This is a genomic window from Lactococcus taiwanensis, assembly GCF_014905395.1.
In the GTDB taxonomy this organism is placed as follows: domain Bacteria; phylum Bacillota; class Bacilli; order Lactobacillales; family Streptococcaceae; genus Lactococcus; species Lactococcus taiwanensis.
The window spans coordinates 115,343-196,744 of the sequence record NZ_BNDT01000005.1; the positions used below are offsets into that span (position 1 = coordinate 115,343).

The following is an 81,402-nucleotide window of genomic DNA, read 5'->3' on the forward strand; positions in this document are numbered from 1 at the left end:
TCAATAAACGACGTTCTCTGATGAACCAAGTATATAGCGAACGTTTTGGGTCTGAAGATTTTCGGTTGAACGTCCGCTACTACTCTGTTTCAGAGGAACAAAACTTTGATACCTCTTTCATCAAAAACTTATATGATGATGGAGGTGCAAAATTATGATGCCAGTCGTTACCTCTTTTCACAGTCTTTTTGTCTTTTTATTTGAAGCGTTTATCACCCTGCTCGCCACCTACCCCATCATCGGCGGTTTTTCGTGGTTTATTGGAGCATTTTGCTACACCTTCTTGTTTAAACATAAACAAAAAGATTGGGACACAATCCCTGTTGAAGCTGAACCTTTCATCACTATTATGGTTCCTGCTCACAATGAAGAGATAGTCATTGCTCATACGGTAGAGTACTTATTGACTAAACTGAACTATGTTAACTATGAAGTATTGGTCATGGACGACGGCTCAACAGATCATACCCCGCAGATTCTACAACTTTTGCAAAAAAAATATCCTAATCTCCGTGTCATCCGAATTGAAAAAAATAAAGGAAAAGCTCATGCCTTTAATATTGGGCTTGGTTTTGCTAAGGGCGAATTAATATTAAGTAACGATGCTGATACAATTCCTGAGCCCAATGCTTTGAATCTTTATGTGAACTATTTTATTCGTGAAGGGGCTACAAATATTGGTGCGGTTACTGCTAATATGGATGTCCAAAATCGTTCTAAACTAATTGCAAAATCGCAAACTGTTGAATTCTCCAGCATTGTTGGAATAATAAAAAGAACTCAAATCGGAGTTTTTGGTGGGATCTATGCCTATAGTGGTGCTAACACCATGTATCGTAAAGACGCATTAATCGATGTAGGGCTCTTTCGACAAGATCGTGCTACCGAAGACATCAGTGTTGCCTGGGATCAACAAATCAACGGATGGCTGGCCGTCTTTGCTCCCAAAATAATGTTTTTTATGGAAGTACCCGAAAATCTCAACATGCTCTATCATCAGCGCAAGCGTTGGGCAAAAGGTGGGACGGAAGTTTGGCTTACCAATTGGAAGAAAGTTCTCATTCACCCTTTTAGCAATATTGGCCGTACTTTCATGTTTATTGACCAAAGTGTCAGTATCATTTGGTCCTTCTTTTTTGCAGTTTCTTCATTTCTTTTCATCCTTTATTTCATTAAATATCTCATCACGGGAAGCGTTGGAGGTGTCCATTCTTTGATTGTACTAGCCTTTAGTATGGGCTGTTTTGAAATCATCGCTGGGCTTTTCCAACTTCTAGCTGCCTTGATTGCAGATGATCATGGGAAAAAATTGAAGTACCTTTTATTTGCGCCTCTCTACATGCTTGTCTATTGGGTGATGAATGCTGTCACTGTAGTAACCACCTTTGTTCCAGCTGTAAAAACAATTTTAGGGCTGGGCTCTGGTACTTGGAAAAGTCCCGAAAGGTATGGAACTGCACCATTCGATGAAAATTCACCTACATCTCTTTACAAAAAAGAAGCCTAATAGGCTTCTTTTTTATAAAGAGATTTTAGAGCGTTCTGCTGTAAAGCATACAACGTAACTCTTGTTTAGTATTTGCATGCTCTAATAGAATTTTTTCTTCTTCTACACGCTTAAAATCACGTCGGTCATAAAACTGATAGGTGCAACCACTGTCCGTGAAGAGATAAATTTGTTTACCCGCCTGCTCTTGTTCTAAGTAATGGAGAAGCGCTGTTCCTACACCATTTCCTTTGCTTTGGGGATCTACTGCAAATAAGAGAATCTCACCATCTAGATGGTTCTTCTTAAGATACGAAGCCAACATTTTCTTATTAATTTGATCATATTGCCCCGCACTTTTTCCAAAAAAGAACTTGAGTATGAATTTAAAAAGGGTAACGTAAAACACCTGCCACAGTTTTTTATAGCTTTTTTCTCCTTGTTTCGAATCAAAAAGTAAAGTTCCTAAAAATTCTCCATTCTCCCCATATGCTGCATAAGCATCTGTCACTTTATTTAATTCTAAATATAAAAAATATCTGCCATATAAGCGAAGCGCAAGTTCATGATCAAAATACTGCCTAAAATTCATACCTTCTATTGCGTACTCAATCACTTTATCATAATCTTTAGGTTCTAAATTTTTTATTATCAATAATTATTATCCTTTTCTAATTTTTTATTTATGTTTATCTTATCATAAAAATTCCTACCAACTCAAGCAATAACGATGAGAATGGTTAGGTAATTTAAATTGTATTTTGGACGAGAAAAGGAGCTGACTTTTCTAAAATAAAAAAACCGATTTTAATCATCGGTTAGTTGTGTAATTAAGAAGTGAATCAGGATATCACGCGCTTTTATCCACTCTAATCTTTCATCTTTCAGATGAACACGATTCGAAAGAAAAATAACTGCTTTTTTCTTACGGGGATTAATTAATAAAAAAGTCCCTGTATAGCCCGTGTGAAGAAGCCAATCATGATCAGAAGTTGGCAAATCCCACGCTAAACTCCTACTTTTCTCACCAAAAGCATAATTTTTCAAGAGCTTAAGATATTTTTTTTCTTCAAAATACATTTGGGCGAAGGCAACCAAATCATCTAATGTAGAAAACAAACCAGCAGCACCACAGTCTTCACCTAGGATGCGCGCCTTCGGATCGTGCACTGTGCCCTTTGGAGTAGCTAAACTGGTAGGGACGGCATTGGTTACTGGGCCAAACGAAGTGTTCAACATTTTTCTCTGTTCAAAAATTTGCTCTTTAAATATATCAGCAAGATTTTTTCCGTACAGCTTTTCTAGCAAAAAACCTAGTAAGATAAAATTAATATCTGTATAATTAAACTGCTTATCGGGAGTCACCTCAATATGATTGATGGCGCTTATCAGCTCCTCTTTTGTCAATTCGTTGCGATGAGGAATGTAAGGATTGATCCCTGACGTATGTGTCAGCAGCTGACGAATACTGACCGTGCTGTCAGTAAATTCTGGATAATATTTTTGTAACGGCCTATCCAATTCCAACTTGCCAGCAAAAACGAGGTCAATGATAGCGGTACCGGTACCAACCACTTTAGTGACAGAGGCTAAATCCCATTTTTTACCGGGAGTCAGGGGCACTTTCGTCGGTTGGATTGAAGCATTCCCTTCAATGAAGTGGCTTACTTTAGCGCCCTCTATTATGGCATACTCGACGCCCGGAAAAAGACCACGTTGGATGTAGTCGTCAATGATCGTTGTAATTTCTTGTTGGTTTCTCATTTTAATCCTCTAAAATCTTCTGTTTTTTCATCGATCAACAGAACTTTTGAGCGAAAAATCCTGTCAAAAATTGAACAGGATTTTTTCTATCACACACTATTTATTTAACAAACCAAAGTTCAACATGGTCAGGCACTTCTATAGAAAAAGTTTTCGCACTGGCGTCAAGATAGGTGCCATTATAATCAGTAAATTGATTAGCAAATTTTTTCAAATCATAGCTTTTATCAAGCATAACGACGATGAATTCAAGATCTAGCACCTCATCTGCTGGCGCTATCAAATCTTCACCTTCTGTTACTGTAAAGGTTAATGTCAACAAAGGAAGCTCTAAACGCCCCTCATGAGCACTTGTTCCAAAGGCTTTTTCGTAAAATTTAATGACAGCTTGGTCAGTAACATTTAAATCGACTTCAAGCAGTTCAAAATCAGATAAGCCTTTGAAATGAGCAACTTTATTGAGTTCAACTTGCTCAGTTTGAACTTCTGTCAGTGCTGACAGATCTGTCAGCGCTTCTGAAGTCACCCAAAAGACATCATTTTCAGGAGAAACTGCTTCAAATGTATAGCCAGACTTCCCTTTGTAAACCTTAGAAATTTTGTCCAGGTTACGGATGATAAGCTGTTCTACTTCATTTGCATCTGCTCTAAGGATGGTGCGTTGATGTTTTTTGGGTCCTTTCACAGCACGAAGTCCTGGAGATTCTTCAAGTTGAAAACGTCCTTCCTTAGCCTCATGCCCACCTAGCCACACCATTGCAGCTTCTTCCATCAACACTTTCAATCCTAGTACATCGCGAAAAAAGTTTAGATTATCTTCCCGGTCAAGCACACGATAAACAGGTTGAAATGCAGTGATGTTTTTTATAATCTCGCTCATTTTAGCCTCCAAATATTTGCATAACATGTATATACTCTTATTTTCGCAAATTTCAAAGAAATTATCAATGATTTAATCGTACGTTCCTTTAAAAAGAGCAGGAAGAGATTATAAATCCAGAGCTTTCTTCCTTTATTAAAAAATCCCCACGCTAAAGTAGGGGTTTTCTGGTTATTACACCACGACCTCAAAGTAAATTTGAAAGTCGAAATCATAGGCAAGTTCATTATATCACAAATGATAGCCTTTTCAAAAAATAAAGTCATTAAATGAGAAAAAATTGCAAGCGTCACCTTTTTATAGGTACATCTTTTTAATTACTATTGACACACTGCTGTTATCCGTGCGATAATATGAACATGAAAAAAGAAAAAATACAGCAATGGTTTAATTATCGTTGGTTGGCAATCCTTCTTCTCGCAACGCTTTGTGCGGCTCTTGCAAGTGTCTCTTTAAAACTTCCTTTTCTTTTATTAGCAGTTATTTTAAGTTTTGTAGGGTTATTGTTTGCTTATCATAAATGGATTTGGCTTGTTCTTTTTATCCTCTCCAATGTCCCGACACTCACAAGCACACTACTCGCAAGGAGTCAGCCCTTCTCTACCGGAAAAACAGTTCTCTTTTTTATTTTATTCTTACTCACGCTTGGTAGCTCTTATTATATTGCGCGCAAAAATGAGATTATCCCTTCTGTCAGCTGGAAGTATTTCTCCCTTCCAAAAACACTGGCGGGCTTTGGCTTTATCTTTCTGGTTTCGATCTTGACGGGTATTTTTGCTCAAGTCACAAAGCAGGCACCCACTACCAATAACCAAGAAGCGCTCAATCAATTGCAAACTATGATTCCAATCGCAGTCTTTGCAGCACAGACCTTAGGGGCAGCATTCTTAGAAGAGTTGGTCTATCGTGTAGGTTTCTTTGAGATTATCTTTAAAAACCAAAAATATTTGGCTTTTATCGGTGCCTTGCTTCTTTTTGCTTACATGCATAGTCCTTCCGATCTCTACAGTTGGCTTACCTATGGTTTAATGAGTCTCGTCTTAACAAGCTTTTACGCTAAATATCATAATTTTTATCTTAATATGAGTATCCATCTGACTTGGAACCTTTTTGGACTCCTATTGGCTTTATTGATAAAATAAAAAACCATTCTCTGAATGGCTTTTTTTATTAAAGATACAGCATTTTGAAAATGGCTACCGCAGCAAGTGAGGCAAGAATTGGGGCAACAACAGGTACCCATGCGTACCACCATTTAGATGAGCCTTTAGCTTCACCAAGTACTGATTTTGGCAAGAATGTATGAACTAAACGAGGTCCAAAGTCACGCGCTGGATTAAGACCAGGTCCTGTAGGTCCACCAAGTGCAACTACAAGTCCCATAACAAGGAAACCAAGGAATAAGTGAGCTACCATTTTAGAAGCTGAAGCTCCAGAAACGGAAGTCCAGATTTGGTTAATAGTGTCTGATGAAGTGATATCAGCACCTTGTTGTTTAGCAAAATTTGTCATCCAATTAACTGTTTGGCTACCGAAGAAGATATTCGTTGCGGCAACAGCTCCAAAGAAAAGGACAAATGAACCAACAAACTCATTTAAGAAACCATTGATTGTTGCACCCATCCGAGTTTTTTCACTATTATCATCGACATTGTCAATCGTAGAGAAAGTTCCGAGGATCGCATTTGGATTACTTGTTTTAAGGTAGTATGGACGATAAACCATAACAATTAATAATTGACCAAACATTGCTCCTAAAACTTGCGCAATAATATATTGAGCAACGTGTGCCCAAGGGAAAAGTCCTGACGCTGCAAGTCCAAGAGTAAAGGCTGGATTGATTTGTGAAGTTACGTTACCAAACGCAACTGCTGGTAACATTACCCCGAGACCGTAGCCCCATCCAATAATCATCCAAGATTGTGCATGAGCTTTTGTTCCTTTAAGCTCAACGTTCGCAACAGCACCATTACCCATAATAATAAGTAAAGCTGTTCCGATGAATTCAGTGATATATTTCACTGTCCATGTAACATCCATTTTTGTGGAGTCCTCCAAATTTTTTTTGATATAATAACCTCAGCTATTATAACAAAAAATGCAGACTGCTTCAAATATTCATCGGAAAACCTCTTTTGTTAATCGTGTTTATTTGCTGAAAATTTGCTATAATTGTAATAATTATCATGTTTTTTTACGGAGGTTTCAAAATGCGTTTTAATCACTTTTCAATTGTCGAAAAAACTTTTGATGAAAAATTAGCTGAATTAGATCAACTTGGATTTCGTTGGTCAGTTTTTTGGAGTGAGAAAAAGATTCTAAAAGACTTTCTTATTCAAAGCCCAAGCGATCTTACTACACTTCAGGCGACTTCTGACAAAGATGTTGTGGTTTTTTTGAAATCTTCTGATTCTTTGAATTGGGAAATCTTTTGGACTATTGCACTGCAACTTCTTGATTTTATACCAAATTTTGACTTCAAAGTCGGTCAGGCTCAAGCCTTTTCAAAAGAAATAAATCTTCCCCAACAAGAAGAAACCCTGACAACTGAAAGTCTTATTTCAGCCCTTTACCTCCTCTTGTGTACTCGACGTAAAAATGGCATGATTCTCATTGAACAATGGGTTTCCGAAGGGCTGCTCGCTCTTGATAATCGCTACCACTTTTTTAACGATAAATCACTTGCTACCTTTGATACCACACAACTTAAGCGCGAAACGATCTGGGTAGAAAGTGCTGTGGATACAGAAAACCGTGGTGAGTATGACCTCATCAAAGTACAAATTATCCGCCCTCTCACCGAGGAAAAGCTCCCCGTCGTGATGACAGCTAGTCCTTACCATCTCGGAACAAATGACCAAGCCAACGATGATGCCCTTCATCCCATGAATGTGGAGCTTACTGAAAAAGATGTAAAAACCATTGAAGTTGTCGATCAACTCCCTAAGCTTCCCTCTTATTCAAGTTCTGAAAGACCCCATGTAGATAATGCTCCTTATCAATTTACGCATGGATGGACTTATTCTTTAAATGACTATCTTTTAGCACGTGGTTTTGCTTCTATCTACGTAGCTGGCGTCGGGACTCGAGGCTCGGATGGTTTTCAAACTTCTGGAGATTATCAACAGATTTATAGTATGACCGCTGTGATTGACTGGTTAAATGGTCGTGCTCGTGCCTTTACTTCACGAAAGAAGACCCATGAAATTAAAGCCACTTGGACAAACGGTAAAGTAGCTATGACTGGTAAATCTTATCTTGGAACCATGGCTTACGGTGCCGCTACTACTGGTGTTGAAGGACTTGAAGTCATCTTAGCTGAAGCTGGAATTTCTTCTTGGTACAATTACTATCGTGAAAATGGCTTGGTCCGTTCCCCAGGTGGTTTTCCCGGTGAAGATCTCGATGTCCTCGCAGCTCTGACTTACTCCCGTAACCTTGAAGGGGCTGATTACCTCAAAGGTAATGTAGAATATGAGAAACGCCTTGCTGAGTTGACCAAAGCGCTCGATCGTAGCACTGGTGATTATAATCAGTTCTGGCATGATCGAAATTATCTCCCAAATATAAACAAGGTCAGCGCAGATGTTTTGATTGTCCATGGTCTTCAAGACTGGAATGTCACACCTGAACAAGCTTATCAATTTTGGCAGGCTTTACCAGCGGGACATACTAAACATGCTTTCTTGCATCGTGGTGCTCATATTTACATGAATTCTTGGCAATCTATTGATTTTTCGGAGACGATTAATACTTATTTTGTAGCAAAACTCTTAGGTAAACCATTAAATCTAGAACTTCCTCCTGTTATTTTGCAACATAATAGTCAAGATCAGGTTTGGGAAAAGCGTGAGAACTTTGGTGCTAACGATCGTTATCAGCTTCCGTTAGGAAAGACAGCCGTCTCTTTTGCGCAATTTGAAAATCATTATGAAGAAGCGACTTTCCAAAAATACAGCAAAGACTTTACTGTCTTTAAAAAAGCACTCTTTAATAATCAAGCAAATGCTGCAGTAATTGATCTTGAACTTCCAACTGATTTAGAGATTAATGGTTCCCTTGAACTGGAAGTCACTTTAAAACTCAATGATACAAAATGTTTACTCTCTGCGCAGGTATTAGACTACGGTGAGAAACTGCGTTTAGACGATAAAGCACGTGTAAAGGACTATAAGGTCTTAGATCGTGGACGTAACTTTATGCTTGACGATTTACTAGAGTTGCCGTTAATCAAAAGTCCTTACCAACTCGTCAGCAAAGGCTTCTTAAATTTGCAAAACGAAACACCACAGCAGATCCATTCTTTTCCAGCCAATGAATGGGTAACGGTAAACTTTGAGCTCCAACCTACCATTTATCAGTTGAAAAAAGCAGATACGTTACGTGTCATCTTGTACAGTACAGACTTCGAACATACCATCCGAGATAATCGAGAAGTAACCTATGAAATCGATCTTTCTCGTTCAAAACTCATCCTTCCTGTAGAAAGCGTGAAAAAATAAAATGGCTATTATTGGAATAGTAGGCACTCCTTACCACACAGTTGATAAAACACCTTTTTGGTGGAATAAGGTCACTTATACGCGTCAATCTTTCATTGATGTCTTTCAAACATTGGGACATACCGTCCTCATTCTTCCCGTAGATCAACCCGAAAAAGCGGAGGTTTACCTTAAGTTAGTGGATAAAATCGTCCTAACAGGTGGTGCAGATGTGAGCCCTCAATATTATGGAGAGGAACCACATTTTAAACTTGAAACCACTGATCCTATCCGGGATGCTTTCGAATTTGCCATCATTGATGCTGCTCTCAAATTTCACAAGCCTATTCTGGGTGTTTGTCGAGGTTTACAAGTGTTAAATGTTTATTTTGGTGGAAGTCTTTATCAAGATTTGAGTCAAACCACAAGTCAAATTAAGCACCGTCAAAGTCCAACACCCCAAGAATTTCCTACTCACCATGTTCTTGTGGATCAACAAAGCAGTCTCAGCTTTTTGCCAGAACAATATTTCGTAAACTCTTTCCATCACCAAGCCGTCAAAAATCTCGGTGAGGGTCTCAAAGCTATTGCTCATGGGACAGATGGTCTCGTCGAAGCTATTGAAAACAAAGAAAAAGGGGTCCTTGCTGTCCAGTGGCACCCCGAGTGTACTTGGACAACCGAAGCATTTGACCGACAAATCTTTGAATATTTTGCTAATCGTAGCCTTTAATAAAATAATCACCGTCATAAAGCAATTTTATGGCGGTTTTTTTAAGTTTGTGTTAATATTAAGTTTATATTGAAATTTAAAGTCTCTTAGAAGACAGTCGGAGAAACAACATGAAAAAAATTAAAATTTGGACATTTCTAGGGCTTGGTTTACTAAGTGTAGGTTTGCTAAGTGCCTGCTCTTCCAATGCTTCCTCCACCAAAAAAGAGGATAAAGTTACCACAGTAACAGTCGCTACTTCTGCAGCTTCTGTCCCTTATGAGTATAGTGAAAACGGGAAAATGACCGGCTTTGAGTATGATATCCTCAAGCAAGCTGATAAAGATCTTAAAAATTATAACTTTAATTTTAAAGTATATGATGATAGTGCGATCTTGGTGGCTTTAGATGGTGGACGCGCACAGATCGCGGCAAATAACTTTGGGAAAACTAAAGCACGAGCTGAAAAATACCTTTTTAGTTATCCTGTCCGCCAAGGAATCGACGCTATCTTTTCAAAATCATCTGCTCCTATCACGAAGATTTCCCAACTTGCTGGTAAAACAACCGAAATTCCTGCTGGGACAAACTATGGAGATATGTTTGAAACTTGGAATAAAAATCATCCTAAACAAAAAATAACTGTTAAATATAGCCAACGCCCATTGGCAGATCGTTTGGAAGCTGTTTCTAGTGGACAAATCGATTTTCTGTTTGCCTCAAAAGCTGCCGCTGAAAATTTAGTGAATCAACATGCTATCAGTGGTTTAGTGGATAGTATTCCTTCAGATCTCAATCAAAAACCTGAGTTCAAAACTTATGATTATTTTGTCTTAGATAATAGTCAAAGTCAACTTCAAAAAGACCTCAATGCGGAGTTGAAAAAACTCTATGATAATGGTACGTTAAAAAAATTGTCTGAAAAATATTTCCATGATCAACATCTTCCTGATGCTGACCAATATCAATAATAAAAACTCGTCAATGGCGAGTTTTTATTTGCTTTAAAATTAACATCACAATGGGAAAAAAGATAAACGTCGATAAAGCATGTGCCAAATCAAAAGGTAAACCTGCTAACCAGTAAGCCAAAAAGCCTCCTGGTCCGAAACCATAAAGCAGTCCCGAAAAAACACTGATTAAGCAACCATAAAGCAGTGCTGACAGCGCCGTCAGTAAAGATAAAATCCCTAGATTAGTGGTCAGTTGAGCTAGACTTTTGAAAAGCATAATAATGAGTGCATAAACAATGATTTGTCCCGCTACAAGCGGAGAGAAACCTAATATTAAACCCGTAGCTAACATTGTCAACGCCATGATCCACAAGCTATCAGTAAGTCCTAAAACCAAAGCAAAGGCTAAAAACATAGCCGTGATGGGCTTGACGTTGGGAAGGGCGACAAGCCATAAGCGTAAGACGCAAGCTAAAGCGGTAAGCACTGCAATCAGAGCCGTACGATAAATGATATTTTTTCTCATTTTTATATTATAAGTAAAAAAAGGGAATTTGTCAGCTGAAACTTTTATTGAACTTACTGACAGACTGGTCAGTAAGGCCAGCATCCTGCGCTTTCCTATTTTACCTCGTTGGCATCAGCAAACAAATCATTAAGCCCTTCTGAGATAGTAGGATGAGTGAAAATTTGATCTCGGATCATTCCATAAGGAATTTTTGCCTTGATGGCTAAGCTGAGCAGATTGATCAGCTCATGCGACTCTGGGGCATAAATCGTCGCACCTAAAATTTCATCTGTCTCAGGATCCACCAAAGCTTTAAGTAGACCTTGGGGCTCTCCCAGAACATTTGCTTTAACTATCGAGGAAGTGGCCAGTTTAAAGAGACGGTAAGGCTTGTCAAGAGCTTGTGCTACTTGTTCATTCAAGCCAACACTTGATAAAGTTGGCCGGATAAAGACACTGGTAGGCACAGCCCCCCTATCTGAAAGACGTCGACTTTTATCCCCATAAAGCTGATTTTTTAAAATTCGAAAATCATCCAAAGAGGTATAAGTGAATTGAGCTCCTCCGTGGACATCACCGATTGCCCAAACTTGAGCTGCTGTTGTTTCCAAAATATCATTGACAATAATTTCACCTCGTGTATTCAATTGAATACTCGTGTTCTCCAATCCCAGATTTTCAGTATTAGCTTTTCGCCCAGTTGCGACAAGAAGTTTATCAAACTTAAAGTGATGGGTTGCGTCATTTTGCTTGTAAAACAGCGTCTTTTCTCTGATCTCCTGTAGTTCAACTGGCGCATGAAAACTTACCCCTCTTGCTTCAAGATCACTTTTCACTCGGTCAGCAAGATCACGATCTTCACGTGCTAAAAATTCTTCTCTTACATCAAAAACTGCTACTTCACTCCCGTAATCGACAAACATAGAAGCAAACTCAAGGCTAATATAGCCTGCACCAATAATGGCCAGTTTTTTGGGCTGTTCTTTTAAATCCAAAAGTTCCGTAGAGGTCAATACGTCAGGATTTCCTACCAAACCCAAAAGCTCAGGTAACACTGGTTTTGCTCCGGTGTTGATAAAAAGACGTTCCCCAACAACCCTTACCTTATCTGTACCCGCAGTCACTTCCAGCTCATGGTTTGCCACAAACCTCGCACGTCCGTTAATGACAGTAACGGATTCTTCATCAGCTAAATTATGATAATTTTTGTGGTTCAAACCCGCAATGAAGGTCGCCTTCTGCGCCGCTGCGTCAGCAAAATCCATCCCTCGTTCTGAACGAACAATCAAATATTTCGATGGGATACAGGCGATATTGATACAAGTCCCACCATACATTTTGGGGGATACTTCAATAACAGCAACGGATTCCCCACGTTCTGCTAAAAATTTTGCTAAGGTTTTTCCTCCTTTGCCCCACCCCACAATTACATTTTTAAAATTCATTTTCTCCATCTTTTCTTTAACCTTTCTAAGAACAATGTGCTAACGTTATTTTATAACACTTCGAAATATTAACGAAATATTTTGTTCGCTAAAAGACATCAAAAAAGCTACTGACCAGACGGTCAGTACCTTTTCATACTTTTCTTATTTTTTAAGCTTTTAAAGCAGCGTCCAAATGAGCCAGTACTTTTTCTTTTCCAAGAAGTGCGATTGTTTCTGGTAATTCTGGACCATGCATTGAACCTGAAGCTGCAATACGAATTGGCATCCAAAGCATTTTACCTTTCACACCTGTTTCTTTTTGAGTGGCTTTAAAGAGTGGGAAAATATTTTCCACTGTAAAATCATTTTCAGGAAGTTCAGCCAATTTTGCACGGAAAGTGCTCAAAGCTAATGGGGTTGTTTCAGCAGCTAACATTTCACGCGCTTCATCGGTCAATTCTGGGAAATCTCCGTAGAAAAGGTCTGTTAATTCAACAATTTCATCTGCTGATTTCATTTGTGGTTGATAAAGTTTAACCAGTTCCTCAGCACGTTCATCAAAGCGATTAGCCGCAACAAGGAAAGGTTTTGTCAATTCAAATACTTTAGCAAAATCAGCATTTTTGATGTATTCATTGTCCATCCAGTCCAATTTCTTTTGGTCAAAGGCGGCTGGTGATTTAGACAAACGATTTTCGTCAAAAAGTTCAATTAACTCTTCGCGAGAGAAAATTTCTTTTTCGCCACCAGGATTCCAACCTAAAAGTGCAATGAAGTTGAAAATGGCCTCAGACATGTAACCTTTTTTACGATAGTCTTCGATAAATTGGAGAGTATTGGTGTCACGTTTTGACAATTTTTTCCCAGTTTCAGAATTAATAATCAAAGTCATGTGACCAAAGCGAGGCGCTTCCCAGCCCAAAGCATCATAAACAACTAATTGTTTGGGCGTGTTGGCAATATGGTCATCGCCACGGATAACATGGGAAATTTGCATATCATGGTCATCAACAACCACAGCAAAGTTGTAAGTAGGGTAACCATCACGTTTTTGGATCACCCAATCTCCGCCAATATTGCCACCTTCAAATTCAATCTCACCTTTAACGATGTCATCCCATTTATAGATGGCTTTTTCGTCAACAGAAATACGGACAACTGGCTTAATATTTTGTGCTTTACGCTCAGCAATATAAGCTGCTTTTTCGTCATCGCTCATACCAGCATATTCATTAATATAATGAGGTGGAATTCCTGCTGCTTCTTGTTTCGCATGGTCAGCTTCAAGTTCTTCTGGTGTTTTATAAGAATAATAGGCTTTTCCTTCAGCTAACAGCTGATCAATGTATTTTTGATACAAAGGCAAACGTTCTGATTGACGATAATTTTCATGTGTTTCAGGGCTTTCATCCCAGTCAATTCCCAACCAACGAAGGTTTTCAAGTTGTGAACGTTCGCCATCTTCAACATGGCGTTCACGGTCGGTATCTTCAATACGGATGATAAAATCTCCCCCGTGATGGCGGGCAAAAAGATAATTAAACAGGGCTGTACGGGCATTCCCAATGTGTAGAAGTCCTGTAGGTGATGGTGCGTAACGAACGCGGATTTTTTTATTCATTTAATCCAATTCTCCTCAGTTTCTCACTCAAAATTATTTCCTCAAATCAATTGAGTGTATTTCTTGGTTTTAAGTAGTCTTGCTACCTTACAATCCCTTCTATTTTACCACAATTCTGGCCAGCTTGCTCACGTGAATGAGTCAAAACTTATCCAGTGAGAACTGAAAGTTAAAACACGACTTTCTTCTTTTGTTTACCCTTTGGGCATTCCTCATTTTTGTGATGGCTTTGGCTTAAAAATTCTCAAGCCAAACACTAATTTGTATTTTTTTGATAACAATCTTTGACAATTTTTCAAAACATTTTATGATAAAATAAGAGTATGACTAAAATTACTTATGATAGAGTGACAGCTGCTGATATTGATGCAGTAATGCACATTGAATCCGTTAATTTCTCTGAAAACGAAGCTCTTACTCGCGCTTCTATGGAAGAACGAATCAACCGAATCCCTGATAGTTTTATTGTAGCCCGAAATGAAGAAGGTCAAGTCGTTGGTTATGTGGCAGGCCCAGTCACAGAAGACCGCTACCTCAGTGATGAATGTTTTGAGCACTCAGATCCCAATCCTTTACAAGGTGGTTTTCAAAAAGTGATTAGCCTTTCTGTTGATCCTGAATACCAAAGCTTAGGGATTGCAACTGAATTACTCTTACTTCTAGAAAAAGAAGCACGCAGTAAAAAACGCCAAGGAATTAGCCTAACCTGCCATGATTACTTGATCCCTTACTATGAAAAACATGGGTTTATTAATGAAGGACGTTCGGCATCCACCTTTGGTGGCGAAATCTGGTACAATATGATTCAAGAATTTTAAAAAGATAAAAGTTACTGACAAACCTGTCAGTAACTTTTTTTTGTTGATCAATTTTCAATTTTACTGACAGACTTATCAGTAAAAGCTATTGATTACTTTTGAGCAAAATAATCATTCAATTCTTGACGATACTTATTTCGCCAGTCCTCTTTATTATCACTTAATAATTCGTCCGCAAAAGTTGCAACATCATTGCCCAGAAACTCAGCTGGACTTCGCCCATCAACTACTGCCAACTCAAATAATTCAATAATATCCTTAAAAATATGCCAATCTGTTGCCCCCATTTTGAACATATATTTTTGAATTGAACGATAAGCCTGATAAAAATCTTTAGGTAATTTTTTAGCTCGATTTTGCATTTCTTGCCAGTCTTTTTTTCAGCAAGAAGGTCACTAATTTTATCTAAAACCATTTTTCAGCTCCTTATTAAGTTTATTTTTTTGCTTTTTTTCCCAACTCGTATCATCCACCATCTCATCAATAAATGCCGCAACATCTGAACCAATTAAATCAGTTAATTCCTTGTCTTGGATTTTAGCTTCTTCAAGTAAATCAAGAACTTGTCCAAAAATAAATTTGAAATCTGCCCATTTCGTTACCCCAGAGTACCATATGTATTTTTTTAATACCTTATAGTCTTCATAATAATTCTCTCCAAGTTGCTGAGCACGCTTTTCAAATTCGCGAAATTCTCGTTTTTCTTCAAGACCAATCATTCGATCAACAATATTTCTATGCTCCGCCATGATTTTCTCCCTTCTGCTCACTCCATAAATTTTGATGACGTAAAAACTCCAATTTGTCTGAAATAAAAGCCCATTTTTTCCAAAAATTTTCTCGCTCGTTTTGCCCTGCCTCATTTAAACGATACCATTTTCGAGCGGGTCCAAGTTTTGAAGGTTTTTTTCTAATCTCAACATACCCTTTCTTTTCAAGACGCATCGTAATCGTATATACCGTTCCTTCTACAACATCTTCAAAACCAAGTTCTCGCAGTTTTTGAGTAATTTCATAACCATAAGTTTCCCCTTGACCAATGATTTCTAAAACACAGCCCTCAAGAACTCCTTTCAACATTTCTGTAATTTGATTCATTTTTCCTCCGCTATTTAGTAATGCTAACTACATCTATATAGTAATACAATATAGCTAAAGTGTCAAGATTTCTCCCTTTTATTAAAATAAAAAAACTGCTAAAAAGCAGTTTTAATAAATTATTTTTCAAAATTAATCACTTTAGTTTGACCTTTAAAATTTTCATAAAGGACCGATTCAATCCTTAAAGCAATAATTGACATATTCTCCGCATTTTCATGAAGAGATCGGATTAAGCTTTCTTTTTTCACAATTTCTCGGGCATCAGCATCTTCTAAGACTTCTGCATGAACCCGATTTGAAGATAAGCGCCCTCCTTTTTCCAACTTATCAAACCAAGTCGTAAAACTCACTTGTGAATTTCTTTTGATATCACTAATCTTTGAAGCTTTTTTATCTGCAACCATATAGAAAACATTTTCCGTTTTTTGAGCTTGAATAAAACTCATAAGCGTTGTTGAACTCTTTGAATTTTCATCCGTCACACTTAAAGCAAGGTAGCCTGGAAAGTCTTTTAAAAGATAAGCAAGTTCATTTTCTACAGCATTTGTACCAACAACGTTAGCTTTTTTATTACTTTTAATAATCGTTAAAAGAACAAGGGGCAACGTAAGAAAAACATAAGCAACGATAAGCCCTAAAACAAATCTTAACCAATAATTTCCAAAATTCATTTCTAATATCAAAGCAAAAACAGCTAAAGAAATTAAAAAAACTACAAACAATTGAATAAATCGTTTTAAATACATATTAAACTCCTCAATACTCAAAATTCATTTAAGATAAAAACCGATAAATTATCGGTTTTCTTCTTTACTTTTTGATCAAGTCTGCAAAAATCATCCGTCCTGCACTTGTTTGCAGCACTTTAGCAACCTCAACGGTGACCGTCTTATCTATGAGTTTAGCTGCATCCTCAATGACAATCATTGTTCCATCTGGTAAGTAAGCCACACCTTGTTGACGCTCCGAGCCTGCTCTTATGATTTGAACATTGATATGTTCTCCGACTACGAGCTGTGTCTTCACTGCATTAGCAAGATCATTGATATTAAGAACTTGTACACCTTGAATCTCAGCCACTTTGTTAAGATTAAAATCATTCGTCACAAGTTTTGAACCCGTAGTGCTTGCGTATTTGAGCAGTTTGGTATCGACTTCTCGGATTTCTTTGAAATCTGTTTGTGAAATCTCCACATTTTCAAACTTAGTTAATTCATTAACCAGATCAAGTCCACGGCGACCCTTAGCGCGTTTAAGAGGATCAGAACTATCTGAGATTAATTGTAACTCCAAAATCACAAAGTTAGGAACGATGATTTTATCAGAAATAAAGCCAGTTTTAATAACATCTAATATTCTGCCATCAATAATTGAGCTTGTATCAAGTAAAATACTGCTTTCTATTACAGGTGTTTGACTTACCACTGGTTCGGTATTTTCTGTGGCTAAAGCCTCACGACGTTTTCTAAAAAGAACCTTGGCAATCTCATCTCCTCGTTTATCGAAAAGGACATAACCTAAATAAATCATGATCAAAACAAAAACAAAAGAGATCACATTACTTAATATCGGTACATCTAAAAAGCGCAGCGGCACGCTACCAATTACTCCCACAAGCAGTCCTAGCACTATCCCAATAACATTGAAAACGACTTTCGACATGTTCATTTTTGAAATTTTAGAATCAATTTTTTTCAACGCATTCAGCATTGAACCGGCAAAAATAAATGAAAGAATAATAAAAATAATTGCACCAATAACACCGTCAACAACTTCGTACTGCAAAATTCCTTTGTTCCATCCAAATAATTTTAGAAACGATGGCACAACGGCAACACCTAATGATGCTCCGATGACTGTCATAATAAGATGAATCATCCAACGACGCATAATTTTCCTCCTGTTTAAAAAATGGTTGGGCTTACAAAAAGCCCTGTGTTAATTATAACACACAGGGCTTTAATATTACTTATATAAACATGAGAATTTTAAGACCATTCTCATATGTTTAAAGCATGCTATGTTAAAAAAGCGCTTGTCACTCTGCCTTGACAGCATCATAAGATTGTAGCGACAACACTGGCTTACCCAAACACCATTTTTAAACACTCGTTGAGAGTAGCTACTCCAATTACTTCAATGGAAGTCGGAATAGCTATCCCTGTAATGGAATTCTTAGGGGCATATACCTTCTTAAAACCTAGCTTAGCTGCTTCATTTAGTCGTTGTTCAATACGTGTAACGCGTCGGATTTCTCCTGTGAGGCCAATCTCTCCAATAAAGCACTCACGTGCATCCGTGGGTAATTCTTTGTAGCTTGACGCAACTGCGACGGCAACTGCCAAGTCAATTGCAGGCTCATCTAGCTTAACTCCCCCTGCTGACTTGAGATAAGCATCCTGATTTTGTAAAAGTAATCCTGTTCGTTTCTCAAGCACGGCCATAATCAAACTAACTCGATTAAAATCAAGTCCTGAGGTGGTTCGTTTAGCATTGCCAAACATAGTGGGGGTGGTTAACGCCTGTATTTCTACTAAAATTGGACGTGTCCCTTCTAGAGCACAGACAATAGCAGAACCTGTCGAGCCTTCGAGTCGTTCTTCTAGGAAAACTTCAGAAGGATTCGTCACCTCAACTAAACCGTGACCCTGCATTTCAAAAATACCAATCTCATTCGTAGAACCAAAACGATTCTTTACAGCTCTCAGAATACGAAAGGTGTTGTTGCGTTCTCCTTCGAAATAGAGGACCGTATCCACCATATGTTCTAACATCCGTGGTCCAGCAAGTTGGCCTTCTTTAGTCACATGCCCAACAATGAATGTAGCAATATCGTTAGTTTTAGCAATTTGCATCAGTTCACCAGTCACTTCACGCACTTGACTTACTGAGCCTTGGGTAGATTGAATTTCTGGGGACATGATTGTTTGTATAGAATCAATAATCAAAAAGTTGGGTTTTAGTCGCTCGACTTCTGCTCTTATGGATTGCATATTAGTTTCGGCATACAGATAAAAGTCTCGATCAATATCCCCTAAACGTTCAGCGCGTAATTTGATTTGTTGCGCAGACTCTTCCCCACTGACATACATTACTCTACCACGAGAAGCAAGTTGGGTTGAAACTTGTAAGAGTAGTGTAGATTTCCCAATCCCCGGATCTCCACCAATTAGGACGAGTGAGCCAGGAACGACCCCTCCTCCCAAGACTCGATTGAATTCATCTAGATCGGTCTCAACTCGGGGCGTTTCAAAGAGTTCTACTTCATCTAGTTTCATTGGTTTTGAACGCTCACCACTCATTGAAACCCGCTGATTCTTGACCTCTTGAACTTCGACCTCTTCAACAAAAGAGGACCATTCTCCACAATTTGGACAACGCCCGAGATATTTAGCAGATTTATAGCCACAATTTTGACAAACAAAGGATGATTTTTTCTTTGCCATTTTTCCTCCTAATTATTTATACGATAATTTTTTTGAAATGTAACAAAAAAGCGGACATACCGCTAATTTTTTAGTTTAAAGGATTTTTTCTCCTTTTATTTTATCATAATTTCAACCCTTTGTTGGCTTTTGTTACTGATTAGAGCACTAATTGACTAGTCGAAAATCACCTTTCCTCTTGATTTGCTAAACTTAATAATAAGGCTTGGAAAATTTTTACTCAATGGCTCATCTGCCATGATGCCTCTACGTTGCCACGGATAGTAGTGTCAGTATATTTTGCTCACATCGCGGCTGTTTTGCTAGATAAAACTGGATAGCCCAGCTTTTCAATTTTGCTGACCAATTGATCAGCACTGACAAGTTCTTCCTCAAATTCTGCTTTGACTTTTGAGGCGTTGAAAAGTACCTTGACACAACGAACACCCTTCGTTTTTAGCATTGCCCCTTCAATTTTTGCCATACAGGATGGACAAGTCAAGTCCTCTAACTTCATTGTTACTTTAGTCATTATGTTCCTCCTATGCGCGCCGTGCGCTTTTGATTCTTTTATTATAGGACACTCACCCTCTCAAATCCTTGATTGCTATCAAGAAAAAGTAGGCTTCAAACAAAAAAGGCTCAAAGTAAAAAGCCAGCTCTGAGAGCGCTGGCCTATTCTAATTTTCCACGCCTAACATATAGAGTGTGATTTCATCCAAAATCGGGCGCTCAGTCGCAGTACATATCCCGCTATAGATAAGTTCGCCTTTTTGCCAACCCTGAATGATAAAGCGTGCGCAATTTCCGCCATTGTGAGCAATAATCAACTCGTTGTCCACAAAATCTACCTGCCAAGCCTGATAAGTTGCTTGTCCGGTGCTCATGGCTTCGTCTATCATTTTTTTGAAATTTTGTTCTAACATCCTCCTCACCTCCTTGTAAAAGCTCTTACTTTTTATTATACTTCTTTTTTAAAATAATGCTTCATCATCAGTTCGAGGTTTACAAAAAAAGCTACTGACCAATCTGTCAGTAGCTTTTACTTTTTATTTTTTATGAAAAGGGATTAAACGCATTGCATTGAAGATGACCGCCAAGATCGACCCTTCATGAACAAACATCCCTGTACTCATCGTGACAAATTGTCCAATGAGGCCTGTCCCTCCGAGAACCAATCCCATTAATAAAAATAATACGACACCAATTGCTGCAGCAATGTTTTCTCTCATATTCACCACAGCCTTCTTTGATAGCGCATAGGCATGCACCAGCTCCGAAAAGGAAGAAGTCATCAGTACCACATCTGAAGTTTCAATTGCCACATCTGTTCCTGATCCCATCGCAATACCGATATCTGCTTGGGCTAGACTTGGTGCATCGTTGATCCCATCTCCTATAAACGCCACCCGTTTTCCCTGCTTCTGGAGCTCTTGGAGCACTTCAACTTTTTGTTCTGGTAAAAGTCCCGCCTGAACTTTGTCAATCTCCAATTGTGCTGCGATCGCCTTAGCAGTTTCCTCATTATCGCCTGTCAACATCATAATTTGGGAAATGCCTAACTTCTTAAGCTGCCTAAGCGCAGTTTTTGCCTCTGGGCGTAACTCATCAGCAATAGCGTAGATTATTTTTAAGACGCCCTCAAAAGCGACTAATACGGTTGACGCGCCTTGTGCTTGCAGCCTAAGCAAATCCTTTTTTTGTTCTTCTGTCAGTAAAACTTTCTGTTCTGTCAGTAGCTTTTCATTACCAATCACTAACTCCTGCGCAATAAGTCCTTGACCTTTGATGACTTTGGTCACTGTAAGATTACTGACAGCCTGGTCAGTAAAAGCGAGAGTCGTTTGATCAATAGCTTTTAGTATTGCTTTAGCTAATGGATGATCTGATTGACGTTCAGCTAGAACAACACGTCTAAGTAGAGCTTTGGTAGCCCCATAATCTTTTACCGCCACGACTTGGGTGTTTCCTTTAGTTAATGTACCTGTCTTATCCAAAAGGAGTGTGTCCACCTGATGAAAAGTATTCATCACTTCTCCTCCTTTAATCAAGACACCGTTTTTAGCACCATTTCCAATAGCTGCAACGTTCGAAACCGGAGCACCTATTACAAGCGCCCCCGGGCATCCTAAAACCAGGAGCGTAATCGCAAGCTTAAGATCTTGACTCCAAAAGAGAAGCATTAGAGAGAGCAAGAGAACAAACGGGGTATAGAACTTTGCAAAACGATCGATAAATTTTTCAGCGGGTGATTTAGCATCCTGTGCCTCCTCTACCAGCTCGATAATCTTACCAAAGGTCGTTTCCTCCCCTATTTTCTGCGCGCTCACATAGAGGGTGCCATCTTCCAAAATTGACCCCGCAAATACCTTATCTCCGATAGCCTTCTTAACATGTTTTGCTTCTCCTGTAATCGATGCTTCATTGACAAAGCCTTCTCCGTCCGTCACAGCCCCATCAACAGGGACTTGTGCGCCTGTTTTAACCAACAGCACCATACCAAGCTCTACTGCCTCAATTTCCACCTCCTTTCCAGAAGCTTGCAAAGCCACGGTGGGTGCCATTTGGGTTAAGGATTTGATTGATGCCCTCGTTTTTTCTAAAGTTTTCTTCTCTAAAAATCCCCCCAAAGCAAAGAGGAAGGTCACCATAGCCGATTCTTCGTATTCCCCGATAGCTAGAGCGCCCAATACTGCAAGTGACACCAACACTTCTATTGAAAGTTGTCTGACCCGTACCGCTTGAAAAGCATGGAGAACCACTGGAATAAAACCTATCAATGAAGCGATAAACATCGTACTCCCCCTTAAGTTTTTCCATCCCATAAGTTGTCCAAAAAAGCCACTAGCAATGAGAGTGCCACACAAAACCATTATCCCTCCTGCATGACCTTCTACTATTTTTTGAAATTTAAGCATTATTCTTATTCCCTCTATTTTTCTTACTTTTAATTTTAGAGGAATAGGCCGTTCAATGTCTTGACGGCTATCAAGAAAATAAAAAAAGTCTCCCTCAGGAGACTTCATCAGCAAAATATAAAATGCCATTGAACAGAATCGAACTGTCGACCTTCACCTTACCATGGTGCTGCTCTACCGACTGAGCTACAACGGCGCTTTAAATAATCCTTCAACGCCCCAGAATCCACTTCATGCAGTTCTGTAAAACGTACTTTATTATTTTACCAAAATATCAAAAAAAATCAACTCAAAAAAGCCAGCTTACGCAGACTTTTTGAGAAATTTACTTCAGTTTTTTCCACCAGTAACCTCTACTCGGCAAGGTTATTAACAAAACGAAGCCAAGTAATGCTAAGACCACCTCAAGCGTACTATTAAGTCGAGGTAATCGTCCTGTTTTAGCACCACTACTATCAGGCGGGAGTGCGCCGCCACTTAATCTTTTTTCAGACTCGGGCACTGGACTTTGACCGATTTTAAAGTTAGCAAAACGTATCCCACGACCATCTGACGTCCAGCCTCGATATTCCGGAAAATTGTTCATGTCATCAAAGACAAGAACATTAGGATGATCAACGGAACGACGAGCCAAACGAATCTGCACGCGCCCATCTGCTGATAGTGCTGCTGCTTGGTCCATATAAGCCACAATCATTGTATCAGACTTCTGATAACCTGCGGGCGGGGTGGGCTCGCTGATGATGTAGAGGTTCCCACGTGACATGTTGTTAATCGTTTTTTCGCCTTCAATGGTCGACAGGGTCGCTCCAGTTGTCGCATCAACATTATACTCACTCGCTTGCTCTCCTGTGCCCCGCAGATTGAGACTTGTCAAATCAAGCTGCGACATTGTAGCAAAATTACCTCCATCATCCCAACGCTCCACCCAGCGTAAACGAAACTGTGTGTCCATCTTCTGATTGGTGTCCGCATCAACCTTTTCGATAGAAAATCCGTGGGTCACATTTGAGGCAATATCAAAAGATAAGACGTAAGGATTAAGCTGTGCCAAGTTGATGTTACTGGTTCTGATCAAAGCCCTTCGACCCATAGCAGGTGCAGCGACAACATCTTCTTGCTCATCCGTTGCCAAAATCAGATGATCCGGGGTACTGACAAGGCTGTCAGCAGCGATTTGCCAATCATTATCTGCTATATGATTGATGGCATCGGAGACAGTTGGCGTGTGGATGCTCCACTGACTGATCTGATCAAAACTTGGAAACAATCCCACTGCCCCTAACTTCAGAAGCTGATAGTTACTCTCATAGTCGAGTTCCACCAAACCCGCATCCCCAGTGACAATCGCTCCCGTCAGTGTATTGGGCGCGAGTCTGCGCAATTGACCGTTTGCATCCGAACGCAGATACGTCGTGCCACTATCTGCCAGCGGATTGAGTAATGGACTGGCAAAACTCAGGGCAAATGGCATCAGTGGCTGGGTTTCTGTTGAGGTCAATACGAAGTTGACACCTGGTAGAGCGGCGTTACCAAAGTCCGCATCTTGCTTATTAACCTCCAGAAAGATTGGCAAACCAGTTAAAGTATTGGTAATGGCAAAATGATTCGCAATACCATTACCAAAGAGGGAATCAGAAACAGGGGCAATCGTTGTTTCGTAAGAACTAGTTACACTCTCCTCTAATAGTTCACTGACGAAGTACGAAATTTCTCTGACCGGACGGTCAGTAAGCTCATCAAAGTCATATTTGGGGAGATTATCAAAGTTGAACGCCCAATCAGTAGAAGCAGAAACCTCAGCAGAAAGTTGCTGACCAGCTTGATCTAAAACAGGCTCAGCAGTCGACAGATCAATCTCCCCCAGCGCATTGTAGCCATAGCGCCAAAGCTGAACAGTGATACTTTCTGGACGAATGTTGGTTGCCTCGTCGCCTACCCATGTTTTATCTCCCGTCACAGCTTTATTTTCTACTAACGTATTCGTCAGATTAAAATCATCTGCAGCCTCATCACCTTCTTGGTAGCCCAAGGGTACATTGACCTCACGGATGGTATAGACATACTCGTCAAGAGCACTACTGCGATAAACCGGAAGATTTTCAAAGGTGTAGGTCCAGTCATTGCTCGCTGTAACTGTGGTTGTCAAGAAAATTTCATCATCACGTAAAAGCTCCACCGTTACTGATTCGGGACGTAGTGCCAAGGCATTATCGTAATCATTCCAAGACTTGGTTACACTAATATCGCGCAGATTTGGTGTAAAAATATTTTTGATGTCAAATTGTCCCAACTCTACATTGTTATCAGGGTACTGCGGACTAAAATTCGCCAATGAGACTTCACGCACTTGGTAATTAATCGCACGCCCTTCCTCATCTTCTTTGGGGAGATCAACAAATTCATATTTCCAATCGTCGGAAGCAGCTACTACTTTTGTGTCTACCAACGTCGGTGCAGTTTCTGAAACTTCATCAGTCGGATAGGCCCATAGCTCAATTGTTATCTCTCTAGGCATGAATTGTTCTGGCGTATGCTCATCCCAGATTTTTTGTCCAGAAATTTTTGTCAATTCAGGTACGAAAGTATTGATAATATCGAACGTTTGCTCGTCAATTTTGACCACCTTGTCAGTATAGCGTTCCGATACATTTAACTCGCGAATTTCGTAATCATATTTCTCTGTAGCATTTTTGTACTCTTGCAGATTTTCAAACGTATAGTCCCACTGGTTGGCATATCTCTCGCCAGCTAATTCGACTGGCTCACCATAAGCAATATTATCGCGATAAAGTTGGAAGCTAATACGCTCCGGACGATGTCCTGCACGATTACCATTATCTTCCCAGATTTTCGTAATATCAAGATCAATGTTACTCAAATCTAGAGTATTAATTATATTGAGTCCACTGATTACTGAAAGATAATGGGGCACATTAAGCTCTTTGACAGTATAAACATAAGCATTCCCCTCAAGGTCTTTGACTGGTACCAATCCGAAATCGTAGCTCCAAGTATCCGAAATTGCCTCATCCCCTTCACGTTTTGGTGCTGCAACTTCAACTTGCCGGAGTAATTCATCATTTTGAAAAAGTTGGACGGTAATAGTAGCTGGCCGAAACTGTTCTTTCCCCTCGTCACCGCGCCATGTTTTTACCCCCTGAAGTCGCGTAACATCGCGATGATTGACCAGAGTCACTTTGAAAGTTGCTGATTGCTCATCTTTAGTGGTAATGTAGACACTCTCTTCATCATTTTCATTATCAGCATTCATGGAAATCGTGTTGTCATCACTAACCGCAATTGTCCAAGGGCCAGCGACATTATGCGCAGGCAGGGCAGTCGTTTCTATCAAATGGTAAGTCGTATCCTTACTAAATCGAAAGGCCGCGTCTTCCCAAAGCACAAGACCGTCTGCACGACTTATTCCCGTATTGACTATAGTGCCATCCGCAGTTTTCAACTCGAAAACAGCGCCAGCAGGGGAAATACCTTCATTGGACTGCTTGATTACCTCAAACTTCCAGCGTTCGGTATTGGTAACGGTTTTGCCATCTTGGCTAATACTAGAAGAGTAAGCATCAGCACCATTTTCTCTGACAATCTTATAAGTAAAGTACTCACCATTATTATTAAATAGGGGTAAAGCGACTTTGGCTTCGCCACCCTCGAGGGTCAAGCTATCAAGCTTTGTAGCCGTCCACTTATTATCCTCGACACGCCCTGTGAGGAGATAGTTGGCGGTTTGCCAACTGCTCTCGTCCACAGGAGTTGAGCGTTGAATTTCAAGTTCAATGTGCTCAGGACGACTTGCATTTTCAGCAGATATGTCTTCCCAAATCTTAGTCAAGTCAATGGTTGTACCTACTGCTCGTCCGGCTGGTACAGCAAATGGCAGCTCTGTAGTGCTGATTGCTGGGTTAGGAATAAAATAAGTTGCAACTGGATCAGAGATAAAACGCCAAGTGTCTGGTGAAAAGTCTGTGCGTTCCGTCTGAAGATGCACTTGATGGTGAATTTGCACTTCCTGTCCAAGCCCAAGGTCAAGATTATTAAGTCGAATCACGCTATTGTCATAAGTTGCTTCATAGGTTTGCAGGTTGGATGCTTGCCCATTTACAAAGTAATCAACTGGCAACGTACTAGCACCAGTATAAGTGAAGTGCTCACCAATTTTGATTTGGGCTGTACCATTACGAACAGTATCAAAAAGTTGTAAAAGTGTTTGGTTAAGATAAGTAGTTAAGTCACTTGCTGCATAAACATTCTGATAGTAGCTAGCATTATAGGTCAACTCACGCATGTAGTTTTCAATTTCAGCAAGGCTAAACCCTGGGTAGCTGGCCGTATTCCCACCACTTGATACGTTGCCCCCAGCGGTTCCAGCATTGATGGCAATACCAATACCATGGACTTCGATGCCCTTATTTTCCAAATTTTTAGCCGAAAATGTTGTAGCAGGAAAGACACTGTTATAAGTTGGACCAGACATTGTCCCTTGTACATGCCGTGGTGTAATCCCAGGCTGAGTCCCTGCCCCATCAATTGGACGTCCTATCAAGTCTGCTGGAGCTGTTGTAGCAGAATTTCCAAAGTTATTTGCCGTTTGTCCTGCAGTAGTATAACCTTGTAAATAAGCTTGCGACTCTGTTGTGGTCGACGTGACTTCATTCACATCAATCGTATTGTTACCGTTGTTATCTGTAGCTCCAGTAATGCGGTTAGCTAGCGTTGGTACACCATCCGTAAGAAGGATAACAATTTTCTTGCGGTCAGCATCTTCTGCTTCCAACATCGCATCAGCTTGACGGAGTCCTGCTTGCGTAAAAGTTCCTTGGTTAGCCTCAGGTGCAACTGGAGTAGCATTTTTTAAAAGATTGGTCTGATCTGTGGAATAATTGCCCAGTGGAACATACCTTGCCCCTGTGGTATAAACGCCGTTACCATAAGCCGCATGTCCAATACGAATACGGTCTGGATCAATCCGATTCGTTCGGACATAATTCGATAAGGTGTCGGCAAAATTTTCAATCGCTGCATCCAAAAGTGCCATTTTATTGTTATCTGCCATGGAAGAGGAATGATCAGACACCAATACGATACTCATCGGACGCACATCCACAGTCTGATTACCACGAATATTCGTATAAACATCATAAAGTCCAGGTGTTGACGTCTCTTGTGCAAATTGTCGAATCGCATAGGCTCCATTACTATAAGTGATATAGTTATTTATAAAATCACTTTTCTCACTTGCTATACCTGGGCTTGCTACAAAATCATTAAGACCATCCGAGGTATTCCCTGTGTGATTGATCACATCATCCTGACCCGCCTGTGACCAGCTGTTATTAGGATGGGCGCGTTCTTCTCCCGTCGCATAATTGGGGCCAATAACACTGGTGTCTGCTAGCATTGACGCATTGCCCTGCCCATTTAACAAAATACCCGCAGTATCTAAGAATAAGGGAGCAATTAAGGATAAAGCTGCGGTAAATTGTATCAGCTTTCTTCTGTAAGATTTCATTTTATCCTCCATTTGATATGATTTTATAATAATTATCTCATAAAGACCCAAAACTGAGAAACGATATTAGAAAATAATTAGAAAACAAAAAACAGCTGATAAATGGATCAGCTGATTTTGGGGATAAAAAAAAACCATGAGTGGTCCTTCTTAGAAAAATATTAAGTGGACAGAGCTAGACTAAGCAATGCTACTCCGCAAAAACTTGCGACATCAACACAACGCCAACATCATAACACTCAGGTTATTTTATTTAATTGCCGAATTAAACCAATTCAATGATTGCCATAGGCGCAGCATCACCACGACGTGGTTCTACTTTAAGGATACGAGTGTAACCACCGTTACGTCCTTCGTAGCGTTTAGCAAGATCGTTGAACAATTTTTGAAGGGCAGTTGGGAAAGTTTCAGTTTCTTCGTTGAAATCTTTAATTGCGATTTCATTACGTACGTAAGCAGCTGCTGCACGACGAGCTGAAAGATCACCTTTTTTACCAAGCGTAATCATTTTTTCTACTGTACGACGAACTTCTTTAGCGCGCGCTTCAGTTGTAACGATAGTCTCGTTGATGATCAAGTCAGTAGTCAAATCACGAAGCATAGCTTTACGTTGTGAAGATGTACGTCCGAGTTTACGATTGCTCATTTTTTTCCTCCTGTATTATTTTCTTTTTTTAAGGGAAAGTCCCAATTCAGTCAATTTAACTTTGACTTCTTCTACTGATTTGTGACCGAGGTTTTTGACTTTAATCATGTCAGCTTCGCTCATCTCAACAATATCAGCAACAGTATTGATACCAGCACGTTTCAAACCATTGTAAGCACGAACTGAGAAGTCCATTTCTTCAATAATTTTATCGAGCACACGTTCTGTTTTCACTTCGTCTTTAACAACAAGTGTTTCAGCCTCAGCAGCAACTTCTGAAAGATCAACGAACAAGTTCAAGTGGTCTGTCAAAATTTTAGCTGAGAGTGACAAAGCTTCATCAGCGACGATGGTACCATTAGTAATGATTTCAAGTGTTAATTTATCGTAGCTAGAGTCACCACCAACACGGGCAGGTTCTACTTGATAATTCACTTTGCTTACTGGTGTGTAAATTGAGTCTACAGCAATTGTGCCAATTGGCGCTCCATCGACTTTATTTTCATCAGCCGGAACATAGCCGTATCCTTTTTTAACAGTCATTACAGCACGCATTGAGTGACCTTCAGCAATAGAGAACAAGTAATGGTCTTTGTTGACAATTTCAATGTCGCTATCTGTTAAGATATCACCAGCAGTAACATCCATAGGACCAGTAACGTCAAGTTCAATTTGTTTTTCAGACTCTACGTATGATTTGATGGCAATTCCTTTAACCGCAAGAACGATTTGGATGACATCTTCACGTACGCCAGGGATTGTTGCGAATTCGTGTTGAACACCTTCAATTTGAATTGAAGTCACAGCAGCACCAGGAAGTGATGACAAAAGGACGCGACGCAGAGAGTTACCTAAAGTTGTACCATAACCACGTTCAAGTGGTTCAACAACGAATTTACCGTAATTTTCTGATTCGTCAAATTTAGTAATTTTTGGTTTTTCAAACTCAATCATGTATGTTCTCCTCTAAAGCGAAAAGTGATTAGTGACAAGAGTGACTAATTATACACGACGACGTTTTGGAGGACGTGCACCATTGTGAGGTACAGGAGTCACATCACTGATAGATGTTACATTAAGACCAGCTGCAGCGAGTGCGCGGATAGCTGATTCACGACCTGAACCAGGACCTTTAACAGTAACTGATACAGTTTTCAAACCTTGTTCTTGAGCAGCTTTAGCAGCAGCTTCTGAAGCCATTTGAGCGGCGAATGGTGTAGATTTTTTAGAACCTTTGAAACCAAGTGCACCAGCTGATGACCAAGCAAGGGCGTTACCATGAACGTCTGTGATCATAACGATTGTGTTGTTGAATGTTGATTGGATATGAACGATACCTGATTCAATATTCTTTTTAACACGACGTTTACGTGTAATTTTTGGCATTTTAACTCCTTTCTATCTAATTATTTTTTCTTACCTGCGATTGATTTAGCAGGACCTTTACGTGTACGAGCGTTGTTCTTAGTGTTTTGTCCACGTGTAGGAAGTCCACGACGGTGACGCATACCACGGTAAGAACCGATTTCCATCAAACGCTTGATGTTAAGTGAAACTTCACGACGCAAATCTCCTTCGAGTTTGAGTCCATCAAGTTCACGACGAATTGCATCTTCTTGATCTGATGTCAAATCTTTTGTACGGATATCTTCTGAAACACCTGCAGCTGCAAGTACTTTCTTAGATGTTTGAAGTCCAACACCGTAAACGTATGTCAATGAAATAACGATACGTTTTTCGTTTGGAATATCAACTCCAGCAAAACGAGCCATATTTTTCTATTTCCTTTCTATCCCTGACGTTGTTTGTGTTTTGGATTTACAGGGCAAATTACCATTACACGACCGTTACGACGAATCACTTTACAGTATTCGCAGATTGGTTTAACTGATGGTCTTACTTTCATTGTGTCTTCCTTTCTATAGGTTACTGTGCATACGTTGCACCCAATGAATGTCCGGATTACTTAAAGCGGTAAGTAATTCGTCCGCGTGTCAAATCGTATGGTGAGAGTTCAACTTGAACCTTGTCTCCAGGCAAGATACGGATATAATTCTTACGAATTTTTCCTGAAATCGTCGCCAAGACTTGGTGACCATTTTCGAGTTCAACAGTGAACATCGCATTCGGCATTGTATCAACGACTTTGCCGTCTACTTCAATTACATCATCTTTTGCCAAGCAAAAGCACCTCCTTAAAAATTCCCCGAAAGATATAAATATATCTAAAAGTCGGACTTATGTATTTTAGCACTTTTCAGCTATAAATGCAAGTCTTTCTTTCAAAAAAGCCTTGTTTTTTCTAGCCTCGACCCTTTTTCGGAGAAATTTTTCATATAAAAAAGCTTCATGGCAATGTTTTCGGGTGTTTCATAAAAAATAATAACTGATCTCACTGAACAGTTATTATTTTTCATCTTTGCATCTTAAAAAAACCTCTCAAAGAGGTTTTTATTTATTAGCCTAAAACTTTTTTAATAGCTTCTGTCACTTGGCTAATTTCTTGTTCACCTTCAATATTTTTGACAAGGCCAAGCTCAGTATAGTGCTCAATAATTGGAGCTGATTCTTTAATGTTGACATCCAAACGATTTTTAACTGTTTCTGGAACATCATCCGCACGTTGGTAAAGGTCATGGCTACCACAAACATCACAAGTACCTTCAACTTTAGTAGGGTTAAAGATTTTGTGATAAGTTGCACCGCAGTTACGGCAGATATAACGGCCACTTAAACGGTCAACCAAAATATCTGGGTTAACAACGATATTTACAACAGCATCAAGTTTAATTCCAAGTTCTTCAAGCATGGTATCAAGTGCATGCGCTTGATCAATCGTACGTGGGTATCCATCAAGCAAGAAGCCTGATCCTTTGATATCATCTTGAGCCAAACGCTCTTTAACAATTCCGTTCGTTACTTCATCAGGCACGAGTTCACCTTTATCGATGAAAGATTTAGCAAGTTTACCCATTTCAGTTTCATTTTTCATTGCGGCACGGAACATGTCACCTGTTGAAATGTGATTCACTCCATAATTTTTAACGATAAACTCAGCTTGAGTGCCTTTACCAGCTCCTGGAAGCCCCATAATTAATAAATTCATTTTTTTCTCCTGATTTTGTTTTATAATTTACTGACAGAGCTGTCAGTAATTTGCAGATATCCTTTGTGATTTTACTACACTATTTTAGCGTATTTTTTAGAAAAAATAAAGAAAAACCTTGCCTGAGGCAAGATTTTATTTAATTTCAAGTGGATTGTCCATAAACCCAGTATATTTACGTTTCAATAAATATCCTTCCAATTGTTTTACCGCTTGGATAGCTACTTGGATAAGGATTAAAAGGGAAGTCCCTCCCAAAGCAACAATTTTTGGAAGCCCCCAAATATTTTGTGCTGCGATTGGAATAATTGAAATCAATCCCAAGAAAAGGGAACCTACAGTAGCAAGGCGCATCAAGAGACGTGAAACATATTTTTCCGTAGCTTTACCTGGTCGTACAGAAGGGATATAAGAACCTTGTTTTTGTAGATTCTCAGCCATCTTTTCTGGATTAACCTGAACGAAAGAATAAAAGAAGGTAAAGAGGATAATCAGGAGCGCGTAGAAAAGCATTCCTGTCCATGTGGTGTAAGATAAAGCCTCTTGTAGTTTAGATAACCAACCAACATTACTTCCTTGCGCTCTTTGTAAGAACTGCAAAATAGTTGCTGGCGCTGTGGTAATTGAACCTGCGAAGATGACTGGAATTACACCAGCTGGGTTGACGCGAAGTGGTAAATAAGAACTTGTTGGAGCACCTTGAGTCAATTTAGTGTATTGAATAGGTACTTTGCGTTCTGCTTGTTGGACGAATGTGGTGAGATAAATAATAATCGTAGCAACCAGAACGAGTCCGATTACAAAGAGCCAAGACATAGGCAACTCAGACGGACGGACATTTTGGAATTTTTCAGTGTAAACCGACTGTACAGCTGAGGGAATACCTGAGACAATCCCAGCAAAGATAATGACAGATACACCAGATCCAAAACCTTTTTCATTAATCTGCTCACCCATCCAGGTAACCACCATAGAACCGGTTGTCAAAATTGCACCAATCATCAAGTAACTTTGCCAATTTGGATTTTGAACAATGTTAAGTGAGCTCATCGCTTGGAACCCGGCAGTAATCCCTATAGATTGCGCCATCGCCAATACCAAGGTAATATAACGTGTAGCCTGATTCAGCTTACGACGTCCAATTTCTCCTTGTTTCGACCACTCGACAAACTTAGGTAAGATATCCATCTGTAAAAGCTGAACAATGATAGAGGCCGTAATATAAGGTGATACCCCCATCGCAAAGAGCGAATAGTTTTGCATGGCATTACCAGAGACCAAATTCATCATATTCAAAAATGGTAAGTTACTAATTTCTGTTAAGTTTTGGACGTTGACACCCGGTACAGTAATATGGGCACCTAAGCGGAAAACAAAAAGAATGAAAATCGTAAAGAGGATTCTTGCTCGGACGTCCTTTACCTTAAAGGCTTCCTTAAGCGTTTTAAAAAACATAAAACCTCCTTAAAGCGTTTTACTTATAAATAGACAATAAGCGGCTGAATCATCAACCGCTAATTGAAATGTGAAAAATTATGCTTCTTCTACAGAACCACCAGCAGCTTCGATTGCAGCTTTTGCAGCAGCAGATACTTTAGCAACTTTAACTTTAAGATTTTTAACTGTCAATTCGCCGTTCGCAAGAACTTTAACGCCTGATTTAACATCTTTAACGATTTTAGCAGCTACAAGAGTTTCAGCTGTTACGTCTGCGCCATCTTCAAGGCGGTTTAATGTTTCAAGGTTAACAATTGCATATTCTTTCTTGTTAACATTCAAGAAACCACGTTTTGGCATGCGACGGAACAATTCTGTTTGTCCACCTTCAAAACCAGGACGAACTCCGCCACCTGAACGAGCTTTTTGACCTTTTTGACCACGACCAGATGTTTTACCGTTACCTGATGATGTACCACGACCTACACGATTACGTACTTTACGGCTGCCTTCAGCAGCTTTCAATGAATGAAGTTCCATTTTTTCTCCTTATTTTGTACCTTGCTTATCGCCGATTTCCTATGTAAGGAACGTAGAAAATAAACTCGCCGGTACTCTAATAATATTAATTTTTCATCTCAAATAGAGACCTTACTATTTTACTATTTTTTTTCTCAAATTACAAGTTGTTTCCTTATAAGAAAAACACTCCTAAAAATGAGAAGTGTTTTTTTATAAACTATTGCTTATGCTTCTTTTTCAACTTTAACCAAGTGAGAAATAGAATTAACCATACCAAGAATAGCAGGTGTTCCTTCTTTTACTACTGAGCTATTGAGTTTACCAAGACCGAGTGCTTTAACAGTTTTGCGTTGAGCAGGGATACGGCCGATTGGTGAGTTTACCAATGTAATTTTAATTTGAGCCATTTTTTCCTCCTTAGGCGAAATCTGATACAGATTTACCGCGTAATGCAGCAACTTCTTCAGCACGTTTCAATTGATTCAATCCATCAACAGTTGCACGAACAACGTTGATTGGTGTGTTTGATCCAAGTGATTTTGATGTTACGTCAGCAACACCAGCGAGTTCGAGGACGGCACGAACGGCACCACCTGCGGCAACTCCAGCACCTTCTACAGCTGGTTTAAGGAGGATTTTACCACCACCGAAGACACCAAGTGCTTCGTGAGGAAGTGTAGTACCTACCATAGGAACTGTAATAAGGTTTTTCTTAGCTGCTTCGATTGCTTTACGGATAGCTTCTGGAACTTCTTGAGCTTTACCAGTACCGAAACCTACGCGACCGTTACGGTCACCAACAACAACAAGTGCTGCAAAGCGAAGACGACGTCCACCTTTAACAACTTTAGTAACGCGGTTAATTGAAACTACGCGTTCTTCAAATTCGCTTTGTTCGCGATCATTTCTTCTGTTTTCTGCCATGTTTAATTACCCCTTTCCTTAGAATTTCAATCCAGCTTCACGAGCTGCTGTAGCGAGTGCTGCAACACGTCCGTGATAGAGGTAACCACCGCGGTCGAAGACAACTTCTTCAACGCCTTTAGCTTTTGCAGCTTCAGCAACGAGTTTACCAACTTCTGCGGCTTGTTCAGTTTTAGTACCAGTCAATTTGAGTGATGAAGCTGATGCAAGTGTTGTACCAGTTACGTCATCAATGACTTGTGCATAAATGTTTGTGTTTGAACGGAAAACGTTCAAACGTGGAGTTTCAGATGTTCCTGAAATTTTACCGCGTACACGTGTGTGACGTTTTTGGCGGAGTTTGTTTTTATCTGGTTTAGAAATCACAATTCTACCTCTATATAATTTTAAATTTCGATAGTTTTTGCCATCGATTTTCTTACTGACAGCATGGTCAGTAAGCGGGGAGTTTTTGTCTGTCTAACAAAGTTAGCATTGACAAAATACTGGCAACTGACAGAGCTGTCAGCCACCAATTACGGATAACACTTTTTGCTAAATACCGATTCAAGTGAATCTTATTTGGACAAAAATTATTTACCAGTTTTACCTTCTTTACGACGAACGTATTCACCAACGTAGCGGATCCCTTTACCTTTATAAGGTTCTGGAGCACGACGGCTACGGATGTAAGCAGCCATTTGACCAACAGCTTCTTTACTTACACCTTCAACTACGATAGAAGTTGGAGTAGCAACAACAAACTTGATGCCTTCTGGAGCTTCTACTTCGTCTGGATGTGATTTACCAACTGACAATACAAGTTTAGTTCCTTGCAATTGTGCACGGTACCCAACCCCGATCATTTCAAGTGCTTTAGAGAAACCAGTTGAGACACCTTCTACCATGTTAGCAAGAAGGGCACGAGTAGTTCCGTGGAGCATTTTCATTTCTTTAGTGTCGTTTGGACGTTTTACAGTGATTTCGTTTTCAGCGATTTCAAGTGTGATGTTTTCGTTGAATGAACGAACAAGTTCACCTTTAGGTCCTTTGACAGTGACAGTTGCACCGTTTACGTCTACAGATACGCCTGCAGGGATAACGATGACTTTGTTACCAATACGTGACATGTTTTTTCTCCTGTTAAATTATCAGATTGCTCAGCAATCCGTTTTCACGGGTTTTAAATCAAGTGATTTAAAGAGTGTAGCGAGGCTACTGACAGAGCTGTCAGTAACTTCTAGTAGCAGTCTGCTTACGCAGATCGCCTAATTACCAGATGTAGGCAATTACTTCACCACCAACATTGTTTTCGCGGGCAACTTTATCAGTTACGACACCAGTAGATGTTGAGATGATTGCTGTACCAAGACCATTAAGAACTTTAGGTACATCGTCAGATTTCACGTAAACGCGAAGACCTGGTTTTGAAATACGTTTCAAGTTAGTGATAACTTTTTCGCCGTTTTTACCGTATTTAAGGAAAACGCGGATTACACCTTGTTTGTTATCTTCAACGTATTCAACGTCTTTCACGTAACCTTCAGCTTTGAGGATTTCAGCGATTTGACGTTTGATTTTAGATGCAGGTGCTTCAACAACATCGAATTTACGCATGTTACCATTACGAATACGAGTCAAGAAGTCTGCAATTGGGTCAGTCATTACCATTAGTAATTTCTCCTTATTTGTAGTTTGGGCTTGTTCAAATCCCACTTTCAAATTAATGAGGCCTTTTATATAAAAAAGACCGAACTTAATTAGTATAGCAGAACTTCCGCAGCATGTCAATACTTTTCTTTACAATGTTTTCGGGTGTGTCCTCCTTCTTGAGCCTTGCAAACTCTGACGCTTGCAACAAACAATGACTATATTTCTCTGGTATGGAAAACAAAAAAATACTGACGAAACTGTCAGTATTTTTGTTTATCAGTAATTATTGAATTACCATGAAGCTTTTTTAACGCCTGGCAATTGACCTTTGTAAGCCAATTCGCGCAAGCAGATACGGCAAAGTTTAAATTTGCGGTAAACTGAATGTGGACGTCCGCAACGTTCGCAACGAGTATAAGCTTGTGTTGAGAATTTTGCAGGGCGTTGGTTTTTAACAACCATAGATTTCTTAGCCATTTATGTATTCTCCCTATCTTATTTAGCGAACGGCATGCCGAGTTTAGCAAGCAATTCGTGTGATTCTTCATCAGAGTTAGCAGTAGTTACGATAACAATATCCATACCACGAACTTTATCAACATCATCATAGTTGATTTCTGGGAAAATCAATTGTTCCTTCACACCAAGTGTGTAGTTACCGCGACCGTCAAACGCTTTGTTTGAAACACCGTGGAAGTCACGTACACGTGGGAGTGAAACAGTAACCAATTTATCCAAGAATTCGTACATACGTTCGCCACGAAGTGTAACTTTCGCACCGATTGGCATACCTTCACGAAGACGGAAAGCAGCAACTGATTTTTTAGCTTTAGTAATCAATGGTTTTTGACCAGAGATCAAAGCCAATTCAGCAACAGCTTTATCAAGGTTTTTAGAGTTGTTTACAGCATCTCCAACACCCATGTTGATAACAATTTTATCAACTTTTGGTACAGCCATGATTGAAGTGTAGTTGAATTTTTCAGTCAACGCTGGTACTACTTCGTTAGTATATTTATCTTTCAAACGATTAGTCATATTATTTCTCCTTTCCGCCTTAGTCTAAAATTTCGCCAGATTTTTTGTTGAAACGAACTTTTTTGCCGTCAACAAATTTGTAACCTACACGACCAGCAACGCCATTTTTATCAAGCACTTGCACGTTAGAAACGTGGATAGGAGCTTCGATTTCAAGAATAGCACCACTTGGGTTTTCTGCATTTGGTTTTTGGTGTTTCTTCATGATAGCAACACCTTCAACAACGACTTTATTCATTTTTGGCAAAGCTTTAATGACTTTACCAGTTGTACCGCGGTCTTTACCTGCGATAACTTTAACTGTATCACCAGTTTTTACAAACATGTTTATTTCCTTTCTTACGCCCTCAGGGGCACCCTGTCCCTCTCGGTAGCAGGGGACTATGCTGTTAATAGTAACAGTAAAATATGATTCTGTCAAAGAAGACTCTTTAACAAAATCATACTTTTATGATGCTTGATTAAAGTACTTCAGGAGCAAGTGACACGATCTTCATGTAGCCGCCTTCGCGGAGTTCACGTGCAACTGGTCCAAAGATACGAGTTCCGCGAGGAGTTTTATCATCACGGATAAGTACTGCTGCGTTTTCATCAAATTTGATGTATGAACCGTCTGGACGTTTCGCACCAGATTTAGTACGAACGATAACGGCTTTCACAACGTCACCTTTTTTAACTGCTCCACCAGGGGCAGCTGATTTAACTGTAGCTACAATGATATCACCGATACCAGCGAACTTACGGCTTGAACCACCGAGAACACGGATTGTCAAAAGTTCTTTAGCACCTGAGTTATCTGCAACTTTCAAACGAGATTCTGTTTGAATCATGCTATATTCCTCCTAGTTTTGCTTAGATAATAACTGCTTCTTCAACGATTTCTACAAGACGGAAATGTTTGTCCTTAGACAAAGGACGAGTTTCCATGATACGAACGATGTCGCCAGTTTTTGCAGTGTTGTTTTCGTCGTGAGCTTTATATTTTTTTGAGTAATTGATACGTTTACCATAGACAGGGTGGTTACGCTTAGTTTCTACGACAACAGTGATGGTTTTATCCATTTTGTCTGAAACCACGCGGCCTTGATAAACTTTACGTTGTTTGCGTTCCATTTATAGTTTCTCCTGACCTATTATTTGTTCAATTCAGCTTGCACAGTTTTTACACGTGCAATAGTTTTCTTGACTTCATCAAGCTTAGCTGTGTTTTCGAGACGACCAGCTGCTGCTTGGAAACGAAGATCAAACAATTCTTTTTTCAATTCTGCTTCACGAGCTGTCAATTCTTCAACTGACAATGCGCGCAAATCTTTAAGAAGTGATTTAGTTTCGCTCAATTTCATTACGCTTCACCTCGTTTCACAAATTTAGTTTTAACAGGAAGTTTGTGTGAAGCAAGACGCAACGCTTCGCGTGCAGTTTCTTCACTAACGCCGCCCAATTCAAACATGACAACGCCACGTTTAACTGGAGCAACCCAACCTTCAGGAGCACCTTTCCCTGAACCCATACGCACACCAATAGCTTTGGCTGTGTATGATTTGTGAGGGAAGATTTTAATCCAAACTTGACCGTTACGTTTCATGTAACGAGTCATAGCAATACGGGCTGCTTCGATTTGACGGTTAGTAATCCAGTGAGATGTAGTCGCTTGAAGACCATATTCACCGAATGATACTGTATCGCCACCTTTAGCATAACCGCGCATTTTACCGCGGAATTCACGACGGTGTTTTACACGTTTTGGTACTAACATGGATTATTTTTCTCCTTTCACAGATTTTTTAGTAGGGAGAACTTCACCACGGTAGATCCAAACTTTAACGCCGAGTTTACCGTAAGTAGTGTCTGCTTCTTCCCAAGCATAGTCGATATCCGCACGAAGTGTGTGGAGTGGAACTGTACCTTCTGAATAACCTTCAGCACGGGCAATATCAGCACCATTCAAACGACCAGAAACTTGAGTTTTGATCCCTTTTGCACCAGCGCGCATTGCACGTTGGATCGCTTGTTTTTGAGCACGACGGAAAGCGATACGTGCTTCGAGTTGACGAGCAATTCCTTCACCAACAAGGTGTGCGTCCAAATCAGGTTTTTTGATTTCGACGATGTTGATGTGAACTTGTTTACCAGTGAGTTTGTTGAGTTCTGCACGGAGTGCATCAACGTTAGCTCCTGATTTACCAATAACCATACCTGGTTTTGCTGTGTGCAAAGTTACGATAACTTTGTTAATTGCACGTTCAGTTTCAATCAATGATACTGAAGCATCAGCAAGTTTAGTTTGGATAAGTTGACGAATTGCCAAGTCTTCGTGAAGGTAATCCGCATATTCTTTTTCAGCATACCATTTGGCATCCCAATCGCGAATAACGCCAACACGCATACCAATTGGATGTACTTTTTGACCCACGTTTTTACCTCCTTATTCTTTCTCAGCTACAACTACAGTGATGTGAGCTGTACGTTTGTTAATTGGTGAAGCTGAACCTTTGGCACGTGGACGGAAACGTTTCATTGTTGGTCCTTCGTTAACAAATGTTTCGCTTACTACCAAGTTAGCTTTTTCAAGACCAAAGTTATTTTCTGCATTAGCGATAGCACTATTAAGTACTTTTTCAACTTCTACAGCAGCTTTAGTCGGTGTAAATTTCAAGATTGCAATTGCATCTGCAACACGTTTCCCGCGGATAAGATCGATAACAAGACGAGTCTTACGAGGTGAAACGCGAACTGTTTTAGCAGTTGCTTTAGCTGAAGTAATTTCTGCCATTTTATTCTCCTCCTATTAGCGACGTGTTTTCTTGTCGTCAGCAGCGTGACCACGGTAAGTACGAGTTGGTGCGAATTCACCAAGTTTGTGTCCAACCATATCTTCTTGAACGTAAACTGGTACGTGTTTGCGACCATCGTAAACAGCAATTGTAAGTCCTACAAAGTTAGGGAAGATTGTAGAACGGCGTGACCAAGTTTTGATCACAGATTTTCTTTCGGCGTTAGCTTGAGCTTCAACTTTTTTCATCAAATGCTCATCGACGAAAGGTCCTTTTTTAAGACTACGACCCATTTTGCGAGTTTCTCCTTTAAAATTTTGTACCACTACCGCTACTAAGGCGGAGTTGGCGGAATTATAGATGCACTTTCGACATCTCATTAAATTTGATAAGCTTTATCAAATTTAACAAGACGCCGAGAAGGCTCTTGTGAAAATAAAGCGACTTATTAGTCGTTGATACGACGAACGATAAGTTTGCTTGATTTTGCTTTCTTGTTGCGAGTCTTGAGACCAAGAGCTGGTTTGCCCCATGGTGTCATTGGTGACTTGCGACCAACTGGTTGACGACCTTCACCACCACCGTGTGGGTGATCGTTAGGGTTCATTACAGAACCACGAACTGTTGGGCGGATACCCATGTGACGTGTACGTCCTGCTTTACCAAGGTTGATCAAGTTTTGTTGTTCATTACCTACAACACCGACAGTAGCACGGCAACTTGAAAGGATCATACGAACTTCGCCTGATTGAAGACGAACAAGTGTGTATTTACCTTCAGTACCAAGTACTTGAGCTGAAGCACCAGCTGAACGAACCAATTGTCCGCCTTTTCCTGGTTTCAATTCGATATTGTGGATCAATGTACCAACTGGAATGTTAGCAAGTGGCAATGCGTTACCAACTTTGATATCGGCATCAGGGCCAGATACAACTGTCATTCCTACTTCAAGGCCTTTAGGAGCCAAGATGTATGATTTAACACCGTTAGCGTAAGTAAGCAAAGCGATGTTTGCTGTACGGTTTGGATCATATTCAATTGTAGAAACTTTGGCAACTACGTTGTCAGTTGTACGTTTGAAATCGATCAGACGGTATTTACGTTTGTGACCACCACCGTGATGGCGGACTGTGATACGACCAGTGTTATTACGACCAGCAGTTTTGCTCATGCTTACAAGCAAGCTCTTTTCAGGAGTACTTGTAGTGATTTCAGCGAAGTCGCTACCAGTCATGTTACGACGACCGTTTGTGGTAGGTTTGTAAACTTTAATTCCCACGATTTTCCTCCTCTATTATTCTGCGTCTTCACCGAAGATTTCGATTGTTTTAGAATCTTCAGTTAAAGTAACGATAGCTTTTTTGTAGCCTGATTTAGTACCAGTGTATTTACCAACACGTTTAGATTTTGGTTTTACGCTGATTGTATTTACTGAGGCAACTTTTACATCAAATACAGCTTCAACAGCTTGTTTGATGAGTAATTTATGCGCACGTGAATCTACTTCGAAAGTGTATTTCTTTTGATCCATTGCTTGCATAGAAGCTTCAGTGATGATAGGTTTACGGATGATATCATAAAGTGACATTATGCAAGAACCTCCTCAATTTGTGTCAATGCTGATTGAACCACAAGGAGTTTGTCAGCGTTAACGATGTCAAGTACAGATGCTGAGTTAGCAGTTGTAACTTTCACGTTTGCGAGGTTACGAGCAGAACGTTCTGCAAATTCGTTACCTTCGTTTGGAAGAACCACAAGAACTTTGCGTTCAATTGAAAGTGCTGAAATTACTTTTGCAAATTCAGCAGTTTTTGGAGCTGCAAAGTCAAGGGCGTCAACAGCGATCAATTTGCCATCAGCAACTTTTGTTGAGTAAACTGATTTAAGTGCCAATTGACGAACTTTTTGTGGAAGTTTGTAGGCATAGCTACGTGGATTTGGACCGAAGACAGTCCCACCACCACGCCATTGTGGAGAGCGGGTAGAACCTTGACGGGCACGACCTGTACCTTTTTGACGCCATGGTTTTTTACCACCACCAGATACAGCAGAGCGGTTTTTATGCGCGTGTGTACCTTGGCGAAGGCTAGCGCGTTGTGAGATTACAACGTCGAATACGACAGATTCATTTGGTTCGATACCAAATACTGAGTCGTTAAGTGTAACTTCACCAGCTTGTGAACCATCTTGTTTAAATAATGATACTTTTGCCATTATAGATTTCTATCTCCTTTCCTTCTTATTTAGCTTTGATCGCTGATTTAATTACGATCAATGATTTCTTAGCACCTGGGACATTACCTTTTACAAGGATAACATTCTTTTCAGGAAGCACTTGTGCGATAACAAGGTTTTGTACAGTAACACGTTTGTTACCCATACGTCCAGCAAGTTTTTTACCTTTTGGAACTTTGTTAGCTGCAACAGGACCCATTGAACCAGGACGACGGTGGTAACGTGAACCGTGGGCCATAGGACCACGTGATTGACCATGACGTTTGATTGGGCCTTGGAAACCTTTACCTTTAGAAGTTCCGGTAACATCAACGACATCTCCAGCCGCAAATGTATCAACAGTGATTTCTGCTCCTACTTCAGCGCCTTCGAGTCCTTTGAATTCACGAACGAAGCGCTTAGGAGTCGTATTAGCTTTAGCAGCATGACCTTTGGCAGGTTTGTTAGTCAAAACTTCACGAAGTGTATCGAAACCAACTTGAGTTGCTTCGTAACCGTCTGTTTCAACAGTTTTAACTTGAAGAACTGTGTTAGGAGTCGCTTCGATCACTGTTACGGGGATAAGTTCGCCGTTTTCAGTGAAGATTTGAGTCATTCCCACTTTTTTCCCTAAGATTCCTTTTGACATGAGAATTACCTTTCTTAATTAGAGTTTAATTTCGATGTTTACACCACTTGGCAAATCGAGTTTCATCAATGAATCAACAGTTTTTTGTGTTGGTTCGATGATGTCAATCAAGCGTTTGTGTGTACGCATTTCGAATTGTTCGCGTGAGTCTTTGTATTTGTGAGTCGCGCGGATAACAGTGTAGACGCTACGGTCAGTAGGAAGTGGAATTGGACCACTCACTTCTGCGTTTGTACGTTTAGCAGTTTCTACGATTTTTTCTGCAGCTGCATCAAGGATACGATGTTCGTATGCTTTCAAGCGAATGCGAATTTTTTTAGTTGCCATTTTTTCTCCTCTCGTCTATTGTATTCAATAGGCTAGCTCAACGGGAAAACCGACACGTTAGGTATGGCAATACCTTCGGGTGTGTCGCAACCTCTCGTTTCATCGCTACATACTGTTTTTAACAGCACTTGTCTATTCTATCAAAGCAACCTTTTCTTGTCAAGGCTTTTTTGAGATTTTATTTAATTTATTTTTAAATCGAACTTCCACTGTAATTTTTCATTTTCTTCTCTCTAATAATCCAGTGTTAATGAGGGATAAAACAGTGTATTCTGTTTACTTCAGTTGAGGACGCTTTATTTTGTAGCGATTTAAGTTTTTGGTATAATTTAAGAAACAAACGTTATTAGGAGGACTTATGTTAAAAGAATTTAAGGATTTTGTGTTACGCGGGAACGTCTTGGACTTGGCCGTTGGGGTCATTATCGGGGCTGCTTTTACCGCTTTGGTTAAATCTTTAGTAGATAATCTGATCAACCCTTTAATTGGGATGTTCGTGCAAAGCACTGCACTAGCGCATCTATCGGTTACCATTGGTAAAACTAAATTTACTTATGGGGCATTCTTGAATGACGTCATTAACTTCGTCATTACAGCTTTTGTCATTTTTATGTTGATCAAGATTATCAATAAGATTTTCCCTAAAAAGGAGGAAGTCGTCCAAGAAGAAAAGAACGAAGAATTGGAAACTTTACAAGAAATTCGCGACTTGTTGAAAAAACAATAAAAAAAAATTACTGACAGTTTCGTCAGTAATTTTTTTACATCATTTTTAGCTTTTTATCAAATTTAAATTTCAAAAAGAGAAAACGGAAAAGATTGTCCAGCAAAACTGCCAACCAAACTCCTTCTAGACCCATTTTTAGGGGAAGCGCTAGGACAAAGCCGAGAAATAAACGTATCCCAAACATCCCTGCCGTCGTTGCATAAAATGACAACTTGGCATTTCCAAGTCCTTGAAAGGCAGCAGTATAAGTAGTCGTCCCCGTTACAAAAAAAGTTGCCAAAAACGAAAATAGAATCACGATATTGCTCGCTCTTATAGCCAATAAATCTTTTGTGAAGAGCAAATTAAGCGGCTGGCGTAAAAGGACAATAAATAGTCCGATGATACCCATCATAAGTGTAGATAGCCAGTAAGTTTTTCTGACATAAGCTTTAATTTCCTGAGGTTTTTCATCAGCCAAAGCCTGAGCTACCAATATTACTGTTACTGTCGCCATACCAAAAGCTGGCATATAATTAAATTGAGTGATGCTTTCACCTATTGCATTCCCGGCAAAGACACGCTCTCCCAAATGAATAATAATCATCATGATGAGCAAGTCACCTAAACGCATCGCCAGACGCTCGCCAGTAGCTGGAAGGGTGAGCCTAATCAGCGCTTTTTCGATTTTTACTTTATAAAAGCCACGGTTGGGGCGGTGAGTATGGAGTTTCTGGTAAAGGTATAGCACACCAAAGCCTCGAGCTAATACCGCTCCTAGTGCCGTCCCCCACACTCCCCAGTGCAAAACAAAAATAAAGAAAATAGAAAAGATGAGATTCAATACATTTGCAAAAAGGCTGGCCCACATTGGAGTTTTTGTATTACCAGATGCTCGCAACAAAGCCCCAAAGGTCGTCATCAACCCTAGAAGCCCAATCAACCCTCCCACTAAAGAAAGATAAAGCTGACCGAGCACATGAACTTCTCCTCTAGCACCTAATAAGGTAAGTACAGGAGCCGCCAATATTAGAGTAGATACGCCCAACCCTAGGCTAATCAAAACAGTAAGCTTTACTGCACCATTGATTAATTGCTGTTGCTCAACTACCGCTTTATCAGCCATGGCTTTTGCAAACAAACTCGATACAATCGTGCCTAATGCAATGAAAATGGCCTGATAAACTGTAATCACGTTGTTAGCAAGCGATACTGCTGCAACCGCTGATAAACTTAAATGTGCAACAATCATGGTATCACTTATTCCTACTAACATTTGCAAAAAGTTTTCAATGATGGCAGGGAAAGCAAATTTTAAGATGGCTTTATTACTTTTCATGATAAGCCCAAATAGCGTTCAACTTCCGACTGCATTTGCTCAACTTTAACTGTCGTATGGTGACGTACTGTGGCTGTTTCTAAACCACGGATTGCTTCTGGTAAAGCCAAACCACTGATACGCTGCAAGGCTGCGACCGCTGAAAAATCTCCGTCAGCAGCTGACGAACCGGTCCGCTCTTCTTTTGGCTGAATGGCTTCTAAAACAACTGCTGGAAATTTATAGGGGCTGGCTGTGCTGACTACCACTGTTTTTTGGGTAGGGGCGAGCTGATGATAAACTGAACTTGCAACTGCAGTATGTGGATCAAAGACATAATGCGTTTCTTCGAAAGTGTGCTTAATTTCCTTAATAATCTCGTCTTCAGATGCCCAACCTGCCACAAAATCTTTGAGCTTATCTTGCATGGGTGCTGTTATTTCATAATGACCATCTACTGACAGCGCCGTCAGTAGTTTTGCTGTAGCTTGATCATCCTCTTTTGTAAGCTCAAAGATCAACCGTTCAAGGTTGGAAGAAACCAAGATATCCATTGAAGGGGAGCTTGTAACATGAAAGGCCCGATTTTTATCATAGCGACCCGACTTAAAAAAGTCCGTTAGTACATTATTCTTATTAGAAGCACAAATCAACTGATGGACGGGTAAGCCCAATTTCTTAGCATAGTATGCCGCTAGGATATTTCCAAAATTTCCTGTGGGTACTGAAAAATTAATTTCCTCTCCAATCGTGATCTGTTTTTGCTTGACCATTTGAGCATAAGCATAAATATAATAGGCTACTTGGGGGATCAAACGCCCAATATTCATGGAATTAGCAGAGGAGAATTGCTTGCCATTTTGTGCCATTTTCTCACGCAGCTCTGTGCTGTTGAACATCGCTTTTACAGCGGTTTGAGCTTGGTCAAAATTCCCATCAATGCCTACAACATGAACATTTCCGCCCTGCTGGGTCAACATTTGTTGTGCCTGAATTGGACTTACCCCATTTTTCGGGTAAAAAACAATAATTTTTGTTTGGGGCACATCAGCAAAACCAGCCATAGCGGCTTTACCAGTATCGCCAGAAGTTGCTGTGAGGATCACTATTTCACGAGTCACGCCATTTTTTTGAGCGGCTTGCTGCATCAAATGAGGTAAGATTGATAAAGCCATGTCTTTAAATGCTAACGTTTCACCATGAAATAGCTCTAAAACATGAACTCCCCCTACTTTTTTGAGTGGGGCAATCTCTGGTTGGTCAAACTTTTTGCCGTAAGCAGCATCCACCATTGTCCGAATCTCCGATTCCGTAAAATCATCAAAAAACGTCTTCAAAACAAGCGTAGCAATCTCTTGATAGGTTGCATTTTGTAAAGTTTTAAAATCAAGATCCAATTGAGGAAAGTCCACAGGCACAAAAAGTCCCCCGTCTTCAGCTAAACCTTGAAGAATCGCTTGAGAAGCCGTTTTCCGGTTATTTTTGTTACGTGTAGAATGGTAGAAAGTCGTCATAAATATCCCCTAACTCATTTTTTTCAATTATAACAAAACTTCAGCAGAATTAATATGGTGGGTACTACTTTTTGAGCGGTCAGTAAAAAAACATCGAAAAACCACGGCTTATGCCGTGGTCAGTTTTTAAGCTTTAATTTCTTCAATTTGGTGCATATCAAGTTCTACTGGTGTTGCTCGTCCAAACATATCAACCGTCAAGGTTAACTTGTCTCCATTAATTTCTGTGATTGGGGCTTCAAATCCTGAAAAAGCACCATCAACAATACGAACCCGTTTACCGACATAGACATCAAAGTCAATTTCACGAACGACTTTACCCATACCGATAAGAATTTCTTGAATTTCTTCTTCAAAAAGAGGAGTTGGTTTTGAACGATTACCATGTGAACCCACGAAACCTGTAACGTTTGGTGTATTACGAACAATAAACCATGCTTCATCAGTCATGTTCATTTCAACCAAAACATAACCTGGGAAAAGATTTTCTTCGATATCTTTCATTTTTCCGTTAACTTCAGTACGAATGGTTTCTGTAGGAATTTCTACGCGAAGAATTTTATCAGCCATGTTATAAAGTTCCGCACGTTCCAGCAAATCCTCTTTCACTTTACGTTCGTAGCCTGAGTAAGTTTGGATTACAAACCAACCTTGATCAAAACTTGTTAAATTATTTTCTTCCATTTTTTCTACCTCAATTTTATTTTATATTTTTGTTTTTTACTGATAGCGCTATCAGTGAAATTTTGCGATAAGAAAAAGGGTCCAGCCCTTTTTGATACTCTTATTATATCATATTTATCACGAAATAAAAGGGCTTTTAACACTCTTCTAAAGAAAAAACCTGCCCCAAAAGGCAGATTATTTAAGCAATGGTACCAAGTGATCTACACTGAAAGTAATACCATGTTGTGTGACCCAGTCAAAAATCATAATAAAGATCAAGAAGAAAATCGTGTACTCAATCACCATAAAAAAGTCGCGGACAGATTGCTTGCGGCTTGGCCATGTTGTCAATTTCATTTCTTGAACGATACTACCAATAAATTTAAACATTAGACTTTCCCATCGCTGTCAGATGCTCTGACAGGTTCCATTTCTTCTTCAATATTTACTGACGACGTGGTCAGTTCTTCCTCCAGGCGCCTTATTGAGCTTAGCGCGTTTCTTTATGGAGGGTGTGTTTACCGCATGTTCGGCAAAACTTTTTTACCTCAACGCGTTTTTCTTTCGCCACTGACGAAAGTGTAAGGGTGTAATTTCGTGAACCACAAACGGTGCACGCTAATCCTGCTTTTTTTAACATATTATTTCCTATTCTATCAAAAATTATTTAGAAGCGCAACCTATTTCTAATCTTCAAAGCCGGTCAGATGATTCGCTACTAGGCTAGCATAATTGACTTCACCCGCTCCTTTAGGATGGATATTATCACTATAAAACCATGAACTTTTACCGGCAGAGGCTTTATGCCAATCTATAATTTTGAGTTGCTTGTCTTTTTTAGCCATTTGTTTAAGCAATTTATTATTTGCTGTTTCCCAAACTCGATCCGCTTGAACATTAATCCAATAAACCGGCAAATCTCCCGCCGCTTTCAAGGCTGCTTCCACATCCTCAGCCTTAATCGTCCCATTGGTGCCCAGTCCAATCAAGAGCGCTTGTGCATCTGGTTCTTGCGCTTTAAGATTTTTTATTTCTTCTGTAACTGAACTAGGCTGACGGCCCACGGCCGCATCAATGACCATATGCGGAAAGACTTCTTGTAAAGCTGTCGAACCAGCTACCATGACAGAATCTCCCAAGGCAATCACCTTCATACTATTGGCTTTTTCTGCAACTACAGGTTCAATACCATATTTTGAAGCAATGGCTTTAAGTGACAGGGGTACTTTTTTATTGGCTTGATCCAATTTCTCCTTTTGAAGCGCCTCTTGTTGAGCCATTATGCGCGCTTCAATAAGGCGTTGATCATGAGGAGAGGCTGGCGAGAAAATAATGAAACCAAGTATTACAACAATCATGCCCGTTAATAGCATTGGTGCGAGGTTCTTGCGAAGTTTCCAACCTTTTTCTCGGATAAAACTTTGGAGGTTTCCCAAAATATTACTATAATCAAACTTCTGTGCGGGCTGCTCAATAAAGCGATAGGACAACTCCGTCAGGAGTAAAATGATGGCCACTTGCCAAATCACGTTATACCAAGCGGTCGGTTCCAGAACTTTGGCCTCTGCTAATGCAAAGACAGGAAGTTGCCAGAGATAGATTCCATAGGAACGCGAGCCAATGTAATCAAAAAGCCGATTGGAAAATAGGCGATTGGCAGGAAATCCCGGATGAGCTACCAGCGCAATCAGTACCATACTCAGCAAACTAACTACCCACATGCCGCCGTAATAAGTAATTGCACCTTGGGCAGGCATAAAAAGATAAGCAACTAGTAACAAGACTGAGATCGCAAGGGTCATTTGCCATCCCATTTTGACCCCACGTTTATTAATCTTTTGAGATAGCTTATTTAAAGGCCATACAAATGCTAAACTTGCCCCCATCATAAGACTGAACAAACGTGTGTCTGTACCATAATATACACGAGTAGGATCTGCACCCGGCACATATAACATCATCATCAGAACTGCTGAGGCTAAAGCTAAGGCATTAGCAATGATAAAGCACCGTCCCCGTTTTTTCACAACTTTTAAGAGCGCAAGGAGTACCAAAGGCCAAATCAAGAAAAACTGACCTTCGATTGCTAAGTAGTAGATGTGTTTAAAAGGCGAGGCCCCGGCTATATTGGCAAAATAAGAACTACCTTGTGAGATTTGCCACCAGTTTTGTACGGAAAATATTGCTGAAAGAAACTCCGAGCGAAGCCCTGCCCAAAGGTTTCTTTGAAACAAAAGGATGTAAGGGGTAACCAGCAAAAACACCACAATCAAAAGAGGATAAATCCGCTTGAGGCGGCGCCCCCAAAATTTAAAAAGATTAATCTTCTTATGCTTTTCATACTCTCGAAGTAAGGAATCGGTCACCAGATAACCAGAAAGCACAAAGAATAAGACAACACCAAGAAAACCACCTTGGATGACCTTAGGCCAAAGGTGATAAAGGATGACTGTTAAAACTCCAATCGTCCGTAAACCATTGAATCCCGTGATATAGCGCTTCATTTTCCCTCTACTCTTCTCTAATGTTCCTTTTTATTTTCACAGACCACTCCTCCCTTTACTGACAAACCCGTCAGTAAAAAATGGCCTTCTTTTCTTATTTTAACATACTTTTCAAAACTTTTTTGAGCTTCAATTTCCAAAGAGATTGGTAAATTTATCCCATGCATTTTTTGCTGCATCACCGATATCTTTTGCAGTTTTCCCAAGATCAAAACCGCCTGAATCTGAGGAAGAAGCGGAAGTATCACTACTGCTGCTCTCAGGTGTATTACCAGTGGTATTAGCTTCCGATTGCTCTTGCGTGACAATATCGTCTTGGTATTGACGTTGCTGAGTCCAATAAGGTTGTTGCGCTGCCACTCCGGCTTGCGCATAGGGGTTTTCGACGGTAAAGGCTGTACCTTTGGTATAAGGAAGCATATAACTGGCTTCTTGACGGAAAATGACCGAAGTTTGACCTTCTGATGAGCCAGTCAGTTTATTCTTACCATCTGCATAGCCCACCCATAGAGCCATTACTACATCAGGAGTATAGCCAACTACCCATTGGTCTTGGTCTTCGTTTGTTCCTGTCTTACCAGCTAAGGTATAACTCTTAGGAGCCGCATTCCAAGCTGAACCGTTAGTGTAAGTCCCCAACATCATTTGGGTCATTTTATCCGCAGTATCTTTACTGATGACTTGTTTTTTAGTGACATTTGCAGTTTTGACCACTTGCCCCGCTGCATTCTCAATTTTAGTGATAAGATGGGCGTCGTACATCACCCCATCATTTGCAAAAGCTTGATAGGCTTGCGCAATTTGCCAAGGATTCGTTTCCACTCCTGCACCAAGTGCTGTAGGCAATACATCATTTTTACTAGTCAATTTTAAGCCAAATTCACGTCCCAGAGCATTTCCGACTTTCGGTCCAATTTCTTGATAAGTATTGATGGCTGGAATATTGTATGAATTAGCAAGTGCCGTATACATTGGGATTTGCCCTCGCCACTGATTATCAAAATCAGTTGGTTTCCACCCATTGTAATCGGCAGGTGAATCATCCACTGTTTTATTAATCGCCCACCCAGCTTCAATGGCTGGAGCATAAACAATTAAAGGTTTAATGACTGAACCAGGGGAGCGCTTCGCCATTGTTGCGTAATTAAAATCAGTAAAGCTGTTTGAGCCTTCTGTATTAACATTTCCGACCAAGGCATTCACAGCTCCCGTCTTGGGATCAATAGCCACAGAGGCAGATTGCGCATAGGTGCCATCTGCCGCTTGGGGGAAGAAGCTCGGATCTGCATAAGTTTTTTGCAAGCCAGCTTGCATGTTTTGATCCATGCCCGTATAAATCTTATAGCCGTTATTCATGATTTCCTGTAACGAGAGCCCGTATTTGCTCTCCGCTTCGGAAATCACTGCGTTATAGTAACTTGGGTATTTGTAAGAGCTATCTTCTGGATTATAATTATCCTGAACTTGCGACTGCAAGTCCACTTTCATGTAAGTATCCGCCTCATTTTGTTTAAGATAGCCTGCATTGACCATGTTTTGGAGTACCGTATCCCGCCGATCCGTAGCATATTTTCCATCTTCATAAAGCGGATTATATATTTCGGGACCTTTTAGCATTCCCGCAAGACTCGCCGCTTCATCAACAGTAACTTCACTTGCTGGAACACCAAAATATTTTAAAGCAGCATCTTGAATTCCCCATACCCCATTCCCGAAGTAAGAATTATTGAGGTACATATCAAGTATTTCATCTTTACTGTAATGCTTATTAATCTCTAAAGCTAGGAAAAACTCCCTTGCTTTACGGTCAATTGTCTGTTCCTGAGTCAAATAAGCATTTTTAGCCAACTGCTGAGTGATTGTAGAGCCACCACCAAAACGGCCCAATGTAACAATTGCTAAAGTAAAACGTTTGAGATTAACCCCGTGATTTTCATAGAAGGTACGATCCTCCGTTGCGACAACTGCTTCAGTGATGTTTTTAGAAATTTGATCAATTTTTACAGGTGTCCCTTTTTGTCCGTAAAGATTTCCTGCCACCTCGCCCTCTTTGTCGTAAATAGTCGTTTGAGCAGAAATTGAACTTTGTAAAACTTTAACATTAGCTGTTTTAGCTAAATAAAATAGGTAAGACCCTGTCGCTACGACTGCTAGTAGTACAAGGATAATGGTGATTTTTGTTAAATTATATTTTTTCCAAAAACGTTTGATAGGTCGCATAAACTTGGCGAATTTTGTTTTGGCTGGTTTTTCAACCTCTTCATCATTCTTTTTTGTTTTTTTCGGACGTAATTGTGGAACTTTGAGACGCTTTTTCGTTTCTTTTTTACTACGCCGACTGAAATTATTATTTTCAGGCATTTCTTTTTCCTCAGATATTTACTTTGTATTCTTTTGATAAAGTATTCAATACTTTATTTTACTACAATTCTTCGTACTTGGGGCTTACAATTATGTCAGAATAGCTCACCTTCTTTTTTATTCTGCTTATTTTATCAAAAATTGCTTTGTGTTACAATGTGACTATGGAATTTAACTTCATTTTACCAAAAAATTTTAAAGAACAAAGTATTTCGCATTTGTTGGCAGAAACTTGGTTTATCCCACGTAAGCAACGGCATTTTCTACGCATGAAAAGACATATCTTAGTTAATGGCGAACCAGTCAACGACAATTATAGGGTCAGTGCCAGCCAGCAAATCACCCTCCTGTTTGATCATGAGGATTTTCCTGAATTGAACGTCCCCTTTGGTGACGCTAAGCAAGCTGAAATTCTTTACGAAGATGAACACCTCGTCATCGCTAATAAACCAGAACAGATGAAAACGCATGGTAATTCAAAGGACGAGTTGGCGTTGCAAAATCATGTGGCCGCTGCACTGAAACAGCCTGTCTATGTCGTGCACCGCTTAGACCAAGCCACCTCAGGTCTCGTTTTATTTGCGAAAAATCAATTTGTTTTACCACTCTTAGGACAACTGTTCGAGAAAAATAAAATTCATCGTCAATACCTTGCCTTGGTCAAAGGTCATTTTCCAAAAGAACAATTTATTATCAATCAACCCATTGGAAATGACCGTCACGATAAGAGTAGGCGTATTGTAGCTAAAGGCGGTCAAGAAGCGATTACACACGTTGAGGTGTTACAACGTTTTCCCCAGTCAACACTTATTCGGTGCCTTTTGGACACAGGTCGTACACACCAAATCAGGGTACATCTTACTCATCTAGGACACCCTATTGTTGGAGACGTCCTTTATGGAGGAACGAGAAATAATCGACTCATGCTGCACGCGCAAGAACTCTATTTTAAGCACCCCTTTACCGACCAACACATCAAAATATCAGTTGACAGTCAAACTTTTTCTGAAAATTTACCTGATTTTTCTGCACAAAAAAGACCTTTCTAAAGGTCTTTTTTTAGATAGCTTTCCACATCGCACCCTCTACTCTTCAAAGAAAGAAGTGCTTATCTTCTTACTAACTTTTTTACACTCGAAGTTAATAAGAACAAAACGATGAAGATCAAGGTAATTGCAGCCGAAGCTGGGGCATCCATGTAATAAGAAGCAATTAATCCACTATTTAAGCCGATGAAACTAATAAGAACGGAAATAAGCAATACAGACTTGAAGGATTTACCTAAACGCATTGCGATTGAAGCGGGCAACACCATAATCGCCGAAACTAATAAAGCACCAGCAGCTGGTATCATCAAGGCAATTGCTATCCCAGTCACAATATTAAAAGCGATTGAAATCCAGCGAACTGGTAATCCATCAACAAAGGCTGTGTCCTCATCAAAAGTCATCACATAAAGAGGCCGTAAGAAAAGCACAAACCCGATTAAAACTACTACTGCTAAGGTAAATAACAATATGACTTGAGCTTGCGAAATCGTGATAATTGAACCAAATAAATATTGCTCTAAACTGACACTAGTTGCCCCCTTAGAAGAATTTAAAATCAAAAGGGCAATCGCAAGACCTGCCGACATCAAGATTGCAGTAGCAATCTCCATATAATTATGATAAATCGTCCGTAAATACTCTAAAAATACAGCCGCAATTACAACTGTAATAAGCGTAGTTAAGGTTGGATTCCAACTCAATAGCACACCAAATGCTACCCCTGCCAAAGAAACATGTGATAAGGTATCTGACATTAAACTTTGGCGACGTAAAACCAGGAAAACTCCTAGCAGAGGCGAAAAAATAGAGATTGCTGTCGCTGCTAAAAGTGCGTTACGCATAAAATCATACTGGAGTAACTCAAACATTACTTACCTCCTCTGATATCTCTTCTTGCTGGAGGACTTGTTGTTCACGTTCAGTATGCAAATCAAAACAAGCAAACTTCCCGTTTTCATCTTTTAGAAGATGGATGTTGCGATCCGCAAAATCTTTTACTTCTTCAGGATCATGTGTCACCATTAATACTGCTTTTCCATGAGTATGTGCTGCATGATGCATCAGTTGATAGAAATCACTGCTAGAGATATCATCCATCCCAGTGGTTGGTTCATCCAAGATAAACAAATCGGGATCGCTGGCAAACATTCTGGCAATAGCCACTCTTTGTTTTTGACCTCCTGATAGCTCTCCAATTCGCTTAGAACGATAGGACCACATTCCCACAGCTTCTAAAGCGGTTTGGACGTGTTCTGCATCATGGGTTCCCATTTTTTTAAACCAGCCCCGTCGGGGATAACGACCACTCATGACAAATTCATAGACCGAGCTGGGAAACCCTGCATTAAAGCTAGCCACTTGCTGAGGAAGGTAGGCCATTCGCAGTTTTTCTCCTCGTGTATTTTTGTCAGAAAGCAGAACACTCCCTTGCTTAGGGTGTAAAATACCAAGGGTCGTTTTTATGAGCGTCGACTTAGCTGCTCCATTCTCGCCAGTTAATGTGACAAACTCACCAGAGTCCACATGATAACTAATATTTTCTAGTACTGGCTCCCGATCATAGTAGAAAGTCAGATTTTTAACGTCAATATATCTCATTTTTTCTCTTTTAATATTATTTTCGATTACTCAAGCGTTTGAAGTACTGTGATCATCTTACTGACAGAGCTGTCAGTAAAAGTTGCAGCCTTTTTTTGCTAAAAATGAAACTCCCGTCCAAAAAGAACGAGAGTTTCAAGGAGTTATAGGAAAAGATTTTTTAGGAAGGACTCCATTATAGAACGCCCTTCCTAATTTTTCCTTAAACTCACTTGATGGTTTGTTGTAACGCCTTTAAATTTTCTTCCATAAGGGTCAAATATGTCGCACCCTCTTTCTTCTGGGCATCAGAAATTCCTTCAACAGTATTGATTCCAATCAGGTTAGCACCGACTGATTTAGCAAGAGTTTCTGCAATTTTACTGTTGGCATTGCCTTCGAAGTAAACATTTTTAAGTCCAGCTTTTTCCATCTCTCCCTTCAATTTCGCTAGTGTCGCTGCCGAGGGTTCAACTTCGGGATCCAACCCTGCAATAGCAATTTCATTCATTCCGTAATCCCGAGCAAGATAAGCAAAAGCTTCGTGCTGTGTAATAAATGTTTTTTGTTTCGCATCTTTTAGCGTGTCAAACTCAGCATCTAATTTTTTAAGTTTTGCCACATAATTAGCTGCATTTTTTTCAAAGGTTGCTTTATCATCTGGGAAGGCTTTACCTAAAGCTTCGGCAATTGTATTAACCTCAACAATCGCTTGTTTTGGACTAATCCAAGTATGAGGATCCCCTTCAATCTTATCCACGTCTTTGCTGGCTTCAATTTTAACCCCATCGTTTTTTACTTTAAGTGCCCATTTTTCAAGGTCAGCCGAGTTATAAATTAGTGCCTGTGCATTTGTCATAGTTGCGACTTGTTTAGCACTCGGTTCAAACTCGTGCACTTCTTGATTAGCAGGCACAATATTTTCCACCTTTACCTTATCACCGACGATGGCTTTGGTAAATTCATACATGGGTTCAAAGGTAGTGACCACTTCTGGCTTACTCGCCGATTTTGTGCAACCACCAAGGATTAAAACAGCTGGGATAGCCAATAACAATAACAACTTTTTCATTAAAATCTTCCTCCGTTAGAGTTTCTTGCTCCCTGTCAGTTCGTCTGACAAGGCCTTCAAGAAACGCTCAACCACTTCTTGTTCATCTTTTGTAAATTCATCTCCCAGCGCTTGATAAGTTGCAAGCGTCTTTTGATGATGTTCAGCATGCTCATCCGCTATAGGAATTGCTTTTTCGGTCAAACTCCAGAGAACCACACGTTCGTCATTTGCTGCTCGACTTGATTGAATGAGTTCTTGTTCCTGCAATTTTTTCAGCGCTTTTGTCACAGCTGCAGGTGAAATTTTTAACTTTTCGGCAATCCTAGCATTTGTTGAAACTTCATCGGCTAAAAGCATCAAAATATGTTCTTGCGTACTCGTTAACTTTAAATGACTTTCACATTCACCAAGCAGTATTTCATGTTTATTTTCGGCAAAATGCATAATTGTTCCTAAAAATTCATCGATTTTAGTTGCTAGAGCCATCTTTTTTTACCTCCACGTTAGTTTACTGGTTAATTATATCCCAAATTAAAAATAATGTCAACTGGTTAACATTATTTTTTACTTTTTAATTATAAAGTCGCTCCCATCATTCAAATGAACAATATAAGAACCTTCACTATTACTGACCGTCTGGTCAGTAACTGCTACATGTTCTGAAGGTGCTGACGTAATCTGATAAGTTACCTGTCCCTGTTTAAAATATACTGTTTGATTTTTTTTAGGTAGATTTTTTTGAATCAAGAGAACCATAAGCTCAGCTGTTAACCGATCTTTTTGCCTAAACATTTGTTTTTTAACTGCAAGTTGTTCTTGGAGGTAAAACTGTAAAACTAAACCAAATATGAGAGAAAGCACAAGAGCATAAAGCAGAATTCCACCCCTCAGTTGATATTTATAAATCTGTAAACGAATGTCCGACCTCCTTCTTTTTCAAATAAAATTGTCATTTTTATAAGTCCTTGTTCCTGTTCTATTTTTACATCTTTTATTCCAAAAAGCATAGGCTGGTAACCAGTTCCTTGTGCCGATGTTTTACGAAAATCATCTCCTATTAAGCCAAAGCGAAGCTTTTTAGCATTCTTGGTCACATATAAAAAATTACCCTCTACCTTGTCGAAGCTTGCGCCATCAAGTTCAGCATACATTTGCTCACAGAAAATCTGCCAGTCTTTCGTTTGCTCTACTTGAACACTCATAAGTTGCTGATGCAAAAGATTTGTTAAGCCGTTAATAACTAAAATCGATCCAGATAAGACAAGCAAGGCAATCAAACATTCTAATAATGTAAAAGCTCTAATGCGGTGTCCTCTCAAGTTCTAAAAGCTCCTTTCCCCTATTTGTTATAGAAATTTGGTCATCAGTTTGTTCAACTTTAATTGAAGCACCATTTACTGATAACTCCGTCAGGCGACTGTTTAATGCCATCTTCGCAACATTCAATGCTTCAATCTGTTGATTATCCTCTTGCAGTTGTTGACGACTCTTCACAACTTCTGTCAAAACACTTGTGACTAAGATACCCAGCAAACCCAGCGTTATTAAACTTTCTAAGAGTAAATAAGCTCTAACTGACTTCTTTTTTAAATTTTCCACTTCCTAGCTCCAGTTGATAAATAATTGTTTTTTTCTCCTCGGGGAGATAAAAACTCACTTTTTGTAAACTTGAGTTTTCTCCCTTTTCGTCAAAAGTAATTAGAAAAGTGCCACAGTCAACCTCTTGAGGCAAATCTATGTACTCCTTTTCCCAATAAAGTCTCTTATTCTTCACAGAGATACTCTCTTTCTCTGCGAATAAAGCCGCATCTTCCTGTGTTATCTTATAAAAATGTTCAAAACGTAAAATAAATAGCTCTCCTTTTACGCGGTGAAGGGTGCTCTCAAGATTAATTGAAAACGTAAGTGTAATCAAAACAGTAACTGATAATACGATAAGAGTTTCTAACAATGTAAATCCTCTAATCGTCCAAAGCTCTCTTTTCATCTTTATTTTGAGCATAATAATCATCATAACTTTCTTTTTGCTTCTCACTAATAAGCTTAGCTGACATCAACGTAGTAAGAGTAGGAATATCATCATGGTCTAACTCATAGAGTTGTGCTTGACTTTCCACGACTTTAACAACTGCTGCCTCACCTGTTTTTTGTACTTGAGCTTTTTCTTTAATGAGATTAGGAACAAAGAGCAAGATTAAGATACTAATAATCGCTAAAACAATGAGCATTTCAATCAGGGTAAAAGCCCGGACAGTTCCGCGTTCTAGCTTTACTGATTTTTTATTATTAACACAAATTTTTATCATTTTTTTAATCATTTTTCTCCTTCTTCTATAATCCATTTCCCATGTTTGCATAAATCGGAAGAAGCATTGCCACATACAAAAGAACAATCATTAATGCAACAAAAAGGAAGACAATGGGTTGAATCCAATGCATCATACGCTCAATTTTCACAAAAAATTGTTCCCAACATTCATCTCCATAAATTTCGAGCTCAATTCCTAATTTATTCTTTATTTCCCCATATTCAATCATTAAATGAAGTTCTGGTTGAAAAAACTCAAGGCCAGCTATCAAGTCACTAAAACTCAATCCTCCTACTAATCCATTCGCAAGGTAGCTTCCTACTTCACTGAAAATCTGACTTTTTTGCGTGCTCATCAGTTCAAAAATATTACGCAAGTCCACGCCTTGGGCAATCAAATTTCCCCACTCATGCGCAAAATAACCCGTTAAATATAATCTTACTGCATCTGCAAGTAAGGGAATACGTACTAATATGCTGTACTTTAACAAGCTTGTTTGCTTTTTAAAAAAAAGCATGCTAAGGATTGTCAAACACAAAAGAGTAAGGACTCCTCCTCCAATTAGTTCTGGGAGATGATTAATAAGAAGGGTAGCAAAATTGCCCCTCCACCCTCCCTCATCTCCAGAAATTTGCGGCAGTAAGTAGCTTCTGAGGCCAAATATAATTCCTGTAAGAAATACCAGCAACATCACAGGATAGATTGATAATGCCAATAGCTTTTTTCGAATTGTTAAGTGCTTTCGAATATTTCTTTCAATCAGCACTAAAGTTCCAGAGAGATCACCATGGACCTCTGCTAAAGCAATTTGCGTTACGACGGACTTAGAAAAATGCAATTCGTCTAAGATAGTCGCTAGGTTCCTTCCCGCAGCAAGCCCGTGGCGCATCTTTGCTACAAAATTTCTTTCAACCAGTCCAGAGCGCTCCAGAAAGTCCACTACTTCACCCAGATGAAAACCATTATTCAATAGATTTCCCATGAGTTGGATGAGTTTCACCTGTTTGGGAAGGGGCAATTTTTTCCCGCTCACCTTCATCTCTGTCAAGAGCTCCTTGTGTAACCAATTCTTCAATCTGCCAATTCCATTTCTCTTGTGACCAGTGTTCAAAGCCTTCTTTTGCAATTTCCACCATCCCTTTTCCATTTATTAAACGTTGATAAACAACTGCTTGCAGACAACTTTTTAATTCCCATTCTGAAATACCAAATTCTAAGAGGCGTGTCCAGACAGCTGATATTGAGGGGGCATGAATTGTCGAAAAAACTGTATATCCTGTTAAACTCGCTCGAAGAACTGCCCGTGCTGTTTTTTCATCACGGATTTCTCCTACAATCAAAAGATCAGGACGGTGACGCAGGGAAAGCTTGATTAATGCTTCATAATCATTGCCTATTAAATCGTTGACTTGCAATTGTACAAATTTTGATACAACAATTTCTACAGGATCTTCCACAGTCATTACCTGTCCACTATCAAAAGCACGATTAGCCCAATTAGTCATCAGGGATGTTTTACCAGACCCTACAGGTCCAGCAAAAAGATATAATCCCCGCCTAAAATTCATCTGTTTGAAAAGTTTTTCAGCTTCAAACCAGAATTCAAGTTGCTCTTTAGGCTCATGTAAAAATCTAATCACTAGCGATTCATTTCCTTCGAAGTCACCTACAGAAGAGAGGCGTAGCCGTCTTGATTCCGTTCCAAATTGGTACCAACAAGCACCTAACTGTGTTCGCCGTTTTTCTCCCACATTCATCCCAGCACAAAACTTAAAATGAGCAATCAGTGCCAAGCCTGTTTCTAGAGCTAACTCCTCTGTAAATACTTTAGAATTTAAATTTCTAAAGTATAAGTCATAATGCGTCAAACTCCCTTGTAAATAGAGGTCTGTCACACCTCTTTCAACAGCTTGTTTGATAATGCTTTTTGCTTTTTCTTGTATCATATCCCTTTATACGTTTTTTTATAGGCAATGTCACCAAGTATCTTCCTGAAGCTTTAAAATAAAAAAGCACTGGATTTTCATCCAATGCTTTTTTAAAAGAAATCTTCAAATAAACTGAGTTGGTTATCATCAGGCATTCCTTCTAATATTCCCATGTTGGTCATGTTTTCAATGATAGTCTGAGAAACGCCTCCCCGTTTTCTGAGCTCCATCTTACTTAAAAATTCACCTTCTGCACGCGCAGCTACAATCTGTTTAGCGACATTTTCTCCCAAGCCATCCATTGTAACAAAAGGAGGGATCAACGTATCGCCATCAATAACAAATTCTGTGGCTTCTGAGCGATAGAGATCTATTTTCCCAAAAGTGAAACCGCGCTCGAGCATTTCATTACAGAGCTCCAAAGTTGTATAAAGGTTAGTTTCTACATTTGTAGCTTCAAAACCTTTGTCTTTAATCTCTTTCATTTTAGCTTTAACCGCTTCAAGGCCTGCACCCATTACTCCAATATCAAAAGCTGTTGCTCGTATTGAGAACCAAGCACAATAATAATAAATAGGATAGTGGACTTTGAAGTAGGCCACACGCAGAGCCATCATAATATAGGCAGCGGCATGGGCTTTCGGAAACATATATTTAATTTTTGAGCAAGATTCAATATACCACTCTGGTACATCATGAGCGCGCATTTCTGTAACATATTTCTCCCGCTCTTCGGCAGAAATCTTACTCCACATTCCTTTACGGACACGTTCCATGATATTGAAGGCCATTGAATTATCCAGGCCTGCATGAATCAAATAAACCATAATGTCATCACGACAACCGATTACGCTTGATAAATCTGCAATTCCGGAGCGAATCAAATCTTGAGCATTTCCCGACCAGACATCCGTACCATGTGATAGTCCGGAAATTTGGAGTAGATCAGCAAAAGTTTTTGGCTTAGCCTCTGCAATCATATTCATGGAAGTAAAGGTCCCCATTTCAGGAATTCCTAACGTCCCAAGTTTTACGCCGAGTTGCTCCTCTGTAACGCCGAGAGATTCTGTCCCACTAAATAGTTTCATAACTCCCGGATCATCCATAGGGATATCCTGTGGAACAATACCTGATAAACTTTGTAGCTTCCGGATCATTGTGGGATCATCATGCCCAAGGATATCAAGTTTTAAGATATTGTCATGAATGGCATGGAAATCAAAGTGAGTGGTTTGCCATTCTGCCGTTACATCATCAGCAGGGTATTGGACCGGAGAAAAATCATAGACATCCATGTAGTTAGGAATAACGATAATCCCACCGGGGTGCTGTCCTGTTGTTCGCTTAACTCCAGTGGAACCTGCGGCTAAACGATCAATCTCAGCATTCCCATAGTATTGGTCATAATCTCGCTCATAGCCTTTGACAAAACCAAAAGCGGTCTTTTCAGCAACTGTACCAATGGTACCCGCCCGAAAAGCATAGTCTTCCCCGAAGATATCCCGTACATCCAAGTGAGCAAAGGGTTGATCATCCCCAGAAAAGTTCAAGTCAATATCGGGAACCTTATCTCCTTTAAAGCCTAGGAAAGTCTCAAATGGAATATCGTGACCGTCCTTAATCAATTTATGATTGCATGTCGGGCAGTCTTTATCAGGCATATCATAGCCTGATCCATAAGTACCATCTTCAAATGCTTCAAAATATTGACACTCTGGACAACGATAATGTGGTGCTAATGGATTTACCTCAGTAATCCCAATCATCGTAGCAACTAGGCTCGATCCGACCGATCCCCGCGATCCAACGATATAACCACGATCATTAGAACGCTTAACCAATTCTTGGGAAATGATATAAACCACGGAGAAGCCATTCCCCAAAATCGAACGTAATTCTTTTTCAAGTCGGGCATCAATCAAATCTGGCAAGGGATTTCCATACCACTCATGCGCTTTTTCATAGGTTAAGCGAACAATGCGCTCCTCGGAAGTCTCTCCACCATCAAATACCATCTTTGGCGTATACAAATCATCACGCACTGGTGTTAGTGTTTCAAACTCATCTGCTAATTTGTTCGTGTTCTCAATAACAATTTCACGGGCAAGTTTTTCTCCTAAAAAGCTAAAAGCTTCTAACATTTCATCAGTTGTTCGAAAATGTGCTTCTGGCAGGGGCAGAGGCTTGGCATGTTCACCATGACCTTGAGTCCAGTTGATTTCGGCACCGAGCCCTAATGAACGCACAATAATTTCACGATAAATGGCATCCTCTGGATTAAGATAATGTAAGTTTCCTGTAGCGAGCACAGGCTTACCCAATGCTTTTCCGACCTTGATTAAATCTTTGAGAGTTTGTTCTAATTCTTTTTCAGATTTGAAAGAACCTCCCACCACTAAAGCACGGTAGAGCGCTGGCGGGAATACCTCGATAAAATCATAGAATTTCGCAATTTCTAATGTTTCTTCAAAAGTCTTGTTTGTGATTGCATCAAAGACCTCGCCTACTTCACAGGCCGAACCCACGAGGAGTCCTGCCCGATTTTCTTGTAAAACAGAACGTGGTACACGAGGCACACCTGAATAATAACGAACGTTACCATAGCTGACAATCTTAAAGAGATTTTTTAACCCTTCTTGCGTTCTTGCATACAATGTCACGTGTTTAGGGCGCACTTTTTTGTAGGAATCTTCACTGACCAGCTTGTCATTAAGTTCCAAAAGGCTACGCCAACCAGTATTTCGCGTGCGGAGTTCCTCTAAGAAGACAAAGAGGAGTCGACCAGTAGCCTCCGCATCAAAGTTGGCCATATGGTGATGTTCCAGTCCGATTTGAAATTTTTTAGTCAGTTGACCAAGTCCAAAACGTTTCATTTCAGGATAAAGATTGCGAGCAAATTCTAATGTATCCACGACGGGCTGCGTAATGAGAGGCAGACCATTACGGGAATAATTCATATTCATAAAGCCCACATCAAAAGTAGCATTGTGGGCTACAAGTATTGTACCCTCACAGAATTTTTGGAAACGTGTTAAAACTTCATAGAGTGGTTTTGCGTTTTTGAGATGCTCATCCGTAATACCGGTCAATTCTGTAGTAAATTCACTCAAATGATAACCTGGATTAATGAATTCATCAAACTCATCAATAGGGTTACCTTTATGCATCTTAGTGGCCGCAATCTGTATCAAGTCATTGTTGACAGCTGACAAGCCTGTAGTTTCTACGTCAAAGACCACATAAGTTGATTCGTACATATCCACATCGGCCTCGTTGTAAACAATAGGAATTTTATCTTCAACGAGATTGGCTTCAACACCATAGATAATTTTGACCCCATGTTTTTTTCCTGCAGCGTGAGCTTCTGGGAAGGATTGCAAGCCCCCATGGTCAGTAATAGCAATAGCTTTATGTCCCCACTTAGCGGCCTGAGCTACCAAACTGGAAGCTGAGGGAATAGCATCCATCTGGCTCATATTAGTGTGCGCGTGGAATTCCACCCGTTTTTCATCAGATTTATCCTCTCGCACATTTTGCGTAGGAATTTCGATTAGATCACTCAGCTGCAAGACCAAATCATTTTTAAAAGTATCACGTTGGACTGTTCCACGTACACGGCACCACAATCCTGGTTTAATTTGTTTAGCAAGATTGATTTCTTCATCACCGCGTACCCATTTTTGGACATAAAAGCTAGAGGTATAATCCGTCATTTCAAATTCTAACAAATAGCTGGTATTCCCCGTTTTACGGGATTTTATTTCTCGCAATTCCCCTTTAAAAACATAACCTTCAAAAACAACCGGTCCGTTAGTTGAAAATTCACTAACCGAACGCATGGGTGTTACTGGTTCGTTATTTTTAATTTCTCGTCCAAGTTGGATTTTATCTGATTTGACAGCCTTGATTTGGAGTGCCACTCGATCTGCCGTTGGCTTAGGTTTGATCTCAACAACTGCATTGGCCGTCATTACCAAGTCATCTTTGTATTTATCATGCTCAATATTACCTTGAACACGCAACCACAACCCTTCTGCTAAGAGCTCAGCCCAGCTGACCGACTCATCAGTAAACATCCGCTCGGTTTGCGCTTTTACCGCTTGGACAATATGATCAAATTGTGCGATTTCTTCTTCTTTGCGCCCCCACTTAGAAACCATAAAAGTAGAAGTCTCATCTGCCAATTTCATTTCAAGAATGTGGTTCGTTTTGCCAGATTCTTTCCCTGTAAATTCACGATGAGCCGCTTCAAAAACCACACCTTCAAATATAACTCCAGAACCTTCACCTGCTATAAAAGACATACTGGTGATGGGACTTTGTCCACTGATTTTTCGTCCAAAAGCCACTCCATCATCCAAAGCAGTTTCCACAAATTCGGCTTTAGGCTCACGCGTATGTTTGGTCTCTTGCTCTTGAGTGCGTTGTTTTTTTAGTTCTGATACCTGAGCTTGCTCTGCAGTTTGGGCTGCGAGTCTTGCAGCAACTTTTTCAGCATGCGCAGCTGCTTGCGATGCGGTCAGTTGTTCATCAACCACAGGGCGCAACGTTAATTTTCCAAAACCAAAGTCAGCAAACTTTTCTTCTAATACTGGAAAATATTTCTGAACAAACCAATCCATCCGCGGATTGTCTTCAACCAAGAGATTGAGTTGGACGCCACGTTTTTCCAAATGATATTTTTTAAAAATACTAGAAAATGCCGATTCAGATAGTTCAGGCAGTGTCAGCGCATACTGATAATAATCATTTAATAAGTCTTCATCAAAAGCATTATCGCGGGGCTTGATTACAACTTCTGTACGAGCAATAGTTGCAAAAGCAGTCGCTGACAGCTCTGTCAGTAACTTATAAGTTTCGATTGGCAAAATTTTGTCAAAAATTAAGTAAAAACGCCAAAGTTTACTTGCAGTATGCACTTCGACATTTTCAATTTCAGCCTGCATAAATTGTTCAGAATTGCGCAGATGTGGCGGAAGATTGATTTGATCCATCAATTTTTCAAACAGATTTGCCATGAAATATATCGCCCTTTTCTTTTTATTATTTGAAGAGTTATAACCCTTGTAATGCTGAAAAAACTGGAAGTCTTGATGTCCAAAATTAGACCACTTAACTCCATTTTGAAATCAGCGTTCATTGACCATTATATCATAATTTGAGGCTTAGAGCAGTTTACTTTTTAGCGCTCATCCAACAAAAAAAGCTGCTGACAAGGCTGTCAGTAGCTATAAAAGTATGGATTTTTTAGTTTTGATTCAAAATCTCGATGGTGTTGACCAATTCATCTTTATTGATCTCCACAACTTCACCTGTAGCACGGATTTTCACTTCAACGATACCTTCAGCAGCTTTTTTACCGATGGTAACACGGACTGGTAAACCAATCAAATCGCTATCTGCAAATTTAACACCTGCCCGCTCATTACGATCATCTACTAGGACTTGATAGCCTTTTGCACGAAGTTTCGTTTCAAGCTCTGCCGTAAGGGCCATAGCTGTTTCATCCTTAATATTCACGGGTACCAAGTGGATATCAAACGGCGCGAGTTCTTTAGGGAAATTGATAGACCAGCTAAATTTGTATTCTTCCTTTGGTGTTTTTTCCACATAGATTCGTGCAAACTGTTCTAAGATAGCTGAAAGCAAGCGACTAACCCCAATCCCATAACATCCCATGATCATTGGGATAGCACGCCCATTGGCATCTAAAACATTGGCGTTCATTGCTTCTGAGTAACGAGTACCTAGCTTGAAGATGTGACCAATTTCAATCCCACGAGCAAATTTTAAAGTTCCCCGACCGTCTGGGGAAACTTCACCCTCGTTAACGGTACGTAAATCTACAAATTCAGACACTTCAAAGTCGCGGCCGATATTAACATTTTTGTAGTGGAAACCATCTTCATTTGCACCTACGATGGCATTCTTAACTAATTCGACTTCGCGATCAGCTATGATACGCACCTCTTTTAGACCAACTGGACCTAATGAACCAAAATGAACCCCAAAGGCAGCCTCAACATCCGCCTCACTTGCTGCTTCGACTAAGTCTGCACCAAGATAATTGGTCAATTTAACTTCATTAAGTTGATCATTACCATGCAATAAAACTACTACTAACTCATCATCTGCGCGAAAAACTAATGTTTTAATTGTTTGAGATTGGTCCACCTTAAGAAATTCAGCAACTTCGTCAATCGTTTTAGCATCTGGAGTTGCAACTTTTTCAAGCTCTAACTCTTCGGTGTATGCCGCTTTAGGGTCAAACTGACTCGTTGCCATTTCAAGGTTAGCTGCGTAATCGCCACCGTCTGCATAGACGATTGTATCTTCACCTGCAACTAACCATTTCCCCAGTTCTTCTTTAATATCAGCCAAAACAGATTCAGGAATTTCATCGATTGAAGTGATATTTTTACTCAAGACGAGCCATTTTTCAAGATCTGTACGATCATCTGTAATAGCCATAAATTCTTGGCTATCTTTTCCACCCATGGCTCCACCATCACCGATAATAGGTTTAAAAGTTAAGCCAGCACGTTCAAAGATTTTTTCATATGCTTTTTTATAATCCTGATAAGTTTCATCAAGTGAATCTTGATCTGCGTGGAAACTATAACCATCTTTCATAATGAATTCACGACCACGGAGCAAACCATAACGTGGACGTTTTTCATCACGATATTTTGTCGCAATCTGATAGACATTCAAAGGGAGTTTTTTGTATGACGTGATTTCGTCACGAACGAGCGCTGTCATGGTTTCTTCATGAGTTGGACCCAAGATAAAATCAGAGCTATCACGATTTTTCAATTTGTAGAGATCTTCACCATAAGTGTCATAACGTCCAGATTCGCGCCACAAATCTGCGGTTAATAATGTTGGAGCTAAGAGTTCTACTGCCCCAATTTCTTCAAACTCTTCTCGCATGATATTTTTTAATTTTTCAAGTACACGATTCGCCAAAGGCAGATAGGCATAGATACCTGCCGAAACTTGACGAACATAGCCGGCACGCATTAAAAGCGCATGACTGATAACTTGTGCATCAGAGGGCATTTCCCGAAGAGTTGGGATAAGCATTTTTGATTGTTTCATAATAAAAAATTTCCTTTACGATATGGTTTGACTTCTTTAATTTCAAAAGAGGTTTGAAAGTTTAATGGACAAAGGCACGGAGAATATCATTCCAAGTGACCGCTATAAAGAGCACTGCCATAAAAACGACACCTACAAGGGTAATAATAGACTCTTTCTCCTGCGACAACGCCTTGCCTCGGATTGCTTCAATAATATTCAGGACAATCTTTCCTCCATCCAATACGGGAATGGGAAAAAGGTTAACAATACCCAAGTTAATTGAAAGCATGCCTAAAAGATAGATGATAGAAGGAAGTCCTGCACGAGCAGCTTCGCCACTCAGTTGGTAAATTGCAACGGGTCCTCCTAATTTGTCAAGGCTCGGTCGTGCGAGCAGGTTCCCAAGTGCTTGGAAAATAGCAGTTGCTGCGCGTCCAGCTTGAACGAAACCACCTGTTATTTTATCCACCACTCCCGTTTTGACCGTTTGCATAATCCCAACACGATAGGTCCCGTCTATTTTTTGAGGGGTCACGCTGATGGATTGACTCGAACCTTTTCGCTCAATCGCCAAATCAAGTTTTTTACCTTCTGAACCTGAGATTTCTGTAACCACCTCATTCCAGTTTGCAGTTTTTGTTCCATTCACTGCTTCGATTTTGTCGCCAGCTTTTAGACCTGCTTGGTAGGCTGGGGTCCCTTTTTCAACCTGACCAATAGCATTGGTTGGTGAAGGGACTCCTCCTTGGACAAAAGTTAAGACAATAAAGGCAATAATTCCTAAAATAAAATTATTGAGTGGCCCACCAAAGTTGGTAAGCATTTTATGAAAGACACCTGCCGATTGATATTGAACATCAAGCGGAGCAATACGCACCTCCGTCCCATCTTCTTCAATAATAGTAGCATCATGATTTACAGGATAGCGCTTGATTTCTCCAAATACTTCGCCTTCGATGAACAGCGATTCTTCAAAATCATAATCTGTGATGAGCATGGGAACAGCCTGATCAAGCTCCACACGTTCAGAAAGGTTAATTCGCGTAACCTCCTCACTGCTCTGTGTATCAGAAGACACGTTTTCACTGACCGGTGTATCAGCGGGATGTTGCTTTTCTTTTATACTGACAGCAAGACTCGCAGCTTGTCCCTTTTTAATTTCCGTTTTATCATCACCCCAACCCGCTAAGCGAACATAGCCTCCCAGAGGGAGAATTCGGATGGTGTAGAGGGTTCCGTCTTTTGCTTGATGTGCAAAGATTTTTGGTCCCATTCCAATCGCATACTCACGCACTAAAATACCTGCACGCTTGGCCCACCAAAGGTGCCCATACTCATGAATGGCAACTATGATACCGAAAATGATAATAAAAGTAACCAAAGTTTCTATCAACTGACTTCCTCCTTAAAAATTAGAACAGTCCTAGTAAATGCATAATTGGGAAAACGAAAATCAGATTATCAAAGCGATCCAAAATACCACCATGACCAGGCAATAACTTACCAGAGTCCTTGACACCAAAATGACGTTTGATACTTGATTCTACAAGATCTCCGATTTGACCTACAATAGAAAAAATTACGGTAAACAAAGTAAGTTTGAGATAGCCAATTTCAGGCATTTCTTTGGTGAACAAGAAGTACATAATAAGAGCGACAACTACTGCTGAAAAGATTCCTCCCAATGAGCCGATCACTGTTTTATTAGGCGAAACGGAAGGGAGAAGTCTTTGAGGAAATTTCTCTTTCAAAGTCCGACCAAAAGCATAAGCACCAATATCTGTCGCCCAAACAATAAAAAGCGCTAAGAAAACAATGTAGACACTACTTTCACGTGCGGTAAGCAGATTTTGAAAACCAATACCTACGTAGAAGGCCGAGATGAAAGGAAAACCTGCATCAACAAATGAATACTTCCCATTTGAAAAGACCATACCTGTAAGCATCGCGAAAAGAAAGAGTGTAAACAACATCATTCCGCCATCAACGTTAAGTCCCAACCAATCTTTACCAACAGGAAGAGCAAGCGATAGTGCTGCTAAAGTCGCCAAAATCCCTTCAAATGACAGTAACTGTAACTTATACATACGAAAAAGTTCGTGCATAGCGATAATGACTAGGAGGGCTATTAGTATCTGAAAATATAATCCTCCAAGTAAGAGTAAGGCAAGGAAAATTCCTCCTGCAATCACTCCCGTAATAATCCGTTGCATCATTATTTCAATCCTCCATATCTGCGTTCCCGTTTTTGAAAGACCGAGATTGCTTTATCAAGTTCAGCTTCATCAAAATCCGGCCAAGCCGTATCTGCAAAATACAATTCACTATAAGCGGCCTGCCAAGTTAAAAAATTGGACATACGTTGTTCACCCGAAGTTCGGATAATTAAATCAGGATCTCGGAGTGCTTTGGGTAAAATTGCTGTTTGAAGCTGATCTGACAACTCCTCCTCAGATAAAGTTGTCAAATCAACTCCTGCACGTGCTAATTTTTGTACCCCTAAAATAATATCACGACGGCCACCATAATTCATCGCAAAGTTTAAAATCATTCCTGTATTTTCTGCTGTCTCCTCTGCAGCTTGATCAATTGAAGCTAAAGTTGCCTTTGGCATACCTTCACGCTCACCAATCATACGAATTTGGATATTTTCTGCCTTGAGTGTTGGCATATATTTTCCATAAAAATCGATGGGAAGGCTCATGATGAATTTGACTTCATCAACGGGACGAGCCCAATTTTCAGTGGAGAAGGCATAGACTGTCATTACCTTTAGACCTCGTCTTGCTCCATGAACAGCTACTTTTTTCAGAGCATCCATTCCTGATTTATGACCAAAAATACGTGGTTTACCTTGAGCTTTCGCCCAGCGTCCATTACCATCCATAATGACACCAACATGCTCGGGCAGTGCTGCTTCTTGTTCTTTATTTTTTAAGTTATTAAACATAGTACCTCACAAGGGAACTTATCAGGAGCTGACTCCTTTCTATAATCACCCATATGTTTTGGAGTGAACTTCTTTTTACTTTTAGATTATAGAAAGTAAGCCACCTGAAACTGTTTTTTCTCTTCCAAAAAGATTATCAACGCTTGATTTTCGGGAAAAGACAGTATTAATATTCCTATTCTACCATATTTCAAGAGAGAATTGTAGCTCAAATTTTCTACTCATCAGACTAGACTTTCTTTCATATTACCTGAAGAGTCTAATCTGTGCATTGACTTTCCCTCATACTTTCCAATCTTTCCTGGAAAGTGAAAAACTTTTTTCTAAGATTTAGACTTTCACAATTCTTGTCCACTCAAAGAAAAAACCTATCAGCAAACTGACAGGTTTTTGTAAGAATCATCTTAATTGTACCAGTTTGAAAATCAACTGACAGATCTGTAAGTTCAAAAATGGAACTTCATGCCGAATTGAATTACATTCAGCACCTAGGAAAAGTTAATTAATTTTCTTCAATTGGACTTTCAACAGTAGGTTCTGCTGGTGTTTCTACTGTTGAAACTGGTGTAACACCACTTTTAATCGTTTTTACAGCAGCACGATCAAAAGTAAGGATGACCCCTTCACAATCAAGTTCGATTGTTCCTTTAGCTGTATCAATACTTGAAAGCACACCATGTAAACCACCAATGGTTACAATTTCTGAACCAGGTTGCATTGCATCTAATTGTTCTTGACGTTTCGCTTGTTGTTTCTTTTGTTGGCGGTTCATGAAGAACATCATCCCACCCATCACAATAACGATAAAAATAAGAGATAAGCCTGACATTTCTGTCTCCTTTTAAGTTTTATTCAAATTTAAGTTCAATTTTGAAGATTGTTTTCATTTTAGCATAGTTTGAAAGCTCTGTCAAATTGAGCTTTTGAGATATTTACTTCCTTCACGAATAGAAAGATTACTCATTTGAGCGCGATTATTATCAATGAAATGTGCTACCCATCGTGGATCTGTTTTTGAGAAATCACGCAAGGCCCAACCTATAGCCTTATTGATAAAAAATTCTTTTTCAAAGGTAGAGCCAGCTAAGTTCTGTCCAATCACAAACGCTAGTAGCACTTCATCCGTCTTTTCTTTAAAACCGAGCTGACAATCAATTGCGATTCGCCGTACCCAAAAATTTTCCGCTGTCGCCCAATCCCTGATCGTTGAATTCACCACATTTTTTTCATTGGTGTTCTCTTGCAACCCTTGACTTCTTTCCTGAAGGAGTAAAAAACCTACCAATTCATCCAAACTATCGACTGTATCCCACCAAGATTTACTCAGGGCGAGTTTTTTTATTTTTTCTAAGTCAGACGCTTGGAGATATTTTTTCATTTTTCGCAGATAGTCTAGGGCTAGATATTGAAACTCACGTTCAGGTAGGTACCAAAGCGCCCAAACTGTAGGCCAATCTACTTTAGCATCCAACTTTTTTTCTCGTAAAAACTCTTTTTGAAGTGCACGACGCTCAGGAGTCTTTAATCCAATAAATTCAAATTGGTGTCGCAAATAAGCCGCTTGTCCCTCTGCGATCCTCTCATCTCTATGAGCACGAAATTGCTCAACAATATCGATCATTTTTTCTCCTTTACCCACTATTTGTGATATGCCGATCCCCTGTTAATCATCTGTGCACGATATATTTGCTCCACTAACACGAGTCGCATCAATTGGTGTGGTAAAGTCATGCGCCCAAAAGAAACTTGGATGTCACTGCGTTGATAAACTTCTTGGGAGAGGCCTAAAGAACCTCCAATAACGAATACAAGATTTCTGGTACCATAAACTTCGGCTTCTTTTACAAGAAGTGCAAGCTCTTCTGAAGACATGAGTTTACCCTGAATAGAGAGAACCACCACTTTATCCCCCTCTTGTATACGAGCAAGGATTTTTTGACCTTCTCGATATTTAACGGCCTCTTGCTCTTTTTCTGAAGCATGATCTGGAATTTTTTCATCTGAAAGTTCTATGAGCTCCAAAGGTAACATCGTACTCATACGTTTACAGTATTCTCCGATTCCTTCTTTTAAATACTTCTCTTTTAATTTCCCTACAACAATTAATTTAATTTTCATATTTCTCGTATTTTCCACTGGCGTTGAATGTTTTCGCATAAAATTACAATATTTTTCCCCAAGTAATCTGGGGATATTTTGCTGAAGAATTAAGAAAACGATCACTTTAACTTAATTTCCCCCTATAATTTTACCTTTTTCCTCAAGTGAAAACAAGATGAAAACAAGATTTATCAACATTTTTACACTTTTATCCACTTTTCTGTGGAAAACCATCTCATTATATCCACTTATACCCATTCAAAAAACACTTATCCACAATTATGTGGAAAGTAAAGTATTTTACTTCTTTTTTTACAACTATTAAGGTATTATTAAGTGTAGATGGATATAATCACCTTATAATAAAACAAGAAAAAGGATGAATTGAAAGGAATGATTTATGGCTAAAGGTAATCTAGGAAAATTGCTTTTGACAGGTGTTGTGGGAGGTGCTATTGCTCTAGGAGGTAGTGCCATTTATCAAACGACCACTAATCAAAATGGAACAAGCTCAAGTAACACAACCAGTACAAAAGTAAGCAATGTTTCAGTGAACGTCAGTACAGATGTGACAGCAGCAATCAAGAAAGTTTCAGGTTCTGTTGTATCCGTCATGAATTATCAAAAGCAAAACAGTTCTGATGATTTCAGCTCTATTTTTGGCAATAAAAGTTCAAGCGCCTCATCTGATAGTCTTCAGTTAGCAAGTGAGGGTTCCGGGGTTATCTACAAGAAAGATGGAGACTCCGCCTATGTGGTAACAAACTACCACGTTATTGCGAGCAATGATTCTCTGGATGTCTTACTCTCAGGCGGACAAAAAGTGAGTGCTAAGGTAGTAGGTTACGATGAATATACAGACCTTGCTGTACTAAAAATTAGCTCAGAACATGTGAAAGATGTAGCAACTTTTGCAGATTCTAGCAAGTTGACAGTGGGTGAACCAACCATTGCAGTCGGCTCACCTCTAGGAAGTCAATTTGCCAATACCGCAACAGAAGGGATACTATCTGCCACAAGTCGCCAAGTAACTCTCTCTCAAGAGAATGGGCAAACGACTAATATAAATGCTATTCAAACAGATGCAGCAATCAATCCAGGGAATTCTGGGGGAGCGCTTATCAACATTGATGGTCAAGTAATTGGGATTACCCAAAGTAAACTGACAACTACAGAAGATGGCTCAACAAGTGTCGAAGGCATGGGATTCGCTATCCCTTCTAATGATGTAGTAAATATTATTAATAAGTTGGAATCCGATGGCAAAGTTTCCCGCCCTGCCTTGGGTATCCGAATGGTTGATTTGTCTGACTTATCAACTAATGACAGCTCTCAACTTAACTTACCAAGTAGTGTCACAGGTGGGGTCGTGGTTTATTCTGTACAATCAGGTATGCCTGCTGCTACAGCTGGCCTGAAAGCGGGGGATGTAATTACTAAGGTTGGGGATACTTCCGTTACTTCATCTACCGATTTACAAAGTGCTCTTTATTCTCATAATGTCAATGATACTGTCAAAGTGACTTATTATCGCGACGGAAAATCACATACTGCTAATATTAAGTTAGACAAGACAACAAGTGAACTTGATACCAACAGTTCAAGCTCGTCAAGCAACTAGTTACTCAACAAAAAAGGCCCTCCTAAGGTGGGCTTTTTTTAGGTCTAAAGTCTGAAATTTTAATAAAATGAAAGTATTACATTTCTCTTTATCTGTTTTATGGTAAAATATGAGTTAAGCATGAAAATTTTACTTTACTTAGAAGCCGAAGAATTCCTGAGTCATTCAGGAATTGGACGAGCAATGAAACATCAACAACGCGCATTGGATCTTATGGGAGTGGACTGGACGAAAGATCCCTCAGAAGATTATGATATTCTCCACTTGAATACTTATGGATTTGGCAGCTGGAAAATGCTTAAAAAAGCCAAAAAAGCTGGTAAGAAAGTTGTCTTTCATGGACATTCTACAAAAGAAGATTTTCGTAATTCATTCGTAGGGTCTAATTTGGTTGCACCTTTTTTCAAACAATATCTCATGCGCTTTTATCGCGCAGCAGATCTTGTAATCACACCTACTGAGTACTCTGCAAGCCTTCTTCGTGCTTATGGAATCAAATGTCCAATTTTACCAATATCAAATGGAATTGATTTAGCAAAGTATGAGCGTTCTCTTGAAAAAGAGCAAGCTTTTCAAGAATACTTTAATCTCAAAAGTAATCAAAAAGTGGTTATTACCGCCGGTCTTTACTTTAAACGTAAAGGGATTGATGATTTTGTAAAAGTTGCAGAGCGAATGCCTGAAGTTACTTTCATTTGGTTTGGCTATCAAAACCTTTGGACCATCCCTGGCTGGGTACGGCGAATTGTTAAAAAAAATCATCCCAAAAATGTCTTGTTCCCTGGCTATATAAAAGGGGAGGTTTTTGAAGGGGCGATGACCGCTGCCGATTGTTTCTTTTTCCCTTCACGTGAAGAAACCGAGGGCATTGTAGTGCTTGAAGCTTTGGCTAGTCATCAAAAAGCTTTGATTCGGGATATACCTGTCTATAAAGGCTGGTTGGATACTTCATCCGTCAGCATGGCCTCTGATATTGACGGATTTGTCCAGGAGCTTGAAGAGATTTTAGAGGGAAAAGTCGATAAGACTGCTGCCGGATTCGATGTTGCACAAGAGCGAACTATTGAAAAGGTTGCGCATGAACTTGTAGCTGCCTACCAGCAAGCTCTAGAACTTTAAAAACTAACTTAACTGACGGAGCCATCAGTTTATCAAAGAAGAATTGTTAAATGGGAATTAATTATGAGAGTTGGACTTTTTACAGATAGTTACTATCCACAAATCAGTGGAGTTGCTACGAGTATACAAACTTTAGCTTTAGAGCTAGAAAAATTAGGACATGAGGTCTTCATCTTTACTACGACTGACCCTCGCGCGGATGTAGACCATGAGCGAAACATTATTCGCTTACAATCCATTCCCTTTGTCAGTTTGGCAGAGCGCAAGATTGTCCTTAAGGGGGTTTTTGCTGCCTACCTTATTGCAAAAGACTTTGACTTAGATATTATTCATACACAGACCGAGTTTGGCATGGGGATACTTGGTAAGATGGTTGCTGCACAGCTACGAATACCTGTCATTCACACCCTTCACACAAAATACGAAGATTACGTCTATTACATTGCAAAAGGGCGGTTAATCCGCCCTAGCATGGTCAAATATGTTATCCGTAATTTTTTAAGAGGTACAGAAGCGATTATTTGTCCAAGTGAGATGGTCGCTGAGACGGTGGATAGCTATGGCATCACTTTACCAAAGCGTATTATTCCGACTGGGATAGAAATTGAAGTCTTTAAACGTGAGGATATCAAACCAGAAGAACTCATTGACTTACGCAAAGAACTAGGTATTAAACCTGATGAGATTATGCTCCTCAGTCTTTCAAGGATCGGAGCAGAAAAGAATATCCAAGCTGTTGTGCGCGCCTTGCCTGAAATATTAACAGAGTTTCCCGTGAAACTTGTTATTGTTGGCCACGGCCCTTATGCTGACACTTTAAAAGCTCTCGTAGAAGAATTGGATTTAACTGAGCACGTTGTTTTTACCGGACGCGTAGAAAATGAACAAACTGCTTATTATTATAAAGCTGCTGACTTTTTCATTTCTGCCTCTACTTCCGAAACACAGGGGCTAACTTATTTAGAAGCCATTGCCTCAGGGACGCGTGTATTAGCCGCAAGGAATCCCTATTTATCTGGCTTGATTAATGATGTAGAATACGGCCGACTCTTTGAAGGCGATGATGATTTGGCTGAAGTGACAAAAGCAGCTATGCGTGATCTGCACCCTATTGATAAATTTAAATTTGAAAAGAAACTCTATGAAATTTCTGCTGAAAATTTTGCCAAACAGGTTTATCTCTTCTATCTCGATACGATTATTGAGTACAATAATCTTAAATCCATCGAGGCTGAGCGCTTCCCTATGAAGATGGAAGACACAATCCGTCAGATGCCACTCACTGTGAAACGTTCAATAAAAAGAGAACAAATTCGTGCAAAATATTTTGCTAGAAAAGCCAGTAAACTTGCCAAAAATCTACAAAGTTATGTTAAAATAGATAAGGACAAAGAGCAGGACTAGAGCCAACTATGATAAGCTGCTCATTTGAAAGAAAATTTGCAATAAGATAGAGCAATCTGATAAAAACAACGTTTTGCCTTGCAGAACATCGAAAGGAATCCTTTAAACATGAAATCACATTTATTAGCCATCATGAATCGTTTGAATCGCTTAGTTGAAGGTGGCGATCCAAAAGAAACTTATAATTTTGAGCGTGAGGGCGAAGTTATGCTTACCGTCAGTTATAGCCCTGAAGATCAAGCTTTCTCCCTTCGTTATCCAAAACAAAAGGATGCTTCTTTGTTTGATGACATTGACCTTGTAGCAATTGAAATTTACGATATGATTTATTAAAAAAATACTGACAAGCTTGTCAGCATTTTTTTATTTTTGACAAAAGATTGACATTAGTACTTGTTCATAGTAAAATTAGCTGTAAATTTAGGAATTTGGAGAATTTAATGAAAAAGAAAAAATGGCTCGTCCCTGCTGCCTTTGGTCTGGCACTCCTTACGCTATCTGCTTGTGCTCCTTCCCAAAGTAATGCCAATGCAGCCAAAAAAACTTTTATAAAAGATGTTGTGGCACTTAATGATACTTCTGTTTACAATGCTCAGGAATTCACACTTAAAGTAGCAGACTTTAAGGCAAGTGGAGAAGACGCCTCTGAAATGAACAAACTACTCACTGGTTCATCACTTCAACTCAACGTTAATTTGGATAAAGCGCATCAACTTGCCAGCCTTTCCAGCCAAGTGGGAGTCAATAAAGCAAGCTATGCTTTGAGTTTATTGATGTCTGAAAAAGGAATTTATCTTAAGAGCGACGACCTTAAAAACATCTATAAAGCAAGCCCTGCTGCTTCTTCAAGCTCTCAAATAGGGACTATTTATGGTGGAATGATAGAGGGACTGACGAAACCCTATTTTCTCTTAGATGATCAAACCATCAATGCTGGGGCAAGCAGTACAGCTGATGATGGTACAACGGAGGATTGGTCAAGCACCTTCAACACAATCTTTGAAAATAAGAATACAACAAAAGAAGAATTAAACAATGCTTTAAAAGACGTACCTGCCTCAGCTTTTAGCCAAAAAGGAGATAAAGTAACTTTCAAAATCTCTGGTAATGACATTTCCTTTTCTGAACTTATCAAAGGCATGAGCCAAGTTAATAATCTCCCAAAAGAACAAGTTGATACACTCATTAAAGAAAGCAAATCTCTTAAAGCGGAACATGTCGCTCTTGATTTGACGTTAAACGAAAAAACGCACCGACTTAACGGTACGATTGCTGCAAAAATTAAAGATACTGAACAAGATTCAAATGTCACTTTTAAGTTAGACTTGGATGCCAAGCGCAGTAAACTCAAAACAGCGCTTAAGGAACCTACAAGTAGTGAAGTCGATACTTTGTCCGATCTGCAAAATGCTTATATGACTAATTTAGAAACTCAAGCTGGACTGAGCGCTTGAGTTATCAGTTCTTCTCTCTCAAAAACTACTGACAGCCTGGTCAGTAGTTTTTTTAATGCTTTCCATAATATATTTCATTGATTTCATCCGTATAATTTCCGTCTTGATCATGGACAATCAGCGGAGGCAGAAAAATCTCACCGCCTGGCTTGCCATCCTTAATCGCATCAATCAATAAAATATTGGCAGGTTGATCAGCCTTAGGATAAACAAACTGGATCCATTTGGGTTGGAGATTGTTTGCACGCATCTTATCTACAATCTCTAAGAAACGCTCTGGTCGATGAACCATAGCAATATGTCCGTTTGATTTAAGGAGCTTTTTGCTTGTTTCAAAGATTTCATCAAGATTTGTGGTCAATTCATGTCTTGCCAAGGTATAGTGTTCGCTCTCATTGAGGCGGCTTCTTTTAGAGTCCACTTTGAAATAAGGCGGGTTACAAAAAATTAAATCCGTGCTCGAAGGGTGGAGATAATCTAAAGCATGCTTTAAATTATCAGTAATAACCTCCATTTGGTCCTCTAAGCCATTAAGTGCAATCGAACGGCGAGCCATTTCAGAAAGGCGTTCTTGCAATTCCAACTCAATTATTTTAGCACTTGTCTTGCTACTAGCAAACAGTCCTACAGCACCGTTTCCTGCACACATATCCACTACCTGACCCCGCCTAGGTAGACGGGGAAAACGAGCCAATAAAATTGCATCAATACTAAAAGAAAAAACCTCACGGCTTTGAATAATCTTTACGCCGCTGCTAGCAATCTCATCAATTCGTTCGTTCTCATGTAGTACAATATTTTCCATACTTTTATTATAGCGTAAGAAGTTCAAAACAACAATTTTATACCTTAGTTTTCGATCAATTTCTCTTTTTAAACTTATGAAAAAAGTTCCCTTTAGCTTAGGGGAACTTTTTTATTACTGACAGCTTGATCAGTAAGCTGACTGACTCTTCTATTTAGCTTCGTACCAAGTCTGACCCGTGTTTTCATCAACTTTAAGAGGGACAGCTAATGTCATAGCTTCTTCCATTGTTTCTTTGACTAGTTTTTGTATAACGTCAAGTTCTTCCTCAGGGACATCCAGGATAATTTCATCGTGCACTTGTAAAAGTAACTGCGTTTTATAACCTTTTTCAGTCAAAGCCCTATCTAGATTAATCATAGCAATTTTCAAAATATCGGCTGCTGATCCCTGAATTGGCGAATTGATTGCTGTACGCTCAGCAAATCCTCGTACGTTAAAGTTCCGTGCGTTAATATCTGGAATTTTTCGCCGACGATGACTCATTGTTTCCACAAAGCCCTTGTCTCTAGCTTCACGTACAATATTTTCCATATAAGCCTTAATACCAGGATAACGCTCAAAATATGTTTCGATATAATTTTTGGCATCTTTTCTTGTGATTCCTAAATTCCGGGCTAATCCGAAGTCTGAAATTCCATAAACTACCCCAAAGTTGACCGCTTTTGCATTACGGCGATCATTAGGCGTGACAGCTTCTGGTTTATCAATGCCAAAAACCCGCATCGCTGTTGAAGTATGGATATCTGCTCCATGGTTAAAGGCATCAATCAAGTGCTCATCCCCTGAAATATGAGCTAAAACACGTAATTCAATTTGCGAATAGTCGGAGCTCAAGAGGATTGCATTTTCACTGGGAACAAATGCCTTACGGATTTTGCGTCCTTCTTCTAAGCGAACTGGTATGTTTTGTAAGTTTGGATCTACAGAGCTTAAGCGTCCCGTCTGTGTCAAATCTTGGATATAACGCGTATGAATTTTTCCATCAGAAGCAATCTGTGGAATTAATCCTTTCACGTAAGTGGACTGCACCTTATTAATCTGACGATATTCCAAGATTTTGGCCACGACAGGGGACATTGTGGCTAACTCTTCCAAGACATCCACCGCTGTAGAATAACCCGTCTTCGTTTTCTTACCTGCCGGTAATTGCAATTTTTCAAATAAAATCACACCCAGTTGTTTAGGAGAATTAATGTTGAACTCTTCACCAGCTAAATCGTAGATTTCTCTAGTGAGCAAGGCAAGTTTTTCCTCATTTTCGGCTCCTATTTGCTCTAAGGTTTGTTGATTAACAAAAATTCCTGCAATTTCCATCTTCGCCAAAACTTCCGCTAAAGGCAACTCCATCTCATTCAACAACTGCAATTGCTCATTGTCTACGAGCTCTTGAACCATCTTGGGCTTCGCCTGCGCTAAAACTCTGATTTTCCGAGCCAAATGTTCAAACATTACCTCATCCGCTGGTAAAGCCAGTTTTGTTCCTTTACCATATATTTCTTCATCAGAAGCAACATACCCTGCATCAAACAATCGAGCAATCGTCGTGATTTTATTGTCTTCCGTCGTAGAAATTAAATATTTCGCAAGCATGGCATCAAACTTACTAACAGAAAGCTGTACGCCAAGACGATTGAGCAAAACACGATTCTTTTTAAAATCATACGTATTCTCTGGTAAATTAAGCTGTTTGAGAAGGTCTACATTCTTTGAAACATAAATCTTATCTACATTTCCCCAAGCAAAGCCGATAATTTCTTCTCGATGATAATTTTCCCCTAAAGTTTCCAAGTAGAAAAAGTCGTCAGGGGATATTTCCATACTGACAGAGTCATCAGAGACCAGTTCGTAACTTATCTCTTCTTTAATTCCAATTGCATCATCACTTACAGCACCATCAGTCAATAATTTACTCTTGAATTGTGCAAAACCCATTTCATCATAAAAAACACCTAATTCAGCAATCTTTTTGGGTTGCAGTACAGTATCCTCTAGACTGATTTCAATTGGAGCTTGAGTATTGATTGTAGCTAATCTTTGAGATAAAAAAGCCATGTCTTTATCAGCGATCAAGTTCTCTTTCATCTTGCTCGCCTTCAATGTTTCCACATTTGCATAGAGATTTTCCAATGATCCCCACTCTTGCAAAAGCTTCAAAGCCGTTTTTTCTCCTACTTTGGTTACACCTGGATAATTATCCGAACTATCCCCCATTAACGCCTTGAGATCAATAAATTGTTGAGGGGTTAAGCCCATCTTTTCCATTAAATAAGCCGTTGTATACTCTTCAAATTCAGCTACACCCTTTTTGGAAATTTCAACTCGCGTATTTCCATCCACAAGCTGAATCATATCCTTATCACCCGTCACAATAGTAACATCAAAATTAACATCTGGGGCTTCCGCCATTTTGTCCAAAGTCCCAATAATATCATCAGCCTCATAATTAGCTAACTCATAATGACGGATTCCTAATTTCTCAATCATTTCCTTAATAAAAGGTAACTGTTCGCGAAATTCATCTGGTGTTTTTGAACGTCCACCTTTATAGTCAGCAAACATTTCCGTACGAAAAGTTGTTTTTCCAGCATCAAAGGCAATTAATACATGTGTGGGTTGAATTCTTTCCATTAAAGAAGAAAGCATTGTATGAAATGCAAAAATTGCATTTGTATGAAGCCCATTAGGTGCTCTGAAACGATCCAACTGACTGTATAAAGCAAAGAAAGCTCTAAAAGCAATCGATGATCCATCAATAAGCAAAAGTCTATTCTTATTTTCCATAGTACAATTATACCCTAAAAAATAAAGAAAAAGAATGATTGGACTCCTTTCATTCTATTTCAATCAAACGTATAAAAAAAGGAGCCATAGCTCCTTAAGTTCACTTGGCCACTCGCCTATCTCCCAGGGGGCAACCCCCAAGTACTTCCGCCGTAGATGGACTTAACTTCTGTGTTCGACATGGGAACAGGTGTATCTCCATCGC

The 81,402-nt window shown here is 39.7% G+C and carries 86 protein-coding genes, 1 tRNA gene, 1 rRNA gene and 3 pseudogenes (1 of these 91 running past the window's edge); 14 read left to right on the forward strand and 77 right to left on the reverse strand.

What is annotated here, in order from left to right:
- On the forward strand, window positions 1–158 hold the end of the coding sequence (locus JKP71_RS07285) for a cell division protein (RefSeq protein WP_200407550.1). 352 nt of this gene lie to the left of the window's left edge; 158 of the gene's 510 nt are visible here — the last part of the coding sequence; its start codon lies off the left edge, out of view; it ends in the stop codon at window positions 156–158.
- Window positions 159–220: 62 nt separating this feature from the next.
- Window positions 221–1,507: pseudogene (locus JKP71_RS07290) on the forward strand (glycosyltransferase family 2 protein); the annotation flags it as partial.
- Between the two features lie 25 nt (window positions 1,508–1,532).
- On the opposite strand, the gene JKP71_RS07295 reads toward JKP71_RS07290, so the two are convergent.
- The 3 genes from JKP71_RS07295 to JKP71_RS07305 form a co-directional block, all read right to left on the reverse strand.
- Window positions 1,533–2,141, reverse strand: coding sequence for a GNAT family N-acetyltransferase (locus tag JKP71_RS07295; RefSeq protein ID WP_200407551.1), 609 nt, complete (start codon window positions 2,139–2,141; stop codon window positions 1,533–1,535).
- Window positions 2,142–2,293: 152 nt separating this feature from the next.
- A complete protein-coding gene (locus JKP71_RS07300; protein ID WP_200407552.1) occupies window positions 2,294–3,250 on the reverse strand; it encodes a serine hydrolase domain-containing protein in 957 nt (318 codons plus the stop codon).
- 100 nt (window positions 3,251–3,350) lie between these two features.
- On the reverse strand, window positions 3,351–4,130 hold the full coding sequence (locus JKP71_RS07305) for a CppA N-terminal domain-containing protein (RefSeq protein ID WP_200407553.1): 780 nt from the start codon (window positions 4,128–4,130) through the stop codon (window positions 3,351–3,353).
- 359 nt (window positions 4,131–4,489) lie between these two features.
- Between JKP71_RS07305 and JKP71_RS07310 the strand changes: the two genes are divergently transcribed.
- On the forward strand, window positions 4,490–5,272 hold the full coding sequence (locus JKP71_RS07310) for a CPBP family intramembrane glutamic endopeptidase (RefSeq protein WP_075525645.1): 783 nt from the start codon (window positions 4,490–4,492) through the stop codon (window positions 5,270–5,272).
- A 28-nt stretch (window positions 5,273–5,300) separates the two neighbouring features.
- On the opposite strand, the gene gla is transcribed toward JKP71_RS07310, so the two are convergent.
- Window positions 5,301–6,170 carry an aquaglyceroporin Gla gene (gene gla, locus JKP71_RS07315; RefSeq protein ID WP_075525644.1) on the reverse strand — a complete coding sequence of 290 codons (870 nt, stop codon included), beginning with the start codon at window positions 6,168–6,170 and terminating at the stop codon, window positions 5,301–5,303.
- Between the two features lie 170 nt (window positions 6,171–6,340).
- Here gla and JKP71_RS07320 point away from each other — a divergent pair, with 170 nt between their 5' ends.
- From JKP71_RS07320 to JKP71_RS07330, 3 genes are all read left to right on the forward strand, one after another.
- A complete protein-coding gene (locus JKP71_RS07320) occupies window positions 6,341–8,632 on the forward strand; it encodes a Xaa-Pro dipeptidyl-peptidase (protein WP_200407554.1) in 2,292 nt (763 codons plus the stop codon).
- A gap of 1 nt (window position 8,633) precedes the next feature.
- The gene (locus JKP71_RS07325) at window positions 8,634–9,344 is read left to right on the forward strand and encodes a gamma-glutamyl-gamma-aminobutyrate hydrolase family protein (RefSeq protein WP_200407555.1); all 711 of its coding nucleotides are present in this window, start codon (window positions 8,634–8,636) and stop codon (window positions 9,342–9,344) included.
- Between the two features lie 110 nt (window positions 9,345–9,454).
- Window positions 9,455–10,294: a transporter substrate-binding domain-containing protein gene (locus JKP71_RS07330; protein WP_200407556.1), complete on the forward strand. Its 840-nt coding sequence runs from the start codon at window positions 9,455–9,457 to the stop codon at window positions 10,292–10,294.
- 10 nt (window positions 10,295–10,304) lie between these two features.
- On the opposite strand, the gene JKP71_RS07335 is transcribed toward JKP71_RS07330, so the two are convergent.
- The 3 genes from JKP71_RS07335 to gltX all read right to left on the reverse strand — a co-directional run bounded on the left by JKP71_RS07335 (window position 10,305) and on the right by gltX (window position 13,832).
- A complete protein-coding gene (locus JKP71_RS07335) occupies window positions 10,305–10,802 on the reverse strand; it encodes an ECF transporter S component (RefSeq protein ID WP_200407557.1) in 498 nt (165 codons plus the stop codon).
- A 95-nt stretch (window positions 10,803–10,897) separates the two neighbouring features.
- Window positions 10,898–12,238 (reverse strand): FAD-dependent oxidoreductase, encoded by a 1,341-nt coding sequence (locus JKP71_RS07340; protein WP_200407558.1) that lies wholly within the window; start codon window positions 12,236–12,238, stop codon window positions 10,898–10,900.
- 142 nt (window positions 12,239–12,380) lie between these two features.
- Window positions 12,381–13,832 (reverse strand): glutamate--tRNA ligase, encoded by a 1,452-nt coding sequence (gene gltX / locus JKP71_RS07345; protein WP_200407559.1) that lies wholly within the window; start codon window positions 13,830–13,832, stop codon window positions 12,381–12,383.
- 323 nt (window positions 13,833–14,155) lie between these two features.
- Here gltX and JKP71_RS07350 point away from each other — a divergent pair, with 323 nt between their 5' ends.
- Window positions 14,156–14,650, forward strand: a complete 495-nt coding sequence (locus JKP71_RS07350) for a GNAT family N-acetyltransferase (protein WP_200407560.1) — start codon at window positions 14,156–14,158, stop codon at window positions 14,648–14,650.
- A 92-nt stretch (window positions 14,651–14,742) separates the two neighbouring features.
- On the opposite strand, the gene JKP71_RS07355 is transcribed toward JKP71_RS07350, so the two are convergent.
- The 40 genes from JKP71_RS07355 to rpsJ all read right to left on the reverse strand — a co-directional run bounded on the left by JKP71_RS07355 (window position 14,743) and on the right by rpsJ (window position 42,890).
- Window positions 14,743–15,012 (reverse strand): DUF1048 domain-containing protein, encoded by a 270-nt coding sequence (locus JKP71_RS07355; RefSeq protein WP_234446116.1) that lies wholly within the window; start codon window positions 15,010–15,012, stop codon window positions 14,743–14,745.
- 39 nt (window positions 15,013–15,051) lie between these two features.
- Window positions 15,052–15,399, reverse strand: a complete 348-nt coding sequence (locus JKP71_RS07360) for a DUF1048 domain-containing protein (RefSeq protein ID WP_200407561.1) — start codon at window positions 15,397–15,399, stop codon at window positions 15,052–15,054.
- Window positions 15,386–15,748: a PadR family transcriptional regulator gene (locus JKP71_RS07365; protein WP_075525634.1), complete on the reverse strand. Its 363-nt coding sequence runs from the start codon at window positions 15,746–15,748 to the stop codon at window positions 15,386–15,388. The genes JKP71_RS07360 and JKP71_RS07365 overlap by 14 nt, the downstream gene beginning before the upstream one ends.
- A gap of 119 nt (window positions 15,749–15,867) precedes the next feature.
- Window positions 15,868–16,497, reverse strand: a complete 630-nt coding sequence (locus JKP71_RS07370) for a pyridoxamine 5'-phosphate oxidase family protein (protein ID WP_200407562.1) — start codon at window positions 16,495–16,497, stop codon at window positions 15,868–15,870.
- Between the two features lie 64 nt (window positions 16,498–16,561).
- Window positions 16,562–17,641, reverse strand: a complete 1,080-nt coding sequence (locus JKP71_RS07375; RefSeq protein ID WP_200407563.1) for a PIN/TRAM domain-containing protein — start codon at window positions 17,639–17,641, stop codon at window positions 16,562–16,564.
- A gap of 194 nt (window positions 17,642–17,835) precedes the next feature.
- Window positions 17,836–19,197: a DNA repair protein RadA gene (gene radA / locus JKP71_RS07380; RefSeq protein WP_200407564.1), complete on the reverse strand. Its 1,362-nt coding sequence runs from the start codon at window positions 19,195–19,197 to the stop codon at window positions 17,836–17,838.
- Between the two features lie 283 nt (window positions 19,198–19,480).
- On the reverse strand, window positions 19,481–19,708 hold the full coding sequence (locus JKP71_RS07385) for a heavy-metal-associated domain-containing protein (protein WP_200407565.1): 228 nt from the start codon (window positions 19,706–19,708) through the stop codon (window positions 19,481–19,483).
- A gap of 148 nt (window positions 19,709–19,856) precedes the next feature.
- Window positions 19,857–20,102, reverse strand: coding sequence for a hypothetical protein (locus JKP71_RS07390; RefSeq protein ID WP_075525629.1), 246 nt, complete (start codon window positions 20,100–20,102; stop codon window positions 19,857–19,859).
- A gap of 123 nt (window positions 20,103–20,225) precedes the next feature.
- Complete coding sequence (locus JKP71_RS07395) at window positions 20,226–22,094, reverse strand: heavy metal translocating P-type ATPase (protein WP_200407566.1); 1,869 nt, start codon at window positions 22,092–22,094, stop codon at window positions 20,226–20,228.
- 123 nt (window positions 22,095–22,217) lie between these two features.
- Window positions 22,218–22,290 (reverse strand) — tRNA-Thr (locus JKP71_RS07400).
- Window positions 22,291–22,419: 129 nt separating this feature from the next.
- Window positions 22,420–27,621, reverse strand: coding sequence for a Cna B-type domain-containing protein (locus JKP71_RS07405; protein WP_200407567.1), 5,202 nt, complete (start codon window positions 27,619–27,621; stop codon window positions 22,420–22,422).
- A 265-nt stretch (window positions 27,622–27,886) separates the two neighbouring features.
- Window positions 27,887–28,267 (reverse strand): 50S ribosomal protein L17, encoded by a 381-nt coding sequence (gene rplQ, locus JKP71_RS07410; RefSeq protein WP_003130558.1) that lies wholly within the window; start codon window positions 28,265–28,267, stop codon window positions 27,887–27,889.
- A gap of 15 nt (window positions 28,268–28,282) precedes the next feature.
- Window positions 28,283–29,221: a DNA-directed RNA polymerase subunit alpha gene (locus tag JKP71_RS07415; protein ID WP_075525627.1), complete on the reverse strand. Its 939-nt coding sequence runs from the start codon at window positions 29,219–29,221 to the stop codon at window positions 28,283–28,285.
- Window positions 29,222–29,269: 48 nt separating this feature from the next.
- Window positions 29,270–29,653, reverse strand: a complete 384-nt coding sequence (gene rpsK, locus JKP71_RS07420; RefSeq protein WP_075525626.1) for a 30S ribosomal protein S11 — start codon at window positions 29,651–29,653, stop codon at window positions 29,270–29,272.
- A gap of 20 nt (window positions 29,654–29,673) precedes the next feature.
- Window positions 29,674–30,039, reverse strand: a complete 366-nt coding sequence (gene rpsM, locus JKP71_RS07425) for a 30S ribosomal protein S13 (RefSeq protein ID WP_075525625.1) — start codon at window positions 30,037–30,039, stop codon at window positions 29,674–29,676.
- Window positions 30,040–30,056: 17 nt separating this feature from the next.
- On the reverse strand, window positions 30,057–30,173 hold the full coding sequence (rpmJ, locus tag JKP71_RS07430; protein ID WP_014024193.1) for a 50S ribosomal protein L36: 117 nt from the start codon (window positions 30,171–30,173) through the stop codon (window positions 30,057–30,059).
- Between the two features lie 56 nt (window positions 30,174–30,229).
- On the reverse strand, window positions 30,230–30,448 hold the full coding sequence (infA, locus tag JKP71_RS07435; protein ID WP_003130554.1) for a translation initiation factor IF-1: 219 nt from the start codon (window positions 30,446–30,448) through the stop codon (window positions 30,230–30,232).
- Between the two features lie 277 nt (window positions 30,449–30,725).
- Window positions 30,726–31,373 (reverse strand): adenylate kinase, encoded by a 648-nt coding sequence (locus JKP71_RS07440; RefSeq protein WP_200407568.1) that lies wholly within the window; start codon window positions 31,371–31,373, stop codon window positions 30,726–30,728.
- 135 nt (window positions 31,374–31,508) lie between these two features.
- Complete coding sequence (gene secY / locus JKP71_RS07445) at window positions 31,509–32,828, reverse strand: preprotein translocase subunit SecY (RefSeq protein WP_075525623.1); 1,320 nt, start codon at window positions 32,826–32,828, stop codon at window positions 31,509–31,511.
- A 78-nt stretch (window positions 32,829–32,906) separates the two neighbouring features.
- Window positions 32,907–33,350, reverse strand: a complete 444-nt coding sequence (rplO, locus tag JKP71_RS07450; protein WP_075525622.1) for a 50S ribosomal protein L15 — start codon at window positions 33,348–33,350, stop codon at window positions 32,907–32,909.
- Between the two features lie 206 nt (window positions 33,351–33,556).
- Entirely contained in the window at window positions 33,557–33,739 is a 183-nt protein-coding gene (gene rpmD / locus JKP71_RS07455; protein WP_075525621.1) for a 50S ribosomal protein L30, read from the reverse strand.
- A gap of 10 nt (window positions 33,740–33,749) precedes the next feature.
- Entirely contained in the window at window positions 33,750–34,256 is a 507-nt protein-coding gene (rpsE, locus tag JKP71_RS07460; protein WP_003129922.1) for a 30S ribosomal protein S5, read from the reverse strand.
- A gap of 18 nt (window positions 34,257–34,274) precedes the next feature.
- Window positions 34,275–34,622, reverse strand: coding sequence for a 50S ribosomal protein L18 (gene rplR / locus JKP71_RS07465; protein WP_003129924.1), 348 nt, complete (start codon window positions 34,620–34,622; stop codon window positions 34,275–34,277).
- 206 nt (window positions 34,623–34,828) lie between these two features.
- A complete protein-coding gene (gene rplF / locus JKP71_RS07470) occupies window positions 34,829–35,365 on the reverse strand; it encodes a 50S ribosomal protein L6 (RefSeq protein WP_200407569.1) in 537 nt (178 codons plus the stop codon).
- 142 nt (window positions 35,366–35,507) lie between these two features.
- Window positions 35,508–35,906, reverse strand: coding sequence for a 30S ribosomal protein S8 (gene rpsH / locus JKP71_RS07475; protein WP_075525619.1), 399 nt, complete (start codon window positions 35,904–35,906; stop codon window positions 35,508–35,510).
- Between the two features lie 273 nt (window positions 35,907–36,179).
- Complete coding sequence (locus tag JKP71_RS07480; RefSeq protein WP_003129946.1) at window positions 36,180–36,365, reverse strand: type Z 30S ribosomal protein S14; 186 nt, start codon at window positions 36,363–36,365, stop codon at window positions 36,180–36,182.
- Between the two features lie 18 nt (window positions 36,366–36,383).
- Window positions 36,384–36,926 carry a 50S ribosomal protein L5 gene (gene rplE / locus JKP71_RS07485; RefSeq protein WP_075525618.1) on the reverse strand — a complete coding sequence of 181 codons (543 nt, stop codon included), beginning with the start codon at window positions 36,924–36,926 and terminating at the stop codon, window positions 36,384–36,386.
- A gap of 19 nt (window positions 36,927–36,945) precedes the next feature.
- A complete protein-coding gene (gene rplX / locus JKP71_RS07490) occupies window positions 36,946–37,251 on the reverse strand; it encodes a 50S ribosomal protein L24 (protein ID WP_075525617.1) in 306 nt (101 codons plus the stop codon).
- Between the two features lie 136 nt (window positions 37,252–37,387).
- Window positions 37,388–37,756 (reverse strand): 50S ribosomal protein L14, encoded by a 369-nt coding sequence (gene rplN, locus JKP71_RS07495; RefSeq protein ID WP_075525616.1) that lies wholly within the window; start codon window positions 37,754–37,756, stop codon window positions 37,388–37,390.
- 22 nt (window positions 37,757–37,778) lie between these two features.
- Window positions 37,779–38,039: a 30S ribosomal protein S17 gene (gene rpsQ / locus JKP71_RS07500; RefSeq protein ID WP_075525615.1), complete on the reverse strand. Its 261-nt coding sequence runs from the start codon at window positions 38,037–38,039 to the stop codon at window positions 37,779–37,781.
- Between the two features lie 20 nt (window positions 38,040–38,059).
- Window positions 38,060–38,269: a 50S ribosomal protein L29 gene (gene rpmC, locus JKP71_RS07505; RefSeq protein ID WP_075525614.1), complete on the reverse strand. Its 210-nt coding sequence runs from the start codon at window positions 38,267–38,269 to the stop codon at window positions 38,060–38,062.
- Entirely contained in the window at window positions 38,269–38,682 is a 414-nt protein-coding gene (gene rplP, locus JKP71_RS07510; RefSeq protein WP_075525613.1) for a 50S ribosomal protein L16, read from the reverse strand. Before rplP ends, rpmC begins: the two co-directional genes overlap by 1 nt.
- 3 nt (window positions 38,683–38,685) lie before the next feature.
- The gene (gene rpsC / locus JKP71_RS07515) at window positions 38,686–39,339 is read right to left on the reverse strand and encodes a 30S ribosomal protein S3 (RefSeq protein ID WP_075525612.1); all 654 of its coding nucleotides are present in this window, start codon (window positions 39,337–39,339) and stop codon (window positions 38,686–38,688) included.
- A gap of 12 nt (window positions 39,340–39,351) precedes the next feature.
- Complete coding sequence (gene rplV, locus JKP71_RS07520) at window positions 39,352–39,699, reverse strand: 50S ribosomal protein L22 (protein ID WP_075525611.1); 348 nt, start codon at window positions 39,697–39,699, stop codon at window positions 39,352–39,354.
- A gap of 15 nt (window positions 39,700–39,714) precedes the next feature.
- Window positions 39,715–39,993 carry a 30S ribosomal protein S19 gene (gene rpsS / locus JKP71_RS07525; RefSeq protein WP_075525610.1) on the reverse strand — a complete coding sequence of 93 codons (279 nt, stop codon included), beginning with the start codon at window positions 39,991–39,993 and terminating at the stop codon, window positions 39,715–39,717.
- A 155-nt stretch (window positions 39,994–40,148) separates the two neighbouring features.
- The gene (gene rplB / locus JKP71_RS07530; RefSeq protein WP_075525609.1) at window positions 40,149–40,979 is read right to left on the reverse strand and encodes a 50S ribosomal protein L2; all 831 of its coding nucleotides are present in this window, start codon (window positions 40,977–40,979) and stop codon (window positions 40,149–40,151) included.
- 15 nt (window positions 40,980–40,994) lie between these two features.
- The gene (locus tag JKP71_RS07535; RefSeq protein ID WP_075525608.1) at window positions 40,995–41,288 is read right to left on the reverse strand and encodes a 50S ribosomal protein L23; all 294 of its coding nucleotides are present in this window, start codon (window positions 41,286–41,288) and stop codon (window positions 40,995–40,997) included.
- Window positions 41,288–41,914 (reverse strand): 50S ribosomal protein L4, encoded by a 627-nt coding sequence (gene rplD / locus JKP71_RS07540; protein ID WP_075525607.1) that lies wholly within the window; start codon window positions 41,912–41,914, stop codon window positions 41,288–41,290. The genes JKP71_RS07535 and rplD overlap by 1 nt, the downstream gene beginning before the upstream one ends.
- A 25-nt stretch (window positions 41,915–41,939) precedes the next feature.
- Window positions 41,940–42,563, reverse strand: a complete 624-nt coding sequence (gene rplC, locus JKP71_RS07545) for a 50S ribosomal protein L3 (RefSeq protein WP_075525606.1) — start codon at window positions 42,561–42,563, stop codon at window positions 41,940–41,942.
- 18 nt (window positions 42,564–42,581) lie between these two features.
- Complete coding sequence (gene rpsJ, locus JKP71_RS07550; RefSeq protein ID WP_003129973.1) at window positions 42,582–42,890, reverse strand: 30S ribosomal protein S10; 309 nt, start codon at window positions 42,888–42,890, stop codon at window positions 42,582–42,584.
- A gap of 358 nt (window positions 42,891–43,248) precedes the next feature.
- Here rpsJ and mscL point away from each other — a divergent pair, with 358 nt between their 5' ends.
- Window positions 43,249–43,617: a large-conductance mechanosensitive channel protein MscL gene (gene mscL / locus JKP71_RS07555; RefSeq protein ID WP_075525605.1), complete on the forward strand. Its 369-nt coding sequence runs from the start codon at window positions 43,249–43,251 to the stop codon at window positions 43,615–43,617.
- Window positions 43,618–43,651: 34 nt separating this feature from the next.
- On the opposite strand, the gene JKP71_RS07560 is transcribed toward mscL, so the two are convergent.
- The 7 genes from JKP71_RS07560 to JKP71_RS07590 all read right to left on the reverse strand — a co-directional run bounded on the left by JKP71_RS07560 (window position 43,652) and on the right by JKP71_RS07590 (window position 51,959).
- Entirely contained in the window at window positions 43,652–44,935 is a 1,284-nt protein-coding gene (locus JKP71_RS07560; protein WP_200407570.1) for an MATE family efflux transporter, read from the reverse strand.
- Complete coding sequence (thrC, locus tag JKP71_RS07565; RefSeq protein WP_200407571.1) at window positions 44,932–46,428, reverse strand: threonine synthase; 1,497 nt, start codon at window positions 46,426–46,428, stop codon at window positions 44,932–44,934. Before thrC ends, JKP71_RS07560 begins: the two co-directional genes overlap by 4 nt.
- A gap of 126 nt (window positions 46,429–46,554) precedes the next feature.
- A complete protein-coding gene (gene nusG, locus JKP71_RS07570) occupies window positions 46,555–47,112 on the reverse strand; it encodes a transcription termination/antitermination protein NusG (RefSeq protein WP_075525602.1) in 558 nt (185 codons plus the stop codon).
- A gap of 177 nt (window positions 47,113–47,289) precedes the next feature.
- On the reverse strand, window positions 47,290–47,484 hold the full coding sequence (secE, locus tag JKP71_RS07575; RefSeq protein ID WP_075525601.1) for a preprotein translocase subunit SecE: 195 nt from the start codon (window positions 47,482–47,484) through the stop codon (window positions 47,290–47,292).
- Between the two features lie 100 nt (window positions 47,485–47,584).
- Complete coding sequence (rpmG, locus tag JKP71_RS07580; RefSeq protein WP_075525600.1) at window positions 47,585–47,734, reverse strand: 50S ribosomal protein L33; 150 nt, start codon at window positions 47,732–47,734, stop codon at window positions 47,585–47,587.
- Between the two features lie 46 nt (window positions 47,735–47,780).
- Window positions 47,781–49,598 (reverse strand): acyltransferase family protein, encoded by a 1,818-nt coding sequence (locus tag JKP71_RS07585; protein ID WP_200407572.1) that lies wholly within the window; start codon window positions 49,596–49,598, stop codon window positions 47,781–47,783.
- A 129-nt stretch (window positions 49,599–49,727) separates the two neighbouring features.
- On the reverse strand, window positions 49,728–51,959 hold the full coding sequence (locus JKP71_RS07590) for a PBP1A family penicillin-binding protein (RefSeq protein ID WP_075525598.1): 2,232 nt from the start codon (window positions 51,957–51,959) through the stop codon (window positions 49,728–49,730).
- A gap of 164 nt (window positions 51,960–52,123) precedes the next feature.
- Between JKP71_RS07590 and JKP71_RS07595 the strand changes: the two genes are divergently transcribed.
- A complete protein-coding gene (locus JKP71_RS07595; protein WP_075525597.1) occupies window positions 52,124–53,008 on the forward strand; it encodes an RluA family pseudouridine synthase in 885 nt (294 codons plus the stop codon).
- Between the two features lie 59 nt (window positions 53,009–53,067).
- Here the strand turns inward: JKP71_RS07595 and JKP71_RS07600 are convergent, their stop codons facing one another.
- The 20 genes and pseudogenes from JKP71_RS07600 to rlmH form a co-directional block, all read right to left on the reverse strand.
- Window positions 53,068–53,877: a metal ABC transporter permease gene (locus tag JKP71_RS07600; RefSeq protein WP_200407573.1), complete on the reverse strand. Its 810-nt coding sequence runs from the start codon at window positions 53,875–53,877 to the stop codon at window positions 53,068–53,070.
- Window positions 53,870–54,607 carry a metal ABC transporter ATP-binding protein gene (locus JKP71_RS07605; protein WP_200407574.1) on the reverse strand — a complete coding sequence of 246 codons (738 nt, stop codon included), beginning with the start codon at window positions 54,605–54,607 and terminating at the stop codon, window positions 53,870–53,872. The genes JKP71_RS07600 and JKP71_RS07605 overlap by 8 nt, the downstream gene beginning before the upstream one ends.
- A gap of 208 nt (window positions 54,608–54,815) precedes the next feature.
- Entirely contained in the window at window positions 54,816–55,658 is an 843-nt protein-coding gene (locus JKP71_RS07610) for a metal ABC transporter solute-binding protein, Zn/Mn family (protein WP_200407575.1), read from the reverse strand.
- 15 nt (window positions 55,659–55,673) lie between these two features.
- On the reverse strand, window positions 55,674–56,126 hold the full coding sequence (locus JKP71_RS07615) for a zinc-dependent MarR family transcriptional regulator (RefSeq protein WP_200407576.1): 453 nt from the start codon (window positions 56,124–56,126) through the stop codon (window positions 55,674–55,676).
- A 78-nt stretch (window positions 56,127–56,204) separates the two neighbouring features.
- Window positions 56,205–56,501, reverse strand: a complete 297-nt coding sequence (gene comGG, locus JKP71_RS07620) for a competence type IV pilus minor pilin ComGG (RefSeq protein WP_267905518.1) — start codon at window positions 56,499–56,501, stop codon at window positions 56,205–56,207.
- A gap of 26 nt (window positions 56,502–56,527) precedes the next feature.
- Window positions 56,528–56,959: a competence type IV pilus minor pilin ComGF gene (gene comGF, locus JKP71_RS07625; RefSeq protein ID WP_075525591.1), complete on the reverse strand. Its 432-nt coding sequence runs from the start codon at window positions 56,957–56,959 to the stop codon at window positions 56,528–56,530.
- Window positions 56,940–57,239: a competence type IV pilus minor pilin ComGE gene (gene comGE / locus JKP71_RS07630; RefSeq protein WP_075525590.1), complete on the reverse strand. Its 300-nt coding sequence runs from the start codon at window positions 57,237–57,239 to the stop codon at window positions 56,940–56,942. Before comGE ends, comGF begins: the two co-directional genes overlap by 20 nt.
- Window positions 57,211–57,654 carry a competence type IV pilus minor pilin ComGD gene (gene comGD / locus JKP71_RS07635; protein WP_234446117.1) on the reverse strand — a complete coding sequence of 148 codons (444 nt, stop codon included), beginning with the start codon at window positions 57,652–57,654 and terminating at the stop codon, window positions 57,211–57,213. Before comGD ends, comGE begins: the two co-directional genes overlap by 29 nt.
- On the reverse strand, window positions 57,602–57,946 hold the full coding sequence (gene comGC, locus JKP71_RS07640) for a competence type IV pilus major pilin ComGC (RefSeq protein ID WP_234446118.1): 345 nt from the start codon (window positions 57,944–57,946) through the stop codon (window positions 57,602–57,604). Before comGC ends, comGD begins: the two co-directional genes overlap by 53 nt.
- Before the next feature lie 25 nt (window positions 57,947–57,971).
- Window positions 57,972–58,988, reverse strand: a complete 1,017-nt coding sequence (gene comGB / locus JKP71_RS07645; RefSeq protein ID WP_200407593.1) for a competence type IV pilus assembly protein ComGB — start codon at window positions 58,986–58,988, stop codon at window positions 57,972–57,974.
- Window positions 58,912–59,895, reverse strand: a complete 984-nt coding sequence (gene comGA, locus JKP71_RS07650) for a competence type IV pilus ATPase ComGA (RefSeq protein ID WP_075525588.1) — start codon at window positions 59,893–59,895, stop codon at window positions 58,912–58,914. Before comGA ends, comGB begins: the two co-directional genes overlap by 77 nt.
- A 92-nt stretch (window positions 59,896–59,987) precedes the next feature.
- A pseudogene (locus tag JKP71_RS07655) lies at window positions 59,988–63,818 on the reverse strand (PolC-type DNA polymerase III); the annotation flags it as partial.
- 477 nt (window positions 63,819–64,295) lie between these two features.
- Window positions 64,296–64,895 (reverse strand): annotated as a pseudogene (locus JKP71_RS09655) (PolC-type DNA polymerase III N-terminal domain-containing protein); the annotation flags it as partial.
- A 229-nt stretch (window positions 64,896–65,124) separates the two neighbouring features.
- On the reverse strand, window positions 65,125–66,978 hold the full coding sequence (locus JKP71_RS07660) for a proline--tRNA ligase (protein ID WP_200407580.1): 1,854 nt from the start codon (window positions 66,976–66,978) through the stop codon (window positions 65,125–65,127).
- 61 nt (window positions 66,979–67,039) lie between these two features.
- Complete coding sequence (rseP, locus tag JKP71_RS07665; RefSeq protein ID WP_200407581.1) at window positions 67,040–68,353, reverse strand: RIP metalloprotease RseP; 1,314 nt, start codon at window positions 68,351–68,353, stop codon at window positions 67,040–67,042.
- A 19-nt stretch (window positions 68,354–68,372) separates the two neighbouring features.
- On the reverse strand, window positions 68,373–69,176 hold the full coding sequence (locus JKP71_RS07670) for a phosphatidate cytidylyltransferase (RefSeq protein ID WP_200407582.1): 804 nt from the start codon (window positions 69,174–69,176) through the stop codon (window positions 68,373–68,375).
- The gene (gene uppS, locus JKP71_RS07675; protein WP_200407583.1) at window positions 69,176–69,910 is read right to left on the reverse strand and encodes an undecaprenyl pyrophosphate synthase; all 735 of its coding nucleotides are present in this window, start codon (window positions 69,908–69,910) and stop codon (window positions 69,176–69,178) included. The genes JKP71_RS07670 and uppS overlap by 1 nt, the downstream gene beginning before the upstream one ends.
- A 502-nt stretch (window positions 69,911–70,412) precedes the next feature.
- Entirely contained in the window at window positions 70,413–70,739 is a 327-nt protein-coding gene (gene yajC / locus JKP71_RS07680) for a preprotein translocase subunit YajC (protein ID WP_200407584.1), read from the reverse strand.
- Window positions 70,740–70,820: 81 nt separating this feature from the next.
- Window positions 70,821–71,531, reverse strand: a complete 711-nt coding sequence (locus JKP71_RS07685) for a DNA alkylation repair protein (RefSeq protein WP_200407585.1) — start codon at window positions 71,529–71,531, stop codon at window positions 70,821–70,823.
- A 17-nt stretch (window positions 71,532–71,548) separates the two neighbouring features.
- Window positions 71,549–72,028 (reverse strand): 23S rRNA (pseudouridine(1915)-N(3))-methyltransferase RlmH, encoded by a 480-nt coding sequence (gene rlmH, locus JKP71_RS07690; protein ID WP_200407586.1) that lies wholly within the window; start codon window positions 72,026–72,028, stop codon window positions 71,549–71,551.
- A gap of 382 nt (window positions 72,029–72,410) precedes the next feature.
- Between rlmH and JKP71_RS07695 the strand changes: the two genes are divergently transcribed.
- The 5 genes from JKP71_RS07695 (at window position 72,411) to JKP71_RS07715 (ending at window position 77,608) form a co-directional block, all read left to right on the forward strand.
- Window positions 72,411–73,631, forward strand: coding sequence for a S1C family serine protease (locus JKP71_RS07695; protein WP_200407587.1), 1,221 nt, complete (start codon window positions 72,411–72,413; stop codon window positions 73,629–73,631).
- 120 nt (window positions 73,632–73,751) lie between these two features.
- A complete protein-coding gene (locus JKP71_RS07700; protein WP_075525579.1) occupies window positions 73,752–74,750 on the forward strand; it encodes an LTA glycolipid anchor biosynthesis glycosyltransferase, IagA/BgsA family in 999 nt (332 codons plus the stop codon).
- Between the two features lie 63 nt (window positions 74,751–74,813).
- Complete coding sequence (locus JKP71_RS07705) at window positions 74,814–76,154, forward strand: glycosyltransferase family 4 protein (RefSeq protein WP_200407588.1); 1,341 nt, start codon at window positions 74,814–74,816, stop codon at window positions 76,152–76,154.
- Window positions 76,155–76,262: 108 nt separating this feature from the next.
- Complete coding sequence (locus JKP71_RS07710; protein WP_075525577.1) at window positions 76,263–76,487, forward strand: YkuJ family protein; 225 nt, start codon at window positions 76,263–76,265, stop codon at window positions 76,485–76,487.
- 107 nt (window positions 76,488–76,594) lie between these two features.
- Complete coding sequence (locus JKP71_RS07715) at window positions 76,595–77,608, forward strand: hypothetical protein (RefSeq protein WP_200407589.1); 1,014 nt, start codon at window positions 76,595–76,597, stop codon at window positions 77,606–77,608.
- Between the two features lie 52 nt (window positions 77,609–77,660).
- Here JKP71_RS07715 and JKP71_RS07720 read toward each other — a convergent pair whose 3' ends face one another.
- The 3 genes from JKP71_RS07720 to rrf all read right to left on the reverse strand — a co-directional run.
- Window positions 77,661–78,413: a tRNA1(Val) (adenine(37)-N6)-methyltransferase gene (locus tag JKP71_RS07720; RefSeq protein WP_075525660.1), complete on the reverse strand. Its 753-nt coding sequence runs from the start codon at window positions 78,411–78,413 to the stop codon at window positions 77,661–77,663.
- A gap of 150 nt (window positions 78,414–78,563) precedes the next feature.
- Window positions 78,564–81,197 carry a DNA polymerase I gene (gene polA / locus JKP71_RS07725; protein WP_200407590.1) on the reverse strand — a complete coding sequence of 878 codons (2,634 nt, stop codon included), beginning with the start codon at window positions 81,195–81,197 and terminating at the stop codon, window positions 78,564–78,566.
- Window positions 81,198–81,299: 102 nt separating this feature from the next.
- Window positions 81,300–81,402: ribosomal RNA gene (gene rrf, locus JKP71_RS07730) — 5S ribosomal RNA — on the reverse strand; the annotation flags it as partial.

Excerpts from the sequence above, each read along its gene's own strand:
- JKP71_RS07660 (WP_200407580.1), bottom strand. The coding sequence starts at position 66,978 with ATGAAACAATCAAAAATGCTTATCCCAACTCTTCGGGAAATGCCCTCT.
- rlmH (WP_200407586.1), bottom strand. The coding sequence starts at position 72,028 with ATGAAAATTAAATTAATTGTTGTAGGGAAATTAAAAGAGAAGTATTTA.
- rpsQ (WP_075525615.1), bottom strand. The coding sequence starts at position 38,039 with ATGGAACGCAAACAACGTAAAGTTTATCAAGGCCGCGTGGTTTCAGAC.
- rplE (WP_075525618.1), bottom strand. The coding sequence starts at position 36,926 with ATGACTAATCGTTTGAAAGATAAATATACTAACGAAGTAGTACCAGCG.
- JKP71_RS07340 (WP_200407558.1), bottom strand. The coding sequence starts at position 12,238 with ATGGAGAAAATGAATTTTAAAAATGTAATTGTGGGGTGGGGCAAAGGA.
- JKP71_RS07370 (WP_200407562.1), bottom strand. The coding sequence starts at position 16,497 with ATGTATTTAAAACGATTTATTCAATTGTTTGTAGTTTTTTTAATTTCT.
- JKP71_RS07350 (WP_200407560.1), top strand. The coding sequence starts at position 14,156 with ATGACTAAAATTACTTATGATAGAGTGACAGCTGCTGATATTGATGCA.
- rpsE (WP_003129922.1), bottom strand. The coding sequence starts at position 34,256 with ATGGCAGAAAACAGAAGAAATGATCGCGAACAAAGCGAATTTGAAGAA.
- JKP71_RS07360 (WP_200407561.1), bottom strand. The coding sequence starts at position 15,399 with ATGGCGGAGCATAGAAATATTGTTGATCGAATGATTGGTCTTGAAGAA.
- JKP71_RS07595 (WP_075525597.1), top strand. The coding sequence starts at position 52,124 with ATGGAATTTAACTTCATTTTACCAAAAAATTTTAAAGAACAAAGTATT.
- rpsK (WP_075525626.1), bottom strand. The coding sequence starts at position 29,653 with ATGCCAAAAATTACACGTAAACGTCGTGTTAAAAAGAATATTGAATCA.
- rplN (WP_075525616.1), bottom strand. The coding sequence starts at position 37,756 with ATGATTCAAACAGAATCTCGTTTGAAAGTTGCAGATAACTCAGGTGCT.
- rplD (WP_075525607.1), bottom strand. The coding sequence starts at position 41,914 with ATGGCAAAAGTATCATTATTTAAACAAGATGGTTCACAAGCTGGTGAA.
- rplV (WP_075525611.1), bottom strand. The coding sequence starts at position 39,699 with ATGGCAGAAATTACTTCAGCTAAAGCAACTGCTAAAACAGTTCGCGTT.
- JKP71_RS07395 (WP_200407566.1), bottom strand. The coding sequence starts at position 22,094 with ATGCTTAAATTTCAAAAAATAGTAGAAGGTCATGCAGGAGGGATAATG.
- mscL (WP_075525605.1), top strand. The coding sequence starts at position 43,249 with ATGTTAAAAGAATTTAAGGATTTTGTGTTACGCGGGAACGTCTTGGAC.
- comGB (WP_200407593.1), bottom strand. The coding sequence starts at position 58,988 with ATGAAGGTGAGCGGGAAAAAATTGCCCCTTCCCAAACAGGTGAAACTC.
- JKP71_RS07305 (WP_200407553.1), bottom strand. The coding sequence starts at position 4,130 with ATGAGCGAGATTATAAAAAACATCACTGCATTTCAACCTGTTTATCGT.
- comGC (WP_234446118.1), bottom strand. The coding sequence starts at position 57,946 with ATGATAAAAATTTGTGTTAATAATAAAAAATCAGTAAAGCTAGAACGC.
- JKP71_RS07300 (WP_200407552.1), bottom strand. The coding sequence starts at position 3,250 with ATGAGAAACCAACAAGAAATTACAACGATCATTGACGACTACATCCAA.
- JKP71_RS07365 (WP_075525634.1), bottom strand. The coding sequence starts at position 15,748 with ATGAATCAAATTACAGAAATGTTGAAAGGAGTTCTTGAGGGCTGTGTT.
- JKP71_RS07710 (WP_075525577.1), top strand. The coding sequence starts at position 76,263 with ATGAAATCACATTTATTAGCCATCATGAATCGTTTGAATCGCTTAGTT.
- secE (WP_075525601.1), bottom strand. The coding sequence starts at position 47,484 with ATGTTTAAATTTATTGGTAGTATCGTTCAAGAAATGAAATTGACAACA.
- JKP71_RS07585 (WP_200407572.1), bottom strand. The coding sequence starts at position 49,598 with ATGAAGCGCTATATCACGGGATTCAATGGTTTACGGACGATTGGAGTT.
- JKP71_RS07310 (WP_075525645.1), top strand. The coding sequence starts at position 4,490 with ATGAAAAAAGAAAAAATACAGCAATGGTTTAATTATCGTTGGTTGGCA.
- JKP71_RS07355 (WP_234446116.1), bottom strand. The coding sequence starts at position 15,012 with ATGCAAAATCGAGCTAAAAAATTACCTAAAGATTTTTATCAGGCTTAT.
- JKP71_RS07685 (WP_200407585.1), bottom strand. The coding sequence starts at position 71,531 with ATGATCGATATTGTTGAGCAATTTCGTGCTCATAGAGATGAGAGGATC.
- comGD (WP_234446117.1), bottom strand. The coding sequence starts at position 57,654 with ATGATGATTATTATGCTCAAAATAAAGATGAAAAGAGAGCTTTGGACG.
- rplC (WP_075525606.1), bottom strand. The coding sequence starts at position 42,563 with ATGTCAAAAGGAATCTTAGGGAAAAAAGTGGGAATGACTCAAATCTTC.
- polA (WP_200407590.1), bottom strand. The coding sequence starts at position 81,197 with ATGGAAAATAAGAATAGACTTTTGCTTATTGATGGATCATCGATTGCT.
- rplO (WP_075525622.1), bottom strand. The coding sequence starts at position 33,350 with ATGGAACTTCATTCATTGAAAGCTGCTGAAGGCAGCCGTAAAGTACGT.
- thrC (WP_200407571.1), bottom strand. The coding sequence starts at position 46,428 with ATGACGACTTTCTACCATTCTACACGTAACAAAAATAACCGGAAAACG.
- yajC (WP_200407584.1), bottom strand. The coding sequence starts at position 70,739 with ATGTCAGGCTTATCTCTTATTTTTATCGTTATTGTGATGGGTGGGATG.
- JKP71_RS07325 (WP_200407555.1), top strand. The coding sequence starts at position 8,634 with ATGGCTATTATTGGAATAGTAGGCACTCCTTACCACACAGTTGATAAA.
- JKP71_RS07705 (WP_200407588.1), top strand. The coding sequence starts at position 74,814 with ATGAGAGTTGGACTTTTTACAGATAGTTACTATCCACAAATCAGTGGA.
- rpmJ (WP_014024193.1), bottom strand. The coding sequence starts at position 30,173 with ATGAAAGTAAGACCATCAGTTAAACCAATCTGCGAATACTGTAAAGTG.
- uppS (WP_200407583.1), bottom strand. The coding sequence starts at position 69,910 with ATGTTTAATAACTTAAAAAATAAAGAACAAGAAGCAGCACTGCCCGAG.
- JKP71_RS07720 (WP_075525660.1), bottom strand. The coding sequence starts at position 78,413 with ATGGAAAATATTGTACTACATGAGAACGAACGAATTGATGAGATTGCT.
- JKP71_RS07605 (WP_200407574.1), bottom strand. The coding sequence starts at position 54,607 with ATGAGATATATTGACGTTAAAAATCTGACTTTCTACTATGATCGGGAG.
- rplP (WP_075525613.1), bottom strand. The coding sequence starts at position 38,682 with ATGTTAGTACCAAAACGTGTAAAACACCGTCGTGAATTCCGCGGTAAA.
- gltX (WP_200407559.1), bottom strand. The coding sequence starts at position 13,832 with ATGAATAAAAAAATCCGCGTTCGTTACGCACCATCACCTACAGGACTT.
- rpsM (WP_075525625.1), bottom strand. The coding sequence starts at position 30,039 with ATGGCTCGTTTTGCTGGAGTTGATATTCCAAACGAAAAACGTATCGTT.
- JKP71_RS07385 (WP_200407565.1), bottom strand. The coding sequence starts at position 19,708 with ATGACTAAAGTAACAATGAAGTTAGAGGACTTGACTTGTCCATCCTGT.
- JKP71_RS07330 (WP_200407556.1), top strand. The coding sequence starts at position 9,455 with ATGAAAAAAATTAAAATTTGGACATTTCTAGGGCTTGGTTTACTAAGT.
- JKP71_RS07405 (WP_200407567.1), bottom strand. The coding sequence starts at position 27,621 with ATGAAATCTTACAGAAGAAAGCTGATACAATTTACCGCAGCTTTATCC.
- gla (WP_075525644.1), bottom strand. The coding sequence starts at position 6,170 with ATGGATGTTACATGGACAGTGAAATATATCACTGAATTCATCGGAACA.
- rplF (WP_200407569.1), bottom strand. The coding sequence starts at position 35,365 with ATGTCACGTATTGGTAACAAAGTCATCGTTATCCCTGCAGGCGTATCT.
- secY (WP_075525623.1), bottom strand. The coding sequence starts at position 32,828 with ATGTTTTTTAAAACGCTTAAGGAAGCCTTTAAGGTAAAGGACGTCCGA.
- rpmD (WP_075525621.1), bottom strand. The coding sequence starts at position 33,739 with ATGGCTCAAATTAAAATTACATTGGTAAACTCACCAATCGGCCGTATC.
- JKP71_RS07320 (WP_200407554.1), top strand. The coding sequence starts at position 6,341 with ATGCGTTTTAATCACTTTTCAATTGTCGAAAAAACTTTTGATGAAAAA.
- nusG (WP_075525602.1), bottom strand. The coding sequence starts at position 47,112 with ATGGAAGAAAATAATTTAACAAGTTTTGATCAAGGTTGGTTTGTAATC.
- JKP71_RS07670 (WP_200407582.1), bottom strand. The coding sequence starts at position 69,176 with ATGATGCAACGGATTATTACGGGAGTGATTGCAGGAGGAATTTTCCTT.
- rpsJ (WP_003129973.1), bottom strand. The coding sequence starts at position 42,890 with ATGGCAACTAAAAAAATTCGCATTCGCTTGAAAGCATACGAACATCGT.
- JKP71_RS07440 (WP_200407568.1), bottom strand. The coding sequence starts at position 31,373 with ATGAATTTATTAATTATGGGGCTTCCAGGAGCTGGTAAAGGCACTCAA.
- JKP71_RS07535 (WP_075525608.1), bottom strand. The coding sequence starts at position 41,288 with ATGTCACTTTATGATATCATCCGTAAACCTATCATCACTGAAGCTTCT.
- radA (WP_200407564.1), bottom strand. The coding sequence starts at position 19,197 with ATGGCAAAGAAAAAATCATCCTTTGTTTGTCAAAATTGTGGCTATAAA.
- JKP71_RS07695 (WP_200407587.1), top strand. The coding sequence starts at position 72,411 with ATGGCTAAAGGTAATCTAGGAAAATTGCTTTTGACAGGTGTTGTGGGA.
- JKP71_RS07715 (WP_200407589.1), top strand. The coding sequence starts at position 76,595 with ATGAAAAAGAAAAAATGGCTCGTCCCTGCTGCCTTTGGTCTGGCACTC.
- JKP71_RS07375 (WP_200407563.1), bottom strand. The coding sequence starts at position 17,641 with ATGCGTCGTTGGATGATTCATCTTATTATGACAGTCATCGGAGCATCA.
- JKP71_RS07415 (WP_075525627.1), bottom strand. The coding sequence starts at position 29,221 with ATGATTGAGTTTGAAAAACCAAAAATTACTAAATTTGACGAATCAGAA.
- JKP71_RS07700 (WP_075525579.1), top strand. The coding sequence starts at position 73,752 with ATGAAAATTTTACTTTACTTAGAAGCCGAAGAATTCCTGAGTCATTCA.
- rpmG (WP_075525600.1), bottom strand. The coding sequence starts at position 47,734 with ATGTTAAAAAAAGCAGGATTAGCGTGCACCGTTTGTGGTTCACGAAAT.
- JKP71_RS07335 (WP_200407557.1), bottom strand. The coding sequence starts at position 10,802 with ATGAGAAAAAATATCATTTATCGTACGGCTCTGATTGCAGTGCTTACC.
- JKP71_RS07615 (WP_200407576.1), bottom strand. The coding sequence starts at position 56,126 with ATGGCTCTAGCAACTAAAATCGATGAATTTTTAGGAACAATTATGCAT.
- rpsS (WP_075525610.1), bottom strand. The coding sequence starts at position 39,993 with ATGGGTCGTAGTCTTAAAAAAGGACCTTTCGTCGATGAGCATTTGATG.
- JKP71_RS07390 (WP_075525629.1), bottom strand. The coding sequence starts at position 20,102 with ATGTTAGAACAAAATTTCAAAAAAATGATAGACGAAGCCATGAGCACC.
- JKP71_RS07560 (WP_200407570.1), bottom strand. The coding sequence starts at position 44,935 with ATGAAAAGTAATAAAGCCATCTTAAAATTTGCTTTCCCTGCCATCATT.
- rplX (WP_075525617.1), bottom strand. The coding sequence starts at position 37,251 with ATGTTTGTAAAAACTGGTGATACAGTTAAAGTTATCGCAGGTAAAGAC.
- JKP71_RS07610 (WP_200407575.1), bottom strand. The coding sequence starts at position 55,658 with ATGAAAAAGTTGTTATTGTTATTGGCTATCCCAGCTGTTTTAATCCTT.
- rplQ (WP_003130558.1), bottom strand. The coding sequence starts at position 28,267 with ATGAGCAATCGTAAACTCGGACGTACATCTTCACAACGTAAAGCTATG.
- JKP71_RS07600 (WP_200407573.1), bottom strand. The coding sequence starts at position 53,877 with ATGTTTGAGTTACTCCAGTATGATTTTATGCGTAACGCACTTTTAGCA.
- rpmC (WP_075525614.1), bottom strand. The coding sequence starts at position 38,269 with ATGAAATTGAGCGAAACTAAATCACTTCTTAAAGATTTGCGCGCATTG.
- JKP71_RS07590 (WP_075525598.1), bottom strand. The coding sequence starts at position 51,959 with ATGCCTGAAAATAATAATTTCAGTCGGCGTAGTAAAAAAGAAACGAAA.
- comGA (WP_075525588.1), bottom strand. The coding sequence starts at position 59,895 with ATGATACAAGAAAAAGCAAAAAGCATTATCAAACAAGCTGTTGAAAGA.
- JKP71_RS07480 (WP_003129946.1), bottom strand. The coding sequence starts at position 36,365 with ATGGCTAAGAAATCTATGGTTGTTAAAAACCAACGCCCTGCAAAATTC.
- rpsH (WP_075525619.1), bottom strand. The coding sequence starts at position 35,906 with ATGGTAATGACTGACCCAATTGCAGACTTCTTGACTCGTATTCGTAAT.